Below are 86,061 nucleotides of genomic sequence, written 5' to 3' on the forward strand. Positions count from 1 at the left end.
TATGCCGTGATGGCGCTCGGCGACCGCGAATATGCCGACTATTGTGCGTTCGGACACCGTGTCGACCGCTGGCTGCACGATCACGGCGCGACGCGGCTGTTCGATCCGGTCGAGGTCGACGGTAACGACGCCGATGCCCAGCGCCAGTGGCAGCACCAGCTGGCCGGCGTGGGCGGCCGCACCGACCAGCCCGACTGGGCGCCCGCGGCGATGGCGGACTGGCGACTGGTCGAACGCCGCCTGCTCAATCCGGGCAGCCAGGGTGGCGAGGCGTGGCAGGTCGTGCTTGAACCGGTCGCCGCGCCGGCCGCATGGACGCCGGGCGACATCATCGAAATCCTTCCGCAACAGGATGTCCGTCGCGTCGACGCATATCTGAACCGCACCGGTCTCGCCGACACGCCCGACGCGCGCGTGCGGCTGATGGGCAGCATCCTGCCGGTCGATGGTGACGACGTCGCGACGCTCAAGCCACTCGGCCACCGCGAATATTCGATCGCCTCGATCGCGGCATCGGGCCGGGTCGAACTGATCGTCCGGCGCTGCACCGCGGCGGATGGGTTCGACGGCCTCGGATCGGGCTGGCTGTGCCACGGCGCAGCGCCCGGCGGCATAGTGCACGCCCGCATCCGTTCGAACCCGTCGTTCCATCCACCGGCGGATCCGGCGACGCCGCTCATCCTGATCGGTAACGGCACCGGCCTCGCCGGGCTGATGGCGCATCTGCGTCATCGGGCGACGCAGGGCGGCGGGCCGGCCCTGCTCTATTGGGGCGAACGGCACCCGGCGCAGGACGATTTCCTTGCCGACGAACGGGATGCGCTGGCGATCGGCGGGATTGTCGTCGGCAGCGTCGTCGCGTGGTCACGTCAGCCCGGCAGTCACCAATACGTACAGGATGCGGTCGCCGCCGACCGATCCGCCATCGCCGGAGCGGTCGCCGATGGTGCCGCCATCTACGTCTGCGGCAGCATGCAGGGGATGGCGCCGGGCGTCCACGCCGCGCTGGAGACGATCCTCGGCGCAGACACCGTCGAGGCGATGCTCGAAACCGGTCGCTATCGCCGCGACATCTATTAGGTCGGATCGATACTCAGCGCGCCGGGTGCTTCGGCGACCGATGCCCGCACCGACGCCCTCAGTGCCGGTGTTCGCGGCGCAGGCGGTAGCGGCCATCGGCATAATCGTCGAACAAGCCATCGATCGCCGGGTGATCGACCGGCTCCTCGCTGTCGTCCACAATCAGATTCTGCTGGCTGACATAGGCGACATAGCTCGCTTCCGCATTTTCGGCGAGCAGGTGATAGAAGGGCTGGTCCTTGCGCGGGCGGGCCTCCATCGGGATCGATTCGTACCATTCGTCGCTGTTGGCGAAGACCGGATCGATATCGAACACGACGCCGCGAAAATCGAACAGGCGATGGCGCACGACCTCACCGATCGCGAAACGGGCATGGGCGACCGGCGGCAGCGGCGTGCCGAGGTCGAGCGGGTTGGCGGACAATGCCTTCATGCCGAATAATCTAGGGTCGATGTGCGATTGCAGCAAGGAGGCACTTGCAAGTCCCGAAACCATGGGCTAACGGACCGCCCTCGCCGACAAACGTGCCGCATTCGACCACGGCACGGTGCGAGAAACCTCTGCGGAGAGGTGGCAGAGTGGTCGATTGTACCGCACTCGAAATGCGGCGTGCCTTTACGGGTACCGAGGGTTCGAATCCCTCCCTCTCCGCCACTTCAGTCCCAAGCTGGGCACGCCGATTGCCGCCGATTTTCCGCTGGAAACGGCCGAAAGCGTGCGGAGCAGCTCTCCCTTCGATCCCATGATGCGAACTTCCGCTTCTCCGACCTCGACCCGTTGAGCGAATGCGCGCAGGTGATCCCGCCGATAGCCGCCCCCGTCGAGCCTGAGCCGCTGGCGTGCCACATCGGCAAAACGTCGCACCGCGGTGGGCGTCACTGCCTGATTGCCGGAGCTTTCGAGCATGGCCTGCGCGCGCTCGGCATCGACCTGCGCCTGGTCGCGGAGCGCTTTCAGACCGGTGATGCGGTCTTTCAGCGCCGGGTCGGACAGATCGGCAACACCTGATTCGATCGCGTCATAGAGGCGTTTGAGGCGAAGGTCGGTCTCGGCCGCCCGGCGGTTCAACTCGCCGATATGCTCCTGCCGGCGTTCGGCCCGCTCACTGCGCCGGTCGAGGACCGAGGCCAGCACCTCCTCAAGCCGGTCGGGCTGGAGCAAGCGGCCCTCGATATGGCTGGCGACGATGGTGTCGAGCTTCTCCATCGGGATCGAGCGGCCCGAGCAACCGGTCTCGCCCTGCCGCGCCCTGATCGAGCAGGTGTAGTAGCGATAGCGCCCGCCCTTGCCGGTGCGGATCGTCATGGCTCCCCCACACTTTTCGCAGAAGCAGATGCCCGTCAGTAGGGTCGGCCCGCTGACGACGCGCGGCGGCGTGACCTTGGGATTGCGCGCCTTCAGATGCGCCTGAACGGCGTCGAAGGTTTCGAGGTCGATCAGCGGCGGCACGGGCACCGTGACGATCTCGCTGATCGGCTTTAGTTCCTTGGTCTTGGATCGCTTGTTGAACTCGTGCTCGCCGATATAGGTGCGCCGCGTCAGGATGCGGTGAAGCTGGCCGATGCCCCATCGGCCGCCGTCGCGAGTGAAGATGCGGCGCGCGTTCAGGTGGCTGACGATCGCCTTGACGCCCATTGGGCCGGAGGTGCCGTTGCCCTCCAGCGCCAGCCGGTAGATCAGCCGTACCGTATCAGCGTGCAGCGGATCGATCTCCAGCTTCTTCTTGGCCTTGGCACCGCGCTGCTCGGCTGCGACGATGCGATAGCCGATTGGCGGCAATGCGCCGTTCCAGAAGCCCTGCCGGGCGTTCTCCTTCAAGGCGCGCATGACGTGCTTGCCGTTCTCCTTGGACTGATACTCGTCGAACAGCGCCATGATCTGACGCATCATGACGTGCATCGGATCGTCGCCCATCTCCTGGGTGATCGAGATCAGCTTGACGCCGTTCTTGGCCAGCTTGCGGACATAGAACTCCAGCTCGAAGTGGTCGCGGAAGAAGCGGCTGAACGAGTGAACGACGACGATATCGAAGGGCGCGGGCTTGGACGTGCCCGCCTCGATCATGCGCTGAAATTCGGGGCGGCGATCGTTGGTCGCGGATGCGCCCGGCTCGACGAAGGTGTCGATGAGCTGGTAGCCGCGCGACAGGCAGTAGGCCTCGCCCTGGCGTTTCTGGTCGGGGATCGAGACATCGTGCTCGGCCTGCCGGGTCGTCGAGACGCGGAGGTAGAGAGCCGCGCGGGTGGCGACCACGGGCGTTTCTTTATTCATGGTCGGTCTCCTTGCTGCGGGGTGGTTGACGACTCGGTCCGGTCAACGCCAGTTCCAGCACGACGCGATCGTGAATGAGTTTGGGTGCGAGCTTGCGGCCATCGCGCTCCATGCGGATCAAGCCGTAGCTGATCATGGTTTTGAGGGTACGCGAGAGGTTGGACTTGGCCCGATCGGTCAGCGCCGCCAGTTCGTCGAGCGAGTCCGGCGACCGTTCTGCGATGATGCGCAGCATCTCCCGATTGGGAGCTGAAAGGATACGTGCGAACGACTCGGTCGAGGCGAACCACACTTTGGGATCGCTCTCCTTCGGCGTCTCCTCGCCACGAGCGATCCGCAACGTGCGAGCCTTCATCTCCTCGGGATCGGCGATGCCGACCTTCAGCGTCGTCATGGCGTATTGCCTCCGTCTGGCACCCGCCGGGCCGGACCAAGGTCTTCGACGGCGGGCCGGAAAATCACCGCCTATAGTTATCATTACAAAGTAACTATTTCAATCGAAAATGTACCCGGACGGGCCTCGCCGTAGGCGCTTCCAGCCTACTGGGACGGCCCGAACAGCTCGTCCAGGATATCGCCGAACCATGCCTCGAACAGGTCGATCTCGGCCTCCGTCACCGGCACGCGCTGGGGCCAGTCGTCGGTGACGGTCCAGGTTTCGACATCGTGCTTCGGCGGACGGCCGATGCGTGGTGTCGGCGTCTCGATGTCGTCCAGCGGAATGTAGTCGTAGAGGTCGTCGGGCAGGATGCCGGACACGACATTGAGACGGCGCTGCGGGCGATCAGCGGCGCGCCGGGACATGGGAATCGCAGTCTGTGAGATGACCAACCGTAACGACACTCGATCCTTCGCCCTGACGCCGCGCAATTCTTCCAGCATGTGCGGATCGCGTGCCTGTGAAGATGGCGCGCAGCAATACCTCGATCGGGTTTCGCGATCGGTCCGGCGAGGATCGGCGGGCGTCGGCATCATGATGGCCCGCCCCCACTTCCCGTTATGGTCCGCCTCGCCTTCGCAAACGCGCGATCGGTGGCGATGAACCGCTCCAGCATCGGCACGATGAGGCGGACGGGATCGGTTGGCGGGTGGCCGGTCTCGCGGCCCAGCACGTCGGCATAGGCGGTGAGATCCCGGTGCAGGTCGGCGGGCAGTTCGACCGTCACCTTCACCGGCTTGGTCTCAGTGATGGGGCCGAGCTTCAGCTTGGTCATGGCGTGGCTCCATAGGGTTCGAGCACAAGATCGCGGGTGACGATGACCCGGACCGGAAAACCTGCCCGGATGGTGAGGGTCGGCTGGACGTTGAGCTGGCGGCGGACGATCTGCTGGCCGGCGTCGTTGATGGTGTCCTGCGCGCCGTCGCGGATGGCGCCGATCACGCGGTCGTTCTGGTCGGTCGCGAGTTCAGCGCCGACGCCGAGCAGGGTCGAGAGCGCTGCGGCCTTCGCCAGATCCCACCAGTGATAATCGACGCCATCCTCCAGGCTTGCAAAACCTTCGACGTCGGCACCCGGCTGGCGCTCCAGCACGATCGAGCGGCCGTTCGGCAGGATGAGCCGGTTCCAGACCAGAAGGACGCGGCGCTGGCCGAAGCCGACGCCATTGTCATACTGGCCGATCAGCCGTGTACCTTGCGGCACGAGCAGGATGCGACCGGTCGGACTGTCGTAGACGTTCTCCGTCACCTGGGCGGTGATCTGGCCGGGCAGATCGGAACGGATACTGCCAGGACACCGACGCCATGTAGGTCCGCTCGGTCGAGCGCAGTTCCATGTGATAGGTGCGCAGGTTGGTGTTGATGATGAGGTTGGTCATCAGGTCGGCGCGGGTCGGCTTGACCAGGATATGGACCTGTTGGGTCGCGCCGGAGCCGCTGAGCGTATCGCCGATGATCCAGCGCACGGTGTCGCCAGCGGCAACGGGTCCGGAGCCGACCAGCGTCTCACCCGGTTGAAGCGCGATATCGGTGATCTGGCCGACGGCGGTATAGACCTGATAGAGCGCGCCGCCGGTATAGGGATAGACCTGCATGGCGTTGATGAAGCCGTCGCGCACCGGTTGGATGCGGGCGGCGGCATTGGCCTGATTGACGCGGGCGGCGGGATCGGTCTGTTCGGGGGTGCGGCGCGCTTCGTCCACCGGTTTCATCTGGCCGGGCAACGGCAAGGGTCGTGGCAGTTCGACGACGGTGACGGGCGATGGCGCATCGACCGTCTGTACGGCAGGTATGGCGTCGTCGTAGGCGATCTCGGGCGGCTTCTTCATCGTGGCGCAGCCGGCGAGCATCGTGGCGGAGAGCAACAGAACCGCGAATGCGGCTCTACACTTCGGCGCTTTTGCGGGAATACGGTTCGCCGGATGTCCGGCGGTCAGTTGAGACGGCCGGATCATTGTCCAAGCTCCTTCGACCAGTTGATGGCGTTGACGTAGATGCCGAGCGGATTGGCCCGGAGTTTTTCGGCGTCGCGCGGGGCGACGACGGCGATGGTGAGGATGGCGGTCCAGCGTTCGATGGAAGCGAGACTGCCGTCCTGATAACGGCGCTCGACCCACGCGACGCGGAAGCTGTCGGGGGACGCCCGGATGACGGACGACACCTCGACGGCGATCTGCTGCTTGCCGACTTTGGTGAAGGGGTCGTTGACGCGGGCAGCGTCACGTCGATGACGATCAGCGTCGTGGCGATGAAGGCGACCTCGCCCGACAGCAGGCCGAAGCCGCTATCGATGTAGCGGGTGAAGACGGCCAGGAACTGGTCGATGACGCCGGTGCCGCCCATGGTCAGCGGTCCTCGTCCGGGAGCATGGCCGGCGCGGTCTCCTTGATGACGGGATCGTCGTTGGTGATGGCGGGCGATGCGGCCTGTGGGGCCGCAGACTGCCGCTGCCGATCGAGGCCGAGGAAGCGGTCGCGGCTTTCGGCCCAGACGCGCAGACATTCGGTGTCCCGCGCACCGGCTTCGCCGAGGCGCTGGCAGCGGCGCTGCCCCTCGCGCAGCGGATCGGGGGCAGACGGCGCGACCATCGGCGCGACCGGGTTGGCCGGTGTCCCAACCGTTCAAGCGTTCCGTCCTTGGACAGTATGAACTCCACGGCATCGATGACGCTGGATTTGCCGCTGCCATTGGGCGCAAAAATCGCCAAGCATCGCTTCTTGCTGAAATCGAAAGTCTTCGGCTGGAGATAGGCCCGGAACCCGGTCAGGCTCAACGACTGGAAATAACACGGATCAGCCATTGACCACCTCCACCTTCGGCGGGTCCGCTCGCTCGGAAGCGAGTTTCACAATGGCGTCCTTCGCTTGGGCGACCGCGTTTGTCGCCGGAGCGGCTTTAAGAATGTGCGTGGTCAAGATAGCCGCGAGGTCGGTATCGACGCCGTCCTTTGCCTTCAACCTCTCTCCCAAGGCCTTGAGGAACGCATCCGGCGTCTCCAACGGCTTTGCTTCACCATCCATGATCGATCCCCCAATTATAGTTGTTTTCGACTCTACGTTGAGATCTCTCCGAAGAGAATACTGACCCGCAATTAATCGTTATGATTGAAGGGGGAAAGCGTTCCCCTGAGGTGGAGCCACGGTCTCGCCCGACCCCTTCTGCGGGGACACCCCGCAACGCCCCGAGGCGATACGGCGATCAGTGTTCATGGGCTTCATCATCGAAGATCTCACACTGATCCGGTTTTTCTCCCGGCTCCCGCTTACGCTCACGCCGGGCGGGTTGCTTGGGGACGCCGCCCCCTGGCGCGGTCAAGGGTGAAGCGCGCCGCGCCGCGCCGGCCGGGGTGGTCTCCCCGACCTTCCGCGCGGATGCGATGTTCAGCACATCCGCTATGACGGACATCCGCTTGTGCAGGTCGGGTGATCCCCCTCCACCCCGGCCGCCCTGGCCCTTGCACCCCCCGGTCTCGCCGACGGGCAGGGTTTCAGCGCGGCGCTTCGCTGCGCGAAACCCAAGCCCATAGGAGAAGGTGACTCTCGATGAGGAGGGCTTGCTTGATTTTGCTCGGCGGCCCGTCGATTTTCTAAAAGACGTGCTGCGCAATCTCGATCGGGGCGAAGCGGCCGCAGTCGCACTAATTTTCATGCACGGCGGGCAACTCGCGTCACCGATTGAGAATGACGACCGTATAGCGTTGATCACGGAACTTCTGGGCGTCACCGCCGCCGAAATCCGGCTCGCACTCGATTCACTTCGCGGCAGCCTTGCCCTGCTCGTCGATACAACAGAGGGGCCAAAATGGACCTTCAAGCATCCGACGATTGGCGATGCCTATGCTGCACTCGTCGCCAATTCACCCGAACTGACCGAAATATACCTGCGCGGCGCGAAATTCGAACGGCTGCTTGAGGAGGTCGTGTGCGGCGGGGTGGAGTTGCGTGGCGCAAGCGTTCGCGTCGGCCCGTCGCTGTATCCAGCGCTTCTCAATCGTTTGCTCGTCCATCCCATTGACTACCGCATACGTTATTTTGTCGGGCAGCGCTGCGACGCTGCATTCTTGCGGCTGGTGGTAGACCAAGTACCCGATATTCTTGATCTCCGTCCGGGCGCGTTCATGGCTTACTCGTCTGAAAACCGACTACTGGCGAAACTGCATCAGGCGAAACTTTTACCTGACGAGAAGCGCAGTGGCCTCGTAGAACACATTATCGATACGACCCTTACGATCTCCGATGGCGGTGTTTTCCGTGACGAGTCTTTGCGTTCGCTCCTGACGGATGCCGAATTTGAAAGTCTTCTCGCACGAGTGAAGGGGGAAGTTATTGGTCAACTCGACACCCACATTTCTGATTGGAAATCGAATTGCGGTGATAGCGACCCGGATAGTCACTTCGATGAGTTATCGAGCTTACTGGGCGGTATCGAGGACGCGCTTCAGATTGACGACTCCGACCGCGCTAAGATCGATAGTGGGAGAATCGCGATAGGAAAAGCAATTGAGGATCTGAATGAAGCCCGCGAGCCTGACATTGAAGATCGAGTAGAAACACCCGTCGGCCGAGCCGCCAGCGCACGCTCCAACATTCAGTCAATCTTCGACGACGTTGATCGCTGACGAGAACCGTGTCCGGCGTTATTCTGGCAAGGCTTGGCGGATGCACATTCGTGCCAAATAATTTCATCGCAATCGGCTTCGGCGAACGCCACCTTGGTATCAGCGGTGAACAACGCTCATGCCATGTCGCTCTGAATCCCGCCGTCCAGGATTTGGCTGACAGGCGCGATCAGGAGGCCGTCCTTTCCAACAAGCGAAAGATCGCCGATGCGTTCTTGCTGTCTCGGCACAAGGGTTTGTCCTTGGAGGTATGAGGAGAACATCTCTTCATCCAGGCCGACGAAACGAACGAGGCCTGGATCGGGAAGGAGTTTCGACAATTCGTTGGCCTGGTCGAGGTCAAGATCGAGCAGCCCAAACGGCGTAATCACCACACCCGAGAAATGGCGCTTCTGATCATCGCCCTGTACCCGCACGCGCCGACGCGGCGTCAGGATTTTTCCATCCTCTCCGTCGGGCTTCAACAATCCGAGACCAATCGCCGTCTGTGCGACATGGGTGCGAGCAACGGCTTGGACCAAGTCTTCGATCTCGCCCGGCGTCAGCGGCTCACCTTCCGTTTCGGGGTCGAGCACATAGAGATAGGGATCGCGCGACGGTGACGCCAAACCCCACCGGGACATGACGGCCCAACCTTTCACGCTTTTGGAGCGCCAGCGCGGACCGCGAACAGTCGGTCCGCGCTTTTGCACGCGAACACCCATAATTTGTCCCTCTGCGGTCTTAATCGGACCGGGCTTACCGCCGCGCGTGGCATTCCCCTTTTGATGCGAGCCTTTTGCCTCGCCAATGGCGAGTTCGCCTGGCCTGGCGCATATCCAGTCGGGCATTTCTGTGAGCGAGCGCGGTTTCCGGCTGACGCGCCAGTTTGGCGAGAGGCGGAAGTTGTCGCCATCGATGGCGGCGAACCAGACGAAATCATGGTTTAGTTGAAGATAGGCCCGCGCGAAGAAGCGGCCGAAGAGAGCGGAGAAAGCACGGCGCATTTCCGTACCGCGACCTGGCCCCTGTTCGCGCCAGACGAGATTAGTGCCCGGTTCAAGCAGATCTTCGAGGAATGCGAATAGCGAAGTGGCTCGTGGCGCGGTCTGAAGAATTTCATTCCATGCGCATCGCGCGACATCGTCCATATCGAAGGACATCTGGCTCATGGGGCGCCCGCTTGGCATCCGCAGATGGGCAGGGCACGCGCTTGGAGGATCGATTATGTAGCGTTGGGATCTCGTGCTCATCGTAGGCGGGCCTATAAAAACGAATGCACGGTCAACGCGCCTGCGACGCTGGAGCCGACCCATTTCTCAGCGTCCGCAGCCTTGAGGTCGATCGCATCGGTTTCATAGTTGACGCAAACGAGCGTCTGGACGGTCGGCTCGTCGAGCTGTGTCAACGCCTCCACGAGACGGCGCTTGTTGTCGCTATCCAGGCCTAAAAACAGGCTGGAATCCACAATGATCATCCAGGGGGTCGGCCTTGGGTCTGCCCGGATCATTCGGAGAAGGACGTCGAATAGCGCGAAGCTATGTTCGGAACCAGCCAATCCTCCCGTCTCATAAAAGAAGTCACTGCCGGCCGAGCGGACCTCCGCGCGATACTCGCCGATCCGGCGAATTCGCGATCCGAAGGTGGAGCTACAGAACAACTCTTCACGCAGCGCGTCCCAGACCTGATCCTCGCTCAACCCAAGCTGAGGCGCGAGCGCGCGCAGATCGCGGCGAAACGGGTCTTTGATCCGATTGGGTTTTAGATTTTGACTATCCAAATATACGATGTTGAACAATGATCGGGGCCAGTGCGCCGCCACGTTCCCGTTCACCTCTACATGAAGCCGGGTTTGATGGAATTTCGGTACGTGCTTGAGGCCCACAGGCTCCTCGCTGAGCCGCACTGTTGTTCTCGCACCGTTCACGGAGACGGCCGCCTCGATCATCATTAACGGGGAGCCAGCCCCGAACAAGCGCCAGCGCTTGCGGAAATTCTCGAAGTTCACGCCGCCTGCAAAGGCCGCGATGCTCTCGCAAAGGCTCGATTTCCCGGAACTGTTCAGGCCAAAGACGACATTATGCCGACCAAGGGAAATGCTGGTCCGCTCACGAAACGGGCCGATATTCTCGATCGAGACGTTGGTAATCCCGTGCTTAAGCAAACTGTCGGCGCTGGCGATGCGCGCGAAGATCCATTCTTGGTGTTGCGATTTCCAGCGCTTCAGGTCGACGTCGGTATGCCGGCTGGCATTGTCATCGATCTGTTTTCCATGGAGCTGGCACATCCAGATGCCGTTCGCCTCACTCGCCCGTTCTTCAGGGGTGAGGCTGCCGTCGTAGCGCGGCCCTCCTAACGAGGCGGCGGTGATGTGCGCGCCGACTCCGACCATCGTCAGGCCTGACTTGCGATCGTCGGACGGTCCAATCGTTAGTTGTCGGCAATCGGGGTAGGAGCAGATGTATCCGGCGCGTTGCGCCATCAACCGGAGCGTCGGTTTCGTGAAATCGTCGCGCGTACTTGTCGAGGTCATACTGGCCCCGATGCACGCAGCGGATTGATGACAACTACCCCGGCGAAATCCTTCTCATTGTCGGTGACGACAGTGCAGCCGTGGGCTTCGGCGACGGCGGCGATGATCGTGTCGAGCGCGCTGCGTGGCCGACCCTTCGACTTTCCCTCCGCCATCAGCCGCGCCCAGATCAGGCCGGCGTTTTCGTCGAAGGGGAGTATGCGGCCATTGAACAGGGCCTGCGGCCCCTCCGGGCCAGAGAACCACGCCTCAAGCTGATCGCGGCGCTTGCCCGCCGGCTTCTCCAGAACCCCTCGACGGATTTCGGCGACGGTAAGCGAGGCGATGAAAAGGTCTTCGTCGTTTTGCTCGCTCATCCAAGCGAGCAAGGATTCCGACGGAGCCGGTTTTGCGATGTCGCTGATGATGTTGGTGTCGAGCAGGTAGCGCATCAGATTTCCACGGCTCGGCCTTCTTCACGAACACGGATGAGATCGAGTTCCGCGCCCACAAGAGGGGACCGTCGCAGCGCAGCCAGAATCCTACCCTTCTTCGGCGGTTCGCCACCAATGGTCTGGGTGACTGCCTCGCGGAGGCGCGCCGCCTCTGGACCGTCTTCGGCCAAGCGACGAGCCAGGGACCGTATCAGATCGCGATCCGCATCTCTGGCCAGCACTTCGAAACGCGCCAGACCGCGCTCGCTCAAACGAGATCGATAGTTTTGAATGGCGCGTTTTTGCGAACTGCCCATGGCGACCTCCTGGATATTTCCAGTAATATAGCCGCACGACGAGAATCCTTCAAGGATTCTCTGAAAGGTGCCGCCGCTTGAAGCCCAAGGAACCGCAAAGCCGATCGGATAACAGGCCAATTCCGGCCCGTGTAGCGATCGTCCCCGCAATCAAGCACGAGGATTGCGGTATTAGAGGGCTATAGCGTAGACGTAGTGCTCATCATCGTCGGGCGCGGCCCGCCACCGTTTCCCCGCTATCGCCCGCTCTGGCTGCACAAACACCCTCGATTACCGTAGCCGTTTCATAGTCGTGGCAGCGCCTTTGGTCGGACTGCCCGGTCATGGCGTTGTGACCCACGTTGCCGACCGCGCTGTATGTCGGCGACCGGATTGTCTATCGTGTCACCGGATGAATGATCGGATCGCGCCTTGCCAAACGGACACGCCGGGTCGGGACCGGCCGGTATGAGCGGCTCCACGTCTGCCTACATCACCGCGTCGGGACAGCATCTGCCGGGGCCGCCGGTCGGCAACGACGCCATGGCCGATCATATCGGCGTACTGACCGACGCGGGACGGCGCGCGGGACGGCTGTTCCTGCGCGGCAACGGCATCCGCACCCGCCATTATGCGATACGGCCCGACGGTACGACCGACTGGACGCTGGCGACGCTGGGCGCGGCGGCGCTCGACGACCTGTTCGCGCGCGCCGAGGCCGACCGGCGCGCGATCGGCTTCCTCGCCACCGCCACCACGCAGAACGACCTGCTGGTGCCCGGCCTCGCCAGTGGCGTCCATGCCGAGAGCGGCCTGCCGCCGATCGAGATCGCCAGTCTGCAAAGCGTATGTGCCAGCGCGATGATGGCGCTGAAATATGCCATGCTCCAGGTACGGGCGGGCGAGCATCGCGCCGCGCTGGCGTTGGGCGCGGAGTTCTCCAGCCGCTATTTCCGCCCCGGCCAGTATGCCGACACCGCCACGCCCGATGCCGCCGGCGACCTGCCGGCCGATGCGGAGTTCCTGCGCTGGACGCTCAGCGACGGTGCCGCGGGTGTACTGGTGGAGGATCGGCCGGCGGCATGCGGCCTGTCGCTCCGGATCGACTGGGTGTCCCTGCGATCCTTTGCCGATCGTTTCGGCCCGTGCATGACCGGCGGCGCGATGCGCGGCCCGGACGGGTCGCCGGTGCCGTGGAGCCACGCCGCGTCGATCGGCGATGCCGCACGCGCCGGCGCGTTCCAGTTGCGGCAGGATGTCGAGGCGCTGCACCGGATGCTGCCCGTCTGGCTCGGCGAGCTGATGCGTCTGGTGGACGAAGGGCGCGTCGATATCGCGCGCGTCGACCACTTCCTGTGCCACTTCTCCGCGCGCGGCCTGCGCGACCAGATGGTGCGCCTCGCCACGCGCGCCGGGTGCATGATCGCGGAGGAACGCTGGTTCACCAACCTGTACGACAAGGGCAATGTCGGTGCCGCGTCGCTGTTCCTGCTGATCGACGACCTGCTGCGGTCCGGGCGGCTGTCGCCGGGCGAGCGCGTGCTGTGCGCGGTGCCCGAGAGCGGACAATGCGTGATGGGATATGCGATGATGACGGTGGTGGAGGGACGATGACGCAGGACGGGACTTGGCCACAGGTCGCCACGCGCGGGCTGGCGCGGGTGTGGATCGATTTCGAAAGCGCGCTGGCGCAGGTGCCGGTGATCGCGCGCCTGCTGTCCGGGCGGCTGCGGGTCGAGGACTATCGCAGCCTGCTGTTCAACCTGCGCCAGCAGGTGGTCGACGGCGGACGCTGGATCAGCCGGACGGCATCGAACCTCGCCGACGAGGATCTGCGTTCGCTCATCATCCGCCACGCCGCTGCCGAGCATCGCGACTATCGCTTGCTGGAGGACAATTACGTCGCGGCAGGCGGCGACCGCGAGGCGATCCGTGGCGGCGAGAAGAACATCGGGTCGCAGGCGCTGTCCGCCTTCATGTTCCACGCCGCGTCGCAGGCGGAGCCGGTGGGCATGCTGGGCGCGATGTTCGTGATCGAGGGGCTGGGCCAGCGGCTGGCCAGGCCATGGGCGGCGATGATCCGCGAACAGACCGGACTGGGCGACGATGCGGTCAGCTTCCTCGCCTATCACGGCGAGAATGACGAGGATCACATGGCGATGTTCGACCACGCGCTGACGATCGCGGTCACCGATGCGTCGCGCGCCGCCGAGGTGGTGCGCCATGCGAAGGTGGTGGCGCGGTTGTACCGGCTGCAACTCGAAGAGCTGGACAATGTCTGAGCGACCGACACCGCCCGACCCGCTGACGCTGGAGAGCTGGGACCGGCGCGATCCCGATCCGTGGCTGGCGCTGATGCTCGACCGGTCGCTGCCGATCGATCCGGCGGCCAAGCTGGCGCTGATCCGCGACCAGAGCTCGCGCAGCCGTCAGTTCCTGCTCCCGCTGGTCCGCCCGTTCGCGCGGCTGTGGATCATCGTGGCGCAACTGGTGCACACCGTCAGCCCGCGCTGGCCGCACGCGCCGCGGCTGCTGCACGCCAGCATCGCGTTCGGGATGAAGCGTTTCCTGACACCCGACGCCAACCGGCTGATCCTGCGGCACTTCCATCTGGGATCGCAGATCCTGCGCTTCATCGCCGACAACGCGACCCCCGGCTTCCGCCCCGAATTGGCGCCGATGAGTCCCAGGCGGATCGACGACGTGCGCGACAACCTGTTTCTCAACCATGACCTCAACATCTACAATTTCCTGATCGCGCTCAACGCCGAGCTGGAACGGCGCGGAACGGCGATCGGACGGGTCGAGCGGCTCGACTTCTCCGCGATCGAGGACGAGGTCGCACTGGAGCCGCTGCCCGCCGGGCGGCTGAACGTGATCGACCTGCAAACCGCGATCGAACTCTACACGCCCGCCTATGCGATGCTGCTGACCGACCGCGACTTCTGGCGGGCGACCAACTCGCTGCAACTCGACGAGACGATCGGCCTCTACGCTGCGCGGATCACCGGGCAGGAGCAGCATCTGGCGATGGTCGTCAACGGCCACCCGCTGATCCCCTATTCCACGCTGCGCGCCGGTTTCCGGCTGGTCCTGCATGGCCTGTCTACCGAACTGCTCCACGGCTTCCTGCGCGAACTGAAGGCGCGGCAGGAGGGCTGATCGTCGTCGTCCGGCGTCCTCTTATCGGTCGCGCGGCACGCTCGTCGCGCAGGAGGCAAGCCATCCACGATCTGCGTCGGACAGCGGAAGCCGGCTGGCCGACACGCGTTCCATGCCCGATCCGTTGGGCCCGTTGCAGCCCGCAGGATCGTCGACCAGGTGCCCCTTGCAGACATGAAGTGTCCGGTCATAGCTGGTCCAGCCGACGTTCTTCACACCTTCGGGAGCCTGACCTGCACAGAAGCTGTCCGTTTCCGGCCCGGGATCGCCGCAGATCCGATCGAAGTGCACGCGATTGCCGGTTGCCGTGCCGGTGAGACGATGGGTGTAATACGCGTTGGTCGCGAAGTCCTGACGAACGGCGCACGCGCGCAAGCCCTTCTGCGCCATGGCGATCCACGCACAAACCGACGCATCGCGATAGGTCTCGCAGCGCTGCCAGCTTGCGGAGAATGGCTGCCCGGTCCTGCCATGCGGCATCGCCGTGCCGGCGGCCCCGCATAGAACGGCAACGAACGCGATCGCGGTGCGCATGAAGGCTCCTCCCGACGCCAAGCGCCAAATCGTCGAGCGAGCGTCAAGGCGATCCATCGGCGGCCATCCGGTAGCCGCGACGGGCATGCTTTGCGTTGACGCTTCTTGCTCTGGATCATATCTCACATATCGACGGACGTGGAAAATCCTCGGGGGGTTATGTCAAAACGCTTGATATCGATGACCGTGCTGGTCGGTGCGGCCATGTCCCTCTCCGCGACGGCACATGCCGAGCGGGCGCACCGCATCGAGGCGCCCTATGATCCCGCTGCGCACGAAATTCGGGACGGCGACAACGTCATTCAGGGCAACGCCTTGATTCCTCTAAGCGACGGGGATGCGGTGACTTGTCGTGGGCAAAGCGTCTTCCTCGTGCCCGTGACACCCTACACAACCGAGCGGATGATGGTGGCGTTCGACAGTGATCGCCAGGGTTTTCGGGACGTCAGAATAAAGCGTGGCCTGCATATCGCCGGTTTCGGGAAGAGCACGAGGGAACCCTTTCCTCCCTTCGAACCCAGGAACGATCACTATCAACAGTCCGCGGGACGCGACACCCGCTGCGATTCGAGGGGCGATTTCCAGTTCTCGGGCGTGGCCGACGGAGACTATTTCGTCACCACGGTCATCACTTGGCAGCATTACGGACGCATTCCGGACGGAGGTTCGCTGATGAGGCGGGTTTCTCTTCGTGGCGGCCGGACCACGCGCGTGGTGCTCGCACCGTAGGGGATCGCGGGCACGTCGTTAACGGAAAGGTCGCGACCACGGTGCCAGCATCGGGTTCGCGGCGGTCGGAACCATCAGGGAAAGGCATCGATGCGCACGGCAATCATCATGGCCATCGTTTCCGCGACGGCGACAACTCCCCTTCCGGCGCAACCGCGCGCGCTGTTCGAGATCGTCGACGTCGACCGCGACGCTGTTCCGGCCGGGACGCCGGCGGCGTTCGAAACCGTATTCGCTGCGCCCTCGATCCGGACCGATGCGATCCGCCGGATCGATGGCGAGACGTTCACCTTCGTCCCTCTCGCGCTGATCCCGATATCGCCGACCCGCGTCGCGCTGGTCAGTACCGCCGCCAACGAATGCACCGCCCCGCAATGCGCCGGGCGCACGTCCGTCCACTATCTCGACCATGACGAAGGACGACCGAGCTATCCATATCAGGCGGCCGGCGAGTGGCTGGACGCGGGCGTGAAGACTACGGCGGGACGACCGGTGGCACGCTGGGGCCACACCGACGCAATCACCGCCGTGCCCGTGCTCTACACGGAGGCGCCAACACGGGCGCCGGGGAGCGCCTGCACCATGGCGGTCCTGACCGAGCTTGCGCCCGCGGGTCCGGTCGAGATCGCCCGCTTCCCGGTCCGCCGCGGGGATGGCGGATCGGCGGCGCTGGCTGGCCGCATCGTCGCTGCCGAAAAGGGCCGCAGCTTCACTCTGGCCTATACCGGCGCACAGGCATTCGACGAAACCTATGTCCGCGGTGATGGGGGCCGCTATCGTCCCGTCGCTGCATCGCGAGTGTCGGGGTGCTGAACCGGACGACGATCCTGTCGCTCACCTGCGCGCTGCTGGTCGCTCCGGCATCGATCGCCATGCTTCCGCAACGCGCGATGGCGACCGGCGTCCTTTCGCCTGAGCAAGAAGCGGGTCGCTCGCCTGCGCGGGCATTGTTCGCGTCGCTCGCCGTGCCGATGGTGCGGATGGAAAGGCTGGTCGCGATCGGACAACTGTGCCGCAGCCTGAACGAGGAAACGGCGGCGCTGATCGTCGAGCGGGCGAGCGCTGAAGTGCTCGAAGCGCGACGGGAACTCGGCGGCGGGGATCTTGCCTGGGCCGATACCTATCTGGAGGCTCTGCGCGCGGGCGCGTTCCGGTCGGCGCGACTTTCCGATGTCGCCGATGATCCGTCCTGCCGCCGCTTCGCAGAACCCGGCGGAACGCTGACGAAGCTTCTGACCTGGACCGACGAGCCGCAACAAGTGTCGCCAGGAATCGCTGCCAGCCCCCGGACGACGCCGTGACACCGAACGGCAAGGCATGGCTGGCCAGCGGTGCGCTCGGCCTGCTCGTCGGCTGGACGATGCAGGGCGTGGTCTCGATCGTCCTGCCCGCCCTCTTCGGCAACGCGCTGGCGGAGACGGCATTGATCTTGACGCCGTGGCTTCTGACGATCGCCGCGGCGCTCCTCCTGCGGCGCGCGGGCGACATGCGCCGGCGGTGCGGATGGGGCCTGACGGCGGCGGGGATCGGCTGCCTGCTCGGCGTTTTGCTGGTGCTGCTGGACGCCGGAATGCCGGAAATGCTGTTGCGCGACAACACGGAGCGGGGGTCGACGGGCGTGGTGCTGATCCTGGTGCTGGCGCTGCCGTTCCTGGTGGCGGGTGTCGTGATGTCGGTCGTCGGCGTGAGGCTGCTTCGCCGCAGGCCGGGCGTTCCGGTCGATGATCGGCCTCCATCCTCACACGCAGGGAATCGATGATGAAGACCCACGCCGCAGCCCTCGTGTTGGCCGCATCCCTGACGACGACCGCCTGCGATGCCGCACCGGCGGGAGGGAAGAAGGACGGGCGACCTCAGGCGATGGCCCCGACTTCTACCTCACCGGCGCGACCGCTCGCGACGGACGCACCTCCGCCGACAGCGCGGGACATCTTGCGCGCCGGCTGGGACGGAGCGGAGAACGGGCGCTACGATGCGGATCGCAAGGTCTACGTCGATTCCGAACCGGGGGACGGGACCAATGAGACCGGTGTCTGGCACAGACTTCCCTTCACATCGGGCGGACGCAGCTATTTCACCGGTTTCACCGCCATGACCCAGGTGGAGGCTGCCGAAGCGCACGGGGCCCGCAAGCCCGTTTCACTGGGCCAGGCAACCTTCGTGCTGGAAGACGGTCGGTGGCGGGCGGTCGACAGCGGCTTCGTCGGCGAACTGGCGGTGAACGCCTCCGGCAATCCCGCCCGAATCGACATGGACCAGTCGGGCCTGCCGCCGCCCCACAGGGTCGAGGACGGGCGGATGCTGTTCGCGCTTCGCTTGAGCGACTTCGCGCAGGGCACGACACTTGGAAGCCACGCCGTCCTGCTGTTCGACCCCCGCGGTATGAAGCGGAGCGAGGCCCGCAAGCGAGACTATCCGAACGGCGGCTGGTCACTGGTCGCGGTGCTGCCGACCGGATCGGACAACGCTGCTGCCTGCGACGGCGGGGCGGTCATGACCTGCGCGGCGGACCGGGGAACGATCCGCTTCGAGGCGGCGGGAACGGACCTGCCCGATATTCGCGTACGGCGTGCCGGCACCGAGATCGTCGCGCCCGGCAAGGTCCGTCATCTGGGACCGGATAACACCGTGCTGTACCGCTACGATACGGCACGCGACGAGTATGTCGTTCGACGCGAGCGGTAGGCCGGTTTTTTCGTCAATCCGCGCAGACGGGCACGGGGGACATCGACATGGCGCCCCCGCTCAGGTTCGCAGTCGTCCGCATTTCCAGTCGGGTACGACTGCACGGACGGCCGTTGCGATCCGTGACCTGCTTGCGCGCTTTGCCGGCGGCGGGTCGTTCTGTCCTTTCCGCACGGGCGACGCGCGTATCGTCGCACACGCCGTCGGCGATGAGCTTCATGCGAAAGCGCCTGCCCTGTTCGTTCACCCAGGCATCGGCGCTGGCGCGGCCATCGGCCCGCGCGCGGCGGACATACTCCGCTTCCATGCGCCGCCGCTCCGCGATCGGCAGCGCGTCCGCCGAGCATTCGCGCGATGCGGAACGGCGCCGGTCGGAACGGACGCCGTTACGACGCTCGGTTTCCCGGACCGCAAGCGACATGGCCGACTGGCCGAGCAGTCCGTTGCTCCAGATCGGCACGTCCACCATCGGTACCTGTGCTGCGGCGGGCGTCGCCAGCAGCATCGGGGACATGACGAGAAGATGACGGATCATCGACTTACTCCTTGTGGTCTGGAAATGTTCGAGCAGTTCGACGATGAACATGGCATGTCTCTCACGCGAAAGGTGACAACTCGTCGCGTTTCTTGCGCATTCCATCCGCTTTCGGGGCATCCGCATTGCCTTGAAGGTCTGGTGCCTGCTGTGATCGCGGTCATGAACGGTGAACGATGATCCGGCACGCGATGTCCACGACCGCGGCAGCGATCCTGCTGGCCGGCTGTTCCCCGGACGCCGGCAACGACGAGGCGGTCGACAGGAACGCCGTCGCCCCGCTGTTCTCCGCGGGCTTCGACGATGCCGCCGTCAGCGCGCCAGCAACGAAGGCGGCCGAGTCGGCAGGGGGCGTACTGTCCTATCGCTTCGATCCGGCGATCCGGCGTCAGATCGCGCGCGGCCTCGCCGATCATCGCAACCGCAATTTCTCGCTGCGCCACGCCATTCCCGATCCCGACGGCTTCCTGCGGTCCGGTGATGCGGCGACGATAGCCGATCGCGCACTGGAGTCGCTGGGGCTGCCGCTCCACAGCGTTGATGGCGCAACCGTGCTGCTGTTCGGGCTGGCGTGGGAACTGGCAAACGCCAGGCCGCTGACGCCGGACGACCAGCGCGCATTGCTGGCGCAGATCGGCGAGCGGTTCGCCGATCACGCGCTGCACCGCGAGGACGACGCGGATCGCCAGCGCGAGGCCGAGATGCGCCTGATGACGGCCGGGATGTGGCTGGAGGAAGCGCGACTGCGGCACGGAGATGCGGCGGCGCTGCGCGAATTGTCCGACGCGGTGCAGCGCGACATGCTGCGCCAGAGCGGCAACGACATGCGCGCGCACCGGATCGGCGCGCAGGGTTTCACCGAGCGGTGAGCGGATGATGGATGCGAGCCGGCAAGCAACATCGGAGGCGACGATCGTCGCGGAGGTGGTCGCAGGCGTCGCCGACCTGACCGATGGCGAATGGGGCAATCGCGCGTGGTTGCACCTGTTCCTCGATATCGAGGTGGGCGATGGCGGGCGCACCAGCAGTATCTGCTTCTCCCTCGCGCATCGCCCAGGCGGCCCGGTGGAGCGCCTCGCCTTCCGGCTTCCCGCGACCGCAAAACGGATGTTCGCAACGCTCTCGGACGACATGGCGGGCACGGGCAGCCGCTGGACGTCGGCTCGACTGACCGTCGAGCGCGATGGCCGCTACGCCATCGACTATCGCTACGATCCGCCGTTCCGGTTGGGCGGACAGCTGATTGACCGGCGGTTCGAGGGTTATCTGGACCGCTGGCTGGAGAGCGAGGCAGGCGCGCCCTTCCGCGAACCGGCGCGACCGTGGTGGCGCCGGTGGACGGGATGACGGGGCATCGGGGGAATCAGCTGCTGCAACGGCCGACCAGGCGATCGACCCGCAACAGCGGCCGGTCGTCCTCACCCGCGATCAGGCGACCTTCAACCGCGACGCAGCCGCGCGCCTCCCAGATGCGCGCGATCTCGCGCCGCGCCGCCGCGTTGCCGATCATCGGCGGGGGTGGCGCGGTGCCGCTGGTGTCGGCCATCAGCAGCCGGTCGCGCACGGCGTGCCCGCGCGCGTCGGGAATGAATACTCCGCGCGTCGGACAGGGCAGTCTGGCGCAGCGGATGCCGGTCGCACCGACATGGATGATGCCCGCACGCGCGTCCGGCGATCCGGCGACGAAAGGCGGTGCGGCCTGTACCAGGAGCGCGATCAGGATGGCAGGCGGCATGGTCGGAACTCCGGACGGGGATCGTGCGACTATGATAAGGTCGCCGGCGAAGGGAAAGGACATCCGGTGACGCGATTGGGTACATGGCTCGCGGCGGGCGCGACGTTGCTGGGCGTGGGCGGCTGTGCCGGTGGACAGGCCGCGACGAACGCGGCGATGGCCCTTGCCGAGGCGCATCATCCCGGCCGGCTGGAACCGTTCGCGACCCGCCGGCTGAAGGATCGCTACCGCGTCATTCTGGCGATCCGGGGCGATCCGGTCACGCGTATCGCGTTCGATATGGATGCAGACCCCGCCACCTGCCGCCTCGGGTCACCCTGCGACCGGCGTTTTCTGCGCGCCTACGATCACGGGGTTCTCGCCGGCGACAAGGTCAACGCACTTGACGCCGCGCTGCGCGATTGCGGGATCAAGGCGCTCGGCATCGAGGGAGGCGATGTCGTCGTCGATTTCCGCACCGTGATTGAACTGGACTTGCCGACGGACGACCAGCAATCAGTGCTGGACCGTCTGACGCCCTGCATCGCCGCCTTCCGACGTGGCCTGTCTGCGCAGGCTCCGGATGCGACACGCGCGTTGCGGCTGCGCATCCTCGCACCCGATCCGGCACGCGCCTCGGTGCCGCTGCGTTTCGAGATACCGGCCGAAGCAGGGGAAGCGGCGGTCCCGAGCTTCCTCATCGGACTGGCCGCATCGGACGCCGCCGTGTCGGCGGCGATGTTGCGGCTCGATCCCGACTGGCTGCGACGCAGCGGCGTGCGCAACCGGCTCGCCCGGATCGCGCAGTCGGCACTGGACGATGCACCGGGCGGCGGCACGGTACCGCCGGTCGTCGTTGCATGGGGAACCAAACTGGACGCGCGCAGGCTCGATACGATCCGGACGTACATCCTCGCATGCAGCGGCCCGCGACGAGCCGGGACGGGAGCCTGTCGTGCCGATCTCGCCGTCCGGATGCGCTACGACCTCGATCGCAATGCCGCGTCGGAGATCGCGGTGACAGGCGACATCCGCGACGAACGGGGCGGCGTCTTTCTGCCCGAACTGCCGGGACGATGAAACCGCCTCAGGTGACGGCAGGCTGATTGTCACCGCGCTCGGAAGAGGGGTTTAGCGGGCTATGGCGTAGACATAGTGCTTATCGGGGTCCGGTGCGGCCCGCCACCTACCGAAATCTCCATGGTGGATTTAGCCTGTGAGCGGCCCGAGGCCGACCCTCGTAAGTCGACGGCATGATAATTCCGGACAGGAGCAGATCGGCCGGATGATGCGCCACGATCCGCCGCCCTGGAAGGCCGCGCCAACCGCCGCGATCATTGACGCCACACGCTGCGCCCGACACCCGCATGCGACGAGCGCGCACTCTATGCCGGGACCGGGCGCAGGAAGGGAGCGAAGATCCACATGCCTGTCGATGCGCCGGGGCGAGATCGGTGATGCCGCAACCGGCACTCAGCCGCTGCAGCGTGACCCAGTTGCGGACGCTCTCGCGGACTTTTCGCTCGCCATTCCGCCATTCGTTCATAGCGTCCTTGGCGGGTCACCCGCAGTTCGGGTCGAACGGGCATGGCCGTCAGGGCAAGTCCGGACCCCGCAACGGATCGATCACCAGCAACAGGCGACGATCGCCGGTGGCGACGATCGGCGGTGACCGGTGCAGCACGCTCGGCGGATCGAGCAGCATGCGACCCTTGAACACGCCCACCGCGCCGGTCGGCACCTCGCAGATTGCGTCGGGCGCCCGCGCACGGCACCACTGCGTTCCCGGTCCGACATAGCTGCACAGGAGCCGCAGCGTGACGAAATCGGCATGAAAGCGCCGGCATGCGTCGGTTTCGACGACGTCGAGGCGGATACGTAGCCGATCCTCGCCGGTAAGCGCGGCGTGACGACGCACCAGCAGGCCGATATCGGCGGCGAGCAAGGCGGCAACGGCATCGGGATAGCCCGCCGCGCGCAGGGTCGCGTCGAGCGGCGCCCCCGCGTCGAGATCGAGCGACACGTCGTCCACGGTAGCGAGGTCCAGCGCGGCAAGTGCTGTCCGCAGCGCATCCGGCAGCGATCGCCACCAGATCGCCAGCGCGGCAGCGGGCCGGGCGATCGCATCGAGCGAGGCCCGGTCGTAGCCGAACGCCACGACGTCGTCGAGCATCGCCAGCGTCATTCGGCCGCCTCCAGCAGGCGATCGCCCCATGCCGGAAACGGATCGCGCAAACCTGTCCATAGCGTCGGCGCGAAGGCGGCAGCGGGGACGAGGCAGCCATCGAGCCGGCGACGAATGCGTGCCTCGTCCATGCCGATACCGATGAAGACGAGCTCCTGTCGCCGGTCGCCCCAGACCGGGTCCCAGTGTTTCGCGACGAACTGTTCGAACCGGCCATCGTCGGGCCAATGGTGCTTCGGCAGCGCTGCCCACCATTTGCCCATGCGCGACGTCATCGTCTGACTGCCGGCCACCGCCAGTTCGCCGACATGGTCAGGCCGGGTCGCCAGCCAGAAATGCCCCTTGGCACGCACGACGTGATCGAGCCCGCCATCGGTGAGGAAGGCATGGAACCTTGCCGGATCGAACGGGCGGCGGGCACGATAGACGAAGCTCTCGATCCCGTATTCCTCGCTTTCGGGCTGGTGACGGGCATAGCCGTACAGTTCCTTCGCCCAGAGCGGATGGCGTGCCGCCTTCTCCTCGTCGAACAGGCCGGTCGCGAGGACGCGGTCCAGCGGTACGCGCGCATGATCCGCCGCCACGATCACCGCATCGGCATTCAGGCTGGCGACCAGCTTCTTTACGACCGCGAGCTGGTCCGCCGATGCCGACGACGCCTTGTTGACGATCACGACATCGGCGAACTCGATCTGTTCGACGAGCAGCCCGACGAGACTGCGGGTATCGTCGTCCCCCAGCGTCTCGCCGCGATCGGCGAGAAAGTCCTGGCTGGAATAGTCGGCGAGCAGGTTCACGGCGTCGACCACCGTCACCATCGTATCGAGGCGGGCGACATCACCGAGCGAGACGCCGCCTTCGTCCCGGAACGAAAAGGTCGTCGCGACGGGCAGCGGTTCGGAGATGCCGGTACTCTCGATCACCAGATAGTCGAACCGTCCGGTTTCGGCGAGCGTGCGCACTTCCGCGAGCAGGTCGTCGCGCAACGTGCAGCAGATGCAGCCATTGGTCATTTCGACCAGCGCCTCGTCCGATCGCGACAATGCCGCTTCGCCACCCCGCACGAGGTCGGCATCGATATTGACCTCGCTCATGTCGTTGACGATCACCGCCACCCGACGGCCTTCGCGATTGGCGAGGATGTGGTTGAGCAGCGTCGTCTTGCCCGCCCCCAGAAAGCCGGAAAGGACGGTGACGGGCAGGCGGCGATCGGGGTTGGCAGAGGGGGTCATGGCGACTCTCGAATTGATACGTTACAACATACCATAACTATGCAGATCAATGTGTGTCCAGTGGTGCCGGTCGCCCATACCGCTACCGGGACGGTTCACATCGCCGCCGCCCCCTGTCGGCGTGGCCGGCGGCGGGACATGGCGTAACGATGTTATCCTGGAGTTTCATTGATCCGCATGGAAACGTCACCCCAGCGAAGGCTGGGGTCTCCATCGGCGCCTGCTGCGCGCTGCCACCGGGAGATCCCAGCCTTCGCTGGGATGACGTCCGTTTCAATATGAGTGGATCGAACTCCAGTACCTGCGGTTGGAAGCGTCGGGCCATAGTCGGTCGGCCCGTCCCCCTTGGCATAATTGCCGGTACGGGACAGGCGCTCCGGATTGCCGGACCACCTGCCCCTGCGCCACGTCAGGGTTGATACGGCAGCGACGACTGGTGCAGGACGATCCGCACCTTGCCATCGTCGCATTCCTTGAACACGAAGCTCTTGTTGACGAAGATATGGCTATCGTCACTACCGATGAAATGGACGTTGCACTGGACCAGCGCCATATCGCCGTGCAGGATATGGTCGAGCTTGTTGTACCAGACCTTGACCCATGGCTTCAGCTTGAAGCCCTTGTCATCGGGAAACTCCTCGTTCCCGCCGACGAAATAGGAAAGCGCACCGTCCTTGGTTGGCCGGAACGTGTGCGCTCCAAAGGTGAGCGTTGGCTTGAACAGCACCTTACCCTGGTCATAGTCGTAATTGTCGCTGAGAACCTGCGAGGCGAAGGCACGGACGTCGCCGCCATCGGCGTATACCTTGCCGACGGCGACCACATTGTCGCACCAGCGTTGCAGGGACTGGTGTACCATCTCTTCGGTGAACATCGTTTTCGCTTCCCGCTGTCAGAATATCGTCGGTCGGATACCGCCATGCACTCGGCCCGGCAGTATCTTCCGCCGATGTATATGTCATGATATTTCATACCATGCACGAAGTGTAATTGTTCGTTGCTGCTGCGGTCGCGGTGCCGGCGGTCATCGTGCCGCTGGCCTCCTGCGGCGGAGACGGCACCACCCAACCATCTCAGATCGAATGATATGTTACACTATTTCACTTGCTAGCCATGCGTACGTTGCTACGGGCGGGCTTATGTCGCCGGACATGGCCCGGCACGACGAAAGAAAATCGGGGGTCGGCAGTGAAAAGTGAAATGGGCGCGTGGACATGGAAGACATCGGTTGCGCTCGTCGCCCTCGTAGCGACGAACATGGCCGCCGCACAGAACGCGAACGTGCCTTCGCGGCAACCGGACGTGACCGGCGATGCCGAACCGGCGACCGGGAACGAAGCGGATGCGATCATCGTGACGGGCAGCCGGTTCGGCGGGCGTACGTCGACCCAGTCGGCGACACCGGTCGATTCGATCGGTCGTGACCAGTTGCAGCAGAGCGGCCGCGTCGATCTCGTCCAGCAGTTGAAGGTCGAGGTCCCGAGCTTCAATACGCCCCGTCCGCTGGGGTCCGGGGTCGGCGATTATCTGGTGCCGCCATCGCTCCGCGGGCTGGGCCCCGGGGAAGTGCTGGTGCTGGTCAACGGCAAACGTCGTCATACGTCCAGCGACCTCAACGCCAGCAATGGCATCGGCCGCGGCGACATTTCGGTCGACTTCAACGCCATTCCTTCCTTCGCGCTGTCGCGGGCGGAGGTGCTGCGCGACGGTGCCTCGGCGCAATACGGGTCGGACGCGATCTCGGGCGTCATCAACCTCATTCTCGACCGTTCGGTGGGCACGCGCGCACAGGTGACCGGCGGGATGACGACCGCAGGCGACGGAGCCTATGGCGAGGCCAGCGTGTCGTCCGGCATCCGCCTTGGCACCGACGGTGCCTTCCGCCTGACCGCATCGTTTCAGCAGAATGGCGGCAGCGATCGCTCGCGCCCCGACACCCGGCAGCAATATTTCGGGACCAATGCCGCCGGGCGGCCGACGACGATTTCGGGCAATTTCGGGTCCGGCGTCGGCCTGACTCCGTCGAACGGCACGCTCGACCCGCGCGAGGCGTCGATCGACCGCCGCGTGTTCCGCTTCGGCGATCAGCCGAGCACCAACGTGCAGCTCTTCTACAATCTGGTCGCGCCCGCCTCCGACACCGTCGAGGTCTACGGGTTCGGCGGCTATAATCAGCTGAACGGCGATATCGAATATTTCTTCCGTCGCGCCGGGCAGGACGAGACGATCCGCGCGCTGAACCCCGACGGCTACCGGCCCCGGCTCGACTCCCGCATGGAGAACCTGTCGGTCGCCATGGGGCTGCGCGGCGACGATCTGGCGGGCTTCGGCTGGGACCTGTCGACCGTCTATGGGCTGAACACGCAGGATCTGTTCTACGACAACAGCGTCAACGTCTCCTACGGCACCGCTACGCCGCGTCGCTTCTATCGGCTGGGGTCGGACTTTTACCAGTGGACCAGCAACCTCGACGTGACCCGCGAGGTGCCGCTCGGCGGCGACGCGCCGTTGAAGCTGGCGGCCGGGATGGAATATCGCGAGGAAACCTACCGCCTGTTCTCGGGCGACCCCGCCGGCTATCTGAACGGCGGCGTGCCGATCCTCGACGGGCCGAACGCCGGGCGTCCTGCGATCGTCGGTGCGCAACCGGGACCGAGCGCGGGGCTCGACGATCGTGCCGCGACCGGTCGGCACAGCTGGGCGGTCTATGGTGATGCCGAACGGACGTTGTTCGGCCGGCTCCTGCTGCAAGCGACGGTTCGCCACGAAAACTATTCCGATTTCGGCGACACCACGAACTTCAAGGTCGCCGGTCGGCTCGACCTGTTCGGCGGACTGGCGGCGCGGGCGTCGTACAATAGCGGCTTTCGCGCACCGGCGCTGGCGCAATCGGGATATAACGCCTCCAACACGCTGATCCTGAAGGGACAGCAGGCGATCGTCCGGGTGGCGGCGGTGGATAGCCCGGCGGCACGGCTCGCCGGCGCGACCGACCTGAAACCGGAAACCTCCCGCAACGTCTCGGCCGGACTGGTGTTCGAACGCAGCGGGCTGACCGCGACGCTCGACGCCTACAGTATCGCGGTACGGGATCGCATCGCGATCTCCTCGACGTTCCAGGATGCCCGGCTGACCGCGTTCCTCGCCGCCAACGGACAGGGCAATTTCAGCGCGCTGTCCTATCTGACCAACGCCGTCGACACGACGACCCGTGGCGTCGATCTGGTGATGCACTATCGCACGCGACTGGCCGATGGCACGTTCAGCGGGACGCTGGCCGGCAATTACAACAAGACCCGGTTCGATCGCATCGCCGGCACGCCCGCCCCGCTGGCGGCGCTGGGGATCACCACCCCGTTGTTCGACCTGACGCAGCAATTGCGCTTCTCCGACAGCCTGCCGCGGACCAAGGTGACGATCGATCTGAACTATGCCCGCGGCGACCTGTCGGTTTCGCTCACCAACACGCGTTACGGCGAAGTATCGACCGTCGCGTTGACCAACCGCACGCCGGCACAGGTCGCCGCCCTCGTGCCCGGCTATGACGTGACGCTCGTCCCGGTGTCGGCCACCAGTCGCAATGCGGACATCGTCCAGCGTTTCGGTGCAAGGCTCCTGACCGATTTCGAACTGTCGTGGCAGGCGATGGCGGGACTGCGCCTGAGCGCCGGCGCGCAGAATCTGTTCGATGTCTATCCGGAGGCGAACATCGCCTCGACGGTCGCATCGGTCGCGGCCGGCACCAACGGCGCGGACAATGCGGGTACCCAGCCCTATAACGCCATCTCGCCCTTCGGCTTCAACGGGCGGACGGTGTTCGTCCGTGCCGGGATCAACCTTTGATCGCCCGCGCGGTCATCCCGGTCGGGGCGGGCAACTACCCGAGTTTCGGGTCCGGTCCGCACCGGCGGGATGCGCCGTCGGGCAGGCCACACGATCCGCGCCGGATCGCGTCAACCCTCGAGCCCATTGATGTTATGCTACATCATATCCCTTGACGATGCGCGGGTTCGGCAGGCAGGGGAAGGGCATGGAGATGACGCCCCCGCCCCCCGCCCCGTCGGCCGAAATCACGATCGACGCCGCGACCCTCGCTTATGGCAGACACCGTGTTCTGGACGGCCTGTCGCTGTCGGTCGCCGCCGGTGAAATCTATGCCCTGCTGGGCGGCAATGGCGCGGGCAAGTCGACGACCCTGTCGGCGCTGCTCGGCTTCGTCCGCGCGGATGGCGGCATCGTGCGGGTCGGCGGCATCGATCCGGCTGCCGATCCCGATGCCGTGCGCCGGCGCATCGCCTACCTCCCCGAAAATGTCGCGCTCTACGAACATCTGAGCGCGGTCGAGAATGCCGACTATCTGCTCGCGCTGTCGGGCACGCCGCGCACGCGGACCGACATCACCGGCGCGCTTGCCGCGACGGGGTTGCAGGAACGCGCCTTCGACCAGCGGCTTGGCGGCTTTTCGAAGGGGATGCGGCAAAAGGTCGCGATCGCCGTCGCGCTGCTGCGCGAAGTGCCGGTGTTGCTGCTCGACGAGCCGACCTCCGGTCTCGATCCGCGCGCGACCGCCGATTTCAACGCCCTGCTCCACGCCGTCCGCGCGCGCGGCACCGCCGTGCTGATGGTGACTCACGACCTGCTCAGCGCCGCCGACGTCGCCGACCGCATCGGCTTCCTCGAACGCGGCCGCATCATCGAAGAGGTCGCGGCTGAGGGCGAGGCGCGTTTCGACGTGCGCGCGCTGCACGACCGGTTTGCGGGCGCAGCGCTGGCATGAGCGCGATCTCGCTGATCGCCCGCGACGAATTGCGGCTGATGCGGCGCAACCGCGTCGCGGTGACCGCCGTCGTGCTGCTGCTCGTCCTGACGCTGGTTGCGGTCGTCACCTCGTGGACCCATCAACAGGGTATCGCCGACAACCGCGCCCGGCATCAGGCAGAGGCGAACCATGCGTTCGAGGCGCAACCCGATCGCCATCCGCACCGCGTGGTCCATTATGGTCACTTCATCTTTCGCCCGCTGGGGCCGCTCGCCGCGTTCGATCCGGGTGTCGACGCCTTTACCGGCAACACCATGTTCCTCGAAGGACATCGGCAGAATACCAGCAATTTCGGTGACGTCCGGCAAAGCTCGCTGCTGGTCCGCTTCGGCCAGTTGACCCCGGCCTTCGTGCTACAGGCGGTGGCGCCGCTCCTTCTGATCTTCCTCGGCTATGGTGCCGTCGCGCGGGAGAGCGAGCGCGGAACGCTGCGTCCGTTGATGCTGCAAGGCGCATCGGCCCGGGCGATCGTGCTGGGCAAGCTCGGCGCGCTGGGGCTGATCGCGCTGCTGGTCGGATTGCCGGCAATGATCGGCTTCGTGCTGATCTCGGGACAACCCGGTGCCTATGCCGGACCGATGCTGGTGATCGCCGCCGCCTATGCCGTCTATCTCGCCTTGTGGGTCGTCGCGATCACGCTGGTGTCGATGCTGGTGCGCCGTCGTCGCGACGCGCTGCTTGCCCTGCTGGCGGTATGGGCGGTGACGGTGGTGCTGTTGCCGCGCGTCGCACCCGATGTCGCGGCACAGGCCTATCCGCTCGCCAACCGGTTGCAGACCGATGTCGCCATCGCCCGCGACCTGCGCCGGATGGGGGACAGCCATGATCCCGACGATCCCCATTTCGCGCAGTTCAAGGCGGATGTCCTGAAACGCTATGGCGTGACGCGGATCGAGGATCTGCCGATCAACTACAAGGGCCTGTTGGCACTGGAGGGCGAGACGATGACCGCCAGGCTGTTCGATCGCTACGCCGCCGACAGTTTCGCCACCCACGCGTCGCAGAACGGGCTGGTCGCCGGCATCGGCCTGTTCAGCCCGACGATCGCGCTCAAACAGGCATCGATGGCCGCCGCCGGCACCGACTTCGCCGGGCACCGTCGCTTTCTGGAACAGGCGGAGCGCTATCGCTACGATCTCGTACAGCGCCTCAACCGGTTGCAGGCCGACTCGGTCAGCTATGCCGACGACACCGCAAAAGATGCCGGGGCCGACCGGCGCAAGCGGATCGCTGCGGACAACTGGCAGCGCCTGCCCGAATTTTCCTTCGTCCAGCCCGATGCAGCGACGCTGGTGCGCTCGAGCCTGCCGGGGCTGGCGATCCTGCTCGGCTGGCTGGCGCTGGGCGTCGTCGCGCTGGCAGTTGCGACGCGTCGGCTGGGAGCGAAGTGATGGCGATCTGGCTTCATGAAACGCGCCTGCTGCTCCGTTCGCGCATGGCCGTGATCGCGCTGGTCCTGCTGGCGGTGCTCAGCGCCGCCGCCGTCGCCGCCGGCATGGTCGAAATCGCCCGGCAACGCGCCGCGATCGCCGCGATCCCGGCCGCGCAGGCAGAGGATGTCGCCGCGATCGCCGACTATGTCGACCGGGAGAAGGACGGCGGCAGCGCGGCTTACTATACCTTCCACCCCACCTGGGACTCCCCCGCCCCGCTCGCCTTCGCCGCGATCGGCATGCGCGACGTGGCACCCTATATCCTGCGGGTCCGCGCGCTGGGGCTGGAGGCGCAGATCTACGACGGCGATACCTTCAATCCCGAACTGGCCTTGCCGGGGCGTTTCGATTTTGCGTTCGTGCTGGTGTTTCTGGCACCGCTGTTCGCCATCGCGCTGTTCCATGACCTGAAGTCGGGCGAGCGCGAGGCCGGGCGCGCGCGGATGCTGGACGCGATGCCGGCCGCGCGGCGGCTGTGGCTGCGGCGGCGGCTGGTGCGATTCGCCCTGCTGGTCGTGGCGCTGACCGTCCCGTTCATCGTCGGCGCGCTGATGTCGGGCGTTGCCATCGGTCCGATGCTGCTGATCGTCATGGCGGCGGCGGCCTATCTGCTGTTCTGGATCGGGCTGGCCGGACTGGTATCGCAGTTGGGCCATGGATCGACCGCCAATGCGGCGACGCTGGCCGGGCTGTGGCTGATACTGGTGCTGGTGATCCCGACGCTCGCCAATGTCGTCATCAACCACGCCATTCCGGTCGACGAAGGGGCAAAGATCGCACTGGCGCAGCGCGAGAACGTCCACCACGCCTGGGAAATCCCGCGCGAGGATACGATGCGCCGCTTCTATGCCAGCCACCCGCAACTGGCGGCTTCGCCGCCGCTGCCGGAGGGGTTCCACTACAAATGGTATTTCGCCTTCCATCAGAATGGCGACGAAAGCGTGCGAAACCGCGTCGCGATGTACCGCAACGCGCTGGAACGCCGCGCGGCGACGGCGAACGCGCTCGGCTGGTTCCTGCCGTCCGTTGGCGTGCAGGCCTTGTTGACACGGCTGGCCCAAACGGACCTCGCCGCCCAGTTTGCCTATCAGGACCGCATCCGCGACTTCCATCGACGCCTGCGCGCGTTCTACTACGGCTACATCTTCCACGATCGACCTTTCGGTAAGGCCGACTTCGCGAAGTCACCTGCCTTCGACAAATCCACGTGATCCGACGTCTGACGTTCGCGCCAGCGACGTGACCCGCCGCCCTGCGCGCCACGACCACCGCAATGCGCCGGATGGCCGGACTTAGCCATTGATCGATCCTATTCCCATCCGTACGATGGGAATATGACGGGAAAGGCAAAGTCGGTGGAGTGGCCGACCATCGCGCTGGCGGTGGCGGTCTATGGCGGGTGGCTGGCAGTGACGGCCAATGCGGCGCACCTGCCCGTGCCGCTGCTGGTCCTGCTCGGCGGCTGGTTCATCGGCTGGCACGGATCGCTGCAGCATGAGACCATCCATGGCCACCCCACGCGCTCGCGACGGATCAACGGCCTGATCGGCGGGGTGCCGCTGTCGCTATGGCTGCCGTACGGTGTCTATCGCCGCACGCACGAGGCGCATCACCGGTCGCCGCACCCCACCCATCCCCATCACGATCCCGAATCACGCTATGTCGCCGGTGGCGGCGTGGCGGCCGGGATCGCCCGGCTGCGCGCGACGCTTGCCGGACAGTTGCTGCTCGGTCCGGTCGCGGCGATCGCGCTGTTCCTGGCAAGTGAGGCGCGACGCGCGTTTCGCGATCCGGCGGGGTTCGCACGCGAATGGGGCGTGCACCTGATCGGCGTCATGGCGGTGGTGGCATGGCTGCGGGCGGTCGACCTGTCGCTCGCCACCTATGTGCTGTGCTTCATGCTGCCGGGACAGGCCGCCTCGCTGCTGCGCGGCTTCGCCGAGCATCGTGCGGACGCCGCCGGAACGTCCCGCGCCGCCACCGTCGTCTCGCGCGGGCCGCTCGCGCTGCTGTTTCTCAACAACAACCTGCACGCCGCGCATCATGCCTTTCCGGCGACGCCGTGGTATCGCCTCCCCGCGCTCGAACGCGCCCGGACGCACCGGGTCGAGCCGCGCTATGCCGGCTATCGCGACGTGCTGCGCCGCTTCGCCTTCCGGCCGCACGACGTGGTGCGCCACCCGGATCTGCGCGATGGATAGCATCGCGTGGCTCGGCATGTACGATCATCCCGGACAACATGCCGCCAACGATGCGCTATGGGCCGGCATCCGCGACCGGCTGCGCGCCGACGGACTGGCGGACGTTCCCGAACGGCGATCGCGCGAGACCGACATCCACCGCGTCTGGGCCCATCCCGGTCTGCTGCTCGGCATGATCTGCACCCGCCCCTGGGCGTTGCTCCACCGGCACCTGCAACTGCTCGGCCACCCGGCATATGCCGACACCGACCGGCCCGGCGAGCATCGCAGCCGGATCGTCGTCCGGCGCGACGATCCGGCGGCACGGCTGGCCGACCTGCGCGGACGCCGGGTCGCGGTCAACGATCCCGGTTCGAACACCGGCATGGCGTTACTGCGCGACCGGATCGCGCCGCTTGCCGCGGACGGTCGCTTCTTCGGTTCCGTCGTCGAAACCGGCGCCCATGCCGCCAGCGCCCGTGCCGTGGCGGCCGGCGAGGCGGATGTGGCGGCGATCGACGAAGTCACCTTCGCCGCGCTGACGCGCTTCGAACCCGACCTGACCGGTGCGTTGCGGTTGCTGGACCGGACCGGACCGGCCGCGACGCCGGCGTTCGTCACCGCTGCCGATACCCCGCCCGGGATCGTGGTGCTGCTTCGCGCCGCGCTGGCTGATGGTATCGCCCGCGCGGACCCGGCATTGGGGCTGACCGGCATCGTCCCGCCGCAGGCGAACCTTGCCGACCGCATCGCCGGACAGGATGCCGCCGCCGCCGCGGCCGGCTACTCCCGCCTCGCCTGAAACGGACGCCGCCCGGCCGCCGGTCGACATTCCGTGGGAAGGAACGCTCCCCGACGACCCTGCCCCCCCTGAGAGGGAAGGAAGCAGTCCCGCCTTCGGCCATACAGCCGATGGCAACCGCCGCCTAACGTGGCTTGCGCTGCGCAGCCGTCGTGTCGCGCGCGGCGCGGAATTCGCTGTCCTGCGACCAGTTCGGCCATAGCGGCCCATCGGCCAGCTTGCGCCCGACCGCGTACAGGATCGCCATGTCGCTCGCCACGCTGCCGGTATCCCAGTTCGGATCATATTCGTCCGCGGGCTGATGATATCGGTCGCGGGTATAGGCATCGACCAGTTCCTTGCCGCGCGCCTCCCCACCGACGACCAGGTCGCGGCCGGGACTGTAGGACAAGGCCGGCACCCCGCGCTTGGCCAGGGGGAAATGATCGGAGCGATAGAATAGTCCCGCCTCGGGCCGCGCATCGGGGGTGTAGCGCCGCCCCTGCGCCGCCGCCGCCTCGGTCAGCAGCGTCAGCAGGTCGAGCTTCGCCATGCCGTACATGCTGAAGTTGCGCGTCGCCGCCGCACCGAACGGCCCGTCCATGTTGATGACCCCGGCGGTCGTCGCCAGCGGCCGCAGCGGATTGGCGGCGTAATATTCGGAACCCAGCAGCCCCTTCTCCTCCGCCGTCACCGCGAGGAACAGGACCGACCGGTCGGGCTTCGGCCCGGCACCATAAGCCCGCGCCAGTTCGAGCAGCGCCGCGACGCCCGACGCATTGTCGAGCGCGCCGTTATAGATGCGGTCGCCCTTCGCATCGGGTTGCCCGACGCCCAGATGGTCCCAGTGCGCCGAATAGACCACCGTCTCTTCCGGACGGCGCGTTCCGGGCAGGATACCGGCGACATTGTGCGAGGTGATGACCTCGCTGCGCACCGCGTAGCGCGCGTCGAGCGTCGATTTGAGCGGGATCGGCCGGAAATCGGCACGCCGCGCCGCCCCCTTGGCCTTCTCGAAATCGAGGCCGGACTGCTGGAACAACTGTACGGCAAGGTCGCGCTGGACCCAGCCTTCCATCGGCGAATGCGAAGCCTTCGGATCGGTCCGCACGATGTCGAACATCGTGTTGGTGTTCGAGTTCCTGACCGTGGCCCATCCATAGGATGCCGGCGCGCTTTCATGCACGATCAGGATACCCGCCGCACCCTGCCGCGCCGCTTCCTCGTACTTGTACGTCCAGCGGCCGTAATAGGTCATCGCGTTGCCGCCGAACTTGCCCGCGCCCCCTTCGAAGTCGGGATCGTTGATGAGCACGACCATGATCTTGCCGCGCAGGTCGACGCCCTTGAAATCGTCCCACTGCCGTTCGGGCGCGCGCACGCCGTATCCGACGAAGACCAGCGGGGCGCCGGCGATCGCCACCGACTTCTGCCCGTCGAGCGCGGCGCGCACCGCGATCTCGTTCCCCTGGGTAAGCGTCCGCGTCGCGCCGCCGGTCCGGATCGACAGCGCCGGGTTGCCGACGATATCGGCCTTCAGCAGCGGCACGTCCTGATACCAGCCGCCCCTGTCGCCCGCCGGTTGCAGGCCCGCCGCCTTCATCTGCTCGGCGATATAGGCGGTGCTCTTTTCCTCGCCGGAGGTGGCGGGTCCGCGCCCTTCGAACGCGTCGCTCGACAGCGTCTGGATATCGCGCGAGATGCGCTTCACGTCGAAGGTCGGCGTCGCCGTCTGCGCCGATGCGGCGACCGCGGACACCGACAGCAACAGGGTCGACAGGAACAGGCGCTTCATCATCGGGCTCCGGACTGGTTTGGCCCAACCTGCCGCAGCCGCCGGCCGCCGACAATGGCCTGCGCGCGATACACGCCGGAAACATGAAACAGTTCGCCCGCGACCTCGAACACGATCTCGAGCGCTCATGCCCGGCGGCACGCCTCCACCCGCCAGCGCCGGTTGCGATGGACCATCCGGCATCGCCACGCGGCACCGCTGGCCGTCAGGAAGCCGCGATGCAGGTGCGCGGCATGCTGCGCGAAATCGTGGAAATCGATCCGGTGATGCGCCAGCACCAGCACGCCGCCCGGCCGCAGCACCGCCGCCACATCGCGCGCGACCTGCCCCATCGCACGCGGCGACAGATAGTAGAGCAGCTCGGCCACCACGACGACGTCGTAGCGTTCGCGCGGCAATCGTGCGGGCACCGCCAATCGCAGCGCCCGTGCGCGCGGTGCGTGCGCCGTCAGCGCCGCGCCCACCAGCCGCGTCCCGCTCTCCGTCGCTTCGGTCGCGTCCAGCCGCAGCGCGCGCGACGCCATCGCCACGCTGTTCGACCCGTTTCCGGCGGCAAGCTCCAGCACCCGGCCCCATGGCCCCGCCCCGATCCCGTGCAGGATCGCCTGCCGCTTGATCGCTTCGTCGCGGTCCGCGAAGGTGCGCCACGGGTCGGGATCGGCGGCGAAGGTCGCCTCGAACCCGTCGAGGCCGATCGGCCTCACGCGCGCGCCTCGGCAAAGACTTCCTGCGGCCGGCTGAATGCCGCGATCTGCCGTGCGGTCATCGCGAAGCCCGACGGGTCGTCGGTGATCCGTCCGGTCTGTGTATGATAGTTGCGGATCGCGCGGCACTTCATCAACCGCTCCTGCCCACTCAACCGGATCGGCCGTGCGCCCGGCAACCGCTGCCCCGCCGGCCACACCGGATAGGTCAGCCGGCGCACCCCGCCCTGCCGCCGCACCGCGGCTGCGACCACCCGGTGGTCGGGATGGTCGTCCTGCAACGACGGCGTCAGCACCATCGCCGGGCGGGCCAGCCGGCGGATCTGCCGCCCGATGGCGCGTCGTACCAGGGGACCATGCGCGAGCAGTTCTCCGTCGGGCAATCCGAGAAACCGGACCTCACCGGCCCCGATCCCGATCCGCCGCAACACCCGCCGACTCTCGCGCTGCCGCTCGTGGACCAGACGTTGCACAGGCCAGCGCGGGCTGTTGCGGTGCGAGCCCGCCCCGTCGCTGACGATCACCACCTGCACCGCGACGCCGCGCCGTCGAAGCCGCGCCATCAGCGCATGGGCGCCGATCGTCTCGTCGTCGGGATGCGGCGCAACGACCAGCAGCGAGCGGATCACAGGCGAACGTCCAGCACGCCCGCCGCCACCGCTGCACCGACCCGCATCCGCTGGGCGTCGGGGCCGGGCTGGCGGAGATACACCGACAGGTCGGTGAGCTTCGCCGCCAGCGGGTGGTCGACGAACAGCGCGGAAACGCCAACCGCTTCCTGCGCGACCAGCACCGCCTCGCCACCCGCCGCATAGACCGCCACCCGCGCCGCCGAAACCAGCGGCAACCGCGCCGCTTGATCCCCGAACCAGCCCTCGGCAGCACGGCGCACGGCATCGGCAGCCGTCATGCCCAGCGCATGGAGCCGCGCCAGCCGCCCCGCCTGGTGCGGATCGTCGGCGCGGCCGGTCGCGACCAGATGATCGCGCGTCGCATCGACCAGTCCGGCGATCCCGCCCGCCTGCACCGCCGCGAAGCGCAACGCGCCGCCGCTGAACCATGGTTCGCGGACATAGTCGCCCGGTTGCCCGACGCGCTCGTCCGCACCGATCGCAGCGCCCGCCCAGCGCACCTGATGCGTCTCCGACCGCTGCATCCCGACCACCCGCCAAAAGGACCGGTCGATCGCCGGCGGGGTGTGCGTAAGGTCGAGCAACAGCAACTGCCGCCCGCCGTCGGCATCGACGCTGACCAGTGCATGGCTCAGGATGCCTGCACCCGAGGCGAAACTCTTGCCGCCGATCAGCCGGTCGCCGTCCAGCCGCAGCGGGTCGCCGGGCAGGTCGGCATTCCAGACGCCGAGCACCGCGTTCTCCGGAAGCGCCGCCTCCTGCTGCGCAGATCCGTAGCGCGACACGATCTGCATCGCATCGACATGCCCTTCGAACAGCCGGCCCAGCGGCAGGTCGTCGCGCCCGACGGCGTACAGCGTGCGCAACAGGCGCAGCATCGCCACCGCGTCGCACGGGTCCGCCGGGGCATCCAGCTGCCGGCCGAGCGACACCAGCCGTTGCCGCATATCGCTCACGCCGCCGCCTCCCTTGTCGCGGTCAGCGCGGTCAGCGTGGCTTCGGCCGTCACGAACGGGACCGACCGCATGCCACCGGGCGGCACCGGGACGACGCGCATCGCGAACGCCTCCGCATTGGGGCAATCGCGCGCCACCCCGACCAGATGATCGATCGGCAGCCCCAACCGCACCGCGAGCGGCCCGAGCGAACCGCCGAAGCTCACCCGTGCCATCGCCTGCATCCGATATTGCCACAGCTGGTCGGCCGGATGCGCGACGCTGACGCCGTCCAGTCCGCGCCGGTCGATCTCCCGCAGCATCGTCGCCAGCCCGCCCTGCGCCCGCCCGATTCGCCGGTCGGACGTCACCACGACGCTGGCCGCATCGCGCCGCACGCGCCACCCGGCGCGCGCCGCATCGTCGACCAGCCGCGCATCCTCGCCGCGCTCGACCGGAGCGAACCCGCCCAGCGCGCGATAGGTCGCCGCGCGGAGCGCCATATTGGCCCCGCTGGCATGATGATGCGTCCGCACCGCCTCCCACGCGACGGGATCGACCTCGCGCCGCAGGGCGAACAACCGGGCGTAATAGTCCTCGATCCGATCCTGCTCGGCCATGGTGCCGTGCCGGGCACGGACCACGTCGCCGGTCACGAGGTCTGCGTGGCCGAGCCCGGCGACCATCGCTGCGAGCCAGTCGCGAGACGGCATGCTGTCGGCATCGGTCGTCAACAGGATCGCATCGTTTCCCGCCGCCGCGATCCCGCCGCGCATCGCCCGGTCGCGCGCGCGACCGGCATTGGACGGCCCGCGCTCGACCGCCACCACCGACACGCCGTGTCGCGACCGTGCGCGATATCCATCTGCCAGCGCGTTGCTCGCGTCGGTGCAACCATCGAGCAACAGGCAGACGAACACCGTGGCCCCGGGCGGGTCGATGAGGTTTTCGAGCGCGTGGAACAGCCGTGGCAACCGCGCCGCTTCATCACGCGCCGGGATGCAGATCGCGATGGCGTTGCCGCCGCTCAAACGACTGTGCCGTAGTCATCGGCCGCCATGTCGCTCATTCAAACTTCCCCGTCCTGCGCGTGGAGATCCCATTCCTGCACGATCGCGTGACCGCGAGAACGATCGGCAAACCATTCCGTTCAATACTGTTTTTCTACCGGCCGGCCCACCAGCCAAAGGTGGTGGCAACCGCCGCGCTTGCGCGGGACCCGCCGACACGCCAAGCAGCGGCGATGCGTATCGCGCTTTACGAACCGGAAATCGCCGGCAATGTCGGTGCCATCCTGCGGCTGGGTGCCTGTCTGGGCGTCGACGTCGACCTGATCGAGCCGCTGGGCTTCGCCTGGGACGATCGGCGCGTGCGGCGGACGGCGATGGACTATATCGATCATGTCGCCGTGACCCGCCATGCCGACTTCGCCGCGTTCGAGACGGCGACCGGCCGGCCACGCAGGATCCTGTTCACGACCCGGGCGACGCAATCGGCCTACGACTTCGCCTTCGCCGCCGACGACGTGCTGCTGTTCGGCAAGGAGAGCGCGGGCGTGCCGGCGGAGGTCGCGGCGCGCTGCGACGTGTCGCTGCGCCTGCCGATCCGTGGCGAGGTACGCTCGATGAACCTCGCCACCGCCGCCGCGCTGGCGCTGGGCGAGGCGCTGCGCCAGACGGGCATGCTGCCCGACTGACGCCGGTCAGCGTGCCGCCTTCGCCAGTTCGACCGCGTAGATGTGCGTCGCGCCCTCGAAATTGCCGCGGAACACCGCCCATTTGCCATCGGGCGTGAAGGTCATGTTGGGTTCGAGCCGATAATCGTGGCGGCGCATGTCGACCAGCTTCTCCACCCCCAGCGTCCCCGGTACGACCAGCCGGTCGGCGTTCGCCGCGTGGATATCCGCCACATCCGGAATGGCCTGCGGCGTGAAGAGGTAGAGATATTTGCCGTCCGGCGCATGGGCGACCATCTCGCCGTCGCCGCCGTCGCCGGAGAACCGCCGGCCGTCGCGCAGCTGGTTGTAATGGACCGACCACTGGTTGCGATCGACCTTGTACCAATGTCGCCGCCCGCTCGCGAGGTCGACCCCCGCCAGCCAGAACACCTCACCCCGCGGCGTCTGCAGATCGTACCACACCGTCCTGCCGTCCATCGAGAAGAACTCGTGACCGGCGATCTCCATGTTCATGGTCCGGGTGTGGAGCAGCCGCTTGCCCGTCCCGTCGGCACGGATCGCCCAGATGCGGTCGACCTTGTGCCACGGTCCTTCGTGGCAATAGAGGATTTGTTGCGGATCGGTGGGCGAGAACTGGATATGGTTCAGCCAGTCGGTGGACGCGGTGACGACCCGGCGCCGGCCGGTACGCAGGTCGATGGTGAAGATCTCCATCGGGATGCCGGCCTCCAGCCGCTCGTCCAGCCGGCGCTCCTTCGCTTCGGCGAAGCTGTACGGGGTGCCATCGGCGCGGGTGGCGCGGTAATCGGCCTCGCCCGGCCCGACGACGCGGCCGGGGGCCTGGGCGTCGTCCGGCCGCGTACCGTCGGGGCGCAGCGCTCCCGTACCCAGCGCCACCTGCCCCAGCAACAGCGTCTCGTCGGCATTGATCGATCCGATCGATCCACCGGGCACGTCGGCGACCTTGCGCGTCCGCCCGCTGTCGATATCGACCGCAAAGACCGCTGACGGCCCGCTGCCGTCGTTGCGCAGTTGCGTCGCGTAATAAGCGGTACGCGTCCGGCGTCCGGTGAACAGCAGCGTGATCCCCTTGCCCGATACCAGCGGCTTGAGTTCCCACGTCTTGAGGTCGACGGTGGCGATGCCGCCGGGCACGCTGACGACCATGCGATCGCCCTGCGGCGTATAGCTGTTCTGATGGAAATACAGGCTGGTGCTGTCGGCCTGCGTGCTGATCCGGATGACGCGGTGGCCGGTCAGCCGGTCGATCCATTCCGCCGCCGGACGCGACGCCGCCGGTACGCTGCCGATCAGCAGCGCGATGGCACTCAACAGGGTCGGTATCCGCATCGGTCCAGTCCTCGGCGCTTGTGGATGTTCCACATAGTATGATATCGAACCACATATTGAGCATGACAGCCCGGCACAGACAAGCCCGGACGGTGCGAAGGGAGAGCGCAAGCGTGACATCCGCCCCGCCAGCCAAACGTCCGGTCCGGCTGATAAACTATCTCGCCTATGGATCGAACGACGTGCTGGGCGCGGGATCGATGGCGGTCATCTCCGGCTGGGTGCTCATCTTCTACACCCAGTTCTGCGGGCTGAGCGCGGGACAGGCGGCGATGATCTTCGCGGTCGCGCGCATCCTCGACGCGGTCGCCTCGCCGCTGATCGGCTATGTCTCCGACCATTTCGGCCATACCGCGCTCGGCCGCCGCTTCGGACGGCGACGGTTCTTCATCCTCGCGGCGATCCCTCTTCTGCCCAGCTTCGCGCTGATGTGGCTGCCGGGCATGTCGTTCTGGTACTATCTCGTCAGCTATGTCGGCTTCGAGCTGGTCTATGCGATGGTCATCATTCCATACGAGACGCTGGCCGCCGAAATGTCGTCGGACTACAGGGCAAAGGCGAAGTTCGCCGGATTCCGCATCCTGTTCGGGCAGACTGCGGCGATCCTTGCCGGGTTCCTGCCGCTGTGGCTCATCAACTATCTCGGTCGCGACAGTGCCTCGACCTTCTTCTACATGGGGCTGATCTTCGCCGCGCTGTTCATGGCGACGGCGGGGTTCCTGTATCGCTTCAGCTGGGAACGCCCGCTGCCGCCGGTCGTGGCGGGGCGGCAGGGTGCGGGCATCGGATCGGCGTTCCGTGCGCTCTATCGCAACCTGTTCTCGACGATGCGCATCCGGGCGTTCCGGTTGCACCTCGGCATGTATCTGGGCGGCTATATCAGCCAGGACATCTTCAACGCAGCCTTCACCTTCTTCGTGATCTTCGCGCTGGCCGGAACGACGGCGATGGCGTCGGGGCTGCTCGGCACGATGTATATCGTCCAGTTCGTCGCGGTGGTGATCGCGATCAACGTCGCGCTCAGGGCGTCGCCGGCCTTCGCCTACCGCGTGGCCGCCTTGCTGTTCGGCTTGGGCGTCGTCGTGCTGCTGTCGCTGTGGAGCGGCGGCGTGACCGCGACCAGTCCGCTGATCTACCTCGCCATCGCGCTGGCCGGGCTGGGCCGCGGCGCGCTGAACTACATCCCGTGGGCGACCTACAACTACATGGCCGATGTCGACGAGATCGTGACCGGCCAGCGGCGCGAGGGGAGCTTCGCCGGCGTCATGACCTTCGTACGCAAGGCGACGCAGGCGGCGGCGGTGGCCGGGGTCGGCCTCATCATCCAGGCGGGCGGTTTCATATCCGGCGCCGAAACGCAGACGCCGCAAGCAGTGAACACCATCGCCGCGCTGATGGGGATCGGGACGCTCGGCGTGCTGGCGGCGGGCGTGCTGGTGTCGCTGCGCTTCCGGCTTGACCCGGCCACCCACGCCATCCTGATGGCGGAGATCGAACGCCTGCGCGCCGGGGACCCCGCCCCGCCCGAGCCGCACCATCGCGCGGTGGTAGAGGACCTGTCGGGCTGGCGTTACGATCGGCTGTGGGGCAATAATCCGGTGGCGGCGGCGAACGCCGGTTGACGGGCGACAGGACCAGATCGGACCGTTCGTGCTCAGGACGAACGGTTTCGGTCGGTGTCCTACATCGTCAGAGCTTCAGCCCCATACGGTAGAGCCGGTTGGCGTTGCCTGCGAACAGCGCCCGCCGCTCGGCATCGGTGAAATCGGCGGTGATCGCGGCATAGGCGCCGAGCGTCGCAGCGAAGCTGCCGAACAGCTTATCGGTCGGGAAATCGCTCGCCACCATCGCCCGGTCGGTGCCGAACCGGTCGATCGCCGTCAGCACCAGCCCGCGCGCCTGTTCGAGCGTCCACCGCCGATGGGTAAAACCGACCCCCGACAGCTTGATCGCGACATGCGGCAGGCGCGCAAGCGCGGTCAGCCCGTCGCGCCATTCGGCTTCCTCGCCCGGCACGCACATGCCCATGTGATTCACCATCACCGGAGTCTCGGGATGCCGCTCGATCAGTTCGGCAAGGCCGGCGAACTGGCCGGGATAGGCTTGCAGGTCGAAGCTCAGGCCTTGCGCCGCGAGCCGGGCATAGCCCCTGCTCCAGGCTCCGTCCCGCGTAACGTCACGCGGGGTATAGGTGCGGCGCGGATCGGCGTGCCAGTTGACGATATGGCGGATGCCGCGGACGTTGCGATGCGCGGCGTGCGCCGCCAGCAACGTGTCGACGTCCGGATCGTACAGGTCGGCGAAGGCGACGATTGCGTTAGGCAATCCTTCGCGGTCGGCCATCGCCTGCAGCCAGCGGGTTTCGTCGAGCGCGGCGTCGGGGGTGGCACCGGCGTCGACATGGACGATGCCCCGAACGTCCCAGTCGCCGGCATCGGCGCGGTAATCCGCCAGCCGGTATGTCTTTGCGATCGACTCCACCGAGCCATTGGGTCCGTCATCGTCGAAGGGCGGGGTCAGCCACGGATAGCGGAGATGGTCGAGGTCCCACAGGTGGACATGGGCGTCGACGAAGGGGAGCTTGTTCATGACTGTCGCCTCTCATTCGCCCTGCCACGCCTGACCCCCACCCGGTCGGTTCGAGCAGCTTCGAGCTTGTCGAGAAGCGCCTGTCGAGAACAACCTGTTTGAGGCATACCTTCTCGACAAGCTCGAACCTCCGCTCGAAGCAAGCGGGTTTCGGGGGGGGGGGGGACGTCAGTACGTCGTCCGCCCTCCCGAGGTGTCGAACACCGATCCCGTGGTGAAGCTGCATTCTTCGCTGGCCATGAAACACACCATCGCCGCGCTTTCGTCGACCTCGCCCAGCCGCCCCATCGGGATCTTCGAGCGCATGTAGTCGACCTGGCTCTGCGGCAGCTGCGCGAGGATCGGGCTTTCGAAGGTGGCAGGCGTCAGCGCGTTGGCGATCACGCCCTTGCCGGCCAGTTCCTTGCCCAGCGACTTGGTGAAGCCGATCACCCCCGCCTTGGTCGCGGAATAGGCGCTGGCGTTGGGATTGCCTTCCTTGCCCGCGACAGAGGCCACGTTGACGATCCGGCCATAGCCGTTCGCCAGCAGGTGCGGCACCACCGCGCGGTTGCAGTAGAACACGCCGTTCAGGTTGACGTTCACGACCTGCAACCAGCTGTCGATCGGAAATTCGTGGACCGGGACGGTCGCGCCCGTGATGCCGGCCGAACAGATCAGGATGTCGACCTTGCCCAGCGCGGCGACACTCTCCTGCGCGGCGGCGGCGACCGCCGCCGCGTCGGACACGTCGAGGCGGACGCCGTGCAGCCCGGCGCGCTGGCAGCTTTCCTCCAGCGCGGGGTTCAGGTCCCATACCGACACCTGCCCCCCTTCGGCGACGATGCGCTCGGCCACCGCCAGGCCGAGGCCCGACGCGCCACCGGTGATGATCGCATTGCGCCCGGCGAACCGCCCCGAATAGCTCATCCGAGCACCGCATCGCCTAGGTTGCGCCATGCAACGACCTGCTGGTTCTGTTCGCCCAAGCCCGCGATGCCGAGCTTCATGGTGTCGCCCGCCTTCAGGTAGATCGCGTTCGGCTTCTTGCCCTCGCCCACGCCCGGCGGGGTGCCGGTAATCATCAGGTCGCCCGGATACAGCGTGATATATTCGCTGACGTAGGAAATTAGTTCGGCCACGTCGAAGATCATCGTCTTCGTATTGCCGGTCTGCATCCGCTCCCCGTTGACGTCGAGGAACATGGCCAGGTCCTGATGGTTGCCCACCTCGTCCGGGGTCACCAGCCACGGGCCGACCGGGCAGAAGCTGTCATGCCCCTTGCCCTTCGACCATTGGCTGCCGCGCTGCTTCTGGTTGAAGCGTTCCGACACGTCGTTGGCGATAGCGAAGCCCGCGACGTGGGACAGTGCGTCCTCCTTCGACACGTAGCGCGCGGTCTTGCCGATCACGACGGCCAGTTCGACCTCCCAGTCGGTGTGGGTCGAATCGCGCGGGATCATCACCTCGTCGTTCGGACCGGTCAACGACGACAGCGCCTTCATGAACATCATCGGTTCGGCCGGGACCGGCAGGTTCGATTCGGCGGCGTGGTCGGCATAGTTCAGGCCGATCGCGACGATCTTGCCGATGCCCCTGACCGGCACACCATAGCGGGGGGTGCCATCGACGACCGGCAGGCTGTCGATATCGACGTTCAGCCCGGCAATGCTGTCGACGGTGATGTCGTCGACCACGCCCGACAGGTCGCGGATCTGGCCATTCGCATCGACGATGCCGGGCTTTTCGTTACCCTGGGTTCCGTAGCGGCAGAATTTCATGGAAGTCGCTCTCTCACTGTTCGAAGGGGCGGTGCATGGTCAGGTCGCGGTTCAGCTCGACCCCGAAGCCGGGTGCGTCGAGCTTGCTGGTCCGCATCCGCCCGTTCTCCGGAATCGGTTCGCCGATCAACTGCGGATGGAACATCGGCTGCACATGATCGGCTTCGGGGGCCATCATCAGATACTCGGCAAAGGGTGAATTGTGGCGTGTGACGACGAAGTGGTAGCTGTAGACCGACGACCCGTGCGGGACGACCAGCTTGCCGCGCGCATCGGCCAGTGCCGAAATCTTGAGCAGTTCGGTCACGCCGCCGCACCAGCCGACATCGGGCTGGATGATGTCGCAGCAATCCATCTCCAGCAACATGCGAAAGCCCCAGCGGGTCGCCTCATGCTCGCCGGTGGTGACCAGCATCCCCTTGGGAACGTTGCGTTTCAGTTCGGCATAGCCCCAATAGTCGTCGGGGCTGATCGCTTCCTCGATCCATTTCAGGCCGTGTTCGTGCGCGGCATGGGCGAGGCGCGTGGCGTAGTCGACGTCGAGCGCCATCCAGCAATCCCACATCAGCCAGAAGTCCGGCCCGACGCGCGACCGCATCTCGGCGAGTTCTGCAATATTCTTGCCTAACCCCTCGACGCCCTCGGCCGGACCGTGGTGCAGCGGCATCTTGCCGCCGATGAATCCCATCTCCTTGGCGAGATCGGGCCGCGCGCCGGTGGCGTAGAACTGCAGTTCGTCGCGCACCGCGCCGCCCAGCATCTGGTAGACCGGTTCGTCGCGCAGCTTGCCGAGCAGATCCCACAGCGCGAGGTCGACGCCCGAAATGGCGTTCACCACCAGCCCCTTGCGCCCGTAATACTGAGTCGAGAAATACATCTGGTCCCAGATCTTCTCGTATTCGGTCGGACTGCGGCCCTCAAGGAAGCGGGCGAGGTGCCTTTCGACGATGAAGCAGGCGGGTTCGCCGCCGGTCGTGACCGCGAAGCCGATCGTGCCGTCCTCCGCCTCGATCTCGACGATCAGCGTGCCCAGCACGTTGATGCCGAAGCTCTGCCGCGATGCACGATATTCGGGATAGCGGCTCATCGGTGTCGCGATGTGATCGTCGATCCAGTGATAGCCCTGCTGGTCGTGATAGTCCGCCCCGCCGCCGCGCACGGTGAACGCGCGGACGTGTTTGATCCTGGGAAGCGCCGCCTTCATCGCCATCACCTTCGTTCAAGGCAACGGGCACCCGCCCGCCGCCGACTGTCGTCCGAAATCCCCATGGCAGCGTCCCATCCTATGATATGGAACGCGCGTCACAGGGTCTGAAACCGGTTGGGAACCCCCGTGCGGAAAACCCGCGAACATCCGCTCCGACTGGTTTACTTTCTCACTTTATGGGATAGGATGCTACTAGATGAGACAGATACCGTCAAATGAAGAATCGCCGGACGGCGCCGAACCCGAAGGCAAGGCCGCGGGCAAGGCGCAGGGCAGCCAGACGCTGGTGCGTGGGCTGGACCTGCTCGACCAGGTGATCGACGGCCCGGTGAAGCTCGCCGAACTGTCGCAGCGCATGGGGCTGACGCGGTCGACGACGCACCGCCTCGCCAACGCACTGATCGATCGCGGCTTCCTGACCTTCCTGCCCCGCGAGGGCTATCTGCTCGGCCCCAAGCTGTTGCAGCTCGGCTTCCTCGCGCAGGGGCAGGCCGACATCGTCCAGATCGCGCGGCCGCGGATCGAGGAACTGGCGGCGCAGACCGAGGATACGGTCCATTTCGGCCGGCTCGACAGCAACCTCGCGCTGTATCTCGACAAGATCCCGGGACGGCGGCGGGTCGATATCTCCAGCCGGATCGGCGACCGCCAGCCGCTGTCGTCGACCGGGCTCGGCAAGGCGCTGCTGCTCGACGATACCGAGGAACGCTGGATCGAAATCTTCGAGGCGGAGCATCCGCCGGGCACCCGACGCCCCGACTTCGACACGTGGATCGACCGGATGCGCGGCTATGTCGCGGGCGGCCACGCCTATGACCTCGAGGAGAACGAGGACCTGATACGCTGCGTCGCCGCGCCGGTGCGCGATGCGTCGGGCCGGATCGTCGGCGCGATCAGCGTGTCGAGCGCCGCGCAATATATGGACGACGCCCGCATGACCGCGCTCAGCGGCGACGTGCGCGGCACGGCCGAACGGATCAGCCGCGACCTCGGCTGGTCCCCGGAAACACAGGCGCTGCAAAAGCGTCGCAAACGATAGGACGAGGAACGCGATGAAGCTATTGGCAGGCAAGACGGTGCTGGTGACCGGCGCATCGACGGGCATCGGCCGCGCGGCGGCGATCGGCGCGGCGCAGCATGGCGCGAACGTCGTCATCAACTATCACAGCCGCGATGCCGATGCCGATGCCTGTATCGCCGCGATCGAGGCGACCGGCCAGCGCGGCCTCGCGATCAAGGGCGACGTCGCCGAAGCCGCGACCGCGACCGACTTCGTCGCGAAGGCGGTGGCCGGGTTCGGCCGGATCGACGTGATGGTGTCGAACGCCGGCATCTGCCCGTTCCACAGCTTCCTCGACATGCCGGCCGTGACGCTGGAGCGCACGCTGCGCGTCAACCTGCACGGCGCCTATTACATGTGTCAGGCGGCAGCGAAGCAGATGGTCGAGCAGGGCGATGGCGGCGCGATCGTCGCGGTATCGTCGATCTCGGCGCTGGTCGGCGGCGAATATCAGACGCACTACACCCCGACCAAGGCGGGCGTGCATTCGCTGATGCAGTCGACCGCGATCGCGCTGGGCAGGCACGGCATCCGCTGCAATTCGGTGCTGCCGGGCACGATCCTGACCGAGATCAACAAGGACGACCTCGCCGACGAGGGGAAGCGAAAATATATGGAAAGCCGCGTGCCGCTTGGCCGGCTGGGGCAGCCGGAGGACATGGTCGGGCCGATCGTCTTCCTCGCCTCCGACATGGCGGCCTATGTCACCGGCGCGGCGCTGCTGGTCGATGGCGGCATGTTCGTGAACCTCCAGTGACGGGCGTGTCCTCCGCCCTGACCCGTACCCCGGCGCAGGCCGGGGTCCAGTTGGGGAACGTAGCTCGCCCTTCGATTGCCTTGCCGACTGGACCCTGGCCTTCGCCGGTGTACGGCGGGGTGTGGCGCGGCGCTGTTCGCATGATGACGGCCGGTTTGATGCTGACGGCTGCTGCAGCGCCTGCCGTGGCCGAAACCATCTTCATCGCCGGCGATTCCACCGCGCAGACTTACAAGCAGGATCGCTATCCCCAGACCGGCTGGGGGCAGATGCTGCCCTGCGGCCTGACCGGCGACGTGAAGGTCGAGAACCGCGCGATGGGCGGGCGATCGACCAAGAGCTTCATCGCCGAGGGGCGATGGGACCGGATCATGGCCGACATCAAGCCTGGCGATGTCGTGCTGATCCAGTTCGGTCACAACGACGCCAGCCAGAACAAGCCCGAACGCTATGCGCCGGCCGCCACGCTCTACCGCGACAACCTGCTCCGGATGGTGTGGGAGACCAAGGGGCATGGCGCGACGCCGATCCTCATCACGCCGGTCGCCCGTCGCTCGTTCGGGGCGGATGGCAAGACCAAGGCCGACTTCGCCGCATGGTCGGCGGTGGTGCGCGATATCGCCGCGACGACGGGCACGCAGTTGATTGACCTCGAGGCGTCGTCGCGTGCGTGGGTCGATGCGGCGGGGGTCGAGCCGTCGAGGGCGCTGTTCCTGTACTATCCCACGGGCCGCTGGCCGGGGTTCAGGGACGGCATTGCCGACGACACCCATTTCAGCGAACTGGGCGCGCGCGGCGTGGCCGAACTGATCGCCGCCGACCTCGCCCGCACCGGCCTGCCGGTCGCGACGAAGGTGGCGAAGGTGCGGCCCGACCTGACGCGGACGGCACCGCTGGGTAGTACGGCATGTCGGTGAACGACGACAATCCGTATCCCCGCGCAGGCGGGGATCCAGAGCCCGGCAGACCGGACGGCAGCGCCCCCTGCCCTGGATCCCCGCCTGCGCGGGGATACGGTTGGGCGGGAACGGGTCCACTGGCCCGCCGCACCCTGCTCGGCATGACGGCGGCGCTCGGCATCGCCACCGCCCTCCCCGCCTTCGCACAGCCCGGCTCGGTCCCCCTCTCCTTCCGCCCGATCTGGCCCGGCGCCGCGCCCGGGGGCGAGAAGGTCACCGCCCCCGAACAGGAAATTCCGCGTTCGCCGACCGGCCCCAGGGACGACACCGCCTTCCTCCATGTCCGGACGCCGACCATCGCGCATATCGCGCCGGCCAGACCCAACGGCGCGGCGATCCTGCTGATCCCCGGCGGCGGCTATCTGCGCGTCGCGGTCGGCAACGGCGGGCGGGCGCTGCTGCAATTCTTCGCCGATCGCGGATACCACGCCTATCTGCTGAAATATCGCCTGCCGGGCGATCCGTGGGCCGCCGGTCCCGACGCCCCGCTACAGGACGCACAGCGCGCGCTGCGGCTGATAAAGGCGGAGGCGAAGGCCAACGGCGTCGCCACCGACCGTATCGGCGTAATGGGCTTTTCGGCCGGCGGACACCTCGCGGCGATGCTCGCCTATCGGCAGGACGAGACCTATCGCGCGGTCGACGCCGCCGATGCCCAGCCGCTTGGCGTGCGCGCCGCCGCCCTGCTCTATCCGGTCGCGCTGATGGGCGTGGCGGGCACGCACCGGGGATCGCAGGAACAGTTGCTCGGCCGCGACCCCGCGCCCGATCGCGCCGCCCGCTATCGCACCGACGCGCGCATCGGCGCCGCCAGCCCGCCGACCTTCATCGCCCATGCGATCGACGACCGGGTGGTCAGCGTCGACAACGGCCTCGCGCTGCTTGCGGCGCTGCGCCGGGCGAAGGTGCCGGCCGAGGCCTATCTGCCCGAGATCGGCGGCCACGGCTTCGGCGTCACGCTGGACGGCAAGCCGGCGCCATGGACCGGGCTGTTCCTCGATTGGGCAAGGCGGCACGGATTGTAACGGCGACACACCGCAATCCTTTTACGACGTCACCGGAACGACGCGGTTCACGCATACGTATTGCGCGTGACATGCGTTCGACAATCGATACTGTCGTGCGCGATCCCATTGAGGAACCTGCGTGACCCAGCCTGCCCTTGCCGTTGCACCGCCTGCGCCGCCGCTCGCCGAAGCCATTATCGACACGCTGATCCACCGCATCGGCAAGGACCGTCAGGCCGCGTTGCCGCACGACTGGCTGGCGGCGACGATCCTGACGGTGCGCAACGACATCATCGAACGCTGGATGGCGTCGAGCAAGGAGGCCCATGCCGCCGGGGCCAAGCGGGTCTATTATCTCAGCCTAGAATTCCTGATCGGCCGGCTGCTCCGCGATGCGATCGCCAACCTGTCGCGCACCGGCGAGGTGCGCGAGGCGCTGGCGTCGCTCGGCGTCGATCTCGCCGATCTGGAGGGCGAGGAGCCCGATGCGGCGCTCGGCAATGGCGGCCTCGGGCGATTGGCGGCGTGCTTCATGGAGAGCCTCGCGAGCCTCGACCTGCCGGCGTACGGCTATGGGATTCGTTATGTGAACGGGATGTTCCGGCAGCGGATAGACAACGGGTGGCAGGTGGAACTGCCCGAAAACTGGCTGCGGCACGGCAATCCGTGGGAGTTCGAACGCCGCGAGAGCGCGTACCGCATCGGCTTCGGCGGTGAGGTGGTCGGCGACGAGAATGGCGACATCCACTGGATGCCGGGCGAGAGCGTCGAGGCGATCGCGGTCGATACGCCGGTGATCGGCTGGCGCGGGGCGCGGGTGAACACGCTCAGGCTGTGGACCGCGCGGGCGCGCGATCCGATCCGGCTCGACCGGTTCAACGCCGGCGATCACGAAGGCGCGCTGGCGGCGTCGGTGCGCGCCGACACGCTGGTCCGGGTGCTGTATCCGGCGGACTCGACGCCGGCGGGACAGGAATTGCGGCTGCGTCAGGAATATTTCTTCTCCTCGGCATCGATCCAGGACATCGTGCGCCGTCACGTCCAGTATTTCGGCGACATCCGCACCCTGTCGGACAAGGCGGCGATCCAGCTCAACGACACGCATCCGGCGGTGTCGGTCGCCGAGCTGATGCGCATCCTGATCGACGACCATGCGCTCGACTTCGACGGCGCGTGGGAGATCACGAAGGCGACGTTCGGCTATACCAACCACACGCTGCTGCCCGAGGCGCTGGAGAGCTGGCCGCTGCCGCTGTTCGAACGGCTGCTGCCGCGACACATGCAGATCGTCTATGCGATCAATGCCAGGATGCTGCGCGAGGCGCGGACGCAGGGGCAGGACGACCGCGCGATCGCCGCGATCAGCCTGATCGACGAGGGCGGCGAGCGGCGGGTGCGCATGGCCAACCTCGCCTTCACCGGCAGCCACAGCGTCAACGGCGTCGCCGCGCTCCACACCGACCTGATGAAGCAGACGGTGTTCGCCGACCTGCACCGCCTGTATCCCGACCGGATCAACAACAAGACCAACGGGATCACGCCGCGGCGCTGGCTGTTCGAGAGCAATCCGGCGCTGACGGCGCTGATCCGCGAGGCGATCGGCGACGGTTTTCTCGACGATGCGACGAAACTGGCGGACCTGAAGCCCTTCGCTGCCGACGCGGCCTTCCGCGGGAAGTTCGAGCAGGTGAAGCGCGCCAACAAGGTGCGGCTGTCGCAGCATCTGCGCGAGGTGATGGGCGTGCGGCTCGATCCCGATGCGATGTTCGACGTGCAGGTCAAGCGCATCCACGAATACAAGCGCCAGCTGCTCAACCTGCTGGAGACGGTCGCGCTGTACGACCAGATCCGCAGCCATCCCGACCGGGACTGGACGCCGCGCGTGAAACTGTTCGCGGGGAAGGCGGCGTCGAGCTATCACAACGCCAAGCTCATCATCAAGCTGGCCAACGACGTGGCGCGGCGGGTGAACGCCGACCCGGCGGTGCGCGGGCTGCTGCGCGTGGCGTTCGTGCCCAACTACAACGTGTCGCTCGCCGAACTCGTCATGCCCGCCGCCGACCTGTCCGAACAGATCAGTACCGCAGGCATGGAGGCGTCGGGCACCGGCAACATGAAGCTGGCGCTGAACGGCGCGCTGACCATCGGCACGCTCGACGGGGCGAACGTGGAGATTCGCGATCATGTCGGGGCCGACGACATCGTCATCTTCGGCCTGACCGCCGACGAGGTCGCCGAGAAGCGCGCCAATGGCTACGACCCGCGCGAGGCGATCGCCGCGTCGAGCGAGCTGCAACAGGCGCTGTCGGCGATCAAGAGCGGCGTGTTCAGCCACGACGATCCGGGCCGCTATGCCGGGCTGATCGACGGGATCGAAACCAGCGACTGGTTCCTGTGCGCCGCCGATTTCGACAGCTATGCGCAGGCGCAGCGGCAGGTCGATACGCGCTGGGCCGATCGCGCGGGGTGGAACGCCAGCGCGATCCGCAATGTCGGCGGGGTCGGCTGGTTCTCGTCCGACCGCACCATCGGCGAATATGCCCGCGACATCTGGAACGTGATGTGAGCCCCGGCGGCGACGCCATCGCGGCACTGCTCGCGGGGCGTCACGCCGATCCGTTCTCGCTGCTCGGCCCCCATGCCGGTCCGGGGGGCACCTTCGTCCGGGCATGGCTGCCCGGCGCGCAGAAGGTGCTGGCCCACGACCTGTCGGGCAAGGTGCTGGGCGAGCTGCGCCCGGTCGGCGAGGGCATCGTCGAGGGGACGATCGCCGCCCCGCCCCAGCCGCTATGGTATTATGCCCGCGGCGGCGGGGGCGAATGGTGGGTCAAGGACCCCTATTCCTTCGGCCCGGTGCTGGGCCCCACCGACGACTTCCTGCTGGCCGAGGGCACGCATCTGCGCCTCCACGACAAGCTGGGCGCGCATCCGATCCGGCACGAGGGTGCCGAGGGAATGCACTTCGCGGTGTGGGCGCCCAATGCGCAGGTCGTCAGCGTCGTCGGCGACTGGAATTTGTGGGATGCGAAGCGCCATCCGATGCGGCGGCGGGGCGATGTCGGCGTGTGGGAAATCTTCCTGCCCGACGTGGGACCGGGACAGGCGTACAAGTTCGCGATCATCGGTCCGGACGGACAGCGCCTGCCGCACAAGGCCGATCCGTTCGCGTTCGAAAGCGAGCTGCGCCCCGCCACCGCGTCGCGCACCGCGGCACCGCTCGACCATGACTGGCGCGACGCGGCGCACCGCGAGCATTGGGCGTCGGTCGACCCGCGTCGCGTGCCGATCTCGATCTACGAAGTCCATGCCGGCAGCTGGCAGCGCGATGCCGATGGCTGGTTCCTGCCATGGGACCGTCTGGCCGACCGGCTGATCCCATACGTCATCGACATGGGGTTCACCCATATCGAGTTCCTGCCGATCAGCGAGCATCCCTACGACCCGTCATGGGGGTATCAGACGACCGGCCTCTATGCCCCGTCCGCCCGCTTCGGCGATCCGACCGGTTTCGCGCGGTTCGTCGACGGCGCGCACAAGGCGGGGGTCGGCGTGCTGCTCGACTGGGTGCCGGCGCATTTCCCGACCGATGCGCACGGATTGGCGCGGTTCGACGGCACCGCGCTGTACGAACATGACGACCCCCGGCTGGGCTTCCACCCCGACTGGAACACGGCCATCTATAATTTCGGGCGGCGCGAGGTGTCGCAGTTCCTGGTCAACAACGCGCTGTTCTGGGCCGAGCGCTATCATGTCGACGGGCTGCGGGTCGATGCGGTCGCGTCGATGCTGTACCGCGACTATTCGCGGAAAGCCGGCGAATGGATTCCGAACGCCGATGGCGGGCGCGAGAACTGGGAAGCGGTCGCGTTCCTGCGCGACACCAACCGCGCGGTGTACCGCGAACATCCCGGATTCTTCACCATCGCCGAGGAATCGACGTCGTGGCCCGGCGTATCGAAGCCCGCGCACGAAGGGGGGCTGGGCTTCGGGTTCAAATGGAACATGGGCTTCATGCACGACACGCTCGCCTACATGGCGCGCGAGCCGGTGCATCGGGTGCATCACCATGACGAGATCACCTTTGGCCTGACCTATGCCTTCAGCGAGAATTTCGTCCTGCCGCTGAGCCATGACGAGGTGGTGCATGGCAAGGGATCGCTGCTGACCAAGATGGCGGGCGACGATTGGCAGAAATTCGCCAATCTGCGCGCCTATTACGCGCTGATGTGGGGCTATCCGGGCAAGAAGCTGCTGTTCATGGGACAGGAGTTCGCCCAGCGCCGCGAATGGTCGGAGGAACGCGCGCTCGACTGGGAATTGATGGACGCCCCGGCGCATCGCGGCGTCGCGTCGCTGGTCCGCGACCTGAACCGGCTGTACCGCGACACGCCCGCGCTGCACGCACGCGACTGCGAGGGCGACGGGTTCCACTGGGCGATCGTCGACGATGCGGCCAATTCGGTGTTCGCATGGGAACGCCGCGCACCGGGCGAGGCACCGGTACTGGTCGTCAGCAATCTGACCCCGGTCGCGCGCGAGGGATACCGGGTGCCGGTGTCGCAGGGCGGGCGCTGGCGCGAGATACTGAACAGCGATGCGGCCGATTATGGCGGCAGCGGAATGGGCAATATGGGCGTTGTCGAAAGCGTGGACGGCGCGGTCCTGCTGACCCTGCCGCCGCTGGCGACATTGTGGTTCGAACCAGAAGAATAAGACAGGGAGAGACGGATGGAACGGCGGGGACAACCTTTGGCGCGCGACGCCATGGCGTATGTGCTGGCGGGCGGGCGCGGCAGCCGGTTGTTCGAGATGACCGACACCCGCGCCAAGCCGGCGGTCTATTTCGGCGGCAAGAGCCGGATCATCGATTTCGCGCTGTCGAACGCGATCAATTCGGGCATCCGCCGCATCGGCGTGGCGACGCAGTACAAGGCGCACAGCCTGATCCGCCACCTGCAACGCGGCTGGAACTTCCTGCGTCCCGAACGCAACGAGAGCTTCGACATCCTGCCCGCCAGCCAGCGGATCAGCGAGTTCCAGTGGTATGAAGGCACCGCCGACGCGGTGTTCCAGAATATCGACATCATCCAGAGCTACGGTCCCGAATATATGGTCATCCTTGCAGGCGACCATATCTACAAGATGGACTATGAGCTGATGCTCCAGCAGCATGTCGACACCGGCGCCGACGTGACGGTGGCGTGCATGGAAGTGCCGCGGATGGAGGCGGTCGGCTTCGGCGTGATGCATGTCGACGACAACGACCGGATCATCGATTTCGTCGAGAAGCCGAAGGACCCGCCGGCGATCCCCGGCCAGCCCGACGTCGCGCTGGCGAGCCTCGGCATCTATGTCTTTCGCACCGCGTTGCTGTTCGACCAGCTGCGCCGCGATGCCGACACGAAGGATTCGAGCCGCGATTTCGGCAAGGACCTGATCCCGTGGCTGGTCGCGCACGGCCATGCGCAGGCGCACCGTTTCTCGGCATCGTGCGTGCGTTCCGCCGACGAACCCGGTGCCTATTGGCGCGACGTGGGCACGATCGACGCCTATTGGGAAGCGAATATCGACCTGACCGATGTCGTGCCGCAGCTGGACCTGTACGACCGCAGCTGGCCGCTCTGGACCTATTCGGAGATCACGCCGCCGGCCAAGTTCGTCCACGACGCCGACGGACGTCGCGGCTGTGCGGTGTCCAGCCTGATCGCGGGCGACTGCATCGTGTCGGGGTCGAGCGTGCATCGCAGCCTGCTGAGCACCGGGGTCCGCGCGCACAGCTATTCCCAGATCGACGAATCGGTGATCCTGCCGATGACACGCATCGGCCGCGGTGCGCGCCTGACGAAGTGCGTGGTCGATGCCGGCGTGACGATCCCCGACGGGCTGGTGATCGGCGAGGACCCGGTGATCGACGGCCATCGTTTCCGGCGGACCGAGCGCGGCATCTGCCTGATTACGCAACCGATGATCGACCGGCTGGAGGTTTGATGCCGACGCACGCAAACCCTCCCCGTGCCGGGGAGGATGTGATGCGCGTGCTGTCGGTCGCGTCGGAAGCCTATCCGCTGGTGAAGACCGGCGGGCTGGCCGATGTCGTCGGGGCGCTGCCCGCCGCACTGGCGCCGCACGGGGTCGAAACGACGACGCTGCTGCCCGGCTATCCATCGGTCGTGAAGCATCTCGGCAAGGCCAAGCCCGTCCGCCGCTGGGATGCCCTGCTCGGCACGCCGGCGCGGTTGCTCCGTGGCACGATCGACGGCCATCCGCTGCTGGTGCTGGATGCGCCCGAGCTGTTCGCGCGCGACGGCGGCCCCTATGCCGACGCGACCGGCCGCGACTGGGCGGACAACTGGCGGCGCTTCGCCGCGCTCGGCCGCGCCGCCGCCGACCTTGCCCCCGGCTTCGACCTGCTCCACGCGCATGACTGGCAGGGGGCGATGGCGCCCGCCTATCTCCGCTATGACGCGGCCAGCGTGCCGAGCGTGCTGACGATCCACAACATCGCGTTCCAGGGCTGCTACGACGCGAGCGTGTTCGCCGGGCTGGCGCTGCCGGAAGCGGCGTTCGCGCTCGACGGCGTCGAATATTATGGCGGCGTCGGCCTGCTGAAGGCGGGACTCGCGTCCGCCTCCGCCATCACCACCGTGTCGCCCAGCTATGCCGAGGAGATCCGCCGCGGCGAGTTCGGTATGGGGCTGGAAGGGTTGATCGAGGCGCGCCGCGACCGGGTGAGCGGAATCGTCAACGGCATCGATCCGGCGGTCTGGTCGCCGGAGACCGACGCGGCGCTCCCGGCGCGCTACACCGGGCGCACCCTGCCGCGCCGCCGCACCAACAAGCGCGCGGTGGAAGCGGCGTTCGACCTTGATCCGGGCGACGGCCCGATCTTCATCGTCGTCAGCCGGCTGACATGGCAGAAGGGCATGGACGTACTGGCCGACAGCCTCGACGCGCTGGTGGCGATGGGCGGGCGGCTGGCGCTGCTCGGATCGGGCGACGCGGCGCTCGAACAGGCATTCGTCGCGGCGCGGACCCGCCATGCCGGGCGGATCGGCGTGCGGATCGGCTATGACGAGGCGCTGTCGCACCTGTTGCAGGGCGGCGGCGATGCGATCCTGATCCCGTCGCGCTTCGAACCGTGCGGACTGACGCAGCTCTACGGCCTCGCCTATGGCTGCGTGCCCGTCGTCGCGCGGACCGGTGGGCTGGCCGATACGGTGATCGACGCGAACGAGGCCGCGGTGGCGGCGGGGGTCGCGACCGGGGTGCAGTTCGCCGCGGTCACGCCCGACGGGCTGCTCCATGCGCTGCACCGGACGATGGCGCTCCATGCCCGGCCCGACTGCTGGGCGACGATGCAGAAACAGGGGATGCGCGCCGACTTTTCGTGGAAGCGCAGCGGCGCGCGCTATGCCGAATTGTATCGCGGCCTGATCGCCGCATGACGCCGGGCGCCAGTGCCTGTCCCGGCGGGACCCGCTTCGCCGTCCGCGCGCGCGATGCGGCGGCGGTGTGGCTGTGCCTGTTCGACGGCGCGGACGAACGCCGCGTCGCGATGCGGCGCGCGGGCGACTGGTTCGTGGTCGAGGTGCCGGGCGCAGGGCCGGGGCAGCGTTACGGCTATCGGGCCGAGGGCGACTGGGCACCGGACGAGGGCCGCTGGTTCGATCCGGCCAAGCTGCTGGTCGATCCCTATGCCGTCGAACTCGACCGGCGCTTTCGCTACGATCCGATATTGTCGCACTACGGCGCCGATACCGCTGCGATCGTGCCGCGCGCGATCGTGCCGCGCGCGATCGTGCCCGGCCCGATGCGGCCGGTCCCGGCCGAAGCGCCGCGCATCGACCCGGCGCGGCCGATCTACGAACTCAACGTGCGCGGCTTCACCATGCTGCACCCCGACGTGCCAGAGGCGCAGCGCGGCACGATCGCCGCGCTGGCGCATCCGTCGGTCGTCGCGCATCTGACCAAGATCGGCGTCGGTGCGGTCGAACTGATGCCGATCGTCGCGTGGATCGACGAACGCCATCTGCCTCCGCTCGGGCTGAGCAACGCCTGGGGCTACAACCCGGTGGTGCCGATGGCGATCGACCCCGGCCTCGCGCCCGGAGGGATCGACGAGTTGCGCGAGACGATCGCGACGCTGCATGCGGCGGGGATCGGCGTCATCCTCGACCTGGTGTTCAACCACACGGGCGAGGGCGACCGCGACGGCCCGATCCTGTCGCTGCGCGGGCTGGACAATCGCAGCCATGCCCATGCGCCCGACGGCAGCCTCATCAACGACACCGGCACCGGCAACACGCTGGACGCCGGTGACGCGGGGGTCCGCGACCTGATCCTCGCATCGCTGCGCCACTTCGCCGCGCTGGGCGTCGACGGTTTCCGCTTCGACCTGGCCCCCGTCATCGCCCGGTCGCCGGGGTTCGCGCGCGATGCCCCGATCTTCGCCGCGATCGCCGGCGATCCGTTGCTGGCCGACCGGGTGATGATCGCCGAGCCGTGGGATATCGGCCCCGGCGGCTATCAGCTCGGCAATTTCCCGGCCGACTGGCTGGAATGGAACGACCGGTATCGCGACGATGTCCGCCGCTTCTGGCGCGGCGACGGCGGTGCGGCCACGTTGGCGACGCGGCTGATGGGGTCGGGCGACATCTTCGGATCGCCGACCCGCAGCGTCGGCTTCCTTGCCGCGCATGACGGCTTCACCCTCGCCGACCTCGTGTCGCACGTCGATCGCCACAACCACGCCAATGGCGAGGACAATCGCGACGGGCATGGCGACAACCTGTCGTGGAACCACGGTGTGGAGGGGCCGAGCGACGATCCCGCCATCGTCACCGCGCGCGACGCCGACCTGCGCGCGCTGCTGGCGACGCTGTTCGCGACGCGCGGCCATATCCAGCTGACCGCCGGCGACGAATTCGGCCGCAGCCAGCGCGGCAACAACAACGCCTATGCGCAGGACAATGCGATCGGCCGGGTCGACTGGACCGCGCGCGACGTCGCGCTGGAGGAGCATGTCGCGGAGCTGGCGGCGTGGCGGCGCGCGCGGCCGGCGGTGTTCGACCCCGCCATTCCCGATCGGGCGACATGGCTGACGCTGGATGGCCAGGCGATGACGCCCGGACATTGGGAAGCACCCGATTGTCCGGGGTTCGAGCTGCGGCTCGACGGGGCAACGATCCGCATCGACCGCCCCGCCCGGCAGGTCACGCCGGGATAGGCTCGCGCACCCGCAGCATCGCCATCGCCGCCATCGCCATCACCGCCGCCGCGACCAGCATCGTATAGGCCGGCTGCCCGGGGAACCACGTCTTGATGACCCCGCCCATCACGGTCGCGACGATCAGCTGGGGCAGGACGATGAAGAAGTTGAAGATGCCCATATACACGCCCAGCTTGCGCTGCGGCAGCGCGTTGGCGAGCAGGACGTACGGCATGGTCAGCACCGATGCCCACACGATGCCGATGCCGATCATCGGCACGATCATCCCCAGCCGGTCGTGCGTCGCATAGATGCCGACATAGGCCGCCGCCCCGACCAGCAGGCACAGCAGGTGCGTCCGCCCCGCGCCGATCGCCCGCGCCAGCCACGGCAGCGCGAACGCCGCGACCGCCGCGACGCCCGAATAGACCGCGAACAGCACCCCGACCCAGCTGCCCGCTTGGTTATAACCGTCCGAGGCGGGGTCGATCGTCCCCCACACCTGCTGCGCGATCACCGGCGTCGTATAGACCCACATGATGATGAGCGCGCCCCAGGTGAAGAACTGCACCAGCGCCAGCCGCCGCATCGTGTCGGGCATGGTGGCGAGGTCGCCGATGATGTGGCTGAGCACATTGTCGCCGCGCCCGGTGCGGACCAGCGCGGCCGACACCATCTGCGCCACGCCGTACAGCGCGATGCCGGCGGCGACGAAATAGGCCTCGCGTCCGCTGTCGAGCGCACCGCCCGCCTCGGCCCACGCGATCAGCGCTGCGACGACGATGCCGCCCGCGATCCAGACCGGACCACGCGCCGGGATCACCGGCGGGGTGGTATCGGCAGGCTCCCCGGCCTGCTCGCCGAACGCCGCCAGTTCGGCGGGGCTGTATTCGCGGACGGTCAGCACCGTCCACAGCACGGCGATCAGCAACATCACGCCGCCGAAATAGAAGCCATAGCGCACCGCATCGGGCACCTGTCCCGCGGGTGCCACGTTGCTGACGCCAAAGCCGTTCTCGAGGACATAGGGCGCGATGCTGGCGACGACCGCGCCCGCACCGATGAACCACGTCTGGAACGCATAGCCCGCCGGTCGCTGCCGGGGTGCCAGCATGTCGCCGACGAAGGCGCGAAACGGCTCCATCGACACGTTGAGCGAGGCGTCGAGTATCCACAGCGTGATCGCCGCGGCGAGGATGCTGGGCGAATTGGGCATGAAGAACAGCGCGCAGGTACACAGGATCGCGCCGATCAGGAAATAGGGACGCCGACGTCCCAGCCGCCCCCACGTCCGGTCGGAATAATGGCCGATCAGCGGCTGGACCAGCAGCCCGGTGAGGGGCGCCGCGATCCACATCAGTCCCAGCTGATCGATCGGCGTGCCCAGCGACTGGAAAATGCGGCTGGCATTCGCGTTCTGCAACGCGAAGCCGATCTGGATGCCGAAGAAGCCGAACGAGATGTTCCAGAGCTGGGCGAAGCCGAGCGTCGGGCGTGTGGTCGTCATACATCCTCCCCATTCACGGGGAGGGGGACCGCCGCGTCAGCGGTGGTGGAGGGGGTTGCCCATGTCCACCACGGTTGCGTTGCGGGGCCCTCCCCCTCCACCGTCCTTGCGGACGGTCCCCCTCCCCGTACCGGGGAGGATCTCTTATCGTTTCTTCGCTGCCACGAAGCGGATCGCTTCGCCACCGCCGGGGGCGAGCGCGAGCGTCATCGTGTCGCCCTTCTTGACCTGCCACTGTTCGATCGTGATCGAATGGCGCGCGTCGGTCCGGTAATCGGCACCCGGCCCGTCGCGATAGATTTCGGCGGTATAGCTCTTGCCGGCGTCGAGGAAGTCGAGCTTCACCGTCGAACTGCGCGCTTCCTCGTCGCCGACCGCGCCCAGATACCAGTCGTTGCCGCCCGCCGCCTTGCGCGCGATCGTCGCATAGTCGCCGACCTCGCCGTTCAGCACGCGGGTGTCGGACCAGTCGGTCGGCACGTCGCGGATGAACTTGAACGCGGCCGGATAGCGCGCATAATTCTCGGGCGTATCGGCGGCCATGACCACCGGCGAATACAGGACGACGTACAGCGCCAGCTGCTTGGCGATGGTCGACTTGATCGCGCTGCCGTTGCTGCCCGACAGGCTCAGCACGCCGGGCGTGAAATCCATCGGCCCGCCGAGGAACTGGGTGAAGACCATGTTCGCCTCATGCTCGGGCGGGTTCTTGCCCCCTTCCCACGCATTATACTCCATGCCCCGCCCACCTTCGCGGCTCAGCCAGTTAGGGTAGGTGCGCCGCAGCCCGGTATCCTTGACCGGTTCATGGGCATCGATCGACACCTTGTACCGCGCGGCGGCGTTCAGGACGCGCTGGTGGTGGTTCACCATCCACTGTCCTTCATGCCATTCGCGATGCTTCGACCCGTCGGCATCGACCCGCTCGATCTGCGCGGCGTCGGTCACATAGCCGGTCTTGACCACGCGCTCGCCATGATCCGCCGCCCATTTGAACGCAGTGTCGAGCTGTGCGTCGTAATGGCTGACCGATCCGCCGGTTTCGTGGTGGCCGATCAGGCGCACCCCCTTCGACTTCGCATAGGCCGCCAGCCCGCCCGCGTCGAAATCCGCGGTCGGCTGGCTGAAGTTCATGTCGTTGCCGTTGCCCAGCCAGTCGCCGTCCCAACCGACATTCCATCCTTCGACCAGCACGCCCTGAATGCCGTTGGCGGCGGCGAAGTCGATATAGCGGCGGACGTTCGCCGTGGTCGCGCCGTGCCTGGCCCCGCGCGCCCAGGTCCAGTCGCCCTTTATCATGTTCCACCACACGCCGACGAACTTGCCCGGCTGGATCCAGCCCGCCGTGTCGCCCAGCCTGTTGGGTTCGTTGAGGTTCAGCCCGATGCGGCTGGCGGCGTACAGCCCCGGCGCATCGTCGGCGATGGCGATCGTCCGCCACGGGGTCGAGAAGCCGGCGGCGCGCGTGACCTTGGGACCGTTCGATCCCGGCGTCAGCACCGCGCGGAAGGTCGTGCCCTCGGCGCGCGCCAAATTCATCGCCGAATAGTCGGTGAGCGCCGCTTCATGGATCGCGACGTGGCGACCGCTGGCCAGCTTGACCGTCATCACCGTCTGCGCGGTGCCGACCGCGTCCAGCGGCGTCTTGTTGTAGAGATATTCCTCGCGGTTCCATTCGAACGCCGGCTTCCACCATGCGGTGCCGGGTTCGGCAAAGGCGAATTGCGTCAGCTCGTCGGCGATGTTGGCCGTCGTCAGGTTCGCCTGTTTCAGCAGCGTGTAGCGAAAGCCGACCCCGTCGTCGAACAGGCGGAAGGTCACCGCCATCTCGCGCTTCAGGTTCTTCGCCTCGCGGAACGTCACGGTCAGTTCGGTGTGGTTGTCGCGGATCGTCTTCCATTCGCCGAACGGCTGGGTCCAGGTCGAATCCGACCGGTCGCGCTTCGTGCCCGCCAGCGTCAGCCCGCGCTCGATCTTCGGCGCGTCGGTGAACAGGAAGCCGAGCTTGCTGTCGTTCAGCACCGCCTTGCCGTCCTTCGCGACCGAATAGCTCGGCCGCCCCTCGTTATCGAGGCTGACCGCCACCGTCAGCTTGCCGTCGGGCGACGCGGCGCGCGCCACGACCTCGGCAAAGGCCGGCGATGCCATCGCGGTCATGCCGGCCAGTGCCAGCGCCAGTTTCATCATCCTCATCGCCTCATCCTTCGTATGGTCTTGTGGATGTCGCTCGCACCAAGCCGTTCGTCCTGAGTAGCCGCTGAGCTTGTCGAAGCGGCGTATCGAAGGACCATCGCGGACGCTTCGATACGGGTCTTCGACAAGCTCAGCGGCTACTCAGCGCAAACGGGATGGTTGGAGGACATCGCTATCTCAGTCGCGGATCGCGACCTGCGCCGCGAACGGGCCGAAGCGGTCCCCCGCCACGTCGCCGATGATTTCGATGGCGCGCCAGCCGTCGCCCGCCGCGAACATCGCCGGCGCATTCGACAGGTTGAACACGCACATCATCCGCTGCCCGTCCAGCTCGCGTTCGAACGCGAAGATCGCGTCGGATGCCTCGACGATGGTCATGCTGCCCGATCGCAGCGCCGGATGCCCGTTGCGCAGCGCCAGCACGTGGCGGGTGAAGTGGAGCAGCGAACCCGCGTCCGCCGCCTGCCGGTCGACCGCCAGCGGGCGGTGCGCCTCGGCGGCGGGCAGCCACGGCCTGCCCGCACCGAAACCGAGATTCTCGGCATCGGCCGCCCATGGCATCGGCGTCCGCGCACCGTCGCGCGACAGGGTCAGCGGCCAGTTGGCGATCGCTTCGGGGTCCTGCAGATCCTCGAACGCGATCTCGACCTGCGGCAGGCCCAGTTCCTCGCCATTATACAGGAAGATGTTGCCGCGCAGGCAGGCGAGCAGCAGCATCTTGATCCGCCCGAACGCCGCCGCATCGGCCCCGGCGGGCAGCCAGCGCGATACCGCACGCGGCGCGTCGTGGTTTTCGAACGCCCAGCTCGGCCACGGCGCATCCTCGCCCCACGTGTCCAGCGCATCGCGCAACACGCGCGGGCTGAGTTCGGGGGCGTAGAGGAAGTCGAAGCCATAGGCGGTGTTGAGCCGCGCATCGCCCGCGCAGAACAGCTTCATCTCGCGCGTGGCATCGTCGCCGCCGATCTCCGCGACGGTGAAGCGATCCCCGCCATGGCCGTCAAGCACGCCGCGCACGCGTTCGAGAAAGGCGGGGATATCCGGATGCCCCTGATTGTAGAGCTTGCGCTGGAAATCGAACGGGCGGGTGCGCGTCCTGCCGTTGCTGGGCATCGGCGGATTGTCGCGCAGGTCGGGGTCGTGCATCGCGAAGTTGATCGCGTCGAGCCGGAACCCGTCGACCCCGCGGTCGAGCCAGAAGCGCGCGGTGTCGAGCAGCGCTTCCTGCAGATCGGCGTTATGGCCGTGCAGCTGCGGTTGTTCCTTCAGGAAATTGTGCAGATAATATTGGCCGCGCCGCGCATCCCACGTCCATGCCGGGCCGCCGAACACCGATTGCCAGTTGCTGGGCGGCGAACCGTCGGGCCTGGCATCGGCCCAGACATACCAGTCGGCCTTGGGGTTGGTGCGGCTCGACCGGCTCTCGACGAACCATGGATGTTCGTCGCTGGTGTGCGACCAGACCTGATCGATGATGATGCGCAGGCCCAGACCGTGCGCGCGGGCGATCAGCGCGTCGAAATCGGCGAGCGTGCCGAAGATCGGGTCGACGTCGCAATAGTCCGCAACGTCATAGCCGAAATCCTTCATCGGCGACGTGAAGAACGGCGACAGCCAGACCGCATCGACGCCCAGCGCCGCGACATGATCCAGATGCGCGGTGATGCCGGGCAGGTCGCCGATGCCGTCGCCGTTGCTGTCGGCGAAGCTGCGCGGATAGATCTGATAGATGGTGGCGCCATGCCACCACGGACGGGCGGGATCGGCGGCGATGGCGCGGGCGGCGTCGGTCATTATCGGGTCTCCGCGGCACAAACCGCATAGCCAAGGGCGGGGATGGTCAGGCGGATCGCACCGGGGGCGGTGACGGTGCCGCAGCGCCCGGCCAGCGCGCGGAAGCGGGTGGAGGCGGTATCGACCTGCACGTTGCGGGTGATCGCTGCGTCGGAGGTGTTGAACGCCAGCAGCACCTCGCCGCCGTTGACGGGATCGAAGCGCGAGATGGCGAGCAGCCCCGGCTTGTCCTCGCGCGCGCGCAGCAGCTGCCGCCCGCGGGTCAGCGCCGGGGTGGCGGTGCGCAGCTTCGCCAGCCCGGCGATCTGGCGGTAGAGCGGATGGCCGGGGGTGAAGTTCGCGGTCGCGGTCGTCGCCTTCGTGCCCACCAGCCTGTTGTCGTTGTACGACGCGACCTGCGAGGCGAACATGTCCTCCCGTGCGTCCTGGTCGTTGCCGTCGCCGGCGAATCCCTGTTCGTCGCCCGAATAGATCGTGGGCACGCCGCGCAGGGTCAGCAGCATGGCGTTCGACAGCATCAACCGGCGCAGCACCTCGTCGTCGCTCGCCTGTGGAAATGCCTTGCGGACCACCATGGCGAAACGGCCGTCGTCATGGTTGCCGGTGAACGTTGGCAACTGGCGCGCGGTGTCGAACCCCTTCGCATAGAGGGAATCGCCGTTGAACAGCGTTTCGAACGCATCGGTACCCATGCCGCCAGCGACGGTCTGAACCACCGCTTCACGGAACGCGAAGTCGAGGACCGCGGGAAACCGGTCGACCACCGTATGCTGTGCCAGCGCCCCTGAATCGACGGAATGCATCGATACTTCGCCGAAAATGTGGAAATTCGGAATGCCCCGCGCCGCCGCGCGCGCCTGCATCGCCGGGACGAACGCCTGCCAGAATTCCGGGTTCACGTGGCGCGCGGTGTCGATCCGATAGCCATCGACGCCGAACCGGTCGATCCATCCGCCGAAAATGTCGATCATCCCCGCCACGACGCGCGGATTTTCGGTCATCAGATCGTCCAGCCCGACGAAATCCCCCATTGTCGAACTCTCGTTGCGATAGGTCGTGTCACCGCGATTATGGTATAAGGTGACGTCGTTGAGCCACGTTGGCACCTTCACTGCCTTCTCCGCAGCGGGAACGAAGGTCTTGTAAGCAAAGTCGGGATCGGTCAGCTTCGCGAAATTCTCCGCCGTCTGCACGCCGTCGCCGGCGAATCCCCGGTTCTTGCCCCCGGCGGCATAGGGATAGTCGGCGCGGCTGCGATAGACGCATTCGGTCTTCCCCGCGCATTCGCGATACTGGATCACGTCGGCGGTGTGGTTGGCGATGATGTCCATATAGACCTTCATCCCCCGCGCATGTGCCGCATCGACCAGCGCCTTGAACTCGGCATTGGTGCCCAGATGCGGGTCGACCTGCGTGAAATCGGTCACCCAATAGCCGTGATAGCCGGCGGACTCCTTGCCCGGTCCGCCCTGCACCGGCTTGTTCCTGAAGATCGGCCCGACCCAGATCGCCGTCGCCCCCAACGACTGGATATAGGGCAGCCGCGCGGTCAGCCCCTTCAGGTCGCCGCCATGGTAGAAGCCCTTCGCGGTAGGGTCATAGCCATGGACCAGCCGGTCGCCGGTCATACCGCCGCGATCGTTCGCGCGGTCGCCATTCTCGAACCGGTCGGGCAGGACGAAGTAGATCACCTCGTCCTCGGGCGCGCGGGCGCGGAGATCCTGGGCGGCGGCGGGGAGCACGCTGGAACCCAGTGTCAGGGCGAGGAGCAGGGATCGGATCATGCGGCAACCTTCTTGTCGGGCGCCGGACAATGGGCGCGCAGATATTGGTCATGGGTCGGCATCCGCGCGACCGTGGCGGCGACATGTTGCTGCGACATGTCGAGAAACCGGGCACAGCGATCAGCCGCCAACGCGCGGGCGAGCGGGTGATAGCCGTTCGCCACCACCCCCTGCCCGACGAACAACTGCAACCACGCCACCTCGGCGAACAGTTCGTGCTCGTCGCGCACGATCCGCCCGGACTGTTCGAACAGGGCGATGCGTTCGCGTAAGGGGTCGGGCAGCGGCATGGCGCGCCGCTCCCGCCAGAACGGTTCGTCGCGATCGTTCAGCGCATAATGCGCGATCAGAAAATCGCGCACCGCCAGCCATTCGCGTTGCGACTGCCGGTTGAACTCGGCGATATCCGCCGCGCGCGGCGTCGCCGCCGGCCACAGCGACAGCAGCCGCGCGATCCCCGACTGGACCAGATGGATCGACGTCGATTCCAGCGGTTCGAGGAACCCCGCCGCCAGCCCCAGCGCGACGCAATTGCCGATCCACGGCGCGTGCCGGCGTCCGGTGGTGAAGCGCAGCGGCTTCGGATCGGCGAGCGGCGCCCCGTCGAGATTGCCGAGCAGCGTCGCCGCCGCTTCGTCGTCCGACAGGTGCGCGCTGGAATAGACCAGTCCGTTGCCGGTCCGCGCCTGCAACGGAATGCGCCACTGCCAGCCTGCGCCCCGGGCGGTGGCGCGAGTATAGGGGGTGATCGGCTGCGTCGCGGCGCACGGCACCGCCAGCGCGCGATCACACGGCAACAACGCCGACCAGTCGTCCCAGCGATCGCCCGCCATCCTCCCGATCAGCAGCGCGGCGAACCCCGAACAGTCGATGAAGAAGTCCGCCGCGATCCGCCGCCCGTCGTCGAGCGTCACCGCTGAAATCAGTCCGGAGTCACCATCCTGAGCGACGTCGACTACCCGCCCTTCGACGCGTTCGACCCCGCCCGCCTCGGCCCGTTCGCGCAGATAGGCGGCATAGCGCGCGGCGTCGAAATGATAGGCCCAGTTCGTGCCGGCCGGCGCCTGCGGATTGCCGGGGTCGCGATCGAACCGGTCCTGCCCGGCGGCGATGGCGCAGGCGCTGTGCGACCAGAGTGACTGCGGTCGATCGCCGCCGCCGGCCGCCAGCCAGTAATGATGGAACGGCACCAGCCCCAGCGAGCGGCCGATCGTCCCGAAGGCGTGGAGGTAACGGCTGTCCGGCCCGTTCCATCCGGCGAATTCGATGCCCAGCTTGAAGCTGCCCCCGGTGCGCGCGACGAAATCATCCTCGTCGATCCCAAGATGCTGGTTGAACAACCGCAGCTGCGGGATCGTCGCCTCCCCCACCCCAACCGTCCCGATCGCGTCGGATTCGATCAGCGTGACATGGGTCCCGTCCGGCAGGAACCGCGCCAGCGCCGCCGCCGTCATCCAGCCGGCCGATCCGCCACCGACGATGGCGACCCGCCGGACCGGTTCCTGATCGATCGCCATTGCAGCCTCCGTCGCGTCAGCCCCGCCCACCCCATCGGGGCGGGCGGAGACGGGTCGTCAGAACCGGAACGATGCCCCGGCCAGATAGCGCCGGCCATAGCTCTGATAATCGATCACCGCGAGGTCGTACGCCGGATCGACGGTCGCGAAGCGCTCGTCGGTCAGGTTCTGGCCCTGCACGAACAGCGACAGTCCTTCGAGCGCGGTGCCCTTCTGGAACTCATAGCCGATCTGCGCATCGATGATCGTCTCGTCCAGCGCCCGGCGACGCTGGCGATTGCCGCCGAAGCCCGACAATTCGCCAATGAAGGTCGACCGGTAGCGCGCCGAACCGCGGGCACTGAAGCCCCACTTCTCGAAATAGGCGGTGCCGTTGACGACCCACTTCGAATAGCCGGGGATATCCTCGGCCGGCGCGGTCGGGGTCGGCTTGATCTGCGTCTTGGTCCACGACCCGCCGCCGGTCACGCCGAAGCCGTCGAGAAACGACACGAAGGTGTTGAGCGGCAGCGTCGCGGCCAGTTCGACACCGTAGATGCTACCACCCTCGCCGTTGATCGGCACGTCTGCGCGGCCCAGCGTCGGGGTGCCCGGCGGCGTACCGGTCGGTGTCGGGAAGCCGGCATAGTCGAACGGGATCGTCTGGTTATACACGAACGACTTCAGGTCCTTGTAAAAGCCCTGTGCCGCGATGTAGCCCGACCGCCCGAAATACTTCTCCAGCGTCAGATCGAACGAGTTCGACCGGATCGGACGGAGAAACGGATTGCCGCCACCGCCGGTGATGATCCGTTCCTGCGGGTTGTAACCGTAACCCTGCGACACGCGCATGTCGTCCAGCCGCGGACGCTGTACCTGTCGCGCGGCACCAGCACGGATAACCCAGTCGCCGGGCAGACGCAGCGACAGGTTGAGGCTGGGCAGCAAGTCCCAGTAATCCGCGCCACGGATGGTTGGAGCCAGCGCACCTGCCGCCGCGACGAGACCCGACGACTTCTGTTCGGTGTTGACCGCCTGCAAACCGATATTGCCAGTCAGCACCGATCCGCCGATCTCCTGATTGATGTCCGCCTGGACATACATGGTCATCAGGTCTTCCTCGATGCGGAATGCCTTGGCGGGCACATCGAGGCTGGTGTTCGGGATCAGCGAATACACGCCGCCGGCGAGCAGGTCGCGCGGGTCGTAGCTCAGCATCGGCCCCAGACCCAGATAGCCGAGGCTGGTCGACTCCTTCACATACTGGTCCGGGATGCGCAGCTGGCGCAGTCCACCGCTCAGCGCCAGTAGCGCCTCGTCCGGGGTCAGCGACTTGTCGCGATCGGTATAGTTCAGGCCGAACTTCACCGCGCCGAAGAAGCTGTCCAGTTCCTTCTCGACCTCAAAACGGTACTGCGCGATCCGGTCCTTGACGATCCGGTCGTTGAAATATCCGGCCTGCAGGTTGCTGCCGCCCCAGCCGAGCGGATCGGTCAGCAGGATCAGGTTCGGATCGGAATAGTTCAGCGTGGGCGAAAAGCGCGTGCCGGTCGCGCCGCTGGTGAACGCAATCGTGTCCTTCGCGCCGACATTCTGGCCGTATCCGGTGCCGGCATAGCTTTCGAGGATGATCTCTTCGCGATCGGTCTTCGAATAGCTGGCGTCGAGCGTCGCGTTCCAGCCGTCGTCGCCGCGCCACGCCATGTTGTAGCCGAACGAATACAGCTTGGCCTTGCGCTCGAACGCGTCGTTGCGGACCACGCCTTCGACATTGCCGAACGTGCCCGACGTGACGAAGCCGTCGCTGTTCGCGGTCGTGTTGGTCAGCTTCACCCCGTTCGGGTTGGCCGCGCTGTTGAAGTCCTGCCCGAAGCCCAGCGGCAGTTCGATACCGCGCTTGATCTGGTCGTCGTTAAAGTCCGAATAGAAGCCGTCGAGCGTCACCGTCAGGTTCGGCACCGGCCGGTACTGCAGCGTGCCCGACAGGCCGAGGCGCTTGAGGCGCGTCGAGGTGACGTACGACTTCGACCCGCCGATTACGCCCTGATTACCGTTGAAACCGGCATAGCCCCAGGCGTTGAATTCCTGGATCTGGTACGGCTCGTCCAGATAGTTGCCCGACAGCGCGATGCCGATCGTGTCGTCGGCATACTGGTCTATATAGGTGCCGCTGACGCGGTAGCCCTTGTCGCGCGACCCGGCGTTCAGCTTGCCGAGATCGGCATAGGTGCCGCGCCCGCCGATCGAGATCGCCTGACGACCATATTCCAGCGGACGCACGGTGCGCAGGTCGACGGTGCCCGACAGGCCCTGTCCGACGAGGTTCGCCTGACCGGTCTTGTAGACGAGCACCTGGCTCATGATTTCGGCCGGGTACTGGTCGTATTCCACCGCACGGTTGTCGCCGGTCGACGTCTGTTCGCGGCCGTTCAGCAGGGTCGTCGAGAAGTCGGGCGCGAAGCCGCGGATCGAGATCGAGTTCGATCGGCCCGACACGCGCTGCGACGTCAGGCCCGGCAGGCGGGCGATCGATTCGGCGATCGAGGCGTCGGGCAGCTTGCCGATATCCTCGGCCGAGATCGATTCGACGACCTGGTCGCGATTCTTCTTTTCGGCGACGGCGTTTTCCAGGCTGGCGCGGAAGCCGGTGACGGTGATCGTCGTCTCTTCCTCGACCGCCGGGGTCGCTGTCGGATCGGTCGCGTCGGGCTGTGCCGTGTCCGGCGTCGGCACGGTGGCCTGCGCCATGGCGGTGCCGACGCCGGCGAGCGCCCCTGCGACGATCAATGCCGTGATGCTCGCCCCGCGCGCCAAGCTGGCGCACGTCGACGCTTGCGATGAATACCGCATGTCCCAATCCTCCCCGACGATGGTTGATTCCCCGGCTCTTTCGCCCGGTTCGTCCGTACCCTTCTATTGAAACCATTGCAGGGCGTTGAGAAGCGAACAGCATACGTATTCAGACGGCGCTTGCCGCTGCCGTTGCCGCGCCGCTACACCCGGGACGGACGCCCATGCCGGGCGATGGGGGGCAGGTTCATGGCGTCGGGCGACAAGCCGACTTCGTTCGACATCGCGGCGCTGGCCGGCGTATCGCAACCGACCGTCAGCCGCGCGTTGCGCGGCGACCGGACGGTCAGCGCCGCCACGCGCCTCCGGATCGAGGCGATCGCCCGCCAGCTGAACTACAAGGTCGACAAGAACGCCTCGGCGCTGCGCCGCGGCAGCACGTCGACGCTGGCGCTGCTGTTCTTCGAGGACCCGGCCCCCGACGGATCGCGGATCAACCCGTTCTTCCTGTCGATGCTCGGCTCGATCCTGCACACCTGCGGCGCGCGCGGCTACGACCTGCTCACCTCGTTCCAGCAGCTGTCGGCCGACTGGCACGTCGATTACGAGGACAGCCGCAAGGCCGACGGGCTGATCCTGCTCGGCTATGGCGACTTCGACGCCTATTCGCGCCGCCTCGACCAACTCGTCACCCAGGGCACGCATTTCGTCCGCTGGGGCTCCCCCGACCCCGCCCATCCCGGCACGGTCATCGGCTGCGACAATTTCGGCGGCGGGCGCGATGCCGGGCAGCATCTGATCGACCGCGGCCGGCGCAGCATCGCGTTCCTCGGCGACGCGTCGAACCATTATCCCGAATCGCGCGACCGCTATGCCGGACTGGCGCATGCGCTGCGCACCGCCAGCCTGCCGGTCGATGCGGGATTGCAGGTCGACGCCCTGTCCAGCGAGGCATCGGGCTATGACGCCGCCAGCCGGCTGATCGCGCGCGGCATCGCCTTCGACGCGATCTTCGCCGCGTCGGACATGATCGCGCTGGGTGCGGTGCGCGCGCTGGTCGAATCGGGACGCAGCGTGCCGCGCGACGTCGCGCTGGTCGGCTTCGACGACATCCCCGCCGCCTCGCTGGCCCAGCCGCCGCTGACGACGATCCGGCAGGATTATGCGCGGGCGGGCGAGCTGCTGGTCGACATGCTGATCCGGCGGATCAACCGGCGCGACACCGAACCGGCACTGCTGCCGCCCGAACTGGTGGTGCGCAAGTCGAGCTGAGTGCCGGCGCTACTTCATCCCGGTGATAGCCTCGCGAGCCCTCAGCCTGCGCTGGCGGGACGTTTCCTGTGACCTGAACCAGAACCGTTCGTGTCGCGTAGGGACTGAGGTTGTCGAAGGCCCGTATCGAAGCATCCCCCGCGATCCTTCGATATGCCGCTTCGACAAGCTCAGCGGTTACTCGGGACGAACGGTTGCGTTTAACGTCATCACGACCTGACGAAACGACCCATCAGATCCCGACCGAAATCTCCGTCCCCGCCACGCCCGGCACGTCGACCTCGAACTGGAACAGGTTGCCCGCCAGCGGCTGTGTGGCGGCCTGATCGGCGTCGTGATGCTTGTTGGCGGTCGTCGCGAATACGGTGCGGCGATCGGGCCCGCCGAACGCGATCTTGGTGATCGCATCGACCGGCATCCGGATCGTCTCCAGCAACTCGCCCTTCGGCGAATAGCGGCGGATGCCCCAGCCGGCGTAGAGCCCGATCCACACGCACCCCTCGGCATCGACGGTCGGCCCGTCGGGATGGCCTTCGTCGTTCGGGATCGACACGAACAGCCGCCGGTCGCCCAGCGTCCCGTCGTCGTCGACGGTGCAGGCATAGACATGCCCGCCCAGCGTATCGACATGATACAGCGTGCGTCCGTCGGGGCTGACCGCCGGCCCGTTGGTAATCGCCACCGGCGGCGCGGACGCGACCACGCTGCCATCGGCGGCGAGGCGATAGATCGTACCGGTCGCGGCGCTTTCACCATCGTCCATCGTCCCGAACCACAGCCGCCCCGACGGATCGACCGTGGCGTCGTTCAGCCGGTTGCCCGGCAGATTGGGTTCGGGATCGACCAGCAGCTCGAACGCGCCGGTGACGGGATCGAACCGGTGCAGCCCGGTCTGCAACCCGGTGACGAACTTCCCATCGGCGCTGGGCAGGACGAACCCGCATTGTCCGGGCGCGGCCCAGCTGCGCCGCTCGCCGCTGACCGGGTCATAGCGATGTACGCGCGGCGTCTTGATACAGCCGAACCACAGGGCCTGGTCGCGGGTCACCCAGATCGGCCCTTCGAGCAGCGGCGCCGACAGGTCCCAGACGCTGACGGGTTCGGTTCGCTGTACCTTGGTCATCTCATCGCCATCCTGCATCCACGAAGAAGCTGTGACCGGTTACCAGCCGCGCATCGTCGGAGGCAAGGAACAGGATCATCGCGGCGATGTCGCCCGCGACCAGCCGGCCGTTCAGGCACTGGGCCTTCACGATCTCCGCCTCGCCTTCGGGCGTGTACCATTTCAGCTGGCGCGGGGTGCGGACGTTGCCGGGGATGACGCAGACCGAGCGGATGCCGTCCCCGCCCAGCTCGCGCGCGAACGACCGGGTCAGCCCCTCGATCGCCGCCTTGGCGGTCTGGTACAGCGTCAGTTCCTCCAGCGCGAGGTGCCAGCTGATCGACCCCATGTTGACGATCACGCCGTGCCCGCGCGCCTTCATTCCCGGAATCACGGCCTGCGCGGCGAAGAACAGGTGGCGCAGGTTCACGCCCATCCGGTTGTCCCAATAGGCTTCGTCGACCTGCTCGATCGTGTGGCGGTCGTCGCTGGCCGCATTGTTGACCAGCACGTCGAACTCGCCGGCCTGCGCGATCGCCGACTGCAGCGCGGCGATATCGGTCAGGTCGACGCGGCGGAACACCGGCGTCGGCCCGACGCCCGCCAGATCCTCGACCAGCTGCCGCGAATCGTCTTCCGCAATATCGAAGAAGGTAACGTGCGCACCCTGCCGCACGAACCCTTCGACCACGCCCGCACCGATCCCCGATCCGCCGCCGGTGATGAGCACGCGCTTGCCGGCGAGCGAGGGATAGGAGGCGCGGGCTTCGGGCGCGATCGGGTAGGCGAAATCGTCAGGCGACATGAATGTTTCCAGCAAAGAGGTATCAGGCGGCGAGCAGGCCGCGGCGCGCGAGGTTGCGCATCAGGTCGCGAATGCCGAAGCCCCACGGATCGGCGGCCTTCGACGTGGTGACGGTATTCGCCAGCTCGCCCAGCGCCGGGGTCGAGATGCGCACCACGTCGCCCGGCTTGTGGGTGAAGCCGCGGCCGGGCTCGTCACGGTCCTGCACCGGCGCGAACAGCGTGCCGAGGAACAGGACGAAGCCGTCGGGATACTGATGCTCGGACAGCGCCTGTCGCACCAGATCCTCCGGATCGCGGCTGATCTCGCGCATCGTGCTGGTGCCGGTCAGGACATAGCCTTCCGGACCATCGATGCGCAGGTCGACCACGGCGTCGCGCACCGTGTCCATCGTGAAGTTGCCGTCGAACAGGCGGATGAACGGGCCGATCCCGGTCGAGGCGTTGTTGTCCTTCGCCTTGCCGAGCAGCAGCGCCGAGCGCCCCTCGAAGTCACGCAGATTGACGTCGTTGCCGAGCGTCGCGCCGACCGATGTGCCGTCGCTGGTCGCGACGATGACGATTTCGGGTTCGGGGTTGTTCCACGACGAATCCGACCGGATGCCGACATCGCCGCCCCAACCGATGGTCGATAGCACCGGCGCCTTGGTGAACACCTCCGCATCGGGGCCGATCGCGACCTCCAGATATTGCGACCACATCCCCGCGTCGATCAGCGCGGCCTTCAGTTCGGCTGCCTCGGCCGAACCGGGCTTCACCGACCGGATGCCCCCACCGATGCGCGTCTCGAGGTCGCCGCGGATGCCCTGTGCCGCATCAGCATCGCCGCGCGCGCGTTCCTCGATCACGCGTTCCAGCGCCGACACGGCAAAGGTCACGCCGGCCGCCTTCACGCATTGCAGGTCGATCGGCGACAGGATCGGCGGATGCTGCCCCGCCGGATCGGCGAGCGCGGCGGTGTCGCACACCACCGGGCCATCGAGCGACGCGATGTCGCTGCGTTCCAGCAGGTCGGCGACCGTCGCCGCGTGCGCCGACACGTCGATCACCCTGCCACCGCGTACCACCACCGGTGTCGGGCCGTCGGCCAGTCGCATCCGCCCGACCAGCAGCGCCCGTTCATGATCCACCGGCAGCATCCGCGCCGCATGTTCGCTCTTCATCGGTCCGATCCTTCAGTGATTGTGGCGCGGCGTCGTTTCCGACGTCCGGCGATATTTGAGCGCGAGGTCGAGCACGCCGCCGTCGCCCAGCTGGCCGACCTTCTCGCGGTAGATTTCTTCCCATGGGGTCTGGCTGGCCGGGACCGGCGGGATGCCGTCGCCCTTGCGCCGGGCGATCTCTTCGTCGCTCACCAGCATGTCGCAACGGCCGTGGTTCAGGTCGATGCGGATCCTGTCGCCGGTGCGCAGCCACGCCAGCCCACCGCCGACCGCACTCTCGGGAGAGGCGTTGAGGATCGACGGGCTGTCCGACGTTCCCGACTGCCGGCCGTCGCCGATCGTCGGCAGGCTCTGGATACCGCGCTGGAGCAGTGCCGCCGACGGCTGCATGTTGGTGACCTCGGCCGATCCCGGCCAGCCGATCACGCCCGCGCCGCGGATGACGAGGATGCAGTTCTCGTCGATGTCGAGCGCCGGATCGTCGATGCGGTGGTGGTAATCGTCCGACCCGTCGAACACGATCGCCCGTCCTTCGAAACGACCTTCGTTGCCCGGTTGCGACAGATAGCGCGCGCGGAAATCGGGGCCGATCACGCTGGTCTTCATGATCGCCACGTCGAACAGATTGCCCGACAGCACGAGGAAGCCCGCCTGCTCCTTCAGCGGCTGATCGTAGGGCCGGATGACCTCGCGATCGGTCGCGACACGGTGCGCGACATTCTCGCCCAGCGTCCTGCCCGTCACGGTGGCGACGTTGCCGTCGATCCTGCCCGCCGCGATCAGTTCGCTGACTACCGCCGGCACGCCACCGGCACGGTGGAACCGCTCGCCCAGGAAGCGCCCGGCGGGCTGGACATCGACCAGCAGCGGCAGGTCGTAGCCATAGTCCATCCAGTCGGACGGGTTGAGTTCGATATCGGCATGGCGCGCCATCGCGTGCAGATGCGGATGCGCGTTCGACGACCCGCCGATCGCGGTGATGAGCGCGATGGCGTTCAGGAACGACTGGCGCGTCAGAATCTTCGACGGGCGCAGGTCTTCATACGCCATCTCGACGATGCGCTTGCCGGTCTCGTACGCAATCTGCCCGCGTTCGCGATAGGGCGCCGGGATCGCGGCACAGCCGGGCAGCGACATGCCCAGCCCCTCCGCGATGGCGTTCATCGTCGATGCGGTGCCCATAGTGTTGCAATGCCCAGCCGAAGGCGCGGATGCGGTCGCGGCTTCGAGGAACTCGTCCTCGGTCATCTCGCCCGCCGCCAGCTTGCGCCGCGAACGCCAGATCACCGTCCCCGACCCGACCAGATCGCCGTCGTGCCAGCCATCGAGCATCGGCCCACCAGACAGCACGATCGCGGGAATGTCGACCGTCGATGCCGCCATCAGCCCCGACGGCGTCGTCTTGTCGCACCCGGTCGTCAGCACCACCGCGTCGATCGGATAACCGTTGAGGATTTCGACCAGCCCCAGATAGGCGAGGTTGCGGTCGATCGCCGCGGTCGGGCGGCGGCAATTCTCGAAGATCGGATGCGTCGGGAATTCCATCGGAATCCCGCCCGCCGCCTCGATCCCCGCCTTGACCCGCTTGACCGTCTCCAGATGGATACGGTTGCACGGGGTAAGGTCCGATCCCGACTGGGCGATGCCGATGATCGGCCGTCCGCTGGTCAATTCCTTCGGCGTGATGCCATAGTTCATGAACCGTTCGAGATAGAGCGCGGCCATGTCGAGCCGGCCGGGTGCGGCGAACCATTCGCGCGATCGGAACGGGCGGGCGGGGGTGCGGGTCATCGGGTCCACTCGATCAGTAGGGAAAAACGGCCCCGCCCGTCGCGAAACGGGCGAGGCGTCGGGTCAGCCCTGCATGTCCTCCAGCTCCTTGCCCTTCGTCTCGCGAATGAACTTCTGGACGAGGAAGAAGCTGACGACGGCGCAGGCGCCATAGAAGCTGTAGGTGATCGTCAGGCCGAGGCCCGCCGCCATGATCGGGAAGCTCTGCGCGATCAGGTAGTTGGCGAACCACTGGGCGAAACCGCACACGGCCAGCGCCGATCCGCGCATCTGGTTCGGGAACATCTCGCCCAGCATGACCCACATGATCGGGCCCCAGCTGACGTTGAAGAACACGACGTACAGGTTCGCCGCCCACAGCGCGAGCGTGCCGAGCTGCGGCGACAGCTGCAGCTGCCCCGCCGCGTCAAGCGTGCCGTTGTGGAAGCAATAGACCAGCGCCCACAGCGTCACCGCCATGCCCGCCGACCCGATCAGCAGCAGCGGCTTGCGCCCGATCCGGTCGACCAGCGCGATGGTGACGAAGCACGCCGCGATCGACACGACACCCGACAGGATGTTGATCTGCAGCGACTGGTCCTCGGTAAAGCCGGCCAGCTGCCACAACGTCGCGCCGTAATAGAAGATCACGTTGATGCCGACCAGCTGCTGGAACACCGCCAGCAGAAGCCCGGCCCACACGATCGGGCGGATGCCGCCCTTCACCGGGTCCATGATGTCGCGCAGCGCCGGCTTGTGGTCCTTGCTGAACGATGCCTCGATATCGCGAACCTTGGTCGCGGCGGCGGACGGCCCGAACAGGCGGGTCAGCACGATCCGCGCTTCGTCGATACGCCCTTTCTGCACCAGATAGCGCGGGCTTTCGGGAATGAAGAGCAACGCGACGAGGAACACGGCCGCCGGAATGGCCTGCATCCAGTACATCCAGCGCCACGCCTCATAGCCGCCCCACCAGATCGAAGTGGAGGCACCCGCGGCATTGGCGAGGTAATAGTTCACGACGAACGCGGCGGTCAGACCGCTGATAATCATGATCTGCTGGATGGTGGTCATCCGCCCGCGGATGTTGGCGGGAGCGACTTCGGAAATGTAGGCGGGCGACAGCACCGATGCCGCGCCGACCGCCATGCCGCCCATGAACCGGGCGATGACGAACACCGCCTGGACATGGCTGAACCCCTGGATCAGCGCGCCGATCAGGAACAGCACCGCGGCGAGCATCATCACCTTGCGGCGGCCCATCGCATCGGCCAGCTTGCCCGCCAGGAACGCGCCGACGAAGCAGCCGATCAGCAGCGAGCCGACCGTGAAACCCAGCCCCGCCTCGCTCAGTCCGAACGCGGTCTTCAGCCCTTCCTGCGTGCCGTTCACCGCACCGCTGTCATATCCGAACAGCAAACCGCCGATCGTCGCCACCGCGACGATGGCGATGACAAGCGCGATGTTCACGCGCTCCCCGCTCGCCTGTGTCATCCCCATCCACTCCCAGTTCACGGCCGTCCAAAGCGGCGTGTTAGCGGTAACGGTGGCGAATTGTTAAGATAAATGCAAGCGCCGCCGACATCGGTGCGAAGGGTTTTCGTATAAGCGCACAGCGATCCATGCTCAAGCGGTCAGCGTTTGATCCCTCTGCCCGAGAACGTCACCTCGGCAAGGGCTGGGGCCTCCAGCGGTTCCTGCGGTGTGGTGCCAGTGCGCGATCAGCCTTCGCCGGGATAACACGGCCGTCGCGCTGCGGGTGCATTCAGCCCTTGCCGCGGACGGCCTTCGTCGGTGCCGGCCCCGACGATTCGCGCAGGACCAGTTCATGGGCAAGGACCCGGTCGTCGCCGTCGCCGTCGTTCACCCCCGCCCGGCGATCCCGGATGCGCCCCAGCAGCATCTCGACCGCGGTTTCGGCCATGGCCGCGATCGGCTGGCGAATCGTCGTGATCTCCGGCCAGGTGGTGGTCGCCAGCGACGTATCGTCGAACCCGACGATGCTGACGTCTTCCGGCACGTGCAGTCCGCGGCGATGCGCCACGCTGATCGCGGCGGCGGCCATGTCGTCGTTGCTGGCGAAGATCGCGGTCGGCCGATCCGCGCGATCGATCAGCCGTTCGGCGGCGTCGATCCCCGATCGATAGGTGAACAGTCCCTGTTCGACCGGCATGTCGTCAGCGTCCAGCCCGGCGGCCTCGATCGCCGCGACGAACCCGCGCCACCGCTCGATGCTGGCGCCGTTGTTGGGGTTGCCGCGCACGAAGCCGATACGGCGATGTCCCAGCGCGAGCAGGTGATCGGTCATCGCCCGCGCTGCGGCGAAGTCGTCGATCCGCACCGACGCACGGCCCGGCTGCGCGCCCCCCACCGCGACGGCGACCGACGGCGTGCCCGCCGCATCCAGTTCGGCCTGCACCGCCTGCGCATCCGACAGCGGCGGCGGCAGGATGACGCCCTGCACCGGCGTCGAGGCGAACCGCCGCGCCGCTTCGGCCTGGGCGTCGGGCCCATCGCCCTCGCACGGTTCGAGGACGAGGTGGCAGCCGACCTTACGCGCGCCCTCCAGCGCGCCGATCAGGAAGTTCGACAGATAGGCCATGGAGGGGTTGGCATAGAGCAGCCCGATCTGCGCCGCCTCCCCCGCCGCCAGACTGCGCGCCGCGCTGTTGGGCGAATAGTTCAGCTGCGCGATCGCCGCCGTCACCGCCTCGCGCGTCGACTGGCGCACATTGGCGCCGCCATTGACGACCCGCGACACGGTCATCGCCGATACTCCGGCGGTACGGGCGACGTCCTGTATGGTGACGTTGCCACCGCTGCGGCGACTGGGCTTTTCCATGGATCGTGACGGCTCCTTCACGATGCTGATTATGGCGCACCCGTCGCGATTGCAAACGTGCGATCGGTTGACGGACCGTCCGCCGCCCGATAGCTGATAGCGCTACCAATAGTCGGTGACGGCACTGCCGGATGCCGAAAGTCCTGGGAGAGAGATCGTGACCCTAGCGTCCAGACCCGTTCGCCTTGCGCTCGCCTGCCTGTTGGCGACCACCGCCACCGGGACCGTCATCGCACAGACCCGGCCGACCCGCCCCGCCGCTGCCGAACCAATGCTCTACAAGGACGCGTCGCAGCCCGTCTCGGCGCGGGTCGAGGACCTGCTGCGGCGTATGACGCTGGAGGAAAAGGTCGCGCAGATGATCGGCATCTGGGAAAAGAAAGGCGATATCCAGGACGCGCAGGGCAATTTCTCCGCCGCAAAGGCCGCGCGCGCCTTTCCCGACGGTCTGGGGCAGATTACCCGCCCATCGGACAAGCGCGGCGTCACCGTCAGCAACAATGCGGCGGGCGTCGCGGCCGATGCCGTCAACCGCACCGCGCGGGAAACCGCCGACTATGTCAACGCGGCGCAGCGCTGGGCAGTCGAACAGACCCGGCTCGGCATCCCGATGATCATGCATGAAGAGGCGCTGCACGGCTATGTCGCGCGCGGCGCGACCAGCTTCCCGCAATCGATCGCGCTGGCCTCTTCGTGGGACCCGGCGCTGGTCGAGCGGGTGTTCGGCGTGGCGGCGCGCGAGATGCGTGCCCGCGGCGCGAACCTCGCCCTAGCCCCGGTCGTCGACGTCGCGCGCGATCCGCGCTGGGGCCGGATCGAGGAGACCTATGGCGAAGACCCGCATTTGGTCGGCGAGATGGGACTCGGGGCGATCCGCGGGTTCCAGGGGACGACCCTGCCCCTTGGCCCGACCAAGGTCATGGTCACGCTCAAGCACATGACCGGCCATGGCCAGCCCGAAAACGGCACCAATGTTGGCCCGGCCAATATCTCCGAACGCACGCTGCGCGAGAATTTCTTCCCGCCGTTCGAACGCGCGGTCAAGGAACTGCCGGTGCAGGCAGTGATGGCGTCGTACAACGAGATCGACGGCATCCCCAGCCACGCCAACAAATGGCTGCTCGACGACGTGCTGCGCCGCGAATGGGGGTATAAGGGCTCGGTCGTTAGCGACTATTTCGCGATCAAGGAGTTGAATACCCGCCACAAGCTGTACGGCACCGACATGGCCGCCGCCGGGCGCCGGGCGCTCGACGCCGGTGTCGACATGGAACTGCCCGACGCCGAGGGCTGGTCGACGCTGGCGCAGATGGTCAAGTCGGGGCAGGTCCCGCAGGCGCAGGTCGACAATGCCGTCCGCCGCATCCTGACCATGAAATTCCAGATGGGGCTGTTCGAGAACCCCTATGCCGATGCCCGCACCGCCGAGGCGAAGACCGCGACGCCGGACGCGATCGCGCTGGCCCGCGAAGCCGCGATCCGTTCGATGGTGCTGCTCAAGAACCGGAACAACCTCCTGCCGCTCGACCCGGCCAGGGTCGGCCGGATGCTGGTCGTCGGTACCCATGCCCGCGACACTCCGATCGGCGGCTATTCCGACGTGCCGAAACACGTCGTCAGCGTGCTGGAGGGAATGCAACAGGCCGCCGCCGGCCGCTTTTCGGTCGACTATGCCGAAGGGGTCCGCCTGACCCGCAGCCGCCAATGGGCCGCCGACAAGGTCGAACTGGTCCCGCCCGCCGAGAACGCACCGCTGATCGAGGAAGCCGTCGCCAAGGCGGCGCAGGCCGACACCATCCTGCTGGTGCTGGGACAGAACGAACAGCTCAGCCGTGAAGCCTGGGCCGACGCCCATCTGGGGGACCGGCAGACGCTCGACCTGATCGGCGAGCAGAACGAGCTCGCCCGCCGCCTGTTCGCGACCGGCAAGCCGGTGGTGGTCGTACTGCTGAACGGTGGCCCGCTCGCCGCGACCTATATCGACGCGACCGCACCGGCGATCGTCGAGGGTTGGTATCTCGGGCAGGAAACCGGCAATGCCGTCGCCGATGTCGTGCTCGGCCGCGCCAATCCGGGCGGCAAGCTGCCGGTATCGGTGCCGCGCAGCGAGGGGCAGTTGCCGATCTTCTACAACCACAAACCGACCTCGCGCCGTGGCTACCTCTTCGACAGCACCGCCCCGCTTTATCCGTTCGGCTATGGCCTGTCGTACACCAGCTTCACGGTCGGCGCGCCGCGTCTGGGCAAGACGACGATCGGCCGCGACGAGAGCGTGCGCGTATCGGTCGACGTCGCCAATACCGGCCGCCGTGCGGGTGACGAGGTCGTCCAGCTCTACGTCCATGACGACGAAGCCAGCGTCACCCGCCCGGTCCTCGAACTCAAGCATTTCCAGCGCGTCTCGCTGAAAGCCGGTGAACGGCGGACGGTCACCTTCGATCTGAAGCCCGCCGATCTCGCCTTCTGGAACGTCGACATGCAACGGGTAGTCGAACCGGGCACGTTCACCATCTCCGCGGGCAACAGCTCGGTGCAGTTGAAGACGGCGACGTTGACCGTTCGCTAGGAAGCGTCCCTTTGCGCGATCGGCTCGCCGACAAGGGTGGGCCGATCGCGCTGCGCCGTCGGCATATCAGCTATGGCGTCAGGCTATTATCTGACTGAAAATCGGGACGCATCGGCGTTCACGCGCACGCGGTCACCCCGGGCTTGACCGAAACCTCTGCGAACGTCTCTAACAGAGCCAGTTCCTCACCGTACCTCGGCGAAGGCCGGGGTCCAGTTGGAAAGGCTTTTCCGTATCTTGCCAATGCCCCCCAACTGGGCTCCGGCCTTCGCCGGGATACGGATTGAGGGCTTTCGCAGAGGTCTCGAACAGGTCCGGGGTCCCGCTTCTTGCTGCGATCATGGGGAAGCAGGAGGCCGGATCGAGCCCGGGTAACGGCAAAAGCGCAGGATCGATCACAAATACCTATGGGTCCGTGCGGCGACGCTGAATGCCGACTGGTCCCACATCGACAGCCTCAGTCTGGCCTTAGGCAGCGCCCCGAAAAAGTCGCAGGCCCCAAGAGGCGCGGCATCCTTCCAAATTACTGGCCGAACCGGCTTCGTTCGCATACTCACGCGCTCTATCGCGTACCGGGTCCGGTCGCAGGCCGTCCGGCGACGTTATCGACGTCACCGGACCGGACTTCGCATCAGCGCGACGTAAGCTGCATCGTTGCCGGGCGATCCAGCATCTGCAGTCCGCGCCGCGCCACGTCATGCGCGCTGGCGATCTGCGCCGAGGGCATCGCCATCGAGACGTCCTTGCCCGCCAGCACCTTGGCGTACAGATCGCGCGCCGCATCGGGGCGCTGCGTCATCGCATAGACGGCGGCAAGGTTCAGCAACACTTCCGGCTCGCGGCTACCGGCGCGCGTCTCGCGCTCGAGGCTGCGTTCGGCGGAGGTCAGGTGCCCTGCCGTGATCGCGGCATGAGCGTACTGCGCATCCTGGGCGTTCGTGCTGGTGGCGATCCCCATCACCGCCAGCGCCGAGCCAAGCAGTGCCATCGTTCCGATTCGCATGACATCATTTCCTGTTTGTTACATCGTGATGACATCAATGTTTCATTTTTAAGACGACTAGACAAGTACCGTTGACGGGTATCGTCGTACGGGCTGGTTGATCGCGTATGGTCGAGCAGAACCGTCTTATGCGTCGCCGGGTCAGCCGCCGCTCCATCGAACGCTGTCTCGCGACCACCGCCGCCAAACACGGTGACATGGGCCCCGTCAGGTCGAGTACCCCGCGTTGGCTACCGCTGCCCGAGTACCGCATACGGGCACAAAAAAAGGGGCGGCCGGAGCCACCCCTCTTCACCGGCCGAAGCCGGTCCGGAACAGAACGATCAGAAGTCGGCGCGATACTGCTCGTTGCCGACGAAGCCGAGCTTCGTGACGTTCGCGCGCTTGATGATCGCCAGCACGCCGTCCACCACTTCGTACCGCGCGGTCGCATCGGGTTGGAAGTGGAGTTCGGGTTGCGGGCTCATTGCCACGGTTTGGTCAAGATATTGGGTCAGCGTGACCTCGTCGACCGGTGCGCCGTTCCAGAAGGTCTGGCCCTGCGCGTTGATCGAAATCTTGTTCTTTTGCGGGTCGATATTCTGCGGCGGCCGGTTGTCCGGCTGCGGCAGGTCGACCTTTACCGCGTGGCTCTGGATCGGGATGGTAATGATGAACATGATCAAAAGCACGAGCAGCACGTCGATCAACGGCGTCGTGTTCATGTCCATCATCGGTTCGTCGTCTGCGCGACCGCCACCACTCATTGCCATGTCAGGCTACTCCTATTGACGCGCGCGCGGCGTGGTATTGGGGTCCGGTTCGGAAATGAACCCGACCTTCGTGAACCCGGCCGACTGCATCGTGTAGATGGTACCACCGATGCAACGGTACGGCGTGTTCACGTCGCCACGGATATGCACTTCGGGCAGTTCGAGACCCGGAGCGTTCGGCCCACCCTGACGGGCGACTTCATCTTCCAGCTTCTTGACCGCGCGGGTGCGCAGTTCGTCCGCGTTCACCCGGGTCAGACCCCAGTACACGGCGCATTCGCCGCCAAGGCCCTGCACCGACAACGAGACGTTTTCGGGCTTGGTCGTCGTCGGTTCGAACACGACCTTCGGGACCTTGAGACCGCTCACCTGCTGGACCACGACCGGAACCGCGATCAGGAAGATGATCAGCAGCACGAGCATGACGTCCACGAGCGGCGTGGTATTGATGTCCGAGAGGGGGGCTTCATCGCCGCCGCCGCCAACACTCATCGCCATGAGGCTATCCTATCCACTTCTACTCAATCGAACCGCCGGGACCGGTCACGGCCCCGGCGGCGTCAGCATATGCTCAGACGCGCGGTGCGGTCGGCACGCCGCCGGCCTGGCCGGCGGTGGTGCTGCCGACTGCCGGCTTGGCAACCGGTGCCGGGCCGCGAGCCGCGACGGCCGGACGAACCGCACCGTTCGACGCGAGGTAGCCGAGCACGTCGTTCGAGAAGGCCGACAGGTCTTCCGAGATCGACTTGTTGCGGCGCTGCAGCCAGTTGTAGGCGAGCACGGCCGGAACCGCGACGACCAGACCGATGGCGGTCATGATGAGCGCTTCACCGACCGGGCCGGCGACATCGCCGATCGCGGCCTGACCGGCAGCGCCGATCTTCACGAGCGCGCGGTAGATGCCGACCACGGTGCCGAACAGACCGACGAACGGCGAGGTCGCGCCGACGGTCGCGAGGAAGGCGAGGCCGCCGTTGAGCTTCGAGTTGATCGATGCTTCCGAACGCGCCAGCGAACCGTGCAGCCAGTCATGCGCCTCGACCGGATCGGTCAGCTTGCCATGCTGTTCCTGCGCGGCGAGGCCGTCGTCGACGATCTGGCGATAGGCCGAGTTCTTGTCGAGCTTGGCGGCGCCTTCGCGCAGCGAGTTCGACTGCCAGAACGTCGCGCGGACGCGCTTCGCCTGGTTCATGATCTTCTGCTGTTCGAACAGCTTGGTGAAGAGGATGTAGAACGAGCCGACCGACATGATGACCAGGATGCCCAGCGTGCCGAACGCGATCGCGCCGCCCTGCTGAAGCGCTTCCCAGAAGCCGAAGTTCGGAGCTCCGGCAGGGGCGCCGGCAGCAAGAATGGGGGTGAGCATCGGATAGTTTCCTTAGAGCTGATACGTTCTTGAAGAATAATGCCCCGGGCCGCCCCGCGCCGCATGCGGCGCGGAGGGCGCCGGTGTTACCGATCGGCCGGCAGCTTCCAGGTGAAGCGCAGCGTCTTGGAGCCGCCAAACGTCGGCCTGCCTGCGGCATCGAGCGCGGGGGTATAACGACCGCGCGACGTCACCAGACGGCAGGCGGTGCGATCGAGCGTCGGCGACCCCGAACTGGACGACACGCGGCAGTTTTCGATCCTGCCGGCAGCGTTCACCTCGAACGTCAGACCGCTGACGCCCTCCTCGCCGGCGTTGAGCGCGCTCGCCGGATAGTCGGCGTCGGTCACCCACGAACCCGGATTGCCCTTGATACCGGCGGCCTTGCTGATGACCGGCGCGGGAGGCGCAGGAGGAGCGGCAGGCGCGGGCGGCGCAGGCGGAGCAGCGATCGGCACCGGGTTGTACGTCGGCGGCGGCGTCGTCACCGACTGGATCACCACCGGCGGCGGTGCCTGCGTGCGGACGATCGGCGGCGGCGTCACGACCGGCGGCGGCGACTGCGGCTGCGGCTGTTCGGGCGGCGGGGGGGGAGGAG

The 86,061-nt window shown here is 66.7% G+C and carries 75 protein-coding genes, 1 tRNA gene and 6 pseudogenes (1 of these 82 cut by a window edge); 33 read left to right on the plus strand and 49 right to left on the minus strand.

Features of this window, described 5'->3' with window-relative positions; all coding sequences use genetic code 11:
• Positions 1-1,080: the 3' end of a sulfite reductase flavoprotein subunit alpha gene (locus QLH51_RS03540; protein WP_125655558.1), read on the plus strand. 1,368 nt of this gene lie to the left of the window's left edge; 1,080 of the gene's 2,448 nt are visible here — the last part of the coding sequence; its start codon lies beyond the left edge, outside the window; the stop codon is at positions 1,078-1,080.
• 58 nt (positions 1,081-1,138) lie between these two features.
• Here QLH51_RS03540 and hspQ read toward each other — a convergent pair whose 3' ends face one another.
• On the minus strand, positions 1,139-1,513 hold the full coding sequence (hspQ, locus tag QLH51_RS03545) for a heat shock protein HspQ (RefSeq protein WP_125655556.1): 375 nt from the start codon (positions 1,511-1,513) through the stop codon (positions 1,139-1,141).
• A 132-nt stretch (positions 1,514-1,645) separates the two neighbouring features.
• On the opposite strand from hspQ, the gene QLH51_RS03550 reads away from it, so the two are divergent.
• Positions 1,646-1,735, plus strand: a tRNA-Ser gene (locus QLH51_RS03550).
• On the opposite strand, the gene QLH51_RS03555 is transcribed toward QLH51_RS03550, so the two are convergent.
• The 11 genes and pseudogenes from QLH51_RS03555 to QLH51_RS03605 form a co-directional block, all read right to left on the minus strand.
• Positions 1,697-3,352, minus strand: coding sequence for a recombinase family protein (locus tag QLH51_RS03555; RefSeq protein ID WP_125655554.1), 1,656 nt, complete (start codon positions 3,350-3,352; stop codon positions 1,697-1,699). The genes QLH51_RS03550 and QLH51_RS03555 overlap by 39 nt on opposite strands.
• Positions 3,345-3,746, minus strand: coding sequence for an HVO_A0114 family putative DNA-binding protein (locus tag QLH51_RS03560; protein ID WP_125655552.1), 402 nt, complete (start codon positions 3,744-3,746; stop codon positions 3,345-3,347). The genes QLH51_RS03555 and QLH51_RS03560 overlap by 8 nt, the downstream gene beginning before the upstream one ends.
• A gap of 146 nt (positions 3,747-3,892) precedes the next feature.
• On the minus strand, positions 3,893-4,234 hold the full coding sequence (locus QLH51_RS03565) for a hypothetical protein (RefSeq protein WP_283514228.1): 342 nt from the start codon (positions 4,232-4,234) through the stop codon (positions 3,893-3,895).
• 89 nt (positions 4,235-4,323) lie between these two features.
• On the minus strand, positions 4,324-4,566 hold the full coding sequence (locus tag QLH51_RS03570; RefSeq protein WP_125655548.1) for a DUF2274 domain-containing protein: 243 nt from the start codon (positions 4,564-4,566) through the stop codon (positions 4,324-4,326).
• Positions 4,563-5,075, minus strand: a pseudogene (locus QLH51_RS03575) (TrbI/VirB10 family protein); the annotation flags it as partial. The gene QLH51_RS03570 and the pseudogene QLH51_RS03575, both read right to left, overlap by 4 nt.
• Positions 5,071-5,745 (minus strand): annotated as a pseudogene (locus QLH51_RS03580) (TrbG/VirB9 family P-type conjugative transfer protein); the annotation flags it as partial. The pseudogenes QLH51_RS03580 and QLH51_RS03575, both read right to left, overlap by 5 nt.
• Positions 5,742-6,011, minus strand: a pseudogene (locus QLH51_RS03585) (VirB8/TrbF family protein); the annotation flags it as partial. The pseudogenes QLH51_RS03580 and QLH51_RS03585, both read right to left, overlap by 4 nt.
• Positions 5,999-6,133: pseudogene (locus QLH51_RS03590) on the minus strand (P-type conjugative transfer protein TrbL); the annotation flags it as partial. The pseudogenes QLH51_RS03590 and QLH51_RS03585, both read right to left, overlap by 13 nt.
• 2 nt (positions 6,134-6,135) lie before the next feature.
• Positions 6,136-6,381, minus strand: a pseudogene (gene trbK-alt, locus QLH51_RS03595) (putative entry exclusion protein TrbK-alt); the annotation flags it as partial.
• A 104-nt stretch (positions 6,382-6,485) separates the two neighbouring features.
• Positions 6,486-6,590, minus strand: a pseudogene (locus QLH51_RS19910) (hypothetical protein); the annotation flags it as partial.
• On the minus strand, positions 6,583-6,810 hold the full coding sequence (locus tag QLH51_RS03605; protein WP_125655542.1) for a hypothetical protein: 228 nt from the start codon (positions 6,808-6,810) through the stop codon (positions 6,583-6,585). The gene QLH51_RS03605 and the pseudogene QLH51_RS19910, both read right to left, overlap by 8 nt.
• 512 nt (positions 6,811-7,322) lie before the next feature.
• On the opposite strand from QLH51_RS03605, the gene QLH51_RS03610 reads away from it, so the two are divergent.
• A complete protein-coding gene (locus QLH51_RS03610) occupies positions 7,323-8,408 on the plus strand; it encodes a hypothetical protein (protein ID WP_125655540.1) in 1,086 nt (361 codons plus the stop codon).
• Positions 8,409-8,524: 116 nt separating this feature from the next.
• Here the strand turns inward: QLH51_RS03610 and QLH51_RS03615 are convergent, their stop codons facing one another.
• The 4 genes from QLH51_RS03615 to QLH51_RS03630 form a co-directional block, all read right to left on the minus strand.
• Entirely contained in the window at positions 8,525-9,559 is a 1,035-nt protein-coding gene (locus tag QLH51_RS03615; RefSeq protein WP_125655538.1) for a hypothetical protein, read from the minus strand.
• Positions 9,560-9,651: 92 nt separating this feature from the next.
• The gene (locus tag QLH51_RS03620) at positions 9,652-10,920 is read right to left on the minus strand and encodes an AAA family ATPase (protein ID WP_125655536.1); all 1,269 of its coding nucleotides are present in this window, start codon (positions 10,918-10,920) and stop codon (positions 9,652-9,654) included.
• The gene (locus QLH51_RS03625) at positions 10,917-11,351 is read right to left on the minus strand and encodes a type II toxin-antitoxin system VapC family toxin (RefSeq protein WP_125655534.1); all 435 of its coding nucleotides are present in this window, start codon (positions 11,349-11,351) and stop codon (positions 10,917-10,919) included. Before QLH51_RS03625 ends, QLH51_RS03620 begins: the two co-directional genes overlap by 4 nt.
• Positions 11,351-11,770 carry a hypothetical protein gene (locus QLH51_RS03630; RefSeq protein ID WP_206428878.1) on the minus strand — a complete coding sequence of 140 codons (420 nt, stop codon included), beginning with the start codon at positions 11,768-11,770 and terminating at the stop codon, positions 11,351-11,353. The genes QLH51_RS03625 and QLH51_RS03630 overlap by 1 nt, the downstream gene beginning before the upstream one ends.
• Before the next feature lie 327 nt (positions 11,771-12,097).
• Here QLH51_RS03630 and QLH51_RS03635 point away from each other — a divergent pair, with 327 nt between their 5' ends.
• Genes QLH51_RS03635 through QLH51_RS03645 form a run of 3 tightly spaced genes read left to right on the plus strand, consistent with a single transcriptional unit; the run spans position 12,098 to position 14,791 of the window.
• Complete coding sequence (locus QLH51_RS03635; protein WP_125655532.1) at positions 12,098-13,243, plus strand: 3-oxoacyl-[acyl-carrier-protein] synthase III C-terminal domain-containing protein; 1,146 nt, start codon at positions 12,098-12,100, stop codon at positions 13,241-13,243.
• Complete coding sequence (locus tag QLH51_RS03640; RefSeq protein WP_125655530.1) at positions 13,240-13,911, plus strand: iron-containing redox enzyme family protein; 672 nt, start codon at positions 13,240-13,242, stop codon at positions 13,909-13,911. Before QLH51_RS03635 ends, QLH51_RS03640 begins: the two co-directional genes overlap by 4 nt.
• Positions 13,904-14,791, plus strand: a complete 888-nt coding sequence (locus tag QLH51_RS03645; protein WP_125655528.1) for a DUF6999 family protein — start codon at positions 13,904-13,906, stop codon at positions 14,789-14,791. The genes QLH51_RS03640 and QLH51_RS03645 overlap by 8 nt, the downstream gene beginning before the upstream one ends.
• 21 nt (positions 14,792-14,812) lie before the next feature.
• On the opposite strand, the gene QLH51_RS03650 is transcribed toward QLH51_RS03645, so the two are convergent.
• Positions 14,813-15,325 (minus strand): hypothetical protein, encoded by a 513-nt coding sequence (locus QLH51_RS03650; RefSeq protein WP_125655526.1) that lies wholly within the window; start codon positions 15,323-15,325, stop codon positions 14,813-14,815.
• A 180-nt stretch (positions 15,326-15,505) separates the two neighbouring features.
• Between QLH51_RS03650 and QLH51_RS03655 the strand changes: the two genes are divergently transcribed.
• The 5 genes from QLH51_RS03655 (at position 15,506) to QLH51_RS03675 (ending at position 18,739) form a co-directional block, all read left to right on the plus strand.
• On the plus strand, positions 15,506-16,054 hold the full coding sequence (locus tag QLH51_RS03655; protein ID WP_125655524.1) for a hypothetical protein: 549 nt from the start codon (positions 15,506-15,508) through the stop codon (positions 16,052-16,054).
• Between the two features lie 108 nt (positions 16,055-16,162).
• Positions 16,163-16,867 carry a hypothetical protein gene (locus QLH51_RS03660; protein ID WP_206428877.1) on the plus strand — a complete coding sequence of 235 codons (705 nt, stop codon included), beginning with the start codon at positions 16,163-16,165 and terminating at the stop codon, positions 16,865-16,867.
• Between the two features lie 77 nt (positions 16,868-16,944).
• Positions 16,945-17,355, plus strand: a complete 411-nt coding sequence (locus tag QLH51_RS03665; RefSeq protein WP_125655520.1) for a hypothetical protein — start codon at positions 16,945-16,947, stop codon at positions 17,353-17,355.
• Entirely contained in the window at positions 17,352-17,813 is a 462-nt protein-coding gene (locus tag QLH51_RS03670; RefSeq protein ID WP_125655518.1) for a hypothetical protein, read from the plus strand. Before QLH51_RS03665 ends, QLH51_RS03670 begins: the two co-directional genes overlap by 4 nt.
• Positions 17,813-18,739 (plus strand): hypothetical protein, encoded by a 927-nt coding sequence (locus QLH51_RS03675; RefSeq protein ID WP_125655516.1) that lies wholly within the window; start codon positions 17,813-17,815, stop codon positions 18,737-18,739. Before QLH51_RS03670 ends, QLH51_RS03675 begins: the two co-directional genes overlap by 1 nt.
• 13 nt (positions 18,740-18,752) lie before the next feature.
• Here the strand turns inward: QLH51_RS03675 and QLH51_RS03680 are convergent, their stop codons facing one another.
• Complete coding sequence (locus QLH51_RS03680; protein ID WP_125655514.1) at positions 18,753-19,325, minus strand: hypothetical protein; 573 nt, start codon at positions 19,323-19,325, stop codon at positions 18,753-18,755.
• 140 nt (positions 19,326-19,465) lie between these two features.
• Here QLH51_RS03680 and QLH51_RS03685 point away from each other — a divergent pair, with 140 nt between their 5' ends.
• Together QLH51_RS03685 and QLH51_RS03690 are read left to right on the plus strand one after the other, a co-directional pair.
• On the plus strand, positions 19,466-20,143 hold the full coding sequence (locus QLH51_RS03685; protein ID WP_164516081.1) for a hypothetical protein: 678 nt from the start codon (positions 19,466-19,468) through the stop codon (positions 20,141-20,143).
• Positions 20,144-20,147: 4 nt separating this feature from the next.
• A complete protein-coding gene (locus QLH51_RS03690) occupies positions 20,148-20,621 on the plus strand; it encodes a hypothetical protein (RefSeq protein ID WP_125655510.1) in 474 nt (157 codons plus the stop codon).
• Between the two features lie 16 nt (positions 20,622-20,637).
• On the opposite strand, the gene QLH51_RS03695 is transcribed toward QLH51_RS03690, so the two are convergent.
• Positions 20,638-21,009 carry a hypothetical protein gene (locus QLH51_RS03695; protein ID WP_125655508.1) on the minus strand — a complete coding sequence of 124 codons (372 nt, stop codon included), beginning with the start codon at positions 21,007-21,009 and terminating at the stop codon, positions 20,638-20,640.
• A 66-nt stretch (positions 21,010-21,075) separates the two neighbouring features.
• Here QLH51_RS03695 and QLH51_RS03700 point away from each other — a divergent pair, with 66 nt between their 5' ends.
• Complete coding sequence (locus tag QLH51_RS03700; RefSeq protein WP_125655506.1) at positions 21,076-22,068, plus strand: hypothetical protein; 993 nt, start codon at positions 21,076-21,078, stop codon at positions 22,066-22,068.
• A gap of 514 nt (positions 22,069-22,582) precedes the next feature.
• Here the strand turns inward: QLH51_RS03700 and QLH51_RS03705 are convergent.
• The 3 genes from QLH51_RS03705 to QLH51_RS03715 form a co-directional block, all read right to left on the minus strand.
• Positions 22,583-23,173 carry a DUF1826 domain-containing protein gene (locus QLH51_RS03705; protein ID WP_125655504.1) on the minus strand — a complete coding sequence of 197 codons (591 nt, stop codon included), beginning with the start codon at positions 23,171-23,173 and terminating at the stop codon, positions 22,583-22,585.
• On the minus strand, positions 23,170-24,405 hold the full coding sequence (locus tag QLH51_RS03710; RefSeq protein WP_125655502.1) for a GTP-binding protein: 1,236 nt from the start codon (positions 24,403-24,405) through the stop codon (positions 23,170-23,172). The genes QLH51_RS03705 and QLH51_RS03710 overlap by 4 nt, the downstream gene beginning before the upstream one ends.
• A 409-nt stretch (positions 24,406-24,814) precedes the next feature.
• A complete protein-coding gene (locus QLH51_RS03715; protein ID WP_206428876.1) occupies positions 24,815-25,264 on the minus strand; it encodes a hypothetical protein in 450 nt (149 codons plus the stop codon).
• A gap of 398 nt (positions 25,265-25,662) precedes the next feature.
• Between QLH51_RS03715 and QLH51_RS03720 the strand changes: the two genes are divergently transcribed.
• The 6 genes from QLH51_RS03720 (at position 25,663) to QLH51_RS03745 (ending at position 33,639) form a co-directional block, all read left to right on the plus strand.
• Positions 25,663-28,248 (plus strand): TonB-dependent receptor plug domain-containing protein, encoded by a 2,586-nt coding sequence (locus QLH51_RS03720; RefSeq protein ID WP_125655498.1) that lies wholly within the window; start codon positions 25,663-25,665, stop codon positions 28,246-28,248.
• Between the two features lie 193 nt (positions 28,249-28,441).
• Positions 28,442-29,182 (plus strand): ABC transporter ATP-binding protein, encoded by a 741-nt coding sequence (locus QLH51_RS03725; RefSeq protein WP_125655648.1) that lies wholly within the window; start codon positions 28,442-28,444, stop codon positions 29,180-29,182.
• Positions 29,179-30,615, plus strand: a complete 1,437-nt coding sequence (locus tag QLH51_RS03730) for a DUF3526 domain-containing protein (protein WP_125655496.1) — start codon at positions 29,179-29,181, stop codon at positions 30,613-30,615. Before QLH51_RS03725 ends, QLH51_RS03730 begins: the two co-directional genes overlap by 4 nt.
• Complete coding sequence (locus QLH51_RS03735) at positions 30,615-31,868, plus strand: DUF3526 domain-containing protein (RefSeq protein ID WP_125655494.1); 1,254 nt, start codon at positions 30,615-30,617, stop codon at positions 31,866-31,868. Before QLH51_RS03730 ends, QLH51_RS03735 begins: the two co-directional genes overlap by 1 nt.
• A gap of 123 nt (positions 31,869-31,991) precedes the next feature.
• Positions 31,992-32,858: a fatty acid desaturase gene (locus tag QLH51_RS03740; protein ID WP_125655492.1), complete on the plus strand. Its 867-nt coding sequence runs from the start codon at positions 31,992-31,994 to the stop codon at positions 32,856-32,858.
• Entirely contained in the window at positions 32,851-33,639 is a 789-nt protein-coding gene (locus tag QLH51_RS03745; RefSeq protein ID WP_164516080.1) for a phosphate/phosphite/phosphonate ABC transporter substrate-binding protein, read from the plus strand. Before QLH51_RS03740 ends, QLH51_RS03745 begins: the two co-directional genes overlap by 8 nt.
• Positions 33,640-33,763: 124 nt before the next feature.
• Here QLH51_RS03745 and QLH51_RS03750 read toward each other — a convergent pair whose 3' ends face one another.
• The 5 genes from QLH51_RS03750 to QLH51_RS03770 form a co-directional block, all read right to left on the minus strand.
• Positions 33,764-35,413: a M28 family metallopeptidase gene (locus tag QLH51_RS03750; RefSeq protein WP_125655488.1), complete on the minus strand. Its 1,650-nt coding sequence runs from the start codon at positions 35,411-35,413 to the stop codon at positions 33,764-33,766.
• 125 nt (positions 35,414-35,538) lie between these two features.
• The gene (locus QLH51_RS03755; RefSeq protein ID WP_125655486.1) at positions 35,539-36,117 is read right to left on the minus strand and encodes a class I SAM-dependent methyltransferase; all 579 of its coding nucleotides are present in this window, start codon (positions 36,115-36,117) and stop codon (positions 35,539-35,541) included.
• Entirely contained in the window at positions 36,114-36,746 is a 633-nt protein-coding gene (locus QLH51_RS03760; RefSeq protein WP_206428874.1) for a PIG-L deacetylase family protein, read from the minus strand. The genes QLH51_RS03755 and QLH51_RS03760 overlap by 4 nt, the downstream gene beginning before the upstream one ends.
• A complete protein-coding gene (locus tag QLH51_RS03765) occupies positions 36,743-37,696 on the minus strand; it encodes an acyl-CoA dehydrogenase (protein WP_283514237.1) in 954 nt (317 codons plus the stop codon). The genes QLH51_RS03760 and QLH51_RS03765 overlap by 4 nt, the downstream gene beginning before the upstream one ends.
• 5 nt (positions 37,697-37,701) lie before the next feature.
• A complete protein-coding gene (locus tag QLH51_RS03770) occupies positions 37,702-38,715 on the minus strand; it encodes a glycosyltransferase (RefSeq protein WP_125655482.1) in 1,014 nt (337 codons plus the stop codon).
• 212 nt (positions 38,716-38,927) lie between these two features.
• Here QLH51_RS03770 and QLH51_RS03775 point away from each other — a divergent pair, with 212 nt between their 5' ends.
• Positions 38,928-39,380: a tRNA (cytidine(34)-2'-O)-methyltransferase gene (locus tag QLH51_RS03775; protein WP_125655480.1), complete on the plus strand. Its 453-nt coding sequence runs from the start codon at positions 38,928-38,930 to the stop codon at positions 39,378-39,380.
• Positions 39,381-39,386: 6 nt separating this feature from the next.
• On the opposite strand, the gene QLH51_RS03780 is transcribed toward QLH51_RS03775, so the two are convergent.
• Positions 39,387-40,712 (minus strand): oligogalacturonate lyase family protein, encoded by a 1,326-nt coding sequence (locus QLH51_RS03780; RefSeq protein WP_125655478.1) that lies wholly within the window; start codon positions 40,710-40,712, stop codon positions 39,387-39,389.
• Between the two features lie 113 nt (positions 40,713-40,825).
• Here QLH51_RS03780 and QLH51_RS03785 point away from each other — a divergent pair, with 113 nt between their 5' ends.
• Positions 40,826-42,334, plus strand: coding sequence for an MFS transporter (locus QLH51_RS03785; RefSeq protein ID WP_206428872.1), 1,509 nt, complete (start codon positions 40,826-40,828; stop codon positions 42,332-42,334).
• 67 nt (positions 42,335-42,401) lie between these two features.
• On the opposite strand, the gene QLH51_RS03790 is transcribed toward QLH51_RS03785, so the two are convergent.
• The 4 genes from QLH51_RS03790 to rhmD all read right to left on the minus strand — a co-directional run bounded on the left by QLH51_RS03790 (position 42,402) and on the right by rhmD (position 46,265).
• Complete coding sequence (locus QLH51_RS03790) at positions 42,402-43,301, minus strand: amidohydrolase family protein (protein WP_125655476.1); 900 nt, start codon at positions 43,299-43,301, stop codon at positions 42,402-42,404.
• A 168-nt stretch (positions 43,302-43,469) separates the two neighbouring features.
• On the minus strand, positions 43,470-44,210 hold the full coding sequence (locus QLH51_RS03795; protein ID WP_125655474.1) for an SDR family NAD(P)-dependent oxidoreductase: 741 nt from the start codon (positions 44,208-44,210) through the stop codon (positions 43,470-43,472).
• A complete protein-coding gene (locus tag QLH51_RS03800; protein ID WP_125655472.1) occupies positions 44,207-45,061 on the minus strand; it encodes a fumarylacetoacetate hydrolase family protein in 855 nt (284 codons plus the stop codon). The genes QLH51_RS03795 and QLH51_RS03800 overlap by 4 nt, the downstream gene beginning before the upstream one ends.
• 13 nt (positions 45,062-45,074) lie before the next feature.
• On the minus strand, positions 45,075-46,265 hold the full coding sequence (gene rhmD / locus QLH51_RS03805; RefSeq protein ID WP_125655470.1) for an L-rhamnonate dehydratase: 1,191 nt from the start codon (positions 46,263-46,265) through the stop codon (positions 45,075-45,077).
• 199 nt (positions 46,266-46,464) lie between these two features.
• Between rhmD and QLH51_RS03810 the strand changes: the two genes are divergently transcribed.
• The 9 genes from QLH51_RS03810 to glgX all read left to right on the plus strand — a co-directional run bounded on the left by QLH51_RS03810 (position 46,465) and on the right by glgX (position 59,277).
• The gene (locus QLH51_RS03810) at positions 46,465-47,307 is read left to right on the plus strand and encodes an IclR family transcriptional regulator (protein ID WP_125655468.1); all 843 of its coding nucleotides are present in this window, start codon (positions 46,465-46,467) and stop codon (positions 47,305-47,307) included.
• Between the two features lie 13 nt (positions 47,308-47,320).
• A complete protein-coding gene (locus QLH51_RS03815) occupies positions 47,321-48,085 on the plus strand; it encodes an SDR family NAD(P)-dependent oxidoreductase (RefSeq protein ID WP_125655466.1) in 765 nt (254 codons plus the stop codon).
• Positions 48,086-48,225: 140 nt separating this feature from the next.
• Positions 48,226-49,002 (plus strand): rhamnogalacturonan acetylesterase, encoded by a 777-nt coding sequence (locus QLH51_RS03820; RefSeq protein ID WP_125655464.1) that lies wholly within the window; start codon positions 48,226-48,228, stop codon positions 49,000-49,002.
• A 143-nt stretch (positions 49,003-49,145) separates the two neighbouring features.
• Positions 49,146-50,069 carry an alpha/beta hydrolase gene (locus tag QLH51_RS03825; RefSeq protein ID WP_125655462.1) on the plus strand — a complete coding sequence of 308 codons (924 nt, stop codon included), beginning with the start codon at positions 49,146-49,148 and terminating at the stop codon, positions 50,067-50,069.
• A 121-nt stretch (positions 50,070-50,190) separates the two neighbouring features.
• Positions 50,191-52,617, plus strand: coding sequence for a glycogen/starch/alpha-glucan phosphorylase (locus tag QLH51_RS03830; RefSeq protein ID WP_125655460.1), 2,427 nt, complete (start codon positions 50,191-50,193; stop codon positions 52,615-52,617).
• On the plus strand, positions 52,614-54,764 hold the full coding sequence (gene glgB, locus QLH51_RS03835; protein ID WP_125655458.1) for a 1,4-alpha-glucan branching protein GlgB: 2,151 nt from the start codon (positions 52,614-52,616) through the stop codon (positions 54,762-54,764). Before QLH51_RS03830 ends, glgB begins: the two co-directional genes overlap by 4 nt.
• 15 nt (positions 54,765-54,779) lie before the next feature.
• On the plus strand, positions 54,780-56,039 hold the full coding sequence (gene glgC, locus QLH51_RS03840) for a glucose-1-phosphate adenylyltransferase (protein WP_125655456.1): 1,260 nt from the start codon (positions 54,780-54,782) through the stop codon (positions 56,037-56,039).
• A complete protein-coding gene (gene glgA / locus QLH51_RS03845; protein ID WP_206428870.1) occupies positions 56,039-57,496 on the plus strand; it encodes a glycogen synthase GlgA in 1,458 nt (485 codons plus the stop codon). Before glgC ends, glgA begins: the two co-directional genes overlap by 1 nt.
• On the plus strand, positions 57,493-59,277 hold the full coding sequence (glgX, locus tag QLH51_RS03850) for a glycogen debranching protein GlgX (RefSeq protein ID WP_125655454.1): 1,785 nt from the start codon (positions 57,493-57,495) through the stop codon (positions 59,275-59,277). The genes glgA and glgX overlap by 4 nt, the downstream gene beginning before the upstream one ends.
• Here the strand turns inward: glgX and QLH51_RS03855 are convergent.
• The 6 genes from QLH51_RS03855 to QLH51_RS03880 form a co-directional block, all read right to left on the minus strand.
• Positions 59,264-60,766 (minus strand): MFS transporter, encoded by a 1,503-nt coding sequence (locus QLH51_RS03855; RefSeq protein WP_125655452.1) that lies wholly within the window; start codon positions 60,764-60,766, stop codon positions 59,264-59,266. The two genes, glgX and QLH51_RS03855, sit on opposite strands and share 14 nt — an antisense overlap.
• A 144-nt stretch (positions 60,767-60,910) precedes the next feature.
• Positions 60,911-62,953 carry a glycoside hydrolase family 97 protein gene (locus QLH51_RS03860; RefSeq protein WP_125655642.1) on the minus strand — a complete coding sequence of 681 codons (2,043 nt, stop codon included), beginning with the start codon at positions 62,951-62,953 and terminating at the stop codon, positions 60,911-60,913.
• A 183-nt stretch (positions 62,954-63,136) separates the two neighbouring features.
• Positions 63,137-64,753, minus strand: a complete 1,617-nt coding sequence (locus tag QLH51_RS03865) for an alpha-glucosidase family protein (RefSeq protein WP_125655450.1) — start codon at positions 64,751-64,753, stop codon at positions 63,137-63,139.
• Entirely contained in the window at positions 64,753-66,537 is a 1,785-nt protein-coding gene (locus QLH51_RS03870) for an alpha-amylase family glycosyl hydrolase (protein ID WP_125655448.1), read from the minus strand. The genes QLH51_RS03865 and QLH51_RS03870 overlap by 1 nt, the downstream gene beginning before the upstream one ends.
• The gene (locus tag QLH51_RS03875; RefSeq protein ID WP_125655446.1) at positions 66,534-68,054 is read right to left on the minus strand and encodes a tryptophan halogenase family protein; all 1,521 of its coding nucleotides are present in this window, start codon (positions 68,052-68,054) and stop codon (positions 66,534-66,536) included. Before QLH51_RS03875 ends, QLH51_RS03870 begins: the two co-directional genes overlap by 4 nt.
• Positions 68,055-68,111: 57 nt before the next feature.
• Entirely contained in the window at positions 68,112-70,883 is a 2,772-nt protein-coding gene (locus QLH51_RS03880) for a TonB-dependent receptor (RefSeq protein WP_206428868.1), read from the minus strand.
• A 189-nt stretch (positions 70,884-71,072) separates the two neighbouring features.
• On the opposite strand from QLH51_RS03880, the gene QLH51_RS03885 reads away from it, so the two are divergent.
• Entirely contained in the window at positions 71,073-72,095 is a 1,023-nt protein-coding gene (locus QLH51_RS03885) for a LacI family DNA-binding transcriptional regulator (RefSeq protein WP_125655444.1), read from the plus strand.
• Between the two features lie 232 nt (positions 72,096-72,327).
• Here the strand turns inward: QLH51_RS03885 and QLH51_RS03890 are convergent, their stop codons facing one another.
• The 6 genes from QLH51_RS03890 to QLH51_RS03915 all read right to left on the minus strand — a co-directional run bounded on the left by QLH51_RS03890 (position 72,328) and on the right by QLH51_RS03915 (position 79,776).
• Entirely contained in the window at positions 72,328-73,218 is an 891-nt protein-coding gene (locus tag QLH51_RS03890; protein WP_125655442.1) for an SMP-30/gluconolactonase/LRE family protein, read from the minus strand.
• A 1-nt stretch (position 73,219) separates the two neighbouring features.
• Positions 73,220-74,002 carry an SDR family NAD(P)-dependent oxidoreductase gene (locus QLH51_RS03895; protein WP_125655440.1) on the minus strand — a complete coding sequence of 261 codons (783 nt, stop codon included), beginning with the start codon at positions 74,000-74,002 and terminating at the stop codon, positions 73,220-73,222.
• 22 nt (positions 74,003-74,024) lie between these two features.
• Entirely contained in the window at positions 74,025-75,164 is a 1,140-nt protein-coding gene (locus QLH51_RS03900) for a fumarylacetoacetate hydrolase family protein (RefSeq protein WP_206428866.1), read from the minus strand.
• A gap of 12 nt (positions 75,165-75,176) precedes the next feature.
• A complete protein-coding gene (locus QLH51_RS03905; RefSeq protein ID WP_125655438.1) occupies positions 75,177-76,955 on the minus strand; it encodes an IlvD/Edd family dehydratase in 1,779 nt (592 codons plus the stop codon).
• A 63-nt stretch (positions 76,956-77,018) separates the two neighbouring features.
• Positions 77,019-78,428, minus strand: a complete 1,410-nt coding sequence (locus QLH51_RS03910; RefSeq protein ID WP_125655436.1) for a sugar porter family MFS transporter — start codon at positions 78,426-78,428, stop codon at positions 77,019-77,021.
• Positions 78,429-78,699: 271 nt separating this feature from the next.
• On the minus strand, positions 78,700-79,776 hold the full coding sequence (locus QLH51_RS03915) for a LacI family DNA-binding transcriptional regulator (protein ID WP_164516079.1): 1,077 nt from the start codon (positions 79,774-79,776) through the stop codon (positions 78,700-78,702).
• Positions 79,777-80,047: 271 nt separating this feature from the next.
• Between QLH51_RS03915 and QLH51_RS03920 the strand changes: the two genes are divergently transcribed.
• The gene (locus QLH51_RS03920) at positions 80,048-82,342 is read left to right on the plus strand and encodes a glycoside hydrolase family 3 N-terminal domain-containing protein (RefSeq protein WP_125655636.1); all 2,295 of its coding nucleotides are present in this window, start codon (positions 80,048-80,050) and stop codon (positions 82,340-82,342) included.
• A gap of 631 nt (positions 82,343-82,973) precedes the next feature.
• Here the strand turns inward: QLH51_RS03920 and QLH51_RS03925 are convergent.
• The 5 genes from QLH51_RS03925 to QLH51_RS03945 all read right to left on the minus strand — a co-directional run.
• A complete protein-coding gene (locus tag QLH51_RS03925; RefSeq protein ID WP_125655434.1) occupies positions 82,974-83,330 on the minus strand; it encodes a tetratricopeptide repeat protein in 357 nt (118 codons plus the stop codon).
• A 338-nt stretch (positions 83,331-83,668) separates the two neighbouring features.
• Complete coding sequence (locus QLH51_RS03930) at positions 83,669-84,097, minus strand: ExbD/TolR family protein (RefSeq protein ID WP_125655432.1); 429 nt, start codon at positions 84,095-84,097, stop codon at positions 83,669-83,671.
• 12 nt (positions 84,098-84,109) lie between these two features.
• On the minus strand, positions 84,110-84,595 hold the full coding sequence (locus QLH51_RS03935; protein WP_125655430.1) for an ExbD/TolR family protein: 486 nt from the start codon (positions 84,593-84,595) through the stop codon (positions 84,110-84,112).
• Positions 84,596-84,668: 73 nt separating this feature from the next.
• Positions 84,669-85,463, minus strand: a complete 795-nt coding sequence (locus tag QLH51_RS03940) for a MotA/TolQ/ExbB proton channel family protein (protein ID WP_125655428.1) — start codon at positions 85,461-85,463, stop codon at positions 84,669-84,671.
• Positions 85,464-85,549: 86 nt separating this feature from the next.
• On the minus strand, positions 85,550-86,061 hold a 512-nt coding region (locus tag QLH51_RS03945), incomplete at its 5' end, for an energy transducer TonB (RefSeq protein ID WP_164516078.1).

The organism is Sphingomonas sp. 2R-10 (assembly GCF_030062225.1).
GTDB lineage: Bacteria > Pseudomonadota > Alphaproteobacteria > Sphingomonadales > Sphingomonadaceae > Sphingomonas.

Coding starts and splice junctions, on each gene's coding strand:
- hspQ (WP_125655556.1), bottom strand. CDS start 1,513: ATGAAGGCATTGTCCGCCAACCCGCTCGACCTCGGCACGCCGCTGCCG.
- QLH51_RS03555 (WP_125655554.1), bottom strand. CDS start 3,352: ATGAATAAAGAAACGCCCGTGGTCGCCACCCGCGCGGCTCTCTACCTC.
- QLH51_RS03560 (WP_125655552.1), bottom strand. CDS start 3,746: ATGACGACGCTGAAGGTCGGCATCGCCGATCCCGAGGAGATGAAGGCT.
- QLH51_RS03565 (WP_283514228.1), bottom strand. CDS start 4,234: ATGCTGGAAGAATTGCGCGGCGTCAGGGCGAAGGATCGAGTGTCGTTA.
- QLH51_RS03570 (WP_125655548.1), bottom strand. CDS start 4,566: ATGACCAAGCTGAAGCTCGGCCCCATCACTGAGACCAAGCCGGTGAAG.
- QLH51_RS03605 (WP_125655542.1), bottom strand. CDS start 6,810: ATGGATGGTGAAGCAAAGCCGTTGGAGACGCCGGATGCGTTCCTCAAG.
- QLH51_RS03615 (WP_125655538.1), bottom strand. CDS start 9,559: ATGAGCCAGATGTCCTTCGATATGGACGATGTCGCGCGATGCGCATGG.
- QLH51_RS03620 (WP_125655536.1), bottom strand. CDS start 10,920: ATGACCTCGACAAGTACGCGCGACGATTTCACGAAACCGACGCTCCGG.
- QLH51_RS03625 (WP_125655534.1), bottom strand. CDS start 11,351: ATGCGCTACCTGCTCGACACCAACATCATCAGCGACATCGCAAAACCG.
- QLH51_RS03635 (WP_125655532.1), top strand. CDS start 12,098: ATGAGCGGCTCCACGTCTGCCTACATCACCGCGTCGGGACAGCATCTG.
- QLH51_RS03640 (WP_125655530.1), top strand. CDS start 13,240: ATGACGCAGGACGGGACTTGGCCACAGGTCGCCACGCGCGGGCTGGCG.
- QLH51_RS03645 (WP_125655528.1), top strand. CDS start 13,904: ATGTCTGAGCGACCGACACCGCCCGACCCGCTGACGCTGGAGAGCTGG.
- QLH51_RS03650 (WP_125655526.1), bottom strand. CDS start 15,325: ATGCGCACCGCGATCGCGTTCGTTGCCGTTCTATGCGGGGCCGCCGGC.
- QLH51_RS03655 (WP_125655524.1), top strand. CDS start 15,506: ATGACCGTGCTGGTCGGTGCGGCCATGTCCCTCTCCGCGACGGCACAT.
- QLH51_RS03660 (WP_206428877.1), top strand. CDS start 16,163: ATGGCCATCGTTTCCGCGACGGCGACAACTCCCCTTCCGGCGCAACCG.
- QLH51_RS03665 (WP_125655520.1), top strand. CDS start 16,945: ATGGCGACCGGCGTCCTTTCGCCTGAGCAAGAAGCGGGTCGCTCGCCT.
- QLH51_RS03675 (WP_125655516.1), top strand. CDS start 17,813: ATGAAGACCCACGCCGCAGCCCTCGTGTTGGCCGCATCCCTGACGACG.
- QLH51_RS03680 (WP_125655514.1), bottom strand. CDS start 19,325: ATGTTCATCGTCGAACTGCTCGAACATTTCCAGACCACAAGGAGTAAG.
- QLH51_RS03685 (WP_164516081.1), top strand. CDS start 19,466: ATGTCCACGACCGCGGCAGCGATCCTGCTGGCCGGCTGTTCCCCGGAC.
- QLH51_RS03690 (WP_125655510.1), top strand. CDS start 20,148: ATGATGGATGCGAGCCGGCAAGCAACATCGGAGGCGACGATCGTCGCG.
- QLH51_RS03695 (WP_125655508.1), bottom strand. CDS start 21,009: ATGCCGCCTGCCATCCTGATCGCGCTCCTGGTACAGGCCGCACCGCCT.
- QLH51_RS03705 (WP_125655504.1), bottom strand. CDS start 23,173: ATGACGCTGGCGATGCTCGACGACGTCGTGGCGTTCGGCTACGACCGG.
- QLH51_RS03710 (WP_125655502.1), bottom strand. CDS start 24,405: ATGACCCCCTCTGCCAACCCCGATCGCCGCCTGCCCGTCACCGTCCTT.
- QLH51_RS03715 (WP_206428876.1), bottom strand. CDS start 25,264: ATGGTACACCAGTCCCTGCAACGCTGGTGCGACAATGTGGTCGCCGTC.
- QLH51_RS03720 (WP_125655498.1), top strand. CDS start 25,663: ATGGCCGCCGCACAGAACGCGAACGTGCCTTCGCGGCAACCGGACGTG.
- QLH51_RS03725 (WP_125655648.1), top strand. CDS start 28,442: ATGACGCCCCCGCCCCCCGCCCCGTCGGCCGAAATCACGATCGACGCC.
- QLH51_RS03730 (WP_125655496.1), top strand. CDS start 29,179: ATGAGCGCGATCTCGCTGATCGCCCGCGACGAATTGCGGCTGATGCGG.
- QLH51_RS03735 (WP_125655494.1), top strand. CDS start 30,615: ATGGCGATCTGGCTTCATGAAACGCGCCTGCTGCTCCGTTCGCGCATG.
- QLH51_RS03740 (WP_125655492.1), top strand. CDS start 31,992: ATGACGGGAAAGGCAAAGTCGGTGGAGTGGCCGACCATCGCGCTGGCG.
- QLH51_RS03745 (WP_164516080.1), top strand. CDS start 32,851: ATGGATAGCATCGCGTGGCTCGGCATGTACGATCATCCCGGACAACAT.
- QLH51_RS03750 (WP_125655488.1), bottom strand. CDS start 35,413: ATGAAGCGCCTGTTCCTGTCGACCCTGTTGCTGTCGGTGTCCGCGGTC.
- QLH51_RS03765 (WP_283514237.1), bottom strand. CDS start 37,696: ATGCGGCAACGGCTGGTGTCGCTCGGCCGGCAGCTGGATGCCCCGGCG.
- QLH51_RS03775 (WP_125655480.1), top strand. CDS start 38,928: ATGCGTATCGCGCTTTACGAACCGGAAATCGCCGGCAATGTCGGTGCC.
- QLH51_RS03780 (WP_125655478.1), bottom strand. CDS start 40,712: ATGCGGATACCGACCCTGTTGAGTGCCATCGCGCTGCTGATCGGCAGC.
- QLH51_RS03790 (WP_125655476.1), bottom strand. CDS start 43,301: ATGAACAAGCTCCCCTTCGTCGACGCCCATGTCCACCTGTGGGACCTC.
- QLH51_RS03795 (WP_125655474.1), bottom strand. CDS start 44,210: ATGAGCTATTCGGGGCGGTTCGCCGGGCGCAATGCGATCATCACCGGT.
- QLH51_RS03800 (WP_125655472.1), bottom strand. CDS start 45,061: ATGAAATTCTGCCGCTACGGAACCCAGGGTAACGAAAAGCCCGGCATC.
- rhmD (WP_125655470.1), bottom strand. CDS start 46,265: ATGAAGGCGGCGCTTCCCAGGATCAAACACGTCCGCGCGTTCACCGTG.
- QLH51_RS03810 (WP_125655468.1), top strand. CDS start 46,465: ATGAGACAGATACCGTCAAATGAAGAATCGCCGGACGGCGCCGAACCC.
- QLH51_RS03815 (WP_125655466.1), top strand. CDS start 47,321: ATGAAGCTATTGGCAGGCAAGACGGTGCTGGTGACCGGCGCATCGACG.
- QLH51_RS03820 (WP_125655464.1), top strand. CDS start 48,226: ATGATGACGGCCGGTTTGATGCTGACGGCTGCTGCAGCGCCTGCCGTG.
- QLH51_RS03825 (WP_125655462.1), top strand. CDS start 49,146: ATGACGGCGGCGCTCGGCATCGCCACCGCCCTCCCCGCCTTCGCACAG.
- glgC (WP_125655456.1), top strand. CDS start 54,780: ATGGAACGGCGGGGACAACCTTTGGCGCGCGACGCCATGGCGTATGTG.
- glgA (WP_206428870.1), top strand. CDS start 56,039: ATGCCGACGCACGCAAACCCTCCCCGTGCCGGGGAGGATGTGATGCGC.
- glgX (WP_125655454.1), top strand. CDS start 57,493: ATGACGCCGGGCGCCAGTGCCTGTCCCGGCGGGACCCGCTTCGCCGTC.
- QLH51_RS03855 (WP_125655452.1), bottom strand. CDS start 60,766: ATGACGACCACACGCCCGACGCTCGGCTTCGCCCAGCTCTGGAACATC.
- QLH51_RS03860 (WP_125655642.1), bottom strand. CDS start 62,953: ATGATGAAACTGGCGCTGGCACTGGCCGGCATGACCGCGATGGCATCG.
- QLH51_RS03865 (WP_125655450.1), bottom strand. CDS start 64,753: ATGACCGACGCCGCCCGCGCCATCGCCGCCGATCCCGCCCGTCCGTGG.
- QLH51_RS03870 (WP_125655448.1), bottom strand. CDS start 66,537: ATGATCCGATCCCTGCTCCTCGCCCTGACACTGGGTTCCAGCGTGCTC.
- QLH51_RS03875 (WP_125655446.1), bottom strand. CDS start 68,054: ATGGCGATCGATCAGGAACCGGTCCGGCGGGTCGCCATCGTCGGTGGC.
- QLH51_RS03880 (WP_206428868.1), bottom strand. CDS start 70,883: ATGCGGTATTCATCGCAAGCGTCGACGTGCGCCAGCTTGGCGCGCGGG.
- QLH51_RS03885 (WP_125655444.1), top strand. CDS start 71,073: ATGGCGTCGGGCGACAAGCCGACTTCGTTCGACATCGCGGCGCTGGCC.
- QLH51_RS03890 (WP_125655442.1), bottom strand. CDS start 73,218: ATGACCAAGGTACAGCGAACCGAACCCGTCAGCGTCTGGGACCTGTCG.
- QLH51_RS03895 (WP_125655440.1), bottom strand. CDS start 74,002: ATGTCGCCTGACGATTTCGCCTACCCGATCGCGCCCGAAGCCCGCGCC.
- QLH51_RS03900 (WP_206428866.1), bottom strand. CDS start 75,164: ATGAAGAGCGAACATGCGGCGCGGATGCTGCCGGTGGATCATGAACGG.
- QLH51_RS03905 (WP_125655438.1), bottom strand. CDS start 76,955: ATGACCCGCACCCCCGCCCGCCCGTTCCGATCGCGCGAATGGTTCGCC.
- QLH51_RS03910 (WP_125655436.1), bottom strand. CDS start 78,428: ATGACACAGGCGAGCGGGGAGCGCGTGAACATCGCGCTTGTCATCGCC.
- QLH51_RS03915 (WP_164516079.1), bottom strand. CDS start 79,776: ATGGAAAAGCCCAGTCGCCGCAGCGGTGGCAACGTCACCATACAGGAC.
- QLH51_RS03920 (WP_125655636.1), top strand. CDS start 80,048: ATGCTCTACAAGGACGCGTCGCAGCCCGTCTCGGCGCGGGTCGAGGAC.
- QLH51_RS03925 (WP_125655434.1), bottom strand. CDS start 83,330: ATGGCACTGCTTGGCTCGGCGCTGGCGGTGATGGGGATCGCCACCAGC.
- QLH51_RS03930 (WP_125655432.1), bottom strand. CDS start 84,097: ATGGCAATGAGTGGTGGCGGTCGCGCAGACGACGAACCGATGATGGAC.
- QLH51_RS03935 (WP_125655430.1), bottom strand. CDS start 84,595: ATGGCGATGAGTGTTGGCGGCGGCGGCGATGAAGCCCCCCTCTCGGAC.
- QLH51_RS03940 (WP_125655428.1), bottom strand. CDS start 85,463: ATGCTCACCCCCATTCTTGCTGCCGGCGCCCCTGCCGGAGCTCCGAAC.